Origin of the sequence: Tautonia rosea, assembly GCF_012958305.1 — a bacterium.
Classification (GTDB): Bacteria; Planctomycetota; Planctomycetia; order Isosphaerales; family Isosphaeraceae; genus Tautonia; species Tautonia rosea.
On record NZ_JABBYO010000018.1, the window covers coordinates 1 to 115,343 of the forward strand.

The 115,343-nt window shown below is 65.4% G+C and carries 85 protein-coding genes and 3 pseudogenes (1 of these 88 running past the window's edge); 36 read left to right on the plus strand and 52 right to left on the minus strand.

Going from position 1 to position 115,343, the window contains the following annotated elements; translation table 11 throughout:
- The 4 genes and pseudogenes from HG800_RS23280 to HG800_RS23295 form a co-directional block, all read left to right on the plus strand.
- A pseudogene (locus HG800_RS23280) lies at positions 1-964 on the plus strand (hypothetical protein); the annotation flags it as partial.
- A gap of 186 nt (positions 965-1,150) precedes the next feature.
- The gene (locus HG800_RS23285) at positions 1,151-1,813 is read left to right on the plus strand and encodes an HAD-IB family phosphatase (RefSeq protein WP_169980081.1); all 663 of its coding nucleotides are present in this window, start codon (positions 1,151-1,153) and stop codon (positions 1,811-1,813) included.
- Positions 1,810-2,865, plus strand: a complete 1,056-nt coding sequence (locus tag HG800_RS23290) for an iron-containing alcohol dehydrogenase family protein (RefSeq protein ID WP_169980083.1) — start codon at positions 1,810-1,812, stop codon at positions 2,863-2,865. The genes HG800_RS23285 and HG800_RS23290 overlap by 4 nt, the downstream gene beginning before the upstream one ends.
- 268 nt (positions 2,866-3,133) lie before the next feature.
- Entirely contained in the window at positions 3,134-4,318 is a 1,185-nt protein-coding gene (locus HG800_RS23295) for a WD40 repeat domain-containing protein (protein WP_169980085.1), read from the plus strand.
- 226 nt (positions 4,319-4,544) lie between these two features.
- Here HG800_RS23295 and HG800_RS23300 read toward each other — a convergent pair whose 3' ends face one another.
- The 3 genes from HG800_RS23300 to HG800_RS23310 all read right to left on the minus strand — a co-directional run bounded on the left by HG800_RS23300 (position 4,545) and on the right by HG800_RS23310 (position 10,442).
- On the minus strand, positions 4,545-8,411 hold the full coding sequence (locus HG800_RS23300) for a WD40 repeat domain-containing serine/threonine protein kinase (protein WP_169980087.1): 3,867 nt from the start codon (positions 8,409-8,411) through the stop codon (positions 4,545-4,547).
- A 142-nt stretch (positions 8,412-8,553) separates the two neighbouring features.
- Positions 8,554-9,216, minus strand: coding sequence for a sigma-70 family RNA polymerase sigma factor (locus HG800_RS23305; RefSeq protein ID WP_169980089.1), 663 nt, complete (start codon positions 9,214-9,216; stop codon positions 8,554-8,556).
- Positions 9,217-9,671: 455 nt separating this feature from the next.
- Complete coding sequence (locus HG800_RS23310) at positions 9,672-10,442, minus strand: PEP-CTERM sorting domain-containing protein (RefSeq protein ID WP_169980091.1); 771 nt, start codon at positions 10,440-10,442, stop codon at positions 9,672-9,674.
- 1,554 nt (positions 10,443-11,996) lie between these two features.
- On the opposite strand from HG800_RS23310, the gene HG800_RS23315 reads away from it, so the two are divergent.
- From HG800_RS23315 to rplS, 7 genes and pseudogenes are all read left to right on the plus strand, one after another.
- Entirely contained in the window at positions 11,997-13,091 is a 1,095-nt protein-coding gene (locus HG800_RS23315) for a DUF1559 domain-containing protein (protein ID WP_169980093.1), read from the plus strand.
- A gap of 291 nt (positions 13,092-13,382) precedes the next feature.
- Positions 13,383-13,592: a hypothetical protein gene (locus HG800_RS23320; protein ID WP_169980095.1), complete on the plus strand. Its 210-nt coding sequence runs from the start codon at positions 13,383-13,385 to the stop codon at positions 13,590-13,592.
- A 194-nt stretch (positions 13,593-13,786) separates the two neighbouring features.
- Positions 13,787-14,686, plus strand: a complete 900-nt coding sequence (locus HG800_RS23325) for a LamG domain-containing protein (protein WP_169980097.1) — start codon at positions 13,787-13,789, stop codon at positions 14,684-14,686.
- 106 nt (positions 14,687-14,792) lie between these two features.
- Positions 14,793-16,295: a signal recognition particle protein gene (gene ffh / locus HG800_RS23330; RefSeq protein ID WP_169980099.1), complete on the plus strand. Its 1,503-nt coding sequence runs from the start codon at positions 14,793-14,795 to the stop codon at positions 16,293-16,295.
- A gap of 358 nt (positions 16,296-16,653) precedes the next feature.
- Entirely contained in the window at positions 16,654-17,100 is a 447-nt protein-coding gene (gene rpsP / locus HG800_RS28325; protein WP_169980101.1) for a 30S ribosomal protein S16, read from the plus strand.
- 185 nt (positions 17,101-17,285) lie between these two features.
- Positions 17,286-17,948: a tRNA (guanosine(37)-N1)-methyltransferase TrmD gene (trmD, locus tag HG800_RS23340; protein ID WP_169980262.1), complete on the plus strand. Its 663-nt coding sequence runs from the start codon at positions 17,286-17,288 to the stop codon at positions 17,946-17,948.
- A 97-nt stretch (positions 17,949-18,045) separates the two neighbouring features.
- Positions 18,046-18,393, plus strand: a pseudogene (gene rplS / locus HG800_RS23345) (50S ribosomal protein L19); the annotation flags it as partial.
- Between the two features lie 593 nt (positions 18,394-18,986).
- Here the strand turns inward: rplS and HG800_RS23350 are convergent.
- Positions 18,987-19,976, minus strand: a complete 990-nt coding sequence (locus HG800_RS23350; RefSeq protein WP_169980105.1) for a PDZ domain-containing protein — start codon at positions 19,974-19,976, stop codon at positions 18,987-18,989.
- Positions 19,977-20,348: 372 nt separating this feature from the next.
- Here HG800_RS23350 and HG800_RS23355 point away from each other — a divergent pair, with 372 nt between their 5' ends.
- From HG800_RS23355 to HG800_RS23365, 3 genes are all read left to right on the plus strand, one after another.
- Positions 20,349-21,407, plus strand: a complete 1,059-nt coding sequence (locus HG800_RS23355) for a dienelactone hydrolase family protein (protein WP_169980107.1) — start codon at positions 20,349-20,351, stop codon at positions 21,405-21,407.
- Between the two features lie 118 nt (positions 21,408-21,525).
- The gene (locus HG800_RS28330) at positions 21,526-21,888 is read left to right on the plus strand and encodes a DUF485 domain-containing protein (RefSeq protein WP_315852096.1); all 363 of its coding nucleotides are present in this window, start codon (positions 21,526-21,528) and stop codon (positions 21,886-21,888) included.
- Positions 21,885-23,804 (plus strand): sodium/solute symporter, encoded by a 1,920-nt coding sequence (locus HG800_RS23365; protein ID WP_169980111.1) that lies wholly within the window; start codon positions 21,885-21,887, stop codon positions 23,802-23,804. Before HG800_RS28330 ends, HG800_RS23365 begins: the two co-directional genes overlap by 4 nt.
- Before the next feature lie 76 nt (positions 23,805-23,880).
- On the opposite strand, the gene HG800_RS23370 is transcribed toward HG800_RS23365, so the two are convergent.
- Both HG800_RS23370 and HG800_RS23375 read right to left on the minus strand, forming a co-directional pair.
- The gene (locus tag HG800_RS23370) at positions 23,881-24,591 is read right to left on the minus strand and encodes a hypothetical protein (RefSeq protein WP_169980113.1); all 711 of its coding nucleotides are present in this window, start codon (positions 24,589-24,591) and stop codon (positions 23,881-23,883) included.
- A 440-nt stretch (positions 24,592-25,031) separates the two neighbouring features.
- Positions 25,032-27,767, minus strand: a complete 2,736-nt coding sequence (locus HG800_RS23375; RefSeq protein ID WP_169980115.1) for a right-handed parallel beta-helix repeat-containing protein — start codon at positions 27,765-27,767, stop codon at positions 25,032-25,034.
- A 473-nt stretch (positions 27,768-28,240) separates the two neighbouring features.
- Between HG800_RS23375 and HG800_RS23380 the strand changes: the two genes are divergently transcribed.
- From HG800_RS23380 to HG800_RS23390, 3 genes are all read left to right on the plus strand, one after another.
- Positions 28,241-29,725 (plus strand): GspE/PulE family protein, encoded by a 1,485-nt coding sequence (locus HG800_RS23380; protein WP_169980117.1) that lies wholly within the window; start codon positions 28,241-28,243, stop codon positions 29,723-29,725.
- A gap of 165 nt (positions 29,726-29,890) precedes the next feature.
- Positions 29,891-31,321 carry an adenylosuccinate lyase gene (purB, locus tag HG800_RS23385; protein ID WP_169980119.1) on the plus strand — a complete coding sequence of 477 codons (1,431 nt, stop codon included), beginning with the start codon at positions 29,891-29,893 and terminating at the stop codon, positions 31,319-31,321.
- Positions 31,322-32,646: 1,325 nt separating this feature from the next.
- Positions 32,647-33,624 (plus strand): restriction endonuclease, encoded by a 978-nt coding sequence (locus HG800_RS23390; protein WP_169980121.1) that lies wholly within the window; start codon positions 32,647-32,649, stop codon positions 33,622-33,624.
- 193 nt (positions 33,625-33,817) lie between these two features.
- Here the strand turns inward: HG800_RS23390 and HG800_RS23395 are convergent, their stop codons facing one another.
- Positions 33,818-34,375, minus strand: a complete 558-nt coding sequence (locus HG800_RS23395; protein WP_169980123.1) for a DUF1731 domain-containing protein — start codon at positions 34,373-34,375, stop codon at positions 33,818-33,820.
- A 575-nt stretch (positions 34,376-34,950) separates the two neighbouring features.
- Between HG800_RS23395 and HG800_RS23400 the strand changes: the two genes are divergently transcribed.
- The 4 genes from HG800_RS23400 (at position 34,951) to HG800_RS23415 (ending at position 39,335) form a co-directional block, all read left to right on the plus strand.
- A complete protein-coding gene (locus tag HG800_RS23400) occupies positions 34,951-35,526 on the plus strand; it encodes a J domain-containing protein (RefSeq protein WP_169980125.1) in 576 nt (191 codons plus the stop codon).
- Between the two features lie 367 nt (positions 35,527-35,893).
- Complete coding sequence (locus tag HG800_RS23405; protein ID WP_169980127.1) at positions 35,894-36,157, plus strand: hypothetical protein; 264 nt, start codon at positions 35,894-35,896, stop codon at positions 36,155-36,157.
- Between the two features lie 622 nt (positions 36,158-36,779).
- Entirely contained in the window at positions 36,780-38,468 is a 1,689-nt protein-coding gene (locus tag HG800_RS23410; protein ID WP_169980129.1) for a porin, read from the plus strand.
- 474 nt (positions 38,469-38,942) lie between these two features.
- Positions 38,943-39,335 (plus strand): ester cyclase, encoded by a 393-nt coding sequence (locus tag HG800_RS23415; protein ID WP_169980131.1) that lies wholly within the window; start codon positions 38,943-38,945, stop codon positions 39,333-39,335.
- 137 nt (positions 39,336-39,472) lie between these two features.
- On the opposite strand, the gene HG800_RS23420 is transcribed toward HG800_RS23415, so the two are convergent.
- The gene (locus tag HG800_RS23420; RefSeq protein WP_169980133.1) at positions 39,473-39,844 is read right to left on the minus strand and encodes a DUF2784 domain-containing protein; all 372 of its coding nucleotides are present in this window, start codon (positions 39,842-39,844) and stop codon (positions 39,473-39,475) included.
- Between the two features lie 125 nt (positions 39,845-39,969).
- Entirely contained in the window at positions 39,970-40,488 is a 519-nt protein-coding gene (locus HG800_RS23425) for a cysteine hydrolase family protein (protein WP_169980264.1), read from the minus strand.
- A 368-nt stretch (positions 40,489-40,856) separates the two neighbouring features.
- Between HG800_RS23425 and HG800_RS23430 the strand changes: the two genes are divergently transcribed.
- Positions 40,857-41,378, plus strand: a complete 522-nt coding sequence (locus HG800_RS23430) for a fasciclin domain-containing protein (protein WP_169980135.1) — start codon at positions 40,857-40,859, stop codon at positions 41,376-41,378.
- A 112-nt stretch (positions 41,379-41,490) separates the two neighbouring features.
- On the opposite strand, the gene HG800_RS23435 is transcribed toward HG800_RS23430, so the two are convergent.
- The 16 genes from HG800_RS23435 to HG800_RS23510 all read right to left on the minus strand — a co-directional run bounded on the left by HG800_RS23435 (position 41,491) and on the right by HG800_RS23510 (position 64,973).
- Positions 41,491-42,894 carry a sulfatase-like hydrolase/transferase gene (locus HG800_RS23435; protein WP_169980137.1) on the minus strand — a complete coding sequence of 468 codons (1,404 nt, stop codon included), beginning with the start codon at positions 42,892-42,894 and terminating at the stop codon, positions 41,491-41,493.
- 122 nt (positions 42,895-43,016) lie between these two features.
- Positions 43,017-43,244 (minus strand): hypothetical protein, encoded by a 228-nt coding sequence (locus HG800_RS23440; RefSeq protein WP_169980139.1) that lies wholly within the window; start codon positions 43,242-43,244, stop codon positions 43,017-43,019.
- Complete coding sequence (locus tag HG800_RS23445; RefSeq protein WP_169980141.1) at positions 43,241-43,537, minus strand: DUF4258 domain-containing protein; 297 nt, start codon at positions 43,535-43,537, stop codon at positions 43,241-43,243. Before HG800_RS23445 ends, HG800_RS23440 begins: the two co-directional genes overlap by 4 nt.
- Positions 43,538-43,583: 46 nt before the next feature.
- Positions 43,584-44,951: a DUF1501 domain-containing protein gene (locus tag HG800_RS23450; RefSeq protein WP_169980143.1), complete on the minus strand. Its 1,368-nt coding sequence runs from the start codon at positions 44,949-44,951 to the stop codon at positions 43,584-43,586.
- Entirely contained in the window at positions 44,952-45,488 is a 537-nt protein-coding gene (locus tag HG800_RS23455) for a hypothetical protein (protein WP_169980145.1), read from the minus strand. It lies immediately after the preceding gene.
- Between the two features lie 183 nt (positions 45,489-45,671).
- The gene (locus HG800_RS23460) at positions 45,672-46,163 is read right to left on the minus strand and encodes a peroxiredoxin (protein WP_169980147.1); all 492 of its coding nucleotides are present in this window, start codon (positions 46,161-46,163) and stop codon (positions 45,672-45,674) included.
- A 45-nt stretch (positions 46,164-46,208) separates the two neighbouring features.
- Positions 46,209-47,591 (minus strand): hypothetical protein, encoded by a 1,383-nt coding sequence (locus tag HG800_RS23465; RefSeq protein WP_206352419.1) that lies wholly within the window; start codon positions 47,589-47,591, stop codon positions 46,209-46,211.
- Between the two features lie 142 nt (positions 47,592-47,733).
- Positions 47,734-48,951, minus strand: coding sequence for a hypothetical protein (locus HG800_RS23470; RefSeq protein ID WP_169980149.1), 1,218 nt, complete (start codon positions 48,949-48,951; stop codon positions 47,734-47,736).
- A 304-nt stretch (positions 48,952-49,255) separates the two neighbouring features.
- A complete protein-coding gene (locus HG800_RS23475; protein ID WP_169980151.1) occupies positions 49,256-49,525 on the minus strand; it encodes a hypothetical protein in 270 nt (89 codons plus the stop codon).
- Between the two features lie 181 nt (positions 49,526-49,706).
- Positions 49,707-51,620: a cation:proton antiporter gene (locus HG800_RS23480; protein WP_169980153.1), complete on the minus strand. Its 1,914-nt coding sequence runs from the start codon at positions 51,618-51,620 to the stop codon at positions 49,707-49,709.
- Positions 51,621-51,853: 233 nt separating this feature from the next.
- Positions 51,854-53,296 carry a DUF1501 domain-containing protein gene (locus tag HG800_RS23485; protein ID WP_206352420.1) on the minus strand — a complete coding sequence of 481 codons (1,443 nt, stop codon included), beginning with the start codon at positions 53,294-53,296 and terminating at the stop codon, positions 51,854-51,856.
- A gap of 51 nt (positions 53,297-53,347) precedes the next feature.
- A complete protein-coding gene (locus tag HG800_RS23490; RefSeq protein WP_169980155.1) occupies positions 53,348-55,549 on the minus strand; it encodes a PSD1 and planctomycete cytochrome C domain-containing protein in 2,202 nt (733 codons plus the stop codon).
- 122 nt (positions 55,550-55,671) lie between these two features.
- Entirely contained in the window at positions 55,672-56,901 is a 1,230-nt protein-coding gene (locus HG800_RS23495; protein WP_169980157.1) for a hypothetical protein, read from the minus strand.
- 98 nt (positions 56,902-56,999) lie between these two features.
- Positions 57,000-59,891 carry an FG-GAP-like repeat-containing protein gene (locus HG800_RS23500; protein WP_169980159.1) on the minus strand — a complete coding sequence of 964 codons (2,892 nt, stop codon included), beginning with the start codon at positions 59,889-59,891 and terminating at the stop codon, positions 57,000-57,002.
- 132 nt (positions 59,892-60,023) lie between these two features.
- Positions 60,024-61,130, minus strand: coding sequence for a DUF1559 domain-containing protein (locus HG800_RS23505; protein ID WP_169980161.1), 1,107 nt, complete (start codon positions 61,128-61,130; stop codon positions 60,024-60,026).
- Positions 61,131-61,946: 816 nt separating this feature from the next.
- Complete coding sequence (locus HG800_RS23510; protein WP_169980163.1) at positions 61,947-64,973, minus strand: FG-GAP-like repeat-containing protein; 3,027 nt, start codon at positions 64,971-64,973, stop codon at positions 61,947-61,949.
- Between the two features lie 153 nt (positions 64,974-65,126).
- Here HG800_RS23510 and HG800_RS23515 point away from each other — a divergent pair, with 153 nt between their 5' ends.
- Positions 65,127-66,425 (plus strand): PP2C family protein-serine/threonine phosphatase, encoded by a 1,299-nt coding sequence (locus tag HG800_RS23515; RefSeq protein WP_169980166.1) that lies wholly within the window; start codon positions 65,127-65,129, stop codon positions 66,423-66,425.
- A 24-nt stretch (positions 66,426-66,449) separates the two neighbouring features.
- Here the strand turns inward: HG800_RS23515 and HG800_RS23520 are convergent.
- The 4 genes and pseudogenes from HG800_RS23520 to csrA form a co-directional block, all read right to left on the minus strand.
- Positions 66,450-66,728 (minus strand): annotated as a pseudogene (locus HG800_RS23520) (DUF29 family protein); the annotation flags it as partial.
- 254 nt (positions 66,729-66,982) lie between these two features.
- The gene (gene rpsU, locus HG800_RS28530) at positions 66,983-67,171 is read right to left on the minus strand and encodes a 30S ribosomal protein S21 (protein ID WP_126723855.1); all 189 of its coding nucleotides are present in this window, start codon (positions 67,169-67,171) and stop codon (positions 66,983-66,985) included.
- A 364-nt stretch (positions 67,172-67,535) separates the two neighbouring features.
- Positions 67,536-68,789: an aldo/keto reductase gene (locus HG800_RS23530; protein ID WP_169980168.1), complete on the minus strand. Its 1,254-nt coding sequence runs from the start codon at positions 68,787-68,789 to the stop codon at positions 67,536-67,538.
- Between the two features lie 291 nt (positions 68,790-69,080).
- Positions 69,081-69,290, minus strand: a complete 210-nt coding sequence (gene csrA, locus HG800_RS23535) for a carbon storage regulator CsrA (RefSeq protein ID WP_152049401.1) — start codon at positions 69,288-69,290, stop codon at positions 69,081-69,083.
- 488 nt (positions 69,291-69,778) lie between these two features.
- Here csrA and HG800_RS23540 point away from each other — a divergent pair, with 488 nt between their 5' ends.
- The 3 genes from HG800_RS23540 to HG800_RS23550 are packed head-to-tail and all read left to right on the plus strand — an operon-like array spanning position 69,779 to position 73,564.
- Entirely contained in the window at positions 69,779-70,906 is a 1,128-nt protein-coding gene (locus HG800_RS23540; RefSeq protein WP_169980170.1) for a lysylphosphatidylglycerol synthase domain-containing protein, read from the plus strand.
- Between the two features lie 24 nt (positions 70,907-70,930).
- On the plus strand, positions 70,931-71,959 hold the full coding sequence (locus HG800_RS23545; RefSeq protein WP_169980172.1) for a glycosyltransferase family 2 protein: 1,029 nt from the start codon (positions 70,931-70,933) through the stop codon (positions 71,957-71,959).
- Positions 71,960-72,019: 60 nt separating this feature from the next.
- Complete coding sequence (locus HG800_RS23550) at positions 72,020-73,564, plus strand: glycosyltransferase family 39 protein (RefSeq protein ID WP_235963917.1); 1,545 nt, start codon at positions 72,020-72,022, stop codon at positions 73,562-73,564.
- A gap of 273 nt (positions 73,565-73,837) precedes the next feature.
- Here the strand turns inward: HG800_RS23550 and HG800_RS23555 are convergent, their stop codons facing one another.
- A complete protein-coding gene (locus tag HG800_RS23555) occupies positions 73,838-75,073 on the minus strand; it encodes a Glu/Leu/Phe/Val family dehydrogenase (RefSeq protein ID WP_169980272.1) in 1,236 nt (411 codons plus the stop codon).
- Between the two features lie 311 nt (positions 75,074-75,384).
- Here HG800_RS23555 and HG800_RS23560 point away from each other — a divergent pair, with 311 nt between their 5' ends.
- The 3 genes from HG800_RS23560 to HG800_RS23570 all read left to right on the plus strand — a co-directional run bounded on the left by HG800_RS23560 (position 75,385) and on the right by HG800_RS23570 (position 80,933).
- Positions 75,385-75,927 carry a MarR family winged helix-turn-helix transcriptional regulator gene (locus HG800_RS23560; RefSeq protein WP_169980174.1) on the plus strand — a complete coding sequence of 181 codons (543 nt, stop codon included), beginning with the start codon at positions 75,385-75,387 and terminating at the stop codon, positions 75,925-75,927.
- Positions 75,924-77,297, plus strand: a complete 1,374-nt coding sequence (locus HG800_RS23565; RefSeq protein ID WP_169980176.1) for an efflux RND transporter periplasmic adaptor subunit — start codon at positions 75,924-75,926, stop codon at positions 77,295-77,297. The genes HG800_RS23560 and HG800_RS23565 overlap by 4 nt, the downstream gene beginning before the upstream one ends.
- Positions 77,298-77,402: 105 nt before the next feature.
- Positions 77,403-80,933: an efflux RND transporter permease subunit gene (locus tag HG800_RS23570; RefSeq protein WP_169980179.1), complete on the plus strand. Its 3,531-nt coding sequence runs from the start codon at positions 77,403-77,405 to the stop codon at positions 80,931-80,933.
- A 118-nt stretch (positions 80,934-81,051) separates the two neighbouring features.
- Here the strand turns inward: HG800_RS23570 and HG800_RS23575 are convergent, their stop codons facing one another.
- The 3 genes from HG800_RS23575 to HG800_RS23585 form a co-directional block, all read right to left on the minus strand.
- Complete coding sequence (locus tag HG800_RS23575) at positions 81,052-81,777, minus strand: hypothetical protein (RefSeq protein ID WP_169980181.1); 726 nt, start codon at positions 81,775-81,777, stop codon at positions 81,052-81,054.
- Between the two features lie 172 nt (positions 81,778-81,949).
- Positions 81,950-82,762, minus strand: a complete 813-nt coding sequence (locus tag HG800_RS23580; RefSeq protein ID WP_169980183.1) for a rhomboid family intramembrane serine protease — start codon at positions 82,760-82,762, stop codon at positions 81,950-81,952.
- A 145-nt stretch (positions 82,763-82,907) separates the two neighbouring features.
- Positions 82,908-84,287 carry a DUF1501 domain-containing protein gene (locus tag HG800_RS23585; RefSeq protein WP_206352422.1) on the minus strand — a complete coding sequence of 460 codons (1,380 nt, stop codon included), beginning with the start codon at positions 84,285-84,287 and terminating at the stop codon, positions 82,908-82,910.
- Between the two features lie 388 nt (positions 84,288-84,675).
- Between HG800_RS23585 and HG800_RS23590 the strand changes: the two genes are divergently transcribed.
- Entirely contained in the window at positions 84,676-85,914 is a 1,239-nt protein-coding gene (locus HG800_RS23590) for a sialidase family protein (protein ID WP_169980185.1), read from the plus strand.
- Here HG800_RS23590 and HG800_RS23595 read toward each other — a convergent pair.
- The 7 genes from HG800_RS23595 to HG800_RS23625 all read right to left on the minus strand — a co-directional run bounded on the left by HG800_RS23595 (position 85,889) and on the right by HG800_RS23625 (position 93,918).
- On the minus strand, positions 85,889-87,118 hold the full coding sequence (locus HG800_RS23595) for a carboxylate-amine ligase (RefSeq protein ID WP_169980187.1): 1,230 nt from the start codon (positions 87,116-87,118) through the stop codon (positions 85,889-85,891). The two genes, HG800_RS23590 and HG800_RS23595, sit on opposite strands and share 26 nt — an antisense overlap.
- Entirely contained in the window at positions 87,115-88,599 is a 1,485-nt protein-coding gene (locus HG800_RS23600) for a RimK family protein (protein WP_169980189.1), read from the minus strand. The genes HG800_RS23595 and HG800_RS23600 overlap by 4 nt, the downstream gene beginning before the upstream one ends.
- Before the next feature lie 58 nt (positions 88,600-88,657).
- Complete coding sequence (locus tag HG800_RS23605; protein WP_169980191.1) at positions 88,658-89,131, minus strand: YfbM family protein; 474 nt, start codon at positions 89,129-89,131, stop codon at positions 88,658-88,660.
- 17 nt (positions 89,132-89,148) lie between these two features.
- The gene (locus HG800_RS23610) at positions 89,149-89,862 is read right to left on the minus strand and encodes a hypothetical protein (protein WP_169980193.1); all 714 of its coding nucleotides are present in this window, start codon (positions 89,860-89,862) and stop codon (positions 89,149-89,151) included.
- A 151-nt stretch (positions 89,863-90,013) separates the two neighbouring features.
- Positions 90,014-90,682 carry a sulfotransferase domain-containing protein gene (locus HG800_RS23615; protein ID WP_169980194.1) on the minus strand — a complete coding sequence of 223 codons (669 nt, stop codon included), beginning with the start codon at positions 90,680-90,682 and terminating at the stop codon, positions 90,014-90,016.
- A gap of 41 nt (positions 90,683-90,723) precedes the next feature.
- Positions 90,724-92,946, minus strand: coding sequence for a class I SAM-dependent methyltransferase (locus tag HG800_RS23620; protein WP_169980196.1), 2,223 nt, complete (start codon positions 92,944-92,946; stop codon positions 90,724-90,726).
- Between the two features lie 204 nt (positions 92,947-93,150).
- A complete protein-coding gene (locus tag HG800_RS23625) occupies positions 93,151-93,918 on the minus strand; it encodes a hypothetical protein (RefSeq protein WP_169980198.1) in 768 nt (255 codons plus the stop codon).
- 234 nt (positions 93,919-94,152) lie between these two features.
- Between HG800_RS23625 and HG800_RS23630 the strand changes: the two genes are divergently transcribed.
- Together HG800_RS23630 and HG800_RS23635 are read left to right on the plus strand one after the other, a co-directional pair.
- The gene (locus HG800_RS23630) at positions 94,153-94,329 is read left to right on the plus strand and encodes a hypothetical protein (RefSeq protein ID WP_169980200.1); all 177 of its coding nucleotides are present in this window, start codon (positions 94,153-94,155) and stop codon (positions 94,327-94,329) included.
- Complete coding sequence (locus HG800_RS23635) at positions 94,322-97,303, plus strand: FG-GAP-like repeat-containing protein (RefSeq protein ID WP_169980202.1); 2,982 nt, start codon at positions 94,322-94,324, stop codon at positions 97,301-97,303. Before HG800_RS23630 ends, HG800_RS23635 begins: the two co-directional genes overlap by 8 nt.
- A gap of 268 nt (positions 97,304-97,571) precedes the next feature.
- Here HG800_RS23635 and HG800_RS23640 read toward each other — a convergent pair whose 3' ends face one another.
- Together HG800_RS23640 and dusB are read right to left on the minus strand one after the other, a co-directional pair.
- Positions 97,572-99,281, minus strand: coding sequence for an RNA polymerase sigma factor (locus tag HG800_RS23640; RefSeq protein WP_169980205.1), 1,710 nt, complete (start codon positions 99,279-99,281; stop codon positions 97,572-97,574).
- A gap of 120 nt (positions 99,282-99,401) precedes the next feature.
- Positions 99,402-100,517 carry a tRNA dihydrouridine synthase DusB gene (dusB, locus tag HG800_RS23645; protein ID WP_315852098.1) on the minus strand — a complete coding sequence of 372 codons (1,116 nt, stop codon included), beginning with the start codon at positions 100,515-100,517 and terminating at the stop codon, positions 99,402-99,404.
- A gap of 481 nt (positions 100,518-100,998) precedes the next feature.
- Between dusB and HG800_RS23650 the strand changes: the two genes are divergently transcribed.
- Entirely contained in the window at positions 100,999-102,201 is a 1,203-nt protein-coding gene (locus tag HG800_RS23650; protein ID WP_169980207.1) for a class I SAM-dependent methyltransferase, read from the plus strand.
- An 80-nt stretch (positions 102,202-102,281) separates the two neighbouring features.
- Here HG800_RS23650 and HG800_RS23655 read toward each other — a convergent pair whose 3' ends face one another.
- Positions 102,282-102,635, minus strand: coding sequence for a winged helix-turn-helix transcriptional regulator (locus tag HG800_RS23655; protein WP_169980209.1), 354 nt, complete (start codon positions 102,633-102,635; stop codon positions 102,282-102,284).
- 120 nt (positions 102,636-102,755) lie between these two features.
- Between HG800_RS23655 and HG800_RS23660 the strand changes: the two genes are divergently transcribed.
- Entirely contained in the window at positions 102,756-104,087 is a 1,332-nt protein-coding gene (locus HG800_RS23660; RefSeq protein ID WP_206352423.1) for an epoxyqueuosine reductase, read from the plus strand.
- A 55-nt stretch (positions 104,088-104,142) separates the two neighbouring features.
- Here HG800_RS23660 and HG800_RS23665 read toward each other — a convergent pair whose 3' ends face one another.
- Positions 104,143-105,525 (minus strand): hypothetical protein, encoded by a 1,383-nt coding sequence (locus tag HG800_RS23665; protein ID WP_169980213.1) that lies wholly within the window; start codon positions 105,523-105,525, stop codon positions 104,143-104,145.
- A gap of 197 nt (positions 105,526-105,722) precedes the next feature.
- On the opposite strand from HG800_RS23665, the gene HG800_RS23670 reads away from it, so the two are divergent.
- A complete protein-coding gene (locus HG800_RS23670) occupies positions 105,723-106,625 on the plus strand; it encodes a DUF6263 family protein (RefSeq protein WP_169980215.1) in 903 nt (300 codons plus the stop codon).
- A gap of 132 nt (positions 106,626-106,757) precedes the next feature.
- Complete coding sequence (locus tag HG800_RS23675; protein ID WP_169980217.1) at positions 106,758-107,816, plus strand: ligase-associated DNA damage response exonuclease; 1,059 nt, start codon at positions 106,758-106,760, stop codon at positions 107,814-107,816.
- A gap of 4 nt (positions 107,817-107,820) precedes the next feature.
- Here the strand turns inward: HG800_RS23675 and HG800_RS23680 are convergent, their stop codons facing one another.
- The 8 genes from HG800_RS23680 to HG800_RS23715 form a co-directional block, all read right to left on the minus strand.
- The gene (locus HG800_RS23680) at positions 107,821-108,183 is read right to left on the minus strand and encodes a DUF5615 family PIN-like protein (RefSeq protein WP_169980219.1); all 363 of its coding nucleotides are present in this window, start codon (positions 108,181-108,183) and stop codon (positions 107,821-107,823) included.
- Entirely contained in the window at positions 108,180-108,473 is a 294-nt protein-coding gene (locus tag HG800_RS23685; protein ID WP_169980222.1) for a hypothetical protein, read from the minus strand. The genes HG800_RS23680 and HG800_RS23685 overlap by 4 nt, the downstream gene beginning before the upstream one ends.
- A 113-nt stretch (positions 108,474-108,586) precedes the next feature.
- A complete protein-coding gene (locus HG800_RS23690) occupies positions 108,587-108,829 on the minus strand; it encodes a type II toxin-antitoxin system ParD family antitoxin (RefSeq protein WP_169980225.1) in 243 nt (80 codons plus the stop codon).
- Positions 108,830-108,885: 56 nt separating this feature from the next.
- On the minus strand, positions 108,886-109,422 hold the full coding sequence (locus HG800_RS23695; RefSeq protein ID WP_169980227.1) for a hypothetical protein: 537 nt from the start codon (positions 109,420-109,422) through the stop codon (positions 108,886-108,888).
- Positions 109,423-109,458: 36 nt separating this feature from the next.
- Complete coding sequence (locus HG800_RS23700; RefSeq protein WP_169980230.1) at positions 109,459-111,375, minus strand: DNA gyrase/topoisomerase IV subunit B; 1,917 nt, start codon at positions 111,373-111,375, stop codon at positions 109,459-109,461.
- Positions 111,376-111,405: 30 nt separating this feature from the next.
- The gene (locus tag HG800_RS23705; RefSeq protein ID WP_169980233.1) at positions 111,406-111,582 is read right to left on the minus strand and encodes a hypothetical protein; all 177 of its coding nucleotides are present in this window, start codon (positions 111,580-111,582) and stop codon (positions 111,406-111,408) included.
- 126 nt (positions 111,583-111,708) lie between these two features.
- Positions 111,709-114,183 (minus strand): DNA gyrase/topoisomerase IV subunit A, encoded by a 2,475-nt coding sequence (locus HG800_RS23710; protein WP_169980235.1) that lies wholly within the window; start codon positions 114,181-114,183, stop codon positions 111,709-111,711.
- 323 nt (positions 114,184-114,506) lie between these two features.
- Positions 114,507-115,343: the final stretch of a putative Ig domain-containing protein gene (locus HG800_RS23715; RefSeq protein ID WP_169980238.1), read on the minus strand. The gene runs 3,123 nt beyond the window's last position; the window shows 837 of its 3,960 coding nt (coding positions 3,124-3,960); its start codon lies off the right edge, out of view; its stop codon occupies positions 114,507-114,509.

The following is a 115,343-nucleotide window of genomic DNA, read 5'->3' on the forward strand; positions in this document are numbered from 1 at the left end:
AGCCGCCATCGAATATGTGCGCTATTTGCGCTGTGTCGATGCCGAAGAAGCGCGCTTGAAGCCCGGCCTCCACCAGGCCCTCCGCGACTGGCGCGAGCGGAAACAGCACGCCGTCCGACGCCGCGCCCAGGATCTCAAACACGATCCCGAAACCGTCATCACCGAATTGCATGAAAGCGCCTTTGGTATTGACTGGATGCTCCGCCACTGGCGCACCTTGCACACCCTCCTCGTCTCCGGCCGAGGCTGGACCGGACGCGACCTGATCACCGCCCTGCACCTGCTCGGCCACCCGGCGACCTCCCCGACCGACCCGACCGGTGAACCCGCCCTCGTCTGGTCCCTCGCCGCCGCCGCCTTCCCGAAAGTGGTCCAACCCGCCACCGCCACCCCCGGCGACCCCTCCGCCGCCGATCGCCTCCGATCCTTCGTCGACCACCAGATCGCCCGCCTCGAAACCCTCCGCCCGATCGTCTGGGACGACGTCGACCGCCCCGAGGCCGACGCCATCGAGGTCGCCGCCCTGATCGACACCAGCAAGGACGGCCAGCTCTGCCACCGCTACCGCCGCGACGCCTTCCGCGACTTCCACAAATCCCTCAACGCCCTGACCCGCCTCCGCTCCGAACGCTCGAAGACCTTCGCCCGCGAGGCGAAGCTCATGGACGCCTCCCGCTCCCAGCACTCCGACCGCCCCGCCTACGTCCCGCCTCCTCCCCCCGATTCCCGAAACGAACCCCCGTTCAACCCGGCGACCTCGCCCGACGATCGCCATAACCCAAAGCCAAAAAGCGAGATCCGAAACGCAACCCCCGGAGCCTTCTCCTCCCCCGACCAGCGCACCGAAGGGCGCACCAACGAGCGCACCGAGGCCGATCGAACTGCTCCCGCCCCCCCTCCAACCGCTCCGAGCCCCCCGCAAGCTCCCCCTTCCAGACGGACGACCGCCCCGGACCCCGCGTGACCTGACCGCCGACCTCCCCATCCCCCCGCCTTCGGGCCGGATCAACTCCCGGCCGGCGATCGTCCTCCGCGCCGATCCTCCGAGGCGATTCGGTTGCATCCCGGTGCCCCCCTCGGCCATCCTGGGGCGATCGCCCCGCCGCCACTCGGGGCCGACCTTCCCGCGGCTTGCATCGGAGGATACCTCGTGCGATACCCCTCGGTCCTCGTCACCGACTTCGACGGAACCCTCACCACCCACGACTATTACAAGCTCGTCCGCGACCGCCTCGTCCCCGACGACACCCCCGACTACTGGGCCCTCTACCGCAACGGCCAGCTCTCCCACTTCGAGGCGCTTCGGGCCTACTTCGCCGCCGCCCGCCCCGACGAAGCCACCCACCTCGCCCTCGTCGATTCGATGGAGATCGACCCGAACCTGGCCGCTTCGGTGGCCGCGCTCAACGACCAGGGCTGGAAGGTGGTGGTCGTCTCCAGCGGCTGCCAGTGGTACATCGACCGCCTGCTCCGTCAGGCCGGGGTCAACCTTGAGGTCCACGCCAACCCCGGCGCCCTCGAAGCGGGCCGCCTGGCCATGCACTGGCCGACCGACACCCTCTACCCCTCGAAGCAGACCGGCGTCGAGAAATCGGCCGTCGTCCGGGCCTTCCTCGAAGAAGGCCGCACCGTCGCCTACGCCGGAGACGGCTCGACCGACGTCGAGCCGTCCTTGCTTGTCCCCGCCGATCGCCGCTTCGCCCGCGCCGACCTGGCCGACGGCCTCCGCGAGCACGGCGAGTCCTTCCGCCCCTTCGAACGCTGGTCCGAGGTGGCCCACGCCCTGCTTGCCTCCACCGGGGAGTCCTCATGAGCGGCGGACGCACTCAGGTCGGCATCCCAACCTTCGTCCGGATCAAGCCCGGCGCGCTCGATCGCCTCGGCCTCTACGCGAGCCGCCACGCGCATCGCCGGATCGCCCTGATCGTCAGCGAAGGGCTTCCGGCCGCGATCGTCGCCCGAGCCGAAGACGCCCTGAAGGCCGAAGGGGCGACGGCCGTCCATCGGATCGACGCCGGCGAGGCCAGCTTCGAGGCCGCCTCGGACCTCTTCGCCGCCTTGCCCCGAGACGCCGATGCCCTCATCGGCCTCGGCGGCGGCAAGGCGCTCGACGTGGCCAAGTACGTCGCCTTCCTCGTCGGCAAGCCGAGCTACGCCGTCCCCACCTCGCTGTCGAACGACGGCTTCTGCTCCCCCCAGTCCAGCCTCACCCTGCGCGGCGATCGCCGATCCTTGCCTGCCGCCTTGCCGTTCGCGGTCGTCGTCGATACGACCGTCTGCCTCGGCGCTCCTCGGCCCCTCTGGTGGTCCGGCGTCGGCGACCTCGCTGCCAAGGTCACGGCCGTGAAGGACTGGAAGCTCTCCTACCACGCCACCGGCGAGCCGGTCGACGACTTCGCCGCCTTGCTCTCCGACGCCACCGTCTCCCAGTTCTTCGCCCGACCCACCCACGACGACGAGGGGATGCGACTGCTCGGCACCGCCCTGATGCTCAACGGCATCGCGATGGCCGTCTGCGGATCGTCTCGCCCCGCCAGCGGCGCCGAGCACCTGATCTCGCACGCCCTCGACGCCGGTTCCCAACGCCCCCGCCTGCACGGCCTTCAGGTCGGCGTCGCCACCTACCTCGTCAGCCGATTGCAAGGCGAAGGGACCGCCCGCATCGCCGACGCCTTCGACCGCACCGGCTTCTGGGACGGCATCCGCGCCGATCCGTTCGTCACCTCCGAGTGGCTCGACGCCGTGCGCCGCGCCCCCCGCATTAACCCCGGCCGCTATACCATCCTTTCCTCGCGCGACTGCCTCGCCGAGGTTCGCGACCTCATCGCCACCGACGACCGCCTCAAACCCTGCTTCATCCCGTGATCCGGCCAATCGCTGTTCACCGTCCTGTCCGAGATGTCGTATGAAGAGAGAGACAGACCGACAGACGAACATCCCCCGGCCTTGACATCCAGGACTCGAAGCACTCATGGCCGCCGATCCCAGGAAAGACGCCTTGGTTTGGCTTCGAAACCGATCACACGCGAGAATTTCCCAAAGATCCCGGTCCTCTTGAACGTATTCACCACAGTGAAACGGGCCGATTGGTGCGGCCCTGAAGGAGAAACTCCAGGGAACTCCAAGGTGGCTGATGCGCGTTGCAATCCTCCCAAGTCTGACGACGGCTCTGATGGCCCTGGCAATCGCTCCGGCCTTGGCCCTCGGTGATGAGGTCAACGACACGGCCGGCGCCCGTTATCGTGAAGCGATTCAAGAGGCGAGCCAGGCCATCGCCGAGGGGAACCCAGACCGGGTCCTCGACCTGCTCGACGTGACCGACCCCGCGCTCCGCGGGTTCGAGTTCGAGGCCCTCGATCGCGCCGCCCGGTTCGGTCAGCAAGGTGGGTCGGGCCTGGCGATCGATCGCGTTGCCACCCCCGAGGGCGTCCAGGCCCGATACGGCCGACTCAACCCGGTGACGCTCGACGTCGCCTTCATCTGCGCCGACGGCACGATCCGGGTCCGCCCCTTGAGGAACCCCGACGCGCCGTTCCGAGTCGTCGAGGCCTCGACCGATCGCCTCTGGTCCGGGGCCTTCAGCCTCGACGGCTCGACCTTCGCCGCCGGAGACGAGCAAGGAACCGTCACCGTCTGGAACGCAACGACCTGGGAGCAAGTCGCCTCAGCTTCGGTCGGCAATCGACCCGTCCGGGAACTGGCCGTCGCTCCCGACGGCTCGGCCTTCGCCGCCGAGGGGGAAACATCGATGGTCCTCTGGGATGTTCACGCCAACCGCAAGATCGGCGACGTCGGCGAGCGGTATAACTTCGGCGAAGGAATCGCCTTCAGCCCCGACGGCCGGCTCGTCGCCTCGGGAGGAATGTTTGACGTGCTCCTGTTCGACGCAAAGACGGCCGAGCCGGTCCGATCGTTCGAGCACGCCTCCTACACCATGACCCTCGCCTTCGGCCCCGACGCTTCCCGAATCGCCAGCGCGACCCGAGGCAACATCTCCCGCCTACTGGCGGTCTTCGAGGTCGAGTCCGGCCGCAAGCGCTTCGATCGCCAGCCGGCTGAGAAGTATGTGCTTGGCATCGCCTTCAGCCCCAACGGCCGCCGCCTGGCCGCGACCGGATGCGACAACGCCCTCTTGATCCTCGATGCTGACTCGGGAGCCGAGATCGTCCGCTGGCCGCGATCAGTTTGCGGTAATCTGCCGACCTTCTCGGCCGACGGCCGCGTTCTTGCCTGGTCCGAGCCGGGAGGACTCATGGTCATCGACCTCGACACCACGCCCGACCCCGACCGCGCCCCGGAGCCGGTCCCGGCCCCATGAGCCTCGCCCGAATTACGTTAAAACTTTGGCCATGTCAGCATAAGTCGATCTGTAGACGGGGCCCGCTTCGGCAAATCCCGGACCGAGGGCGGGCCCTGCCCGTTCGATCGCGATGCCTGGCCTCCTGCCCGTGAACCCATCGATCGATTGCGGTGCCCGGCCTCCGATCCTCGGCGCCCGGGGGGTGTCCTTCCGGACCCCGGGCGGGGGAGCCGGGCCGGGTCCGTTACCAGTCGAGGTGCAGCGCGGCCAGTTCCGAGCGAAGCGCGTGCAGGTCCCAGACCTCGACCACGCGGTCCTCGGGCGATCGGAAGTCGAGGCTGGCCAGGTGGCGGCCGTCGGGGCTGAAGGTCAGGCCGAGGATCGGATCGCGACGCCGAGGGAGCCGCAGCAACCGGCGAGGGGAGGGATTGCGGAGGTCGCCCAGTTCCCAGAGGTTCAAGACCCCGCCACCGTCGCCAATCGCCAGCAATCGGCCATCGGGGCTGAATGCGACGGAGAGCGTCCAGCGGGTCGCGCTCGGGTCGGGCGATGGGAACTCGGCGACGACCGTCCAGGAGTCGGTGGTGATCAACCGGGCATCACCGGCCTCGCCCCCCAGCACCAGCAGGCGGCCGTCGGGGCTCAGGGCGAGACTGCGGCACAACTCGAATTCGGGCAAGGCGATCGGCTTGGGCCGGTTCCCCTCGCCATCGATCGCCCAGGCGTGCAGGTCGCCCCGATCGAGGAAGTAGAGGGTCAGGCCGTCGGGGCTGAGCACGGTCGTCGGCTGGAACGGTTCTCGGGGAACGCTCGGCTGGGCGCGATCGCCTCGGCCCGAGAGTTCCAATCGGTTCAAGGTGCCCGGTCCGCCGCGGTCGTCGGCCCTCCAGAGCCAGAACTCGAAGGGGGGCCTCCAGGAGCCTCGGGAGCGCCCCGAGCCCGAGCCGTCTCGATCGCCGTCCCGATCGCGGCGGGACGCCTCTTCCAGGCGGAGGTCGAACTCGCGGAGCACCAGCGCGGTCCGGCCGTCGGCCGACTGTGCCATCAGGCGGAGGCCGCTGGTGGGGGCCGTCGCATCGGTCTGAGGGGGCCACGGGGTTCCGTCGATCGGCTCGGAGGCGTCGGGCGAGGCGAAGCGGGCGAGGCCCTCGGGACCGAAGGCAAGCACCCGGCCCTCGGGGTCGAAGGCCAGGGCCGCGGACTGTCCTTCCTCCCGTTCCCAGGGTCGGGCTCGGGTCGGGCAGTGGTCGGGATGCCAGACGCGCGGGGCGTCATGGTGCAGGGGGAGCAGCATCAGCCCATCGGGGCCGAAGCTAGGCAAGCGGGTCGGCTCGTCGGTGGGAATCTCGAAGCCGACCCGGCCGATCGGCTCGACGATCGACCAGACCTCGGTCGTTGGTCCCGAGGCCACCAGCAGGGTCCGGCCATCCGCAAAGGCAACATCCTGCACCCAGGTCGCCGTCGGAATCGAGGCGACCGGCGCATTGGCCGCCGGGTCCCAGATCTCGACCCCGGTGGTCCGGCCCGCCGTGACCAGCAGCCGGCCGCTCGGGCTGAACCGGAGCATCCGGACGAACCCTTCGCTCAGGCCGGGCAACGGCACGGCCGGCGACCCGGACCAGGGGTCCACCTCCCAAAGCTGCACCCGGCCATCTCCGGCCGCGGCGATCAGGCCTCCCGGCCCGACCGTCAAGGCCGTCAGGCCGATCCCGGTGTCGAAGCCGGACAGCCGGCCGCCGTCGTCGGCATCGAAGATCACCAGGCGCGTCTCCGGAGCCGTCCGACCGACGACCACCGTCTTGCCCTCCGGGTCGAACTCGACCAGCGGCCAGGGGGGAATCCGAAAGCCGGGCTCGAAGGTGATCTCGTCGAGCGTTGCCAGGGGAGCGGGAGAGGCGTCGATGTCCCAGAGGCGAACCCGAAGGCCGACGGTCGACACGCGCGACCCGCGGCCCGACCGACCCGAGTCGTCGTCCGATGCCTCGCCGTTCTCCGACCCCTCGGCCGGGGGGCGAGGAATCGCCTCAATCGTCACGAGCCGATGGCCCTGCCTCGGAGCGAGCAGGCCGAGCACCTCGGCGCCATCGAGATCCAGCGGCCGAACCGACCCGCTATCCGGATCCACGAGCAAAATGCCCGTTCCCTCGGGGTTCAGCACCGCGATCGACGGGCCAACGACCGCCAGGTGCGGTCCCCAGGCTCCTCGTCGAGGGGAGCCCGATGGCCTCGACTCCTCGTCCCCTTCGGCCTCGGCTCGGACCCGGGGCAGGCGAAGGGGAATCGTCAACAGGGCAATCCGGTCATTGGGATCCCAGAGGGTGAGGGTCTCGCCATCCTCGCTCAGCACGGCCAGGTGATGGGGGGTATCGTCCTCGGACTCGACGAGGGAGACGAGGCCGCGGACCCGGCCGGTCGCCAGGCTCGGCCGGTCCTCGACATCCCGAGCGGCCAGCAGTTCCAGGGCCTCGTCGCGCAGCGCCACCCGCATCGATTCCTCGGGGGCCAGCGCGGCGGCCTCGCGGAGCTTCGCCCGCCCTTCGTCGCGGCGGCGGGGCATGGTCGAGGCCCGCAAGACCGGCAACTGGCTGAGCAGCTCGCCGGCTCGGGCCACCTGTTCGGCCCGCGTCGCGTCCCGCTGTTTTTCCAGGGCCGCGGCCAGTTCGCGCTGAAAGACCAGGGCCCGGTCTCGTTCATTGGCAACCCGGACGTAGGCGACGGTCGCGGTGATGAGGATGGCCGCGGCGGCGATCGTGGTGATGATCGACGCGGTCGGGTGCCGCTGGACGAGCCGCCAGGTGCGGCCGATGGGGCTGATTCGGCGGGCCTCGACCGGCTCGAAGTTGAGAAAGCGGCCGAGGTCGTCGGCCAGCTCGGCGGCCGATTCGTAGCGGTCGCCCGGGCGCTTGCTCATGGCCTTCAGGACGATCGTTTCCAGGTCGCGAGGCAGGCGACGGGCGAAGCGTCGCAGCGGGGGCGGGTCGCGGTCGACGATCTGGCGGACCAGCTCGGCAGAGGTCTGGCCGTCGAACGGCGGGCGGAGGGTCAACAGTTCGTAGAGGGTAGCCCCCAGGCTGTAGACGTCGGTGGCCGGGCCGATCGGTCGGCCGTCGGCCTGCTCGGGGCTCATGTAGCGAGGGGTGCCGACCGGGCCGTCTCCTCGGGTCTGCCCAGGGTCTTCGAGGCGGCGGGCGAGGCCGAAGTCGGCGACCCAGACGATCCCCCGAGCGTCGACCAGGAGGTTCGACGGCTTCACGTCGCGGTGGATGATCCCCCGCCGATGGGCGTAGGCCAGCGCCTCAGCCGCCTGCTTGCCGACGCGGGCGACCCATCGGTAATACTCCGAGCCGGTCGGGGGGACGAACGCGGGGGGGCGGTCGTCGATCCGAGACGGATCGGCCGCGAGCCGGACCCGTCTCGACCACGATCCGGGCGTGTCGCCGCCGGCCGTCTGGCTGGGCAGCGACAGCAGGCCGGAGCCGACGCTGTCGTCTCGGGCCGCTGTAGACTCGTTGCGGTCGGTCGGCATCGGGCTGCGACCGCTCGGCGAACCGGAGGCGGTCATCCGGTCCCTCCGCAAGACGCGCAAGACCCGGTCGAGCCCGCTCCCCTCGATCCGCTGCATCGCGTAGTAGCAAAGACCGCCGACCTGGCCCACGTCGAAGACCGGCACGATGTGGGTGTGGTGCAGCCCCGCGGCCGTCTTCGCCTCGTTCAGGAATCGCCGACGGCCCGACGACCCCGGCGCGGCATGGCCGCCGAGGATCTTCAAGGCCACCGGCCGATCGAGATCCACGTGAACCGCCTCGTAGACGACCCCCATGCCCCCTCGACCCAGTTCCCGGACGATCCGGTACCCAGCCACCCGGTAGCCGGCGGCCAGGCGGCTCGACCCGACGCCGCCGGGACCGGTCCCTGATCCGACGAGCCCCTGAACCAGGGCCAGGCCATCGAGGGCTTCGCGCAGCTCGTCGGCCAGGTCCGGGTACGACTGGACGAAGGCGTCGGGCTCGGGAGCCCGGCCTGCCTCGGCCAGCTCCAGATACGCCTCGATCGCCTCGCCGAGGCGTTCGTCCCGGTCACTGGCTTCGGTCCCTGCGTGCTGCAACGCCATGATGGGCCCTCAAAGGAGCGGAGATCGACGGGTCAAAGCGGTTGGCCGTTGAGGGGACGTGGCCGCGATCCGATGGCGAAAGGAGAAGGAGGCGGAACCTCCTTGCACTTCTTCAAGCGTTCTTCAGGCCCGGCTCGGCCCCTCAATCTTCTTCGAACCGCAAGGAACCGCCCGGCGGGCCTTCAAGGGTCTGCTTCAGGCGCTTGAGCCCCTTGGCCCAGAGGCCTCGGACGACCTTGCGGCCCACGCCCATCTGCTCGCCGATGGCTTCGAACGACTGATTTTCGGCGTGATAGCGCCAGAGGACCTCGGCCTCGGCCTCGGGCAGGTCGGTCAGCGCGTCGGCGAGCAGGACGATCAGCTCGCGACGGCTGGCCTGTTCGCTCGGGCTGGTCTGGCTCAGGGCGAGCACGTCGAGCAACCGCCCGCCATCACCACCTCCGGAGGGTAATCCGCCCCCTTCGGCGTCCCAGGGAGCATCGAGCGGCATGGCCTTCACATCGCCGATCCGCTTGGCTCGGCTGTGGTAGCGGCCCAGATCGGCCAGCTTTTGCCCGACCAGTCGCCGCAGCCAGCCGACCAGCGCCGCCTCGTTTTGCCCGGTGAACGAGGGGAACTGGCGGACGACCTCGACCAAGGTCTCCTGAACCACGTCGGACAGCTCGACCCGCTCTCGGAGCCTCGGCCCCATGCCCGATCGGACCACCATGCGCAGGTAGTTCCGGTAGAGGTTGCACAGTTCTCCCAGCGCTTCGGTCCGTCCGGATCGGGCCTCAGCCATCAGTTCGGTCGGTCCGGAAGTCATCGGCAGTGGCCTCCGCGCGGGAATGCCGGTCAGGCTCGTGTTCAACCGTGGCGATGGTGGGAGGTTGGGGTGGCTTCGGTCGAGCCGAGCCCCGCTGGCCGTCGCGATGCCCTCGCATTGCTCAACGGGGGGCACGATGGCCTCAGCCACCGCGATCATTCATTCGTAGCAGGTCGCCTTGAGGATCGACCGAACCGAACCGGACGCCTCCCCTCGGTGGTGATCAATCGCCCGGCCGAGCACGCGGTCCTCCTTACGAATTCGTTCTTTCATCATGATCGGCGCCGAACCGCCCCACGACAAGCCCAGACGAGGGGGCGTGGGGCCGTCCTGGAGATTGAACCCCGGCCCGTTCGATCCGGATCGGGGCGCAACGCAAGACGCCCCCCGCCGGAAGACCGGCGGAGGGCGTCGGGGGTTGTGTGTCTGACTGGGCTCGATCGCGAGGGATCGGCTCAGGCGTCCTTGCGGGCGAGGGCCCGGCGACGCAGGCCCAGGCCACCGGCCAGGGCGACAAGGAAGACGGCGATCGAGGCCGGCTCAGGAATTTGCACGGCTTCGATGCGGCCCTGGATGCTCGTCCGGCCACCGTTGGTGGTGAACGGAGCGATATCGACCGGGTCGATCTTGGTGATGGTGACGATGAAGTCGTCAACCTGGAACGTGGGCAGGTTCGCCGGGTCGAGGTTGAACGTCGCGGTGACGTTCGACTGGGTCTCGCCGGTGATCGTGCCGTTGAGCAGGCCATCGATGAAGATCGGGGTCTGGTTGAGGCTCGGCACCTGTCCGTTGACCTCGCCGACGGTCATCGCCAGGGTGAACGGGGTGTCGGTGTAGGTCGTCGAGACGTTGGCGCCGAGGTCGGGCAAGACCTGGAACTCGCCGAAGCTGACGTTCGACGGGGTGCGGACGGTTTGCTGGATGATCCCGTTGTAGTTCAACAGGTTGCCGCCCGAGATGGTCGACGTATCGTTGAAGGTTCCCGAGCTGCTGAACTTCAGCAAGGGGCTTGCCGGGGTCGTTTCGACGACGGGAGCGGAAACCGGCTCGGCTTCCGTTTCCGTGGCTTCGACGACGCTGGTGGTGCTGATCAGCTCGTCCGCATCCTGGGTCTGAACCACCGAATCGATCTCGTCGGCCGAGACCACGGGACCCAATCCCAGGAAGCCGAGAGCCAGGGCCATACCCGCCAGTCGCAGCCCGGCCCAGCCTTGAATCGTGTGCATCCTTCCCTCCTGAATCATCGAAGTTCGCCGCCCCTCCGGAGCGACGGGACCGGGCTTCCACCGAGCATCGGTGGCTGCCCCGGCCTCGGAATCGTGGCCAGACCTCCGGGACCCCCGGCCCGATCCGCCCCGCAGACGACCGCCATCGCGGCCGCCTCGGCCGGAGCGATCGGGGCTAAATCGTTGGCCCGCGAACCGAAGCCCCGGGGAAATCCCCCGAGCCCGGGTCACGTCCTCGCCCCCCTGACCGATGGTCGGTGGAGGAACGATCGGACCAGAGCCTCTCTTTGCGAGCGAAGGCGACCGTGCCGCGCCCGTTGCAATCTCTTGGCGGGTCAATCGAGTGTGACGAAGCTGCAGTCGAGATCGAGCCATCTTCACCGGCCTCCCTGCCGGCCCGAGTCGATGGATCGTCGAGTCCGTTCGCGACGCTCCGAGAAGGTGGAGTTCCGAAACCGGGGCGGAGAATACTGGAGGCCCCCGGGACTGTCCACCTCAAGTTTTCGAATTCTTGGCGATTCGACTGAAGTTCTTCCCGGGACTCGCCGAAGTGCCGCACACGCCCTCCGCCTTCAGCCCGCCCGGCACGATCCCGGGAACGCCATCCCGAGTCAATTCCCGACAGAATGCTGAAGCCCCGGTTCGACCTCGGGGCTCATCCCATCCAAGGACCTCGGACCGACTCTCTGGCGATAACCCCCAAGCCTGAAGTGCTTTGCGAGAATGAACTCTCATTTTCTGGCCAGGGAGAGGTTCTTTTTTTTCAACACACCCGAAAAACAGCGAAGGCAATCCATTTTTCTTCTTGAATCGTTCACTGCCCACTTGATTCGGAAGGCCAAGGATCGCTATGACAGAAGACCGTTGAGTGAGATCGAGCCCCTTCATGCATCTGCATGCAATGCTTCACTCGGCAAAAACTTGAGACACGAGCGGACCCTTCTCCCGACTGCTCGTGGTAGCGTTCGATTGAAACGAAACACAATCCGTCGCAGGGGAGCCAATCATTCACGGAACACAATTCCGGCAGAATGCTGCCGAGTTGTTTTGCGTGAAGATTCAAATCAGGCCCAGGCCGGAGCGATTCGTTTCTCGTCGCGATCACTCTCAGCCTCCTCAACCAACGTCGGTGGAGTGAGGCACGTTCTCAATTGAGGGTTTTGCCTGTCGGAGAGGCGTCGGATCGGACCTTGCGGGGATTGGTCGTACGGTCTCTTCCCATCGGTAATTCGTTCGAGACCACGCTTCCGAACCGTGACCTCTGGGCGGTTCATTGTAAGATGAAAACGCCCGAGACTACGCCGCAACGCGCAGAGTGGGAATGGTTGCTTGCTCCAATTCCGCTCAACGCGTGTGGTCGTCATTTGCAGGATCGAAAGGTTCGCGATGCTTTTGGTTCTGTCAAGTGTTTCGCATCACACGCCCTTTTCTTGCACTCCGCCCTGAGAGGGAAGGCATTTTTTTCTTCGAAGCCGGTGCTGTCTTCCCGACACCCGTTCCATCTTTTTTTTACATCTGCCGGCAGTCCCTTCTCGATACTCCCGGAGCTTCTCAATGAATCGTCCTCCTCGATCCCGCCGTGGCCCGCGTCGCGGCTTTACGCTGATCGAATTGCTCGTCGTTATCGCGATCATCGGCGTTCTGATTGCTCTGTTGCTTCCGGCCGTGCAGAGTGCTCGCGAGGCGGCTCGTCGCGCCCAGTGCACGAACAACATGAAGCAGATGGCCCTGGCCGCCCACAACTACGTCGATTCCTGGCAGCGGCTCCCCTCCGGCATGCGCTGGGGGTGGATTCCGGGACGCCCCGGCTGGGTGACGTCGTTGCACGGGCCGATGCCGGGCTTCCTGCCTTACGTTGAGCAGACGGCCCTGGCCAACGCCATCAACTACGACCTCAACATGTTCGACCCGGTGAACCTGACGATCCACGGCACGAGCGTCTCGACCTTCGCCTGCCCGAGCGATCCGACGGCCACTGAACTGAGCGTTCATAACTCGACCGCCTACCCGCGGATGGCCCATACCAGCTACGCCGGCAACGGCGGTCTGTGGCCGAGCAACACCTACTCGCTGCCGCCGACCGCCGGCTTCCCGAGCGGCCTGGTTCACCCGCAGTTCGGCCGCGTTCGGGCCAACTCGCTGGGCATCTTCTCCGTGCATAGCGAGACGACCTTCGCCGAGATCAAGGACGGCCTGAGCAACACCATCATGTTCATGGAGCATGCCAACGGCATTCTGGCCGAGCGCACCCCCGCCGAGAACGGCGACTGGGGCTGGTGGACCTCGGGCGCTTACGGTGACACCCAGATCACCGCGATGTACCCGATCAACGCCCACAAGAAGATGCCGCGCTTCGCTCCGGCCAACGCCTGGGCCGACGCCCACATCATGGCCGCCAGCAGCTTCCACCCCGGCGGCGCGAATTTCGCCATGGCCGACGGCTCGGTGAAGTTCATCAAGGAAACGATCGACACCTGGGCGATCGACCAGACCACCCAGTTGCCCGTCGGCCTGACGACCCAGACCAACGGCTCGGCCTTCTGGGCGACGACCTACGAGGTGGCTGATCCGACGATCTTCCGGTCGGGTGTCTACCAGGCCCTGTCCACCAAGAACCGCGGCGAGGTCATCAGCGCCGACCAGTTCTAAGCTCAACAGGTCTGACCCGGCCAGGTCGGTGACTCGTCGGGAATGCGAGATCGCATCCCTCGTTTCGACCTGACCGGTCAGGCGATTCCGCTTGCCTGGTCTTCTGGACGACGATTATGCCCCGCTCGGGTCGGACCACAACCGATCCAAGCGGGGTTCTCTTGCTTGAATTCGGGGCCCACGGACGGCCAACGTTGTTTGCCTGCATTGATTGACTGAGAGGAGCGTCCATTGTTCTCACGCACTGATCGAAGCCAACCCGCCGTTGGCCCGCGTTGGACCGTTGCCGGGATGTTCGGAATCGTCGGGATCGCGGCCTGCCTGCTGGCGGCCGGGTGCTCGGGAGGAGAGACGGCCTCCTCCACTGCGGTCGACGGAGATGATGCCGGCCTGGTCGACCTTCCGGCCGAAGAGGAAGTCAAGTCTTCCGCCCCGAGCGTCAACGCGGCCACTCCCGGTGGCAAGGGGCCACGAGGCGCGGCCGCACCGCCGACCCCCTGAGTTAGTGGCGGCCGATGGGGAGCGAACCAGCCTGGCTCCTTGTCCCCAAGGCCCTTGCGGGCGATACTCGGCCGATCCCGCCTCGCTTCGGCGCGCATGAACGCGTGAAACGGGGTGGGATCGGAGACGGTTTCGATCCCTGGGAATCTGCAGACACCGTCGCTCAACCTTGCCGATCAACGAAGGATGGCACGATGATGGAATTGCGCCGCCTGACCTCTGGCCTCGTGCTGCTCGTGGTGGTCCTGGCCGGGCCGAGTCGTGCCGGAGCGGCGGAGCAAGGGCTGCCGGAAGGGCTCGCCACGTCGTTGACCTTCGCGGCGACCTTCGACCAGGGCTTCGATGCCGACGTGGCACAGGGCGATCCCACCTTCTTTTCCGCCGCGACGGCCGCGAGGGAAACCCCGGTGGCCGGGCCGGACGGCCCCGGCATTGATCGCATTGCCGAGGGAGGTCGATCGGGCGGGGCCTTGCGATTCACCCAGGAGAACCGGCGGGTCCACTTCTTCCGCGTCGAAGATAACTTGCCGTTCGAAGGTCCCGACGGTGACGGCTGGTCGGGCTCGATCTCCTACTTCCTCAACCTCGACCCCGAGTCGGAACTGCCGCCGGCCTACGTGGACCCGATCCAGATCACCCAGAAGGCCTGGAACGACGCGGCCATCTGGAACGACTTCACCAAGGACGATCGCCCCCGCGTCTTCCGGCTCGGCGTGCTGGCCGACCTCAAGGTCTGGAATCCGGAAAATGCAGACTTCGACGCCTTGCCCCCCTCTGAGAAGCCGGTCGTCCCCGTGACCGACACCCCTTTCGCCAAGGGCCGCTGGACGCACATCGTCATCACCTTCGATCACTTCAACACCGGACGGACGGACGGCGAGGCCCGGCTTTACCTCGACGGCGAGCTGCAAGGGGCCGTCTCGGGCTGGAACCAGCGCTTCTCGTGGGACCCGAGCCAGGCGGTCATCTTCCTTGGCCTCGGTTACGCGGGTCTGATGGACGACCTGATGATCTTCGACCGCTCGCTTTCGGCCGACGAGGTCCGGCAGTTGACCGAGGCCGCCGCTTCCGGCTCTCCCCTGCTGACCCCCTGACCGACGGCCGTTCTCCTTCCAGATCGCTGGCATTGCTCGCCGGTGGTGCGATCGTTACAATTGGCGATTCGCAATCCCCCAACGTGGCGATCACGGTACGCCTCCCATGTTCGACGACATCCAGCACCGCCTGTCAGACGCGCTCGGCCGGTTCAAGGTCCGTGGCAAGCTGACCGAGGCCAACATGCAGGAGGGCCTGCGGGCCGTCCGGACCGCCTTGCTGGAAGCCGACGTCAACTACGAGGTCGTTCAGCGCTTCATGAAGCGCGTGACCGAGAAAGCCGCCGGCCAGGAGCTGATCAAAAGCGTTCGCCCCGACCAGCAGATCGTCAAGATCGTCCACGACGAGCTGATCGAGTTGATGGGCGAGGGCGATCCTCACATCCGCTTCGAGAAGTCCGGGCCGACGGTGTTGATGCTCTGCGGCCTGCAAGGCTCGGGCAAGACGACCACCTGCGGCAAGCTCGCCCGCCGAATGCTCGGCCTCGGGCGCAAGCCGCTCCTCGTGGCCGCCGACCTGCAACGCCCGGCGGCCATCGAGCAATTGAAGGTCCTCGGTCAGCAACTCGACGTTCCGGTCTACACCGAAGACCCGTCGAAGGCCGACCCGGTCGAGGTCTGCCGCAAAGGCGTGGCCGAGGCCGATCGCCTGGGCCGCGACACGGTGATCCTCGACACCGCCGGCCGATTGCACGTCGATGACGAGCTGATGGACCAGCTCAAGAAGATCGAGAAAAAGGTCCGCCCGCATCAGGTCTACTTCGTTTGCGACGCCCTAACCGGGCAGGACGCCGTGGCCTCGGCCGGATCGTTCAACGAGGCGCTCGAACTCGACGGCGTGATCCTGACGAAGCTCGACGGCGACGCCCGAGGCGGTGCCGCCCTGTCGGTCCGACAGGTGACCGGCGTGCCGATCAAGTTCGTCGGCATGGGAGAGAAGCTCGAACGGCTCGACGTCTTCGACCCCGAGCGGATCGTCGGCCAGATGCTCGGCATGGGCGACATTGTCGGCCTCGTTGAGGCCGCCAAGGACGCCGTCGATGAGGACGAAGCCCGACGCCAGCAAGAACGCATGGCCAAGGGGAAGTTCGACCTCGACGACTTCCGCAAGCAGATCATTACGATGAAGAAAATGGGGTCGGTCAAGGACCTCATGGGCAAGATCCCCGGCATGAACCAGATGGGGTCGATGCTCGAAGGGGTTGATGCCGACGCCGAGGTCAAGCGCATCCAGGGGATCATCGACAGCATGACCCCCGAGGAGCGCCGCGACCCGGACAAGATCGACATTAGCCGACGTCGCCGGATCGCCGCCGGGGCCGGTTGCGAGCCGCAAGACGTCTCGGGACTGGTCAAGCAATTCGACGCGATGGCGGCGATGGTCAGGCAGATGTCGCAGATGTCGATGCTCGACCGCGTAAAAACGCTCTCGGGCCTCGGCAAGGCTGGTGCCTTCAACCCCGGCGCCTTGCTGAAAACAACCAAGCAGAGCACCGGCAAGCGTCTCTCGCCCAAGGAACGCGAGAAGCAGAAGAAGCTCCGCGAGAAGGAGGCCCGCCGCCTTCAACGCGAACTTCGCGAGAAACGCAAAGGGGGACCGAACCCCTGAGCCGCTGAGCCCGCGTCCCGAAGGGTGCCCGCGCCTTGCCGGGTCCCCTTCGCACCGAACCACGGCCCGGCTCCCTTCGCCCACGGCGAGACGACGAAGGGGCCCGGCCGCTTTCCCGACTGGAAGGAAGGAATGTCTCGCCTGTCCGATTCGCCGAATGAGAGGGTATGAGCCGGCCTTTGATCCGACCGACACGGTTGGGTTGATCCGCCGGCCGCGGGGCCGCCGATGGCTCGGGAACCGGCCCCGTCTCGCTTTCCTCGCACGTTAGCGAGGGCAGAGAGGTGCCCGACACGTTTGGAACCCATGAACATGCGTCCGAGCCGCGCTTCCGATTGCCTGGGAGTGATCGATCGAGATGGTCAAGATTCGCATGAAGTCGTTCGGCCGACGGCACCGCCCGTTCTACCGGATCTGTGTGATGGACGCCCGGACCCCTCGGGACGGCCGCGCCATCGAGGAACTCGGCTGGTACGATCCGCTCGTCCGCAACGAGTCGGCCCGCGAGTGGTTCAACACCCCCCGCGTCCGCTACTGGCTCTCCGTCGGCGCCCAGCCGACCGAAAAGGTCGCCGCGATGCTCAAGCGGCACGGCATCACCAAGCCCGCCAACGGCGAAGCCTGGGATAGCGTCCCGGCCGAGGAACGCCCCGCGCCCGGCGCCAAGACGACTCACCTGACCGGTGGACCCGCGCCGAAGCCGAAGGCCGCCCCTCCGGCCCCCGAGGCGCCCGCCGAAGCCGCCGAGGCCCCGGCCGAAGCCGCCCCGGCCGAGGAGCCGAAGGCCGAGGAATCGCAAGCCTGAGCGGCCCGACCGCCAAGCACCTCAACAGCGCGTGGTCGGCCGGCCGACAGGCCCCGGACGAACCGATTCGGTCTTCCGTCCGTCCTCGATTGACCGCTTGACCCACGCCCTTTCCGGCACCGGCCGGCCGACGAGCAACGGGCCACCCGACGATGCGACCGCCTTTGCCTCCGCTTCCGCCTCCGCTGCGAGTTGACGTCCTGACGCTCTTTCCCGGCCTGTTCGAGGGGTTCCTGTCCGAGAGCATCCTGAAGCGGGCGATCCGCCGAGGTTTGATCTCGGTCGACCTTTGGGACATCCGCCGGTGGGCCCTCGATCGGCACCGGAGCGTTGACGACACCCCCTTCGGCGGCGGGCCCGGCATGCTGATGATGGCCCCTCCGGTCGTCTCGGCGGTCGAAACCGTGCAGGCCTGCTTCGGCGACCGACCGGGACGCCTGATCGCCCTGACCCCTTCCGGAAGACGCCTCGATCAACCCTTCGTCGCGGAATTGGCCCAGGAACCCCGAATCACCCTGCTCTGCGGGCGTTATGAAGGGTTCGACCAGCGGATTCTTGACGTCTTGGAGCCCGAGACCCTCTCGATCGGCGACTATGTCCTTTCCGGAGGAGAAGTTCCGGCCATGGTGGTCATCGACGCGGTCATGAGGCTGGTTCCCGGCGTCCTCGGCCACGAGTGCAGCGCGATCGACGAATCGTTCGGACCCGACGGCGGCCTCGAATATCCCCACTACACCCGACCCCGCTCGTACCGCGGCCTGACTGTGCCCGACGTCTTGCTCAGCGGCGATCACGCCGCCATCGACCGCTGGCGACGCCAGCAGCGACGCCAGGCCGGGACCGGCTAAGCCAGGCCCACCACCGCAGGCGAGCGCCTCGGAATCTCTCGACATTTTCCTTCTTGATTCATCCCGATCCAAGCCACACACGCAAAGGACCCCTCCCATGCAGAACGCCCTGATGGAACTGGTCGAAAAGACCGGTTTGCGCGAGAAGGTCCCTCACTTCGAGATCGGCGACACGGTTGACGTGCACGTCCGGATTCTTGAAGGGGACAAGGAACGTATTCAGATCTTCAACGGCGTCGTCATTTCCCGATCCGGGGCCGGCGTCCGCGAGATGTTCATCGTCCGTCGGATTGTTGCCGGCGAAGGGGTCGAGCGGGCGTTCCCGGTCCACTCCCCGCGGATCGCCGACGTCGTCGTGAAGCGCTCGGGCAAGGTCCGCCGCGCCAAGCTCTACTTCCTCCGCGACCGCATCGGCAAGGCCGTTCGCCTGAAGGAACGCATCCGGGGCAAGGCCAACGAGGCCGAAGCCGCCGCCGTTCGCACCCAGAAGCGCGAGGCCCGCAAGGCCAAGAAGGCCGCCAAGGCCGAAGCCCGCGCCCAGCGCGCCACCGAACCGAAGGTCAAGGCTTCCAAGAGCGAGGCCGCTCCCGAAGGTGATGCCGCTCCCGCCGAAGGGGCCGAGTAATCGGTCGGCAGTCGGCAGAAGGGATGAGGCCGCTCCGACGCCATCGCTGGCAAGCGGCGAACTCCGCCTCCCTCTGCCCGCGAGCGCGTGGGGAGAGGGGGCCGTGTTCGGATCGCACGGCTCGGTGTGCTTCCGCTCGGCCCACTCACCCGGCCTTCGGCCACTCTCTCCCCCGCAAGCGGGGGCGAGGGTTGGGAATGCTCGCATCCGTCGATCGTCATGTCCGCCTCTCTCTCCCCGGGTTCGGGGAGAGGGCCGGGGTGAGAGGGCCTGCCTGGCTTGGCATTCGATCACGGCTTCACCGACCGTGGAGACGAGGACAGGCACCTTGCAGGTCTGGAGCCCGTCCCCGCCTCCGTGATCGGTCGCTCACCCGTGACGACCGCTCCCATGGCGGGTCCCCGTGAGGGGCCTCAGGGGGTCGGATTGGGAACGGGAAGCGGAAGCGGAATGGGAATCGGGGTGGGAGTTGGAGCCGGGATCGGAGCCGGAGCCGGCGCCGTCGCAGGGACCTGGGGAGGGGCCGGACTGGCGTAGACCTGGCCTCCCGAGGGATCGAGCTGGACGTACACCGGAACGTCGACGCCCGGGTTCCTCACATCGCGGACGATCAGGTTCAGCGCCCCTCCCGAGCTGGCGATCACCCGTCTCAGGGCGTTCGAGTCGCTCATCGGGATGCCATTGGCCGACATGATCGTGTCGCCCAACTCAAGGCCGGACCGCTGCGCGGCTCCTCCGGGAACCACCTGGGTCACGCGCAAGCCATAGGTCGGCCTCAGCGTGACCCGAGGAGCCGGCTGGCCCGGCACCGGAGCGGCATACACCTGATTGTTGTTCGAGACCGCCGTCAGTTGCGTGGCCACCCCAAGCGTGTACGGGAGCTGGCCGAATCCCGGGGGGACCGGCTGAGGGAACGGACCCGGGACGGGACCGGGATTGACCGTTGGGATGAACACCCAGTTCACTTGAGGCTGTCCGGTGCGGATGTTGACGAACTGCACTGACGTCTGTGCCGAGTGGTTCAGAAGGTCGTTCGGACCGTAGATCGGTTGACCATCAAGCGCGGTGATCATGTCGCCCGGTTCGAGCTGAATCTGGCTGGCCGGCGATCCGGCGACCGGATAATGCGTCAATCGGGCACCTTGCGCGTTCCCGTACGGTTCCAGGCGGTAGTAGATGCCCAGGTTCGAGGCATACAGGTTGGTCGGAGGCGGTGCGTAGTACGGCGCGGCCTGCGTCGGAGCGGGCTGAACCGGGGCAGGCTGAACCGGCGCGGGCTGAATCAGGGCCCGACCGGGTTGTTGCGCGTCGACCTCGGTCGTTCCGGCCGGGGCCAGCGTCGCGGCGAGGATCAATCCCGCGACGCCGATCAACCGGCTCGATCGGCTTCGTGGTAGGTTCATGGCAGCACCCTCCGTTGTCAAAACGTGTTGCATGCAGCGGCGATGATCCGGCCCCCTGGGTCTTCCGTGAGGACACGGATCCGAACACATCCGACGGCATCGGGTGGAACGATTCTTCGCGAAGCTCGGGCGGCCTTTGCACGAGGATGGGTTCCACCCGCTGCCCGATGCACGACGACGCCGTTAGCATAGGTCATTCTGTGGGCCGGTCGTGTCGCACCACGCCCGACGCGTTCCATCGTATCGCATCCGGGTGAAAGAATCCGACCGAATCATCGGATTTTTCGGGGTTCGTCGATGGGAGTCGGGGCCAAATGGCCCGGCTCGGCCCGGTTCGCCCAGATTCCTGGCTTGATTTCGGAGTCGTGCCCGATGTGCGATCGAGGCTCCCCCCCGTCCTGGCATCCTCAGGTCCAGACGCCTCCCGACGTGATCCCGCCCGAAGCCGATCGGCCCGCTCCGTTGCTCTTCGATGGCGAGCATCAGCCGATCACGACCCTCGACGCCTGGGCCAATCGACGGGCCGAGCTGATGGAACGCTGGCGATCTTTTCTCGGCGTCATTCCCAGGCCGCGCAACGTGCCGGCCATTCGTGTCCTCGAACAGGATCAGGTCGAGCCCGAGGTCAGCGGCCAGCGCGCGGTCGATCGCCTGCTCATTGCCTACGATCCCGAGCCGGGCCGGACGGTCGAGGCGTACCTGCTGCGTCCGGCCGACCCGGCCCCGACCCGAGGCAGGCCGGGGGCGGTCGTCCTGCATTCAACGACCGACGCCACGATCCGACAGCCGGCCGGGCTTGACGGGCCGAGCGACAAGTTCATCGGCCTGCACCTGGCCCGCCGGGGGTATGTGGCGATCTGCCCGCCGTGCTTTCTCTGGGACGGGCCGGACGAGCCGGATCGGTACATGAAGGCCGTCGCCCGCCAGCGAGCAAGGCATCCGGGGGCGACCGGCACGGCGGCGATGCTCTACGACGCGCAGCGGGCGCTCGATCTGCTCGAAGCGCAAGCCGATGTCGATGCCGGTCGGATTGCCAGCATCGGTCACTCGCTCGGGGCGAAGGAGGTCCTGTTCCTGGCCGCGTTTGATCCGAGGGTTCGGGCGACCGTGTCGAGTGAAGGGGGGATCGGCATCGGCTACTCGAACTGGGACGCCCCCTGGTATCACGGCGAGGAGGCGAGTCGGCCCGACTTCCCGCTCGATCATTCCCAGGTGCTCGCCCTGGTCGCGCCCCGGTCGTTTTTTCTGATCGGCGGCGACTCGGCCGACGGCGATCAGAGCTGGCCGTACATTGAGGCATGTTTGCCCGTGTGGCGGCTGCTGCGGGCGGGGGATGCGCTCGGCCTGTTCAACCACGGCGAGGGGCACGCCTATCCTCCCGTCGCGCAGCAACGGGCCTACGAGTGGCTCGACTGGTCGCTTGGCCTCTGAACCCTCGGCAAGGGCTTGCGATCGGCGAGGGTTCGGCTACGCTACGCCGATCGGTCATCCCCTTTGGTCCCGGCAGATCCCTCGCGGAGTTGCCGAGTCACTGACCCCCGGTGCGACTGTGCCTCCGACTCACGAACGACCGGCCGCCGGCACGCGCGGCGGCCCTCCCGCGCACGATGTTGACGAGCCGCCGGCCCTGACGATTGCGTATGCGAGGGTCGGGCTTGGGCTGTTCGCGGTCTACCTGGCGCTTTATGCCGCATTCGTGGGAGTCAATGCGTTCGCTCCCGAGGTCATGGCGCGGCGACCGACCGGGGGCCTCAACCTGGCGGTCTCGACCGGCCTGGGGCTGATCGTTGCGGCAATCATTTTGTCACTGGTGTACATGGCTTTGTGTAAACGAGTTGCCGATCGCTACTGGGCCTCCTCGGGCAGTCGGCCGGGGGGTGACGGGGATCAGGAGCGAGGGATCGGGCGATGATTTATGAACCCTCGACGATCGCCGTGGTGGTCTTCGCCGCCTTTGTCGGCACGGTCCTCGGGCTGAGCTTCTATCTGGGCAGGAAGGCCCGCGAGCCGGGCGGCTACTTCGCGGCGCACGGGCAAATTCACTGGTTCGTCAATGGAATCGCCTTCGCGGGCGATTACCTCTCGGCCGCGTCGTTTTTGGGCATCTGCGGGATGATCGCGTTCGCCGGGTACGACGGGTTCCTCTACTCGATCGGCTACCTCGCCGGCTGGGTCGTCGCGCTGTTCGTGGTGGCCGAGCCATTGAAACGTCTCGGCAAGTTTACGTTTGCCGATGCCTTGAACAGTCAGTTCGATTCGAGAGGAATCACCCTGGCGGCGGCGGCAAGCACCCTGGTGGTGAGTATCTTCTACCTGATTCCCCAGATGGTCGGCGCGGGAACACTGGTGCGGCCGTTGCTCGGTTTACCGCACGAGGCGGGGGTGATCACGGTGGGGGCGGTGGTGGTGCTCATCGTGGTGACGGCGGGGATGGTGTCCACCTCGTATGTGCAATTCATCAAGGGTGCCTTGCTGGTGTTGTTCTGCGGGGTGCTGGCCGTGTTCATCCTCCGTCGTGGTTTGACGACGGAGCCGGAGGTGCCCGACGGGCGGTTTCAACCGTTTGTGACCACGACGGTCGATCAGCTTCGCGACGATCCAACGCTTCGCATCCTTCCCGAAACCGAGGGCTGGCGCGACGAGCCGTTCGTCAGGGCCAAGAACCGAGACACGGGGATCACGACCGTTTGGTACCGAATCGACCCTGAAGGAGACCAACTGGCTCAGGCGCAAACGCTCACCGTCTTGCCCGACGGCGCTCGCCTGGCCAACGGCTTTCCCCAGGGCAAAGGGGTTGGAGAGGCGGACCTGAAGGCAGTTGGTCAGGTCGTTCGGTTGCCCGACGATCAAGCCGAGACCGGCCCGCTCGGCCCGATCGAGTTTTTGACCACCGTGCAAGACAGCACCATCGTCACCTGGAACAACCGGATCATCCGAGAGGCCGACGGTGCCGTCACGACGGTCTATTTCCCGGTCCCGACCGAGGGAAATGCGCTGCTGGTTCCCGGAGGCAGCTCGACCTTCAAGGGGATTCGGAGCGGTCGGCTGGTCGATAAGCTCGACTTCATCTCCTTGATGCTCGCCCTGTTCGGCGGAACCGCGTCGTTACCTCATATTCTGATCCGATACTACACGGTGAAGGATCAGAAGGCGGCGAGGCGGAGCACCGTCGTCGGCATTGCGGCCATCGGCGCGTTTTATGTGTTGACGCTTTACCTCGGCCTGGGAGCGATGACCGGCGGCGTACTTGATCCGACGAATTCGAACATGGCTGCCCCCTTGCTGGCCCGGAGCTTCGGCGAGCTGCCGTTTGCGATCATCTCGGCCGTGGCGTTTACGACCGTGCTCGGTACGGTTTCCGGCCTGATCATGGCCGCCAGCGGGGCGATCGCGCACGACCTGATCGAGAACGTTTTGCGATGGCCGATCAGCGACCTGCGGAAGGTCCGCATCGCCAAGGGTTCTGCCGTGGTGATCGGCGTGGTGGCGATGGCGCTGGGGATCGCCTTCGAGAAGCTCAATGTGAGCTTCCTGGTCGGCTGGGCGTTCAACGTGGCGGCCTCGGCCAACCTGCCGGCGTTGGTGATGCTCTTGTTCTGGAAGAAGACGACCAAGTGGGGGATCACGGCGGCGATCTTTGTGGGCATGATCACGTCGTTGACCTGGATCTTGTTGAGTGCCCAGGCCTATCGAGACGTTTATGGGTGGCCTGCCGAGCAGTCGATCATCCCCTTTAGCCAGCCGGGGCTGGTGACGATCCCGCTCGGGTTCCTGGTCCTGGTGGTCGTCTCGCTGATGACGCAGCCGAGGCAACAGGCCGCGGGATGAGGCAAAGCCGAAGGCCGAGCCATTGATGCTCGGCCTTCGACCTGGTTTGCGGTGGATCGGGAACGCGAGCAAAGGGTCAGAAGCTCGTATCCTGGATCATGTCGCCGGAGCTTCGGGGAATGAACTGCCAGGCGATCTCGGCGATGACGATTTCCAGGAACTTTTTGCGGAAGGCGGAACGGTTGACCGTCGCGCTGATGGGCATGGCCCCCTGGGTGCGGGGGAAGGAGGTTTCGACGATCTCGTCGTGCGAGACGATCACCTCCCGATCGCGCCCGGGAATGGGTTTCCCCTTGTCGTCGGTCGGTTCGACAAGATCAAAGGCCTTGACGTGAACCCGCGATGCCCCCTGGAACAATCCAGGGCTGCGGTAGTCTTCGAGCTGGATGGCCTCGACTTCGAGGAAGATCACCGTGTCGGCCTCGAAGTCACGGCCGGCGTCCGAGGGGTCGGTGTAGCCCGGATGGCCGTCGACCCAGACCTTGACCTTGGGGTGCGGCACAATTTCGATCTTCTTGACCGAGCTGGCCAGGGTGCGGCCGACCCCCTTGGCCAGGTCGTCTTCCAGGTCGGGAAAGTCCGACATGGTGCCGGTCGTCGCGTGGCAAAGGATCACCACCTTTTTGCCTTTGAGCGACGGGCCGGGTGCGTCAATCGTGGGCTCGAACGGCTGGAGAAAATAGGCCAGGGCGCGGGGGTCGCACCCGGCGGCCAGGGCGAGTGTCCCCAAGCCCAGCGTCCCGAGCACCAGGGACCGCCGCGTTCGATCGAATGGCCGAAGGGTCATCCGTGTCCCCTCCCTTGAGTACCTGCCGAGAGTGGTCCGTATCGCAACGAACGCCGTCCCTTTTCCCCGCGTCGGCGGAGGACCTGAGCGAGGCTCGGTCCCCGGGCTCCGTTCGCCTGCAATCGCGGGGGGCTGGTTCAATCGGGTGGGAAGTCGGAACCCCTCGCTCAGGGGAAACCCCGGGCGAGGGAAGCGATGGACGACGGCCCGGGGCCGGACGTCTCGGTCCAGCACCCGGCGCGGAAGGTCGGCGATGTGGGTCGTTACCCTAGTCCAGATCGATCCGGTCGGCAAGGCCAACTCGGCGCAGTTTGGCTGCAACGGACGTTCGGACAGTTCAAGAGGAGCGAGAAGGCTCGGAATGCCCGGCACGCCTCGACCTCTCCCAGGAGCGAGAGGCCGGGGCGTGCTCATGTCTCCGAGACCGGGCGGCTGGCTGATCAGGGCACGGGCTCGGGGTCCTCGACGGCTTCGGGTTCCGGGCTGGGGGCGTCCTGATGGGCAACCGCTTCGTCATCGGTAACGGCGACGAGCCGGAGCAGGCGAGCCCCTTCGGCGAGCGTATGGTTGCCGGCCGGGTGGTTGTCGAAGGAGCAGCCGCGCGAAGCGACGGTGGCTTCGGACGCGAGTTCGAGGCCGTAGCGGGCGTTGCTCGACAGCTCGCACTCGACCAGATCGACCCGGCCCGACTCAACCGAGACGCCCGATCCGCCGTTCGAGGTCAAGCGGCACGCGACCAACTGCCCCAGGGCGGCGCTGTGCGCGAAGACGCCGGATTGCGCGTTCTCGGCGATCGTACAGTCGAGGAAGGTGGCACCGCTGGAGCCGGACAGCTCGGCCCCGGCATAGGCGTTCGATCGGATCACGCAGCGATCGAGCAGCGCGGGCGATTGCTCCTCGATGAGCAGTCCGGCCTGTTCGTTCTCGGCGATCAGGCTATCCACCAGCACTGTGCGGGTCGCGCTCTGGAGCCGAAGGCCGGTCTGGCCGTTCTTGGAGAAGGTGCAGGCCGTGAAGGTCCCTCGGCTGTTGGAGGCCAGCCAGGCACCGTCCTCGCCGGCCTGCGAGAGGACGCAGTCGCGGAAGACGCCGAGGCTGGAGTCGGTCAGTCGAAGGTTGTCGACGCCGTTGTTCACGAGCACCAGAAGTTCGCCCTGAACGCGGGCCTCGTCTCGGACGAGTAATCCGACCTCGGCGTTCTCGGAGAGTTCTGAGTTTCGGAGGGTCAACCGGGACTCATCGGCGGCGACGATGCCGGTGGAATCGTGGTCCTGGATCGTGCAGCGATCAAGGGTGGCCGAGCTGTCCTCGATCAGCATAACCCCGGAAAACGGGCCGCCGCGGATTTCCGAGGTCCGGAGGACCGGATCGGCCGACCCCCGGATGACCAGGCCGTTCGATCGAGCAGTGTCGAAGACGCAATCCTCCAGAATCTGGCGGCCCTCGGTGATCTCGACCAGGGGGGCCGGGTCGTCGCTGGCGACGTCGTCGGCGCGTCGGACGGTCAGGTTGCCCAGGAAAACGCCCGAGGAGTTGATGAGCATCGGGGTGTCGTCGGGCAGTTCGAGGACGACCTCGGAGGGGTCGTCGCCGATGCCGATGAGGATGATCGGCTGATTGATCTGGAGCGACTCTCGGTAGACGCCGCCCATGACGAACAGGATCATGCCCTCGCTCTGTTGCAGACCTTCGGCAATGGTGCGGGCATCTCCCCGGCCCTCGGCATCGACGAGGGTGACCATCATGTCCTTGAACAGCTGCAATCGGGATGGCTCGGGGGTGTCGGGGGTCTCGATTCCGGGGCCGGGGTTGAGCAGCCAGACGCCACGGAAGAAGGCGCGGGCCAGGTCGTCGTCGAGCTTGCCCTGGCGGGCGTTGACGGCCATCAGGTAGCCGGTCGAGCCGTCCCGGAAGACCTCGATCCAGGTGTCGAAGGTCTTGCGTTCGCTCTGCGATCGGTAGCGGACCGATCGGCCGGGCAAGGGGCCGTAGCGGATGCGATCGGCCGGCTGGACCAGCTCGTGACGCCCTTCGAACAGGCTGTCGGTCAGGAGCTGGGCGAAGAAGGCGTCGTCGTCGAGCCTCAGGGCCTCGTCGGGGTAGGTGGTGCGGCCGACGGAGTAACTCATCCCGCCCTGATCGACGAAGGCGGAGGCATCTTCGGCCGGGCCGAGCTGGGTGTCGAGGGTCTCAAGGGCCAGCTCGGGAGGAGCGGGCAGGGCCATTCGGATCTGCAAGGCGGGGGATCGATGCACGACCCAGCCCTCGGGAGCCTCCTCAGTGCGGTTGGCCAGACGGTCGGGGAGGTCGTCGCGAGGGGGCTCGGAGCGGAAGGGGGGAGGGCCGATCGCCGGATCGGGTCGGGCCGGGGCGTCCCGGATCATCGGCACCAGGTCCGGATGCCCGCTGAGCCAGGCGACGTCGGCCGCGGTGTTTCCCTCGTCGTCGCGGAGCGTCGGGTCGGCACCGGCGTCGAGCAGGACCCGGACGACCTCGGCGTTGCCCTTCGAGGCGGCCCACATCAAGGGGGAAATTCCCATCGGGTCCTGGTCGTCGACCTCGGCCCCCGCCTCGATCAGGCGGGAAACGACCTCGGGGTTGCCGGCGGTGATGGCCATCAGCAGCGCATTGGAGCCCTCGGCATCGACCGGATCGACCTTGGCTCCCCCGTCGATCAGGCTGTCGACCATCGCCAGGTTGCCGCGTCCGGCAGCGATCATCAATGCCGTGACTCCGGTCTGAGTGCTGAGGTTCGCGTCGGCTCGGTTGAACAGGAGGATGTCCAGGGTTTCCGCCGACTCGTACCAGGCGGCGATCATCAGCGCGGTCATGCCCGTCTGCGGGGCCTTGGCGTTTCGGTCGGCCCCCTGGTCGATCAGGAGCAGCGCGGCCTTCCAGTCGTCCTGTCGGGCGGCCTTCATGAGCGGGGTCCAGTCGGAATCGTCGAGATCCCGCTTCTGGGCGGAGAGGGTTGCAGGCAGAACCAGCAGCAAGGCGAGGACGCCGGGCAGTCCGCCACGCAAAGCCAGGAACATCATGTAAAAAAATTTCATCATGCACTCCTTCGTCAATGCGTTGCGATGAACGATCCGGGTCAGGTCGCCCGCCTCCCGAACGCAAGACAGCCCCGCCCCGCGACCGTTGCTTCGGAACGGTGTGCGAGGAGAGGCCGTCATGGCAAGACTCGCCGACCCGACATGAGTCGATGCTTCGATTCTCCCGCGCTGGTTGAGCGCGGGTCAATCAGGTGTTCGTCGCGGGTCATGGCGATGATGCGGGACGACATCGTCGACTGAGGACGGGGCGGTGAATGCTCCGGAACGAGGCGGAGGCTGACCATTCGGATCGACGGCCGAGACCAGGAAAACCGTAGGAATTGGGCTGGTTGTTGGTTTCATTCCGATCTCTTGCGCATTTAGAATTGTCGAAAGCAAGTCGAGCACGACGCACGTTGGGTGATCAGCCTGATTGCGTCGGCGTCCCCCAGGCGGGTTCCCGAAGATCAAAGCCGGTGGGGGGAACGAGCCGATCTTGAACGAGTCGGAGCGGTCGAGCGCGGTTCTGCCTGGCATCGAGTGGCCTTCGGACCGTGGGGAGTCTTCTCGGTCGATCGGCTTGATGAGTCCAGAAGCGAGTGGAGGCACGTGAGATGGCCGACAACGTGGCGACGGGGTCCAGGCCGGAACTCGACGACGAGACACTCGCCCGGGTGCTTACGGAGGCTCAGGTCCTCTCGGCCGAGCGGTTGCTGGTCGCCCAGCGGCACGCTCAGGAGCAAGAGATTGCCTTGCTGAAAGCGATCCAGGAACTGCAGATGCTCTCGCCCGAAGAACTGGATCAGGCGGTTGCCGAGCATGAGTCCCGGCAAGACGACTCCGGATCGTTGCCGCCGGTGGCCAGGCCGCCGGCGACGCCCGCGGTCGACAGCGAGCGCTCCGAGCGCGATCTGAGGGCCGAGCTGCACGCGATCGCCGAGACGGCCGTGCCCTCCGACCTGATCGAGCAGGTTATGATCCGGGCCATCAAGGCCCGATCGACCGACATCCATCTCGACCCTCAGGAAGACCGTTACCTCGTTCGATTCCGGATCGACGGCCAGTTGCACCCGATGGTCGGGCTCGACGCCGAGATCGGCCAGGCGGTGGTTCGAGGGGTCAAGATCCTCTCGGACATGAATCTGGTGGAGTCGCGCCACCCGCAGGATGGGGCCTTGACGGTCAAGGATCAAGGCCGAGCCTATAACCTGCGGTCCTCGACCCTGCCGACGACCCGAGGCGAGAAGGTCGTGCTCCGGGTCCTCGAACCGCCCGATGTGCAGTTCGACCTGAACCGGCTGGGCCTGGAACCGCACCAGGCGGCTCGCATCTCGAACCTGCTGGCCCGGCCGTACGGCGCGGTGCTCGTCGGCGGTCCGGTCGGGGCGGGGAAGACGACCACTCTGTACAGCTGCCTGCACCGGGTCTCGCACCCGAACCGCAACGTCCTGACGATCGAAGACCCGGTCGAGTACCGCTTCAGCGGGGTCAACCAGGTGGAGATCAACACTCAGATCGGCCTCGGCTTCGCCCAGGGGTTGCGGGCGATCCTGCGGCAGGACCCCGACGTGTTGATGATCGGCGAGATCCGGGACGAGGAGACCGCCAGCATCGGCATTCGAGCGGCCCTGACCGGCGTGCTCGTCTTCAGCACGATTCACGCCTCGGACGCGGCCGGGACGATCGCCTCCCTGTTCAATTACGGGATTCCCGGCTACACTCTCTCGGGAGCCTTGCAGGGGGTGGTCAGTCAGCGGCTTGTGCGGGCGATCTGCCCGGAATGCCGGGTCGGCTACACACCCGACGCGACGGTCTTGAAGGCCTTGAAGCTCAACCCCGAGGAGCACCGCGACCTGACCCTCCATCGGGGCGAAGGCTGCCCAAGCTGCTTCCACACCGGGTATCATGGCCGGGTCGGCATCTTCGAGGTCCTGGAGGTCTCGGAGCTGATTCGGGAGCTGATCCTCACCCAGACGACCCGAGAGGTCATCAACCAGGTCGCCCGGGACGAAGGGATGAAGACCCTTCGCGAAGCTGCCATCTCCAAGGTCATCGAAGGGGTGACGACCGTCGAGGAGATGTACCGGGTGACGATCTGATCGGCCCCGTGTCTCCCCTTATATTGCCGACTCCCCCCTCGGCTGGACTGCCGGTCGGGGTCGGGTCATCATCGCCCGGCCCTCGACTCGACGGGTCCGTCGCCTTCGCCGCCCCGCTGGACCCGCCTCGTCTCATCCTCCCTCAATGCACAGAGCCTGCCCTTCATGGATCGTCATCAGACGTATGAAAACCCATTGATTTCCCGCTACGCGACGCGTCCGATGGCGGAGCTGTGGTCGTCGGACCGGAAGTTCTCGACCTGGCGGCGGCTCTGGGTGGCATTGGCGAGAGCTGAGCAAGGGCTCGGCCTGCCGATCAGCGACGCCCAGATCGCCGCGATGGAGGCGAAGGTCGACGCGATCGACTTCGACCTGGCCCGATCGTACGAGAAGAAACTCCGCCACGACGTGATGGCTCACGTCCACACCTTCGGCGACGCCGTGCCCGAGGCGAAGGGGATCATCCACCTGGGGGCCACCAGTTGTTACGTGACCGACAATACCGACGCGATCCTCTTGCGGGACGGCCTGGCGATGGTCCGCGACCGGCTCGTCGGGGCAATCGATGCCCTGGCCAGCTTCGCCGACCGCTGGAAGGATGAACCCTGTTTGGGGTACACCCACTATCAGCCGGCCCAGCTTGTGACTGTCGGCAAGCGGGCGACCTTGTGGTGCCAGGACCTGTTGATGGACCTGACCGAGGTCGAGCGGCGGATCGGCGACGTTCGGTTCCTGGGGGTCAAGGGGACGACCGGCACGCAGGCGAGCTTCCTTGACCTGTTCGACGGCGATCATGCAAAGGTCGAGGAGCTGGACCGCCGGGTGGCCGCCGCGTTCGGGTTCAAGGGGTCGTTCCCGGTCACGGGGCAGACGTACCCGAGGAAGCTCGACTCGCTGGTCGTCTCGGCCCTGGTCGCCCTGGCCGAGAGTGCCCATCGGTTCGGCAACGACCTGCGGCTCTTGGCCCACGAGAAGGAGCTTGAGGAGCCGTTCGAGGCGAACCAGATCGGCTCGTCGGCGATGGCCTACAAGCGGAACCCGATGCGGGCCGAGCGGATGTGCTCGATCGCCCGCTTCCTGATGGCCCAGCAGGCCGCCGTCAGCCAGACCGCCGCAACCCAGTGGCTGGAACGGACCCTGGACGATTCGGCCGTCCGGCGCATGACCCTGCCGCAGTCGTTCCTCGCGGCCGATGCCTTGCTGTCGCTCTACCTGAATGTCGTGCCCGGCTTGATCGTCCGGCCGAAGGTGGTGGCCCGGAACGTCGAGCGGGAGCTGCCGTTCATGGCGACCGAGGCCGTCCTGATGGCCGGCGTCCGCGCCGGGGGGGACCGGCAGGATCTCCACGAGCGGGTCCGGGTCCACTCGATCGCCGCGGCCGACGCCCTGAAGGACGGGGCCGAGCGGAACGACCTGATCGACCGGCTGAAGGCCGACCCCGCCTTCGCCGCGATCGACCTCGACGCCGCCCTGGACCCCCGCCGGTTCATCGGCCGGTGCCCGGAGCAGGTGACGGCCTTCCTGGCCTCGGAGGTCGCCCCGGTGCGCGATCGCTACCCGAACCTGCTGGGGCAGACCGACCAGGTCCACGTCTGAGCGGTGCGCCTTTGAGTGCGCCCCGTGGTGCGCCTTCGGTGCGCTGGCGGCTGGGGACGATCTCGCTGATCCTGCAACGGGTTGCGATTGTCGGCCCCGGTTCGTTTCGGGCACTGTCGCATTCGGGCTGTTGCACGCTGGGTCCGGGTTGACAGTTTTCGGCGCTGAACTTCGGCGTTGTCTCGACGTAACCGCTTGCAGTCCCAGGTGTTGGCTGCGCCGAAAAAGAGGCGAGGAACTGTCCAAACTGTCATCTCGGTCTCCCCGTCGATGCGACAGTGCCTTCGTTTCGGGAATTGTGATCGCCGGGCCTGGCTTTGTTTCGTCGTGCGTGCCAGGGCCGGGGAGGCGGCTCGATCGCAGTCTCCCCGTCGGCGTCCTCTCGGCGGAAAGTGCGCTCCTGGATTCGGTCTTGGTGCGCCTCGGGTGCGCTGCGCGTCGTTTGACGTTTGCTCCATCCTGAAACGAGGTTACACCGATTGCCCTCGGTTCGTTTCGGTGTTTCGTCCGCCAATCGAAGCGCCTTGGATCGGGGGACGGAGCCGTCTCCGACCAAGGAGATTCGACCGAACCAGTGCGCGGGCCGGTGCGCCCTTGGTGCGCCGGGGGGACAGGACGCTATCCCTGATCTTGAAAGGAGTTCTGTCGCTCCTGGGCCGTTCGTTTCGGGAATCGGCCTCTTTGCGATTCGCTTCGTTTCGCGCGACGCATCACGCGAGCCGACCGTGTCGCACCGCCTCCAGGGTTCCCGACGCGCGCGTTGGCAGGTGGAAGGAAAGGGGATGCCCATGTCGAGTTGCCAAAGAAACACAGGACGCCCAGGGCCCCCGATCCGACATCGAGGCCGGTCCAGGACACACGATCGGGCCGCGAGGAATCGGTTTCAACTGCTCCCTGTCTCTTGAAATCATCAGGAATTGAGGGCGGGAGAGTCACACAAACTCGCGAATTGGGAGAAATTCTCGCGAAACGTGATGCGTGAATGTACGACGCAGGGGTCCGGGTCGCTTCGTCAGAGTGGCGTGGGCCGGACGATCCTACGGACGACTCCGGACGCTTTGCCGAGTGTCCAACGGGGAGCGAAACGATCTCCTCCGCCACGCCGAATCCGGATGCCGACTCGTACGCGATTACAATTCGTGATTGTCCACAGTACTGTAAAAATTCGCTTGCAGGGTCCGAATTCTCTCGGGATGATCGGGAGATTCAGTGGAATTCTGTGGACGAATGGGCGTCTTTGGAATACAGAATTTAGTTCGTCTACAACACGTTAGGCGTTGCTAACCCTCTACATGTCGAAGCAAGGTAAGCCATACGAGCGGGTGGTGGCCACCGTTCTTGAGGCCTTTGACCAGCGTGCTAGTGTCACCCACGGAAGGTGGGTCATAGGTCCGGACGGTCGGCGCGAGATCGACGTATTGATTGAGGGAACCGTCGATGGCGTACCCGTGAAAGGTCTTGTCGAGTGCAAGGACTTCAACCCTCGAAGACCGGTCGGTATCGCATACGTGGACGCCCTAGACTCCAAGCGCCACGATCTGCGCGCGGACTTCACAATGCTTTGTAGCAACGCCGGTTTTACCGCAGACGCTGTTCGAAAGGCGAAGCGATTGGGAATTGCCTTAGCCGGCGTGATGAAGAAAGGAGACGCACGATTAAGATTCTCAGTCATTGACGAAATCTATATCCGCAAAGTGCAGCTACAGAGATTGTCAATTAGGCTCATGGGACCGGATCCCATTCACTTGGCTAACGTCCCCTTATACGACATCCTATGGAACGGCATGCCTGTAGCAAACTGGATTCACCATCGCATTATACTTTTGCTTGGCTTTAATCCGATTGTTGCGGGCACCTTTAGAGTCACACACAATCTCCTTGAGCCGCAAATTTTCACTTGGCCCGGCGGCGAAGCAACGGTGACAAACTTTGACTTCGCTTTCACCCTGGTAGGGGGGTGGTTCACGCAGCGAGTCGAGATTGACTCCACTGCGGCAATCTACGATTGGATTCGTCGGCGTGTACGCATGACGCCTGGTGACGGTCAGCTCGTTTATCGAAATGTTAATTTTGATGGGGGCACGCCTGTCATCCATCCCCCAGATATGGAGTTTCTGCGTGAGCGATTCTTAGAGGGCGAGACAGAGATGAAATTGCTGATACTCGAAAATTTAGATCGGCGAGAGCCTGTCCCCGATCTCGATGCTCACGTAGAGCCGGCTGATCTCGAACTGTTCATAGAGGGCCTCAAGGACGAGATCGATAATTCTTCGCTAGGTGGCTCGGACAACGCCCCGCGTTGAGGGTGTCCGATAATTCATTGACATAAGGGCTTGGACCTCCTTCGGGCCGGTTTGTCGTGGGGACGACAACCTCAACCGAAGAAGTTTCAAGCCCTTATGTCAATGAATTATCGGACACCCTCAGCGTGCCGCTGTCCAGGCCACCCGCGGGAGAGCGCAGATTGCCCTCCAGCCAGCCGTCCTCGATTAATTCTCATTCGCCTCCTGAGCCGGACGACCGAGATGCAGCAATGACCCGGACGAAGTCAGCTAGGTTGTTGGTCTCGGAGGCAGTCATGTCGGATCGGATCTTGACTTCCAGCACGACATTCCGTCTAACGGGAAAATAATAAACGTCCATGGAATCATCGAAGCTCGGCTCTGCAGTATCACCTCCCAATTTTTCAGCTTCCTTGTACTTCTCTTTGCGATCGAGGATTTCGTCAGGTGTGACCGAATTAACCCTTGCGAGTACTTCTTGGGCAATCTCCCGAGCGGAGTAGCTCCACTTCAACCGAGTCTGCTCAAGAGGCCGCCCACGCTGATAGCTCCCACAGCCAGCCTCGTCGAATACTTTGAGAGCGGACTCCAATTCCGGAAACTGAAATTGATAACCTCGGGCTGCCAGATCCGCCGTGAGGTTTCCAACCTTAGTTTCTCGATTTCTCGGATCTCGTTGCCGATCGGCCAAATAGTCGATAATCGCAGGAAATGCTCCTCCGTTCGAATACGAATGAACCAAGGGAGCCCATTTGAACTCTACGCTGGTCATAGCGGTCTCCAATCTAGACAATATAAGGTGTTCTTTTTCAGTCAGTCACTGCTAAGTTGCCGCAACAATTCTATTATCTCGATTGTAGCGACTTAGTCAAGAGCTATCTCTGTGTTAACAGAGAATAATCACGGGACGAAGCTGAGGGCTCCGGGCCAGGGCATTGGCCGCTCCCCCGCCTAACCGGCGGGGTGGCACTGGCGGGTGAAAGGTGCTGATGTCTGGGCGCCACTGGCTCTGCCAGTGCTCCGGTCCGGTCCGGCACTGGCAGAGCCAGTGGCACCCGGCGTGCTGCGGTTTGGGCTACTCGCGGGCCGAGGGGATCGCCGTCCCGCCGGGGCGTGCGACCCTGCCCGTTCCCGGACGGTCGAGCGGGCGACCGAGCCGGGAACTGCGACGATGTTGATTCCTGGCCACATGCCGCCCGGGGTGGAGGGGGGACGCGTAGGGAATGTGATGGGGGAATGACCGGATTCGCGACGACGGGGAGGCCTGGGGCTCCGGGCACCGATCCCCGCGGGTCGTGTCGTCGGGTGACGGATCTGGGCGACTCGTCATGAGGTGGTGGGGATCGAGTGGCCGATCGGGCGGATCGGATCGCGGGGGGGATGGCCATGGGCGGCATGACGAGCGAGCGGAGGAAATGGCTTCGATATGAGCCGAGGGAGCGCCGTGTGCACCTGGGATGGTGGCAGGGCGAGAGGTTTCGGACCACGACGGCCCGGCTGAGGGACGTGGGCCGGGGAGGGGCCACGGTGGAGGCCGACGGCTTGCTGCCGGAGGGGGTGTCGGCGTGGATCTGCTCGATCCTGGACGATGCGGGGGGCTGGATCGAGGCCGTGGTGCGCCCGGTCTTCCGACGCCCGAGGGGGCCGCACCGGTTCCGCCTGGTCTTCCGGGACACCTCGGCGGCCGAGGCCTTTCTGGAGGCGGTTACCCAGCGGTCGACGAGGCCGAACGACTTCCCCTGGACCGAGGCGATCGAGCTGCTGGGCCTGAATTGGCCCTGCTCGACGGACGAGGTGCGGCGGGCCTTCCACACGCTCGCCCTGCGCGACCATCCCGATCGGGGCGGAACCACTGAGCGCTTCGTCCGGCTCAAGGACGCCTACGCGACGGCGATGTCGCGGTGCCGTGACCTCGCCCGATGACCGGGGCCGAGGGCAAGGGCCTCGGCGGTCGCCCGCTGCCAGGGCTCACGGCGGAAATGTTCGTTCGTTTTGCAGAGTTTAAACGCTTACGAGTGTTGAAATTCGAATGCCACTCCCCCGAGTCTCGTTGCGTGCCTCCCTGGTCGGGATCGCTGTGGTCACCTTTGACCTATTCGGGGGGCTCGCCCTGTTGCCGGATTAACAAGGCTGCCGCCGATGCGTTGAAGATTATCATGCGAAATGGAACGCGTACGACGAAGACTACAAAGGCGTTTGGTGACGGAGTCGAATTCAAACTGCCCAACGGGCTGGTCGCGCGATTCAACGCGGTGACAAATGAGTTTAATGGCTTCTTGGGACGCGGACGATGAGCGATTACAAAACACTGATAGCGAGTACGCCGCTCGTCAGAGAGATCGAGAGTACGACTACGACTGGTGATATCGACTACGATGGCACCGCACTGGAAATCGCAGCCATTAATGGCGATGAGCTATTCCATGTGGTTGTCGACGAGAATGGCGAATCTCAATTCTTATTCTTTCGATCGGAGGGAAACTACCGAATCCCAGTGGCTGTCATGGAGCGAATCATCGAAGCTGCAAAACAGCACGTGCGAGTTACTGGATGATGGCCAAGAACTGTCTTCCGATTGGCTGGGTGGCCCGGCCAACGCCCCGCGCGGTCTGGGTCGCGAAGCGAGACGAAGCGTTCAGGAGAAGCCGGGCTTGAATGAGGGGCGAGGGTGCGTCTTCGGCCTCGTGCGGCTTCGCCGCCCGGACAGCGTGCCGCTGTCCGGGCCACCCGCGCGGGAGATAAGCCTTGCCTCACCGCCGGCAGGAGCCGCATGGGCCAGCCGACCCCTCGCCCGGGGTCCGCTGGCGCGGAACCCGGGGCACCCGGCGCGGCGGATGGGCTCGCTTGCTCGTCAACCGGGATGGCGAAGCCGCAAGAGGCTTGGGGGCGCCTCTTCGTGGCCTCTCGTCGCTCGGCGACCTCGGTTTGCGTTGGTCTGGGGACGAAGTCGATCGAGGAAGAGGTTCGACATTCTGACAGGAGGTTTTGGAGGCGTGCGAATCGCGTTGGGGAGTCGGCCCTGCGAAGGGGGCGATCGGGCTTGAGCGGTTTGCGGATCCGGGGTAAAGAGGGCGTCTTCACATTTCCTTCGCACGTCTGGGCCAGGCACCAACGGATTGGCATCGTTCGCGGAGCGGATGTCGATCGGTCGACGGACGGGGCCCGGACGGAGTCTTATGACGGATTTCCGAAGCAGGCGGAGACGACGCATCGCCGGGGTGATCGCCGCTGCGCTGCTGGCCTGGCCCGAGGGGGGGATCGGCCAGGAGCCGACGGTCGAGGAGCGTCTGCGCCGCCTGGAGGAGATGAATACGAGCCTGATGGAGCAGAATCGGCTGCTGCTGGAACGGCTCGATGCGCTCTCGACGAAGTACGACGAGGTGATGCGGGTGGTCGGGCCGAGCCTTGACCCCGCCGTTGAGCCGGCGCAGGAGCCGGGCTTGCCGCCGATCCCGGGCCCGAGCCCGATCGGCCCGATGGGGGAGCCGGCGACCCCCGTCACGCCGGAGGAGGTCCCCGAGGTAGGGGGGACGCCGGCCCTACCGATGCCCGCGCCGGCCGGGGTCGGCGGCGGGGCGTTCCGTGCCTATCAGACCGAGATTCTTGGCCCTCGAGGGGAGCCGGCCACCCAGACCGACGGCCGGGACGCGCCGATCGAGCCGCCCGAGGAGGGGGAGAAGTTTCCGCTGGATGCGTTTTACGACGAGGGGTTTGTCCTCGGTTCGGACGACGAGAAGGTTCCTTATCTGCTGAAGACGAACATCCGGATGCAGTTCCGGCATACGGGATTTCGCCGGTCTCGGCTGTTCTGGATCGACTCGGCCGGGATCGTGCGGCCGATCCGGAATCGCCAGGACTTTGAGATCGAGCGGGGTCGGCTGTCGTTCGAGGGGTTCTTCTATGATCCGGACTTGCAATATTATCTGAACCTCGATTTTGACACCGATGACCAGCACGTGGTGATCGCGCACGACTTCTGGATCAACTACCGGTTCAACCGGGCGCTGGATGTTTATATCGGCAAGGCATTCGTGCCGGGGAGCCGATCGTGGCTGGAGGGCTCGACGCGGACCCAGTTCGCTGACCGGCCGATGGCCACGACCTTCTTCCGGCCCGATCGGAGCGTGGGGATCTGGGCGCTCGGCGAGCCGGTGGAGAAGGTTTTCTACCGGGTGATGCTGGCCAACGGGTTCGACACGGCCGACCTGACGTTCGAGGAGATCAATGAGCAGCCGGCGTACTCCGGGTCGCTGTGGTCGGAGGTCATCGGCGACTTCGGGCGGGGCTTCTCGGATCTCGAATGGCACGAGCGGCTGGCCGTCCGGCTGGGCAACAGCCTGACCTATGCGCCCGGGTCGCCGGCCGCGATCTTCTTTCAGCCGGTCAGCGAGCAGAACTTCGTTCGACTGTCGGATGGCACGCCCTTGTTCGAGCCCGGTGCGCTTGCGCCGGGGGTGACGGTCAACGACTTCGACATCACGCTTTATGCGATCGACGCGGCCCTGAAGTATCGGGGCCTGAGCATCAACGCCGAGTACTACCTCCGCTGGCTCAACGACATCCAGGGGGATGGTCCGCTGCCGATCACCCGGCTGTTCGATCACGGCTACTACGTGCAGGGCGGGTATTTCGTGCTCCGGGAGCGGGTGGAGCTGATTGCGAGGCACTCGCAGGTCAACGGGCGATTCGGCAGCGGGGCGGAATACGCGCTCGGCATGAACTGGTTCATCAACCGCACGCACTACCTGAAATTCACGTTCGACGCGACCTGGCTCGACGCGATCCCCGCCCAGAACAGCGGGCCGAACTACCGGGCGGGGGATTCGGGGATTATGTTCCGCTCTCAGTTGCAACTGGCGTTCTGATCGGGCGATTGGCGCAGGCGGCTTGCCCTCGGATGCGGTCCGGGAGGCCTGGTGCCCTTCGGGGTTGAAGGCGGCGCATTCGCGGGCCGCCGAACCGCGGCGTCGGGCGGACCGTGCTCCTGGCGGTCATCCGGGCCAACTGCCGCTCGCTGGAATGGGGGGGGGCGCCGCGATGGCTGGTGTAATGCTTCAGGGTGTGGCTCGTCCCCGATCACACATCTCTCCCATCTGGTCTGTGCGTTGCGGACGCGACGCTGCCGACTCGACCTCCTCGAAGACGACCGTGTCGGTCTCATGTCGCTCTGCAATGTGAGGATAACTTGTTGATTTGTTTCATAGGAGTTTTCTTGGGATTTTGATTGCAAGCCTCGATCGTTTCGGCATGATCGGGTTGTAAGGTGGAATGATGTGGACGAATAGGTGTGTGTAAACACGGAAGATCGCCCGACTCCAACAGCTTGGGCGGAGGGGACCATGTCAGACGAAAACAAGGCCGTGGTCAGGCGCTTGATCGAAGCACGCAACGCCAACGATCTGGAGGCGTTCGTGGCGCTCTGTACCCCAGCCATTCAAGATTATGTGAGAGATGCCTTCTCCGACGTAAGTGTCGCGTTTCGCGACGTGCATGTCACCACGGAGGAGATGATTGCCGAGGGAGACAAGGTTGTAACGCTGTGGACCTTCAAGGGTACGCATCTCGGCGAATTCTGGGGCATCCCTGCCACGGGAAAATCGGTCAGTTGGACCGGGATCGATATCTACACCATCAAGGACGGGAGAATTACAACCCACGTGCGGAAGTCAGACATCCTCGGCCTACTCCAACAACTCGGCGCTGCATCATCCGGAGGAAAAGGCGGCGGGTGACTGGGTGACTCGACCAACGCCCCACGTTTTCCGGGTTGCGAAGCGACATGATGTATTCAGGGGAAGCCGGGCTTGAATGAGGGGCGAGGGTGCGGCTTCAGCTTCGTGCGGCTTCGCCACCCAGACCGCGGCATGGATCACGACGTGGAGCGTCGCCTTTGGTAGAAGACGTATCCATAAATCGCTGTATTGATGACGAGGACGCCGAGGCCCAGTATGACCTGGACGGTCGGGGTTAATGCGCCGGGATAGATGACGGGGAGAAGGTAGTGCTCGATGAAGCCGCCCTCGTAGCCGGCCTCGCCGCTGAGGCGTCGGAGGAATTTTTCGAGGGGGGTGAGTGGGCATCGCCAGTTCATGAACTCGATGAGGGCTCCCCAGGTGGCGACCAGAAGGTGGATCCAGGCGACCTTGGGCCAGCGGAGGACGAGCAGGCCGCCGAAGATCACAAGAAGAATGAAGGCGAGGTGCAGGACGAGGACGGCGTCGGCAAGGAAGCGGAAGATCATGATCCGGCCCTCGGTCCGGGAGAAGATGGCTCAAGGATGGGCGACTTGCTTTGGGGGTCGGATGCGGGTCCTGACCGGGGGAACCGGAGGGCGCGCCGAGGGGAGGGGATCAATCATGGGAAGCGTCAGCCTTCGAGCGCCTGGTCGGAGGGGACGAGGGGGAGCCGGTCGGAGAGGGCGGAGAGGGAGAGGGCGTGGATCATCTCGTCGACCGTGGTGCAGCAGTCGGGGAGGATGCGGACATGGTACTTCTCGGCGGCTTTGGAGAGGGCGGTGTGGGTGACGCAGTTGTGGGTCATCATGCCGCAGACGAGGAGGTCGGTGATGCCGAGCTGCTGGAGGGTGTCGTCGAGGGTGGTGTCGCGGAAGCTGTCGGCCGACTGCTTGACGACGATTGGGGCGTCGGGGGCGGCGGCCTGGATGCGGGGGTGAATCGCGGCCCCTTCAGTCCCCTCGCCAAAGAAAGGGGCCGAGGCGGCAGGGGTGACGACGTGCTGGACGAAGATGACCGGTATGCCGACCGATTTTGCCTTTGCAATCGCGTGCTCGATCGATTGGAGCGTCGCTTCTGGCTTCCAGAGGGGGAACTTGCCGCCAGGGAAGTAGTCGTTCTGAACGTCGATGACGAGTAATGCGGTTTTCATGGTGGGTGCCCTTGAAGGGCCTGACAGCGCCTGGTCTCTCGTGACCGTCTGGCCCGCCAGGCCATCGACCCAGCGTACCACACAACCCAGTCTCCCGGACATGACCCGACCCTGGTGGCGCGCCGGGGCGAGACGGATTGTCGGCGCGTGGGTGCCACCTTTGAGCGATGGGTAAATGCATGTTTCGATTGAATCAGTTATGTTGATTTGAGGCGACATTGCTTGCCAGAGGCGTTTTTGTGCCTATCTCAGTGGGAACCCGGTGATCGAAATGCTGCGAGGCGGAGTCTCGATGCACTCGGGTTTACCATTCATTTCGAGCTGGTTTATCACATTCCAGAATGATTGCATCAGGAGGTTGAGGTCTCATGCTCGCCCGATTCGTTGCTGCGCCGATGGCTCTTGCCGCGCTGTGTGTGTTCCCGATGGGATCTTTTGGACCGCAGGCCGAGGCGCAGGGACCGCCTGCTCCGAAGGGTCCGACGATCGTGGACATCGCCATTGCGGTGAACGAGGAGACAGGGGAATTTTCGACGCTCATCGCCGCTTTGGACGCGGCCGGACTGGTTGAGACGCTGGATGGGCGTCGACAGTTCACCGTGTTCGCTCCGACCGATGCGGCGTTCGAGAAGCTGGGGCTGAATGCTGGGAACATCGGCACGCTGCCGGTCGAGGCGCTGACCAACATCCTGCTGTACCATGTGTCGCCCGGCGAACGCTTCGCGGAGGACGTGGTTTCCTCGACGCGCATCCGGACGCTGAACAAGGGGTTCACCTTCCCGGCCGTGACCGCAGAAGGAGTGTTCATCAATCAAAGTAAAATTCTTGCGGTGGATATTGATGCGAGCAACGGCGTGATCCACGTCATCGATACGGTCTTACTTCCCTGAGTTGGGTCACGCTGAGTTGCGGAGCGGACCGGGTCGTCCGATGATCGTGCGATCCGCCGAAAGGCCCCCGTTGCGCCCGAGCATCGGGGGCTTTCTCGGTGTTGAGGCGAGGTCAGGGCCCGGCAGGCGAAGGATTTGCCGGTAGAGGACGGGGGCGGTCCATCTCGTCTTGCCAGGTGTCGAGCATCGAGGAGAGGTGGGCAACGCGGTTTGGGTTGGTAGCCGACAGGTTGTGCGATTCGGATGGGTCGGCGGCGAGGTGAAACAGGAGCGGGCGGCCGTCGTCGATCAGGAGCTTCCAGGGACCGAGGCGGGCAGCGGCGACGGACCCGTTGCGCCAGAAGAACGGGCGATCCGGGAGAGGTTCGCGGCGGAGGAGGAGCGGGGCGAGTGAGATGCCGTCGAGTGCGGGGGCGGCGATCGGTTCGAGGTGGGCGAGGTCGAGGAAGGTGGGCAGAAGGTCCATCGTCATCGCGGTCTCGGGAGTGACGCCGGGGGCAACCCGGCCGGGCCACCAGGCGATCGCAGGGACGCGGTGGCCGCCTTCGAACAGTTGGCCCTTCTGGCCGCGGAGGGGGCCGTTGTCGGAAATCTCGCCGTGGAAGCGATTGCCGTAGTGGCGATAGCCGCCGTTGTCTGAGGTGAAGATCACCAGGGTGGAGCGGTCGAGATTGAGGCGTTGCAACGTGGTGATGAGTTGGCCGACGCTGCGGTCGATCGCCTCGACCATCTCCCGGACCACAGGCCGGACGGCGCCGGGAGGGTGAGGGCCGAGCTTGCTGAGATCGCTGTAGTCGTGCCCCTGTTGGCGGTGCGCCGGCTCGTTGGGGCCTTGCCAGGGGAAGTGGATCGCCAGGTGAGAGACAAGCAGGAAAAACGGTTGGTCGCGATGCCGTTCGATAAAATCGATGCTGTCTCGCGTGATGAGATCAACACTGTAGCCTGGTTCGAGGGCCAGGGTTTCGCCGACCCACCAGTCGGGGTCGCCGGATCGGCTGAGGTGCGAATGATGGTCGCCGTCTCCGGTGAGCAGGCCGCGGAATTCGTCGAACCCTTGCCGGGTGGGGAGGAAGGGAGCCTGGTAGCCGAGGTGCCACTTGCCGAAGAGGCCCGAGACGTAGCCGGCAGGTTTCAGGGCCTCGGCGATGGTGAGTTCTTCGAGGGGGAGTCCGATGTCGTGGTCGCGGTCGGCGTCGAGCGCCCCTTCGAAGGCGCGGCCGAACCGGTTCTGGTAGCGTCCGGTGAGCAAGGCGGCCCGGGTGGCCGAACACATCGGGCCATTGGAATGAAAGTCGGTGAAGCGAAGCCCTTCGGCGGCGAGGCGGTCGATGTGAGGCGTTTGATTGGACCGGTTGCCGAAACAGCCGACGTCGGCGTAGCCGAGGTCGTCGATGAGGATGAGCAGGATGTTGGGAGGGCGGTGGGCGTCGGCAGCCTCCTGGGCCGAGGCGAAGGTGCCTTGCAAGAAAACGGCAGAGAAGAACGCGATTGGAATTACAGAAAAATTCGAAATCATGATTCTTCGAATTGTGATTGAGTCCGCTTCGCCTTTTCTTCCGGGCTCGCGTCGAGAGTGTCGAGCACACGAGGACCTGGAAGGGGGAAGGTGTGTCCTCGAAGGCTCGCCGTATAGCGTCGTTACGCGGACTCCACCGCAGCATAGACCTTGCCGTGCCTGGCGAGCCATGCGAGGTCGCCGCGTTCGGCGTGTTCATGAATGTCGCGGAGGAGTCGGACGGTTTCAGGCTCGTAGCAAGGTTCACTGGGGTCGTCGGCAGGAATGACCATTTCGACATCAACGGCAACGACGTACTTGTCTGTCTGAATGAAACGGGTCCGTGTGATCCGTTCTCCCGGAATCTTCATCTCGGGCCTCGGTCGAAGAAGTGAACGGTGACGAGCTTGGCAATTCCACTCGGGCGGAGGAGTGACCAAACGGCCTTGAACTCGGTGCCATCCGGCAATGCCTCGCGGACCTCGACGGTCGGGTGAGGTGTCGCGTTGGGGTGTTCGACGATCAACGAGCCGTCATCAAGGCCGGAGACGGCTTGCCATTCCAGGATACCTCGTTCTTCCAAACGTTCGGAAGCGTGGTTTCCCACGAGGTAACGGTCTTCCGCAACGAGGCGTCGAATGATTTCGAAGAGTTCCCCCTTCAATGATACCTCTCCGAGTTCAGAAGAACTCTGCTTTGCCCACCTGGGGTCAAATCAGTTCCCGGATGGGCTCGCCGTGGGGGAGGAGGGGGATGGGGCGGCCGGTGAAGTCGGGAAACTCGGTGTGGGGGGGGATGCCGAGGTGGTGGTAGAGGGTGGCGAGGAGGTCCTGGGGGGAGAGGGGGCGTTCGGTGGGGTACTCGCCTCGGGAGTTGGTGGAGCCGATGACCTGGCCGGTGTGCAGGCCGCCACCACTGAGCAGCGCGGACATGGCGTCGGGCCAGTGGTCGCGGCCGATGAGGCCGTCGGCGTGGGCGAGGCGGGGGGTGCGGCCGAACTCACCGCAGGCGACGATGAGGATTTTGCGGTCGAGGCCGCGGACGTAGACGTCTTCGATCAGGGCGGAAAGGGCCTGGTCCATGAAGGGGGAGCGATAGCGGGTGGCGTCGCCGAGATCCCATCGGGTTTGGACGTTGATGTGATCATCCCACGAGAAGTAGCGGTCGGAGAGGGTGGGGGCCAGCGCGTCGATGGTGATGACGGTGGAGCCGGCCTCGGCGAGGCGGCGGGCGAGCAGGCAGGCCTGGCCCCAGAGGTGGCGGCCGTAGCGGTCGCGGAGGCGGGGGTCCTCGCGGGAGAGGTCGAAGGCGGAGGCGACGCCGGGGTTAGTGAGCATCTGGAGCGCCGCCTCGCGGAACGGGTCGGCGTCGGCGTTGGGGCGGTCGTCGAGGCCGCGGCGGAAGCCGTCGAACTGGGTGAGGAGGCCGCGGCGGTCGTCGAGACGCTGGCCGTTGATCCCGCCGACGAGGGCGAGGGCAGGGGGGCGAAAGTCGGGGGCCGAGGGGTCGCCGGTGGCGAAGGCGGAGTGGGTGACGCCGAGGTAGGTCGGCCGAGTCATGAAGGGCTGGCGGGGGATGCCGACGTAGCGCGGGAGGCCATCGGGGCGAAGGCCGCGGACGTGGCTGGCGACCATGCCGAAGTCGGGGTGCTCGGACTTCGAGGTGGAGGTGGGGTCGGGGGGGCTCGGGGTCTTGCCGGTCAAGAGCTCGATGGAGCCGTCGTTATGGGCCGACATGGTGTGATGGAGCGATCGGACGATCGAAACCTTGTCGCCGAGCTTTGCCTGGAGCGGGAAGACCTCGCAGAAGTCCATGCCGGGGACGCTTGTGGCGATGGGGTTGAAGGGGCCGCGGTACTCGGCGGGAGCATCGGGCTTGGGGTCCCAGGTTTCGAACTGGCTGGGGCCGCCCCACATCCAGAAAAGGATGACGGAGGTGTCGGGATCGGAAAGGGGGCCGTTGTTCGCGGAGGATCGGGCGGCGAGCAGGTCGGAGAGGCCGAGGCCGCCCAGGGCGAGGGAGCCGAGACGGAGGAACTCGCGGCGACGCAGTGGGCCAGCGCAGGACGAGGCGAGCATTCAGATCCTCCCGTTCGTTGCGCAATGATGTTTGACAACGGTTGGAGGATCATACCGCCGAGGGGTCTGGCGGGGCAATGACCGGGTGGGGCATGGGGGACGGGGGATCAAGGCCGCCTCGGCTTCCTCGGCCGCTTCCTGGGCCAATCGCTCGTCTTCCTCAAGGCATTCCCAGCGATAGACGGTTCGAGTGCGGAAGTAGTTGAAGTGTCCCGAAGCTTCCAGGTCGCCGGTGCGTTCGAACTCGCGGTAGCAGCGGGCCATGCGGAAACAGTCGACGAACCAGTCGGGCGACATGCCTTCCATGTTGCAGCCCTGGCGGACCTCGCCGTCAAGCGTGTTGGGGCCTTCCATCGAGGCGATCAACTGGCCGGACGCGGCGGTGACGGTGACGAGGAGTTGGTCGGATCGGGTCGCCCGGCAGGAGATGGTCCACCCTCCCATCTCCTGGACGAGGAAGGTCACCTGAACGTTGGACCAACGCTTCGGCCAATAGTCGCGGATCAGTTTGAAGGCGTCGAGGAGCGTTCCGAGCATCGACCTTGGCCTCCGTGCCAACTGGAGCAATCGTGGCAAGTGTGAGCGCCATCGAGTGCACAAAGATCCGTGTGAGTATCGGTCGGGCGGTCGGGCGATCGACAGCGATTCTCCGAGAGATTACGGCGCCGGGCCAACTCTGAACACCGGAAGGAGTGGGTCGAGGCGGGGAGAGGCAGGGGATCAGGGGGGTGGAGCGGAACCGGAATCGTTGCGGAGGGAATGGAGGACATCGAGGGTTTCGGAGACATGCCGGGTCGGGCGGAACTGCGACGAAACGATGTGCCGAACGATTCCCTCGCGGTCGATCAGATACGTTACCCGGCCGGGGATCAGACCGAGGGTTTTCGGCACGCCGAAGCGATCACGAACCGCGCCTTCGGGATCGCTCAGGAGGAGATAGGGAAGTCGTAAGCGGTTAGTGAACCGTTGATGAGATTCGAGGGAGTCGGAGCTGATGCCGATAACCTCGGCTCCAGCCTGCTGGAAGACCTCGTAGGAGTCTCGAAACGAGCAGGCTTCGGCCGAGCATCCCGGGGTATCGTCCTTGGGGTAGAAGAACAGGACGACCTCTCGGCCTCGGAAATCGGAAAGCCGGGTTGTGGTTCCTGAGGTGGACGACAGCGAGAAATCCGGGGCCGGCTGGCCGACACGGACCGGAGAGGAGGCAGACATGCAAGGCTCCGAACGGGTTGCAATCGACGGACGAACGCGGAGTGTTCAATGATCGTCCTGCTGGAGCAGGCGGGCGATGGCGTCGAGGAGGACGATCTCGACGGTGGGGGCGACATTCGAGGCGCGGGGGCTGGCCTCGTAGCCCCCTTGGTAGTAGGCGGAGGCGGTGCAGATGTAGCCGGGGGCGTAGTCGCCGTAAGCGGCCATGCAGACGAAGAGGTCGGGACGCATGGCCTGGGCGGCAAGCTGGTACTCGACGAACAGCTCGCCGGGGAGGTGGAGCAGGCGAGTCGGGCCGAGGGTGAGGCAAGAGACGGGGATCGGGTCGTTGCCAGTGGTGCAGCGACGGAGCCAGACAAGGTCGACCGCGGCGGAGATGCGGGCGTTGGAGTTCGGGTCGGCCAGGGTGGCGGAGAGGGTTTCTTCGTCGAGGTGAGGGGCGGCGGGGAGGACGACGGGGACGACCTCCCAGGCGATCGAGGAGGAGGAGACGGGTGATCGGCGATTGGTTTCGGCGGCGGTGTCGAAGGCGCGTCGCATGGCGTCGGCGAGGCGGTCGGCGAGGACCTGGCGGTTCTCGGGGGCGCCGTCGTTGAACTTGCCGGCGCCAATGTTACCGCCGGCGCCGTCGAAGTGGATGTGAGGGATGCCGGTGGCAGCCTCTCGGGCCTGGCGGGCGAGGCCGGGGAAGTCGCAACTGGCCAGGCCGGTGCGGTAGTAGCTCTGGGGGTGGCAGGCGTAGTAGGAGAGGCAGGCGATCGGCTCGGCGCCGTCGAAGAAGGTGAGGAGCTTGAGGTTCGGGTCGATGATGCCTTCGGGCTCGGCGCGGAGGGCCTCGTCGCGGCAGGCGGTGTAGCGGGTGGCGCGGACTCGGCCATCGGGGCCGAGGATGCGGCGGTTCGAGGCGACCCCCTCGACCAGGGCGTCGGCCGAGCCGATGTGGGTGACGGTTCGGGCGTCGGCCTTGGCCTGGCGGGCGGCGTCGGCGGCTCGGGCGATGACGTCGCGGGCGAAGTCGAGGTCGAAGAAGGATTCGGAGGGGTCGACTCCGTGCTCGATCAGCAGCTCGGCTGCGGAGAAGTCGCAGCGGGGGGCGTCGTGCTGGTGCAAGGCGTGGACGGCGACGCGGTCGGGCGAGGTGCCGACGGCCCCGGCGATCGCCTCCTTGAAGGCGTCTTGGCCGCCGTTGCCGACGCCGATCCAGTCAATCGCCAGCAGGACGATCGGCTCGTCTTCGCCAAGCAGAACAATCCCCTTGCAGTGGAGCGGGTCCTGGACACCGTCGGTCGGGTCGTAGGCCATCGGGGTGCCGACGGGAGGGGAGGCGTCGACGTCGAACGTGCCCAGGCGGAGCGGTTCGTCGGCGATGGCGACCGCGGAGAATCCGGAGGCGGCGAGCAGGACCAGGGTGAGGAGGGGGCGGACCATCGGGAGGGCTCCGGGGCTCAGGGGGTGGAGAACCCATCGCCGACGCTCCAGAGGCGGAAGCCGTCCGCACCGCCCGTCCCGCCCAGCCCCGTTGCGCGGCGTCAGGCACGGGACGAAGTCACGCAATGGGGTTCGAAGGCCGTTACTCGGTGGTGGAAGCGGGCGAAGACAGCGAGCCGGGCTGAGACTCAACGACGGCGTGCGAGGTGACGAGCGGCTCGCTGGTGGTCGAGGATCGGGAGCCGTTGGCCTGAGCCGACGCTGGGGCCGATCGCGGAGGAACGACCGATTCGTCCTCCTGCTCCTCCTCGGACTCGGAGCGAGTCGAGGACAGGCCGATCGTGCCGAACAGGTAGGCCTGGGCCGCGAGCGAGCCGAACAGCGCGATCATGGCCATCGCGGTAATGCCCAGCCGGGCCAGCAAGTAACCTTCACTCCGCAACGGGCCGTAGGCGATGAGGATGATGCGGGGTTCGGGACCGCGAAGAAACGAGAGCGGGACCGAGCCGAGCAGGGTGGCCCCGCGTAAGAGCCCGGCGTTGTACACCCGGATCGCCTCGGTCGGTTCGTAGTCGGCAACCCGTTCATCCTGGACCACGAGCCCTCGTTCCACCTCGTGTCCCTCGGACAGGGGGAAGAGATCCAGGAGGACGGTGGTCAGCCCTTCCGACCCGTACAAGGCAGCGACCAAGGACGCCTCGGCCACGACAAAGACGAGCAACGGCAAGAGCAAGGCGCCGATCATCGCTCCGGGACGCTTCAAGGCGGTGCTGAGGGCCTGCTCGATCCCGAGCCGTCCCTCGGCATCGCGCACGACCAGGGCGAAGGCCACCACCGGCAAGAGGATTGCGAGGACGAGCAAGACCACCAGCGGCCAGGGGGCCGGTATGATCGGAGGGGCATACTGGGTTTGCCGGCTGCCGTCGAACAGCCAGATGGGGGTCACGAACGCGACGACGAGGAGGACGGCCAGGGTTAGCTTCGCCAGCCCTCCTCGCCAGCTTGACGGAGGAGAATCGACGCCGAACGCGGCCTGTTCGAGTCGGCCGACCTCCTCGATGCGGCGGAGGTAGACCATCGCGGCCCAGACGAGCAAGGCCAGGCCCAGCCAGCCGCCGACCACGGGAATGGCCATCATGACCACCACGGCGAGGGCGAGCAGGATGACCCCCGCGGCCGTCTCGGCCCATTCCTCCTTCATCGCGCTGCGCAGTCGAGAGATCGGCTTGGGGCCATCGGGCGATCGGTAACGGGGAACCTTCACCTCGGTCTTGCAATCCCAGCACTGGACGGTCGTTCGCTCGGGGCTTCGCTGGGCCCGGAGCGTCCGGCCGCAGGGGCATTTGACAAATGCAAACATGATGAGTGGCGCTCCGGGAGGCGGTCGTCGGCTCAGCTCGTGAGGTTCGGGCGCACCAAAAGACGTTGAGGTCTTGACAACGAATATCGGTCCCCTGCGCTCAATTCGCAAGGGCCGATCGACGGAAGTTATGGCCTGATGGAGCGATCTGCTTCATCCTGGTCTGCCGTTCACCCGTCGGAAACGGTCGAGCTTTGCCCGATCGCGGCGGTGGCTCCGCGCGTGCGAAAGGCCCAAGCCCCGAATAGATCGGGGCCGGGCCTTCGACACAACGGTCGCTCGCTGGGGGATGCGGAGAGGTCGATCAGTTGTCGACATTCTCCTCCAGCAGCTCACCCTCAGCCTTGATCACCTCGCCGGCGGCCTGAACGTCCTCGGCCTGTTCTTCCGCGATGTCTTCGGACTGCTCGGGGGTGACGTAGCCGTCAGCCATGGCGCCGCCGATGGCCTCGCCGGTTTCCTGACGCTCTTCGGCGAAGTCTTCCTGGGCCTCCTGCAGCTGGTCTTCGGGAGAGCAGCCGACGGTGAACAGACCCAGGCCAAGCAGGGCGACGAGCGATGCGAGCATTTTCATCGAATCAAGCTCCTGAACGATGGTGGTGCGAGTGTTTCGACACACCCTGAATGGTTGCTCATGCGACGTTGCAAGGCAGGGCGGTCGTGCCGGATACCTGGTGCAACTTGCGCGCCAAGAACCGACACGGCCACCCTTGGAAATGGGCTGCGCACCCGAGCGAAGAACGAAACACGAGCGATCATGATCCCTGAGGGCGGTCGGCGCGGGGGACAAGACCGATGACGGTTCGGGGGGCTCGGGCATCAGGGCGCGGGGTCGCGGTCACGGGAATCACGTCGCCACCGTCGTCGATGATCAGAAGAGGAACGGCTTTGGGGCCAAACTGTGCGGCGAACGCCTCTGACGGGTCGGCCCCGTCGAGGTCGAGGCGCTCGATGGTCGCACCGGCGTAGAAGAGGGCGTCGAGGTGGCGGAAGGTCATGCCGGACCCAAACAGGACCCGCCCGTGCAGTTCGAGGGCGACCGATCGGCCGGCCTCGTGGAGGTCGGCCGCATCGATCTGGGCAGCGAGCGGGACGGTCACGTCGGGCTCAGGGTCGGCATCGTGGTTCTTCGGCGACCGGGCCGCGCCGTGCGGTTCGGGGGTGAGCTGGAAGACGTTCTGGCGGCCAAACAGGCTGGTGAAGTGCAAGGCGGCCAGGCTGTTGACTTCCTCGTTGGGGGTGAGAGCGAGCAACCGGCCGATCCGTCCAGCGTCGATCCGCTCACGGACAAAGGGGGAGAGGATGCTGGCGTTGAGGGTCGGAATGCCTTCGTGGTCGGCCGAGTCGAGGCGGTCGGTTCGGGTATCGACGAGCAAGACCGGGATGTCTTCGGCCCGAATGACGCGGGCAATGGCCAGCCCCAAGGGGTTCGCCCCGGCAATGAGGTAACCAGTCCGACCGCCAGTCAGCCCGAGCCGACGCGCCAGCGGCACCGACGCCAGGCCATAGACCACCACCGTCCCGATAATAACCGTGAAGACGGCCGGGACCAGGCGATCGGCCCCTTCGATGCCCCCCTCTCGCAGCCGCAAGGCAAAGACCGAGGCCACGGCCGCGGCGACGATGCCGCGAGGAGCCATGCACATCAAGAACAGTCGATCGGCCCAGGCAAGCCCTGTGCCCACCGTCGAGGCCAGTACCGAAAGCGGCCGCGCGATCACAATCAGAACAACCGTGAACAGCACGCTCCGCAGACCGACCGCCGCGATCTGATCGGGAGACAACCGCGCGGCCAGCACCACGAACAAGACCGAGACGAGCAGAACAGTTAAACTTTCCTTGAACTCGGCGATGTGCCGGATCGAGACCGATCGTTGATTGGCGAGGACCACCCCGAGCACGGTGACGGTCAACAGGCCCGACTCCTCTCGGATCAGGTCTGAGAGGGTGAAGGTGGCCACCACGACCATCAAGGCGACGGGATTGTGCAGGTAGTCGGGCACCCAGTATCGTCCGAGGACCCAGGTCAAGGCCATTGCACCGGCCAGACCGATGACCAGGCCGACGATGGCTGTGAGCACCCCTCCCCAGATCAGGACCGAGAGCCCCGAACTCGGCCCGCCGGCCGTGCCGATCACCTCGAAGACGAGGACGGCCAGCACGGCGCCGATTGGGTCGATGACAATCCCTTCCCACATCAAGATCGGCCCGGAACCCCCCGACGGTCGCACATGCCGGAGCAAGGGGCCGATGACCGTGGGACCGGTCACGACGAGGATCGCCCCGAGCAGAATGGCCAGGGGCCAGGGAACGCCGATCAGATACCGACCGGCCACGGCGGCCACCAGCCAGGTGATGCCCGCGCCGATGCTCACGAGATTGCGGATCACCGCGCCTGAGGTTCGCAGGTCGGCCAGCTTGAGGGTCAGGCCCCCTTCAAAGAGGATCACCGCGACCGAGAGGGAGACAATCGGGGCGAGCGCATCGCCGAGCAGCTCGGCCGGATCGATCAGGCGGCCGAGTTCGAGCCATTCGGCCGCGGGTCCTGCCAGCAGCCCGGCGAGCAGGAGCAGGAGAATGGCCGGGAGGTTGAGTCGCCAGGCCGCCCACTGCGCCCCGATTCCCAGAACGACAATGGCGGCAAGTTGGATCAAGACATCTTCGTGCATCCCGGTTGATCCTCTGGGGCGCGTCGCGTTGCAATGGCGGACCGGAGGATCGTAGCGATCGGCGTGCCGGATCGGAAGCCAAAATCGGAGGAGGGACACAAGGAACAGGACGAATCTGGGGAGAACGGAGGGAGCGGACGCGGCACGAGGCCACACCGACGGTCGGCAAGGCCTCGTGCAAGGGGCAATTAACGGTGGAGATCTGCCAGGATAGTTTTCCCCGGAAGAGGGGATCAGGCGATCAGATCCTGGATAACCGAGCCGTAGACGTCGGTCAGGCGGAAGTCTCGGCCCGAGTAGCGGTAGGTCAGGCGCTCGTGGTCGACGCCGAGCAGGTGCAGGGCGGTGGCGTGGAGGTCGTGAACGTGCATGCGGCCTTCGATGGCGTTCATGCCGAACTCGTCGGTCGCGCCGTGGGTGTAACCGCCCTTGACCCCCCCACCGGCCAGGAACATCGAGAAGCCGGTGTGGTGGTGATCGCGGCCAGGATCGCCCTTCTTGGCCGGCTCGGAATAGGGTGTGCGGCCGAACTCGCCGCCCCAGATGACCAGGGTGTCGTCGAGGAGGCCGCGGGCCTTCAGGTCGCCGAGCAGGGCGGCGGTGGCACGGTCGGCATCGGCACAGAGGCGGCGGTGCCCCTTGTCGTTGGCCGAGTGGGTGTCCCAGGGTTGCTTGTTCCGGCCATCGACGTAGTAGACCTGGACCACGCGGACGTCGCGCTCAACCAGGCGGCGAGCCAGCAGGCAAGACTGGCCGAAGGTGGTGCGGCCGTAGGTCTCGCGGAGCCGCTCGGGTTCTCGGGAGAGGTCGAATGCCTCGCCGGCCTCGGTCTGCATCTGGAAGGCGAGTTCGAGGGAGGAGATCTGGGCGTCGAGGGCCGATTCGTGCGGCCGATCGGCACGATGGAGGTCGTTCATCTGCTGGATGAGGTCGAGTTGCTTGCGCTGCTCAGCCCGGTCGAGCTTCGAATGCTTCAGGTGGGCGATCATCGCGTGCACATCAAGGTCGGAGGTGTTGACCGACATGCCTTGATGTTCGCCCGGCAGAAAGGCGCTCGACCAGAGTTGCGGCCCAACGACCGGCAAGCCAGGGCAGAGGACGACGAAGGGGGGCAGGTTGGCGTTCTCGGAGCCGAGGCCATAGGAGAGCCACGAGCCGAGGCTTGGCCGGGTCGGCTGCTGGTGGCCGGAGTGCATGAGCAACAGGCCCGGCTCATGGTTCGGCGTATCGGTATGCATGCCGCGGAGGACGCAGAGGTCATCGGCGAAGTGGGAGAGGTGCGGGAATAGCTCGCTCATCACCACGCCGCTCTCGCCGTGAGGGCGAAAGCGGAAGGGGGAGGGCATGAAGGTTCCCCCCTTGAGTTTGCGTTCCAGCTTGAACTTGTCGGCCGAGGGGGCTTCGCCCGCATACTTCGCCAGAGCGGGCTTGGGGTCGAACGTATCAACGTGCGAGGGAGCACCATTCATGAACAGGAAAATGACCCGTTTGGCCTTTGCCGGGTGGTGCAGGCCGCCGAGCCCGGTGGCGGTAGCTCCCTGAGCGGTCGGCGGGGAGAGCAGGCCGGCGGTTTCCATGGCACCGGCCAGGCCGAGCAGGCCGAATCCGGCCCCCGTACGTCCGAGCATCTGGCGACGGGTCAGGGGCCGGCGGGGGCCGCGGGGGTCGAGGCTCATGGCGAGGCTCCTTGTCGAAGCGGGAGGCTTGGGGGTGGGGTGGGGACGGAATCAGTCGATCAAGAGGAATTCATTCGATGCGAGCAACGCCTGGGCATACACGGCCCAGCGTTCGGGGTCGTTGCAGGAGTCGGAGCCCAGGAAAGAGAGGGCCAGTTGTGTTTCGGCATCGCTCGGGGGCCGGGCGAAGAGGAGGCGATAGGCCAGGTCGATCCGGGCGTCCGGGTCGTCTCCGGCCTCGCTCGCCAGGCGGTCGGCGAGGCGATCGGCGTGGTGGGTGACGAACGGGCTGTTGAGGACGAAGAGCTTCTGGAGCGGGGTTGTGGTGCGGGCTCGGCCGTCGCTATGGGCGTTCGGGTCGGGGAAGTCGAACCGGGCGAGCATCGGGTGCAGCTCCAGTCGGCTGATCCTGCTGTAGAGGGTGCGGCGGCCGACGTCGGGATCGCTCGGGTCGATCGACGTGCCGCCGACGGTGCGGTCGAGCGAGCCGGAGGCGGCCAGGACCGAGTCTCGCCAGCTTTCGACCACCAGGCGCTTGCGAGCGGCTCGGGCGTAGAGGGTGTTCTCAGGGTCAATCGTGCGGTGGGCGTTGGTGATGGCGCTCGACTGGCGATAGGTGCTGGAGGTGGCCAGCTCTCGGATAAGGGACTTGAGGGACCAGCCCCCCTCGGTGACGAAGCGGGCGGCCAGGTCGTCGAGCAGTTCGGGGTGGGTCGGCTGTTCGCCGAGGATGCCGAAGTTGCTGGGCGTGCCGACGATCGACTGGCCGAACAGTTGGCCCCAAACACGGTTGACGAAGACGCGGGAGGTCAGGGGGTTGCTCGGATCGACGATCGCCTCGGCCAGGTCGAGCCGACCGCTCGAGGATTCGTCTCCCAGGAGGATCGGTTCGCCGTCGGACAGGACCGAGAGGAAGTGCCGGCGAGCGACCGGCCCTTTTTGCTCGACATTGCCGCGAATGAAGACGTTCAGGTCCTTCGGATCGGCATCCTTGATGATGTGCATGGCGTTTTCGGGAGCCTTGGCCTCGCCGTCGTCGTCCAGCTCGCACTCGTCGGTCAGCGGCTGGTTGAACATGACGGTACTGGCGAAGACCCCGGCCAGGGCGTAGTAGTCTTCGGTCGAGATCGGATCATACTTGTGATCGTGGCAGCGGGCGCAGGCGACCGTCAGGCCGAGCAGGCCTCGGGAGACGACATCGACCCGGTCTTCCCACTCCTCGGCCATCACCTCGGGGGAATTACGGCGGTAGTACTTCGGGCCGAGGCCAATGAAGCCGAGCGCGGCCAATTCGTCGGAGTCGGCCGGTTCGATCAGGTCAGCGGCAAGCTGACGACGGATGAACGTGTCGTAGGGAATGTCGTCGTTGAGGGCCTTGATCAGCCAGTCGCGATAGAGGTAGGCGTTGGGATAGGTCAATGAGGTGTCATCGCCAACGATATGGGCCTGGTCTTCGGCGTAGCGGGCCAGGTCGAGCCAGACACGTGCCCAGCGCTCGCCGAAGTGGGGGGAGGCGAGCAGTCGATCGACGAAGGCTTCCACGGCGTTGGGAGAGGGGTCGGCGACGAAGGCCTCGACCTCAAGCGGATCGGGGGGCAGGCCGAGCAGGTCGATCGAGAGGCGACGGGCGAGGGTCCGGCGATCGGCCTCGGGGTTCGGCACCAGGCCGGAGTCGTCGAGGCGGGCGAGGATGAAGGCATCAATCGGTGATCGGACCCAGGAGGGGTCGGACACCTCGGGCGGTTCGGAGCGCTTCGGAGGCTGATAGGTCCAGGAGGATCGGGCGGCATCCCAGTCGATCCCGGTGGTCGGGGGTTCGGGTGTTGAGCCGTCGTCGGAGCGGGGGTCGGGGGCACCCATCGTCACCCACTGTTCGAAGGCGGCGATGACCTCGGGCGGGAGCTTCCGGGAGGGCGGCATCTGCACATAAGAATCGTAGCGAATAGCCTCGATGAGCAGGCTCAGCTCGGGGTCTCCCGGCTCGACGGCGGGGCCGCCGTCCCCCCCCTGGAGCATGGCGGCGCGGGAGTCGAGCCGAAGGCCGCCCTTGGCCACATTTTCCTCGGCCGAGTGGCAACTATAGCACTGCTCGATGAGGACCGGGCGGATCTTCGCCTCGAAGAGGGCAAGCCCTTCGGCCTCGTCGGCCGAGGCTCGTGCGTGCGGAGCCATTCCCAGCACGATTGCAAGGGCCACGGCCGTGGTGAGACTTTGACCGCGGGAGCGATCAACCGGGTTCGGGACAAGGCTCATCAGGGCAACCTCTCGTGGCTCAGGACGGTCAAAGCCCAGGGGCGGTTCCTTTTTTGCGCAGTACCTCAAGTTTATCGGATGTTCAACAGGGAGTCGAGAGAATCGAGGATCATTCCTTCGAATCAAAGGCGCAAGTAAATCTTTTGCCGGTCGAGGAAGCGAACGAAGAGCATGGTGATGGCGAAGAAGATCAGGAGGCCGATCATGGTCCACCAGAGGGGGGAATCCTTGGGGACGAAGGCGTAGACCGTGCGTTCCACGACGCGGTGGATGATGTAGGCGGCCAGGGGGTTCATGCCGAGCAGGCGGAATAATTCGAGCGAAGCGCCGAAGCGGTCGCAGGCGATGACGAACAGGCCGTACAGGGCCAGGGCGAAGCCGGTGCTGAACCAGATGAAGGGGATGGTGACGATGCGCTTGTCCATCATCCAGTAGTTTTTGGCCAGCACTTCAGGCTCGATCAGCGGAGCGGTGGCGAGCAAGTCGGCCGGGGGGCGGTCGGAGAGGCGGTCGAGGGGAGGGATGACGGGAGAGACGGCGATGTCGATTGGATCGCCGTTTTCCTGAGTGCGGCGGTCGTCGACGGTGTAAAGGGTGCTGAAACAGGAGAGGGCATAGGCCACGATCATGACCAGCGCACCCCAGGCCATCAGGCGAGCGGCGGCCGAACCCGAGGAGCGACCGGTGACAGTCATCGTGTCAAAGGCGAGGGTGCCGGCGAGCATGGGGACCGACCAGTGCAGCAGTCCGAACAAACCGCCGTCCCAGGCGCGTCGACCGGTGGTGCCCCAGAGGCCGTCCATCCAGTTCGGCTGGCCCGAGACGAAGTCGTAATTGAAGGAGTACGACATGAGGAAATGGGCGGCCGAGAATCCGATCATCGTGCCGAACCGAGTCCAGGCCGATCGGGCGACGACGGGCATGATGAGGAGCTGGCAGACGCCGATGATCGCCAGGACCTCCCAGGCGTCGGCCTTGACCAGCTCGGCCAGGGCGCGCAGGACTCCCGGGCCGGTCATCTCGTCCCACGATTTGAAGCTGAAGCCGACGCCATAAACGACCAGGGAGATGAGCACCAGACCGAGGCTCCGCCAGAGGACCCGGCGGTAGGCGAGCGAGGAGCCGACCTGATCGATGCGACGCAGCAGGCTGAGCCGATACGAGAAGCCGCAGGCGAACATGAAGCTGGGCATGATCGAATCGGCATAGCTGAAGTACGTATTATTGTGCTTCAAGACCGAGTGGATCACGGCGAACGCGCCGAGGAAATTGACGACGAACATACCGGCGACCGTGTAGCCGCGGAACTGGTCCATCGAGGCAATTCGGCCGGTCCCTGCCATCGAACTCATCGGCGATCGTCTCCGCATCGAGGCCCGCATGGGCAGGCCGGAAAGGTAAAGAAAGGGTGTTCGGGAGGTTGTTCAAGGTTGAAGGTGTGTGCTGACGTTTACGGTGTTTCTTGCTCGTGCGACGAAAACCCGGGCAGCGCACGAGGGGCGGGTTCGCCTTCCCGGAAGAGGTAGCCGGTGTCGGCGTCGAGGGCGTTGAACTGGTCGACACGGCCGGAGGGCCAGCGAATTTCCAACGAATCCACCGTTTCGGCCTCGCCGAGGCCGAATAGGAGGCGGCCGTCGCTGGCCGATTGGTAGCTGCCGCCGCCGAAGCGGGTGGCAATTTGGCGATGACCGCCGGCCTCGACTGTGACGATCGCGCCGACGCCGTCGCGGTTCGACTTGGTTCCTTCGAGTCGCAAGGCGATCGCATGACCGGCCCCTTCGGTCTGGTTGTGGAGGAAGACGAGGGGGTCGTTCTGAGCCTGGAGGATGGCGTCGGGGCGGCCGTCGTTGTCGACATCTCCCACGGCCAGGCCGCGCCCGAGGGAGAGTCGGTCGAAGGCAGGTCCGGGGGTGGGGCCGGGGTCGATCAGGCGGCCATCGGGACCGCCAAGCAAGAGCTGCGGGGGCATCTTCCAGGGATACGAGGGGCGGCCGTCGTGCACGTGGCCGTTGGCGCTCAAGAGGTCGAGTCGGCCATCGAGATTGGCGTCGAGCAGGGTCAGGCCGAAGCCAAGCAAGTGGCGGCTGGGTGCTTTCAGGTTGATCTCGCTCGTCTGGTCGGCGAAGAAGCCGCCGCCGAGGTTCCGGAAGAAGGAGGTCGATTCTTCATAATAGTTGGTGACGAGCAGATCGAGCCGGGCGTCGCCGTCGAGGTCGCCCACGGCCGTGCCCATGCCGGCCTGGTAGTTGCCGTGGGCGTTGGCCGCGATGCCAGCGACCGCTCCCACTTCCTCGAATTGAAAGTCACCTCGATTCATGAACAAAAGATCGGCCGTCATGTCGTTGGCGACGAACAGGTCGATCCGGCCGTCGTCATCGACGTCGGCGGCGACCACGCCGAGCCCTCGGCCGGGGGTGACGGCGAAGCCGGCCTCCTGCGTCACCTCGACGAAGCGGCCGTCGTCGTTGCGGAAGACGCGGTCGGGCAGGGCGGGGAAGTCGATCGGGTTACAGGCATATTTGGTGGGGTCGTCGGGGTCGAGGCAGGTGGTGTCGCCATCTTCGTCCCAGCGGAGGTAGTGGCAAACATAGAGGTCGAGATCGCCGTCGCCGTCGAGGTCGGCGAACGCGGCCGAGGTCGGCCAGTCGCGATCGCCGCCAAGGTCAGCGGCATCGGTGATGTCCTCGAACGTGCCGTCCCCTCGGTTGCGGTAGAGGGCATACGATCGCCATCGGGTGATGAACAGATCGGGATGCCCGTCGTTGTCGATGTCGCCGACAGCCGCGCCGTGGCCGTAGCCGCCAGGCATCGACGCGATCCCAGAGGATTCGGAGACGTCTTCAAACGTGCCGTCTCCCCGGTTGCGGTAAAGGCGGTCGGCGTTGGGAGCGTTGGCGGGGGGAGGGAACGGGCCGGCCTGCACGGCGTAGCAGTCGAGCCAGCCGTCGCCGTCGAAGTCGAACAGAGCGACGCCCCCCGCGCCGGTCTCGGGAAGGACGAGGCGGCCGGGGATCTGGCCGTTGTCGTGCTGGAAGTCGAGCCCGGCCGAGGCGGAGACGTCTTCGAATCGAGGGATGAGCACGTCGGCCGATCGCGATCGCGATCGAGGTTCCTCCGTGGTGCGCGAGGCGATCCCGGGAAGCAGCTCGGCGAGCGTTCGAGGGTCGCGAGCGTTCGATGCGACCGCCGCGACCTCGGCCGGGCGGCCCTCGGCCAGCGATCGCCAGGCGTCGGCATCGAAGCGGCGGCCGAGGGCTTCGGCCGTTTCCGCGAGGGCAGGGGCCTGGCTGAGAGGATCGTCGCCCAGGATCAAGGCAACGTAGTCCTCGCGATGCTGTTCGAGCCGAGCGCGCTTGGCGCGATAGCGGCTCGAATCATCGGGGCGGCCCTCCTCGGCGGCAAGGGCGGCGAGGCGATCGAGGACCTCGGTCTGGCCGGGAGTCATCTGGTCGACCTGTTCGAGGCTTGACCGTTCGAGGGCTCGGTCGCCATTGCGGCGGGCGAACCAGGCGCGGAGCCGGAGGATCTCGGGCTCGGAATCAGGAGCGTAGGGCAGGTGGGTGAGTGCTTCTGCGGCGTCGGCGGGGCGATCGGCGGCGAGGGCCCAGTCGAGCCGAGCCCGCCAGACGACCGGGTCGTTTGGTCGGCGGTCGAGGCAGCGGTCGAGCCAGTTTTTCGCCTCATCGAACCGACCGGATCGGGTGGCGAGGTGGGCCAGGCCAAGCCAGACTCGGTCGTCGTCCGGGGCGAGGCGTTGGGCTTCGGCAAGGTCTCGGCGAACGGTCTCGACGGGGAAGGGGTCGACGTCGAGCCAGTAGAGGACCTTGAGCGCCTCGATCGGCTCGGGGTGCTCGGCGAGGCCGTCACGGAAGATGCGGCTGGCCTCGTTGAATCGTCCCTGAGGGCGGAGCAATCGGACGAGTTCCCAGCGGGCGATCGGCCGGTGAGCCCCGGCAATGGCGATCGCGTCGAACAGACGTTCCTCGGCCTCGGCGAGCCGGCCGCGCTGCTGATCGATCTCGGCCCACTGGACGAGAGCGGGGCCGAGGTCGGGGGAGTCGGCGGGGATGCGTTGCCAGGCCTCCTCGGCGCGGGAGGGGTTGCCGAGCTGCTGTTCACAGAGGCCGAGCAGGTAGAGGGCTTCGCCGTGAGTTGGTCGGGATTCGGCGAGTTCGGCGAGCTGTCGGCGAGCGGTGGCGAGTCGGCCGTCGAGCACGGCCGCTCGGGCCTCGCTCAGCGATTGCTCGAAGCGCTGATTTCGCGCATCGAGGAGGAACCAGAGGATCACACCGAAGCCTCCGGCCAGCCCAAGAGCGGCTAGCCCGGCCCATCGCGGTCGCATGGTCAAGGGTCTCGGTCGAAGTCCAGGGCGGAGGAGGGTGCCCATCGGGCGCAAGCCGATCGCCGGCGGCCCCGTTGACATCATCAAGGAGCCGCCGGCGATCTGGCAAGGGAATCAGGCGAGCGGGATCAATCAGAACTGATCGGCGCTGATGATCTCGCCACCGTTGCGGGTGTGCAGGGCCTGCCAGACGCCGTACGGGGGAAGCGGTCCACCGACGCCGGTGTAGGGATTCTGGCGGCCGTTCCACTGGACCTGGAACGGATTCCAGGACTGGACCGAGTCCTTGATGAAGCGGACCGAGCCGTCAACCATGGCCGTGTTCACGCCGCCGGGGTGGAAGCTGTTGGCGGTGTGCTTCAGGTTTCGGCCGGTGCCGCACTGCTCGACGAAGTAGCAGGGGACGGCGTCGCCGGCCTGGACCGACTTGAAGAAGTTCGGCGGGAAGATGGCGGCATAGGTGGTGTCGCCGATCATGCCGGAGGACCACCAGTTCGGGCCGAACGGGGCGGTGCCGGCGGCGATCCGACCGTAGGACTTGTCGGAGGCCATGACGGTGTTGCTGGTGCCGTCTCGGATGTCCTGAATCCGGGTCACGCGGCCGTTGGCGCAGCCCGGGGCGTCGGGAGCGTTGGGGCGGCCGGCGTGGGCGAAGATGCCCTGGTTCTGGCCGATGAGGGCCTGGGGCACGTCGCAGCGAGCGGCGTGGTAGTAGAGCACGCCCGCGTTGCCGGCGTAGCTGCTGTAGGTCATCGGCATCGGGATGCCGTCCCAGCCGTTCCCGTTGGTGTCGGTGCTGCCGACGCCGCCGTTCTTCCGAAGGCCGATGACCTCGGAGTCGCTCGGGCACCAAAGGGTGTTGACCGAGTGGCCATTGAGCGTGTGGTTGGCAGCAATATAGATGAACAAGTCCTGGTTCAGGGCGTTGAAGACCGCACCCTGCTCGTAGAATTGCGACATGGCCACCCACTGGCCGAAGTTCTGGCGAACGAACCCCCCGGTCTCACGGCGCTGGTAGAAGTCTCCCATGGGGAAGCTTCCGTTGACGTCGTGATAGTTCTGCATTGCCAGGGCGATTTGCTTCAGGTTGTTGGTGCACTGGGCGCGACGAGCGGCTTCACGGGCCGACTGCACCGCCGGCAGCAGCAGGGCGATCAGGACGCCGATGATGGCGATGACCACGAGCAATTCGATCAGGGTAAAGCCGCGGCGAGCCGCAGTCGAACGGAGTGATGGCATGTTGGTCTGAGCTCCGAAAGAAACGAGGAACAATCGAACCCAAGAGCGGTCAAGGACACAGCCGAAACCGTTGGCCTCTGACCAGGGAATCCCGTGAGCGGAAGGATCAACGATCCGAAACGGATCGTCGGGGGGGGGCCTCCCTCGCGGAATTTTCTGGATCGGAACGAACACGAACCGCACGCACGAGCGGAACGTGAGGAGTCACCATTGGGAGGAGACTCGATGAGGTTTCTCAATTATCGGTCGCGAGGGTGAATGTCTTCTCCCGTGTCGGGGGGATCCTGCACGACGGGAGGAGGCGTCGCCGGTTTTTCAAACTCTTGGCCAAGCTGCATTTCGTCCTCCCCGCAACCGGGGAGAGCCACAGTGAATGCGAGGACGCTGACAGCCAGCGCTGCAAGAGCTTTTGCGTGAATTCGGGCAAACATAGATGCAATGGGCTCCGAAGTGAGAGTTCAGAGGCAAGCCCGAACCGCGATCGGAACGGGCGTGATTGCGTTTGGACAAACCGATCGGGTTCCTGGGCGACAAGCGAACCTGGAGCGACATCGGCCCGTGGGTCTCGGCTTGATTGGAACACGCCGAAGAGAATGAAACAGGACTTCGAGTGGTTAAACGGGGATGCTGGGTGTTTCCGGAGTTGAGCGTTCTCTTGGACGGGTTTGGCCCGAAGTTTTTCCGATCGTCAGGTGTTCGATCTCAGGTGGTGCTGTGAATCAGCAGTAAGTTGACGCCCAAATGAATTAATGGGTTGGCAATGCCGCGTCAAGTGAAATCGACGCGATCCTGGTTCGAATTTGTTGCCGGATTGCATCATGGAGGGGAGGTTTCGACGTTCATCGTCTGAAAGCCTTTGGGAAGCAGTGGTTGCGATCGCGGGTCCTCGGCTTCTCGAATCTCATAAATCTGATCGGCCGGCAACTCGGTCAGGGTTTGCTGGGCACCGGAAGGCCAATGGATGTCGAGTCGATCGATGGACGCAGCCGACCCGAGCCCGAACCAGAGTCGTGAATCGCTGGAGGAGAGGTAGCTGGTTCCGGTGGTCATCCAGCGGACCTGACGGAGGCCGTTGGCTTCGAGAAGAACGCGGGCACCAACAGGGGTTCGTCCCGACGCCTCGGAGCCGATCAGGCGAAGGCCGACACGGTGGCCGCCTTCGGTCTGATTGAGCAGGATGGCGGCGGGGGTGTCGCGGTGGACAACGACCAGATCGACGCGGCCGTCGTTATTCAGGTCGCCGGCGGCCAGCCCTCGGCCGACGACCCGACGGTCAAGGTAAGGAAACTGTTCCGACGATGCCAACGCGAATCGACCAGGCTGAACACTGAGGAACAGTTGCGGAGGTTGGGCCATCGGCGCGTTGACCCAGGGCTGATCATCGACGTGGCCGTTGGCGAGGAACAGATCGAGCCGGCCATTGTTGGCCACGTCGAGGGGGACCGCGCCGAAGCCGGTGGTCGCCAAACTGGGCGCGGCCAGACCGGCTGACATGGTGACGTCGAGGAACTGCCCGCCGCCGAGGTTGCGATGCAGGGTGTTGGCCTCGTTGAGGAAGTTGGTGTGAAAGATGTCGATCAGGCCGTCGCCGTCGAGGTCATCGGCCACGACTCCCATGCTGGCCGTGGCGTGGCCGGAGCCGTCGAAGGCCAGGCCCGAGGCCACGCCCATTTCCTCGAATTGCAGGTTGCCGAGGTTACGGAAGAGATGGTCTGGAGCGGCGTCGTTGGCCACGTAGAGGTCGAGCCGATCGTCGCCGTCGAGGTCGGCGATGGCCAGGCCGAGGCCGGGCCCCCGGTGCGAGGCGATGCCGGCCGCTTCGGAGACGTCGGAGAAGGTGCCGTCGCCGTTGTTCCGAAACAGCAGGTCGGCATAGGGGGGGTAGAGGCCGGGAGAGCAATGCAGGAGTCGGCCGTTGGCATCTCGGCAAGAGTCGATCTTCGCCGGGTCGTGTTCGACGTAGGCGACGACCATCAGGTCGAGGTCGCCGTCGCCGTCGAGGTCGGCGAATCCGGCGGCCGTGGTCCAGCGGTTGGAGAAGACTCCGGCGGCCTCGGTCACGTCGGAGAAGGTGCCGTCGCCGTTGTTCCGGTAGAGGAGGGTCCGATCGAGGCCGGTGAGGAAGAGGTCATCGAAGCCGTTGTTGTCGAAATCCGCGACGGTGGCTCCCATCCCGTAGCCGATCCCGCCGACTCCGGCGGCCTCGGTCACGTCGGAGAAGGTGCCGTCGCCGTTGTTCCGGTAGAGGCGGTTGGGCCGCGGGGGGGTGTCGGGGTCGTAGGGTGCGACGCAACTGTTGACGAAGTAGATGTCGAGCCAGCCATCGCGGTCGAAGTCGATCAGGGCGACGCCGCCTCCCATCGTGTCGGCCAGGTAGATGTCGGGTTTCGGACCGTAGTCGTACTGGTAGGAGATGCCGCTGGAGGCCGCAATGTCCACAAACCGGGGACGAATGTCTTCGGACGAGGCGGGCAATTCGGCCGTCGAGGGGCGGTCGGTGGAGGCGGGAGGCGAGACCGAGGCAGAGCCCGAGGCCGCCAGGGCAATCGGCCGGGGCCGGGAGAGCGGAATGGGCGGGGCGTCGGAAAGCTCGGCGAGCTGAGCGATCGAGGAGCGGGTGGAGGCGCGATCGGGTTCGCGGCGGAGGGCTTCGTCGTACCAGGCGCGGGCCTCGGCGATCAGACCAGCCTGCCGGCAGAGATCGCCGAGCTGCTCCATTTCCTCGGCGGAGTCGCGGAGGCCGTTGATCCGGCGACGGTCGAACTGACGGCGGAGGTCGGCCCAGCGGTCGCGGATCTCCTCGGCGCGCTGGGCCAGGTCGGCGGCCTCGGGATCCTCTCCCAGTCGCGCGAGGACCTGGGAGAGCCGGTGGTGGGCTTCGGCCGACAGGGGGTTGGCGGCCAGCGCCTCGCGATAGTGGTCGGCGGCGGCCTCGGGAGCGTCGGCCTCCTGGAGCCGGCCGAGGAAAAGCCACCAGCGGGCCGCGTCGGCGGGGGACTCGGGAATCGGGCCGAGGTCGTCGGGAAGGGTGACCGGCAGGCCGAGTTGGGTGCGGCACTCGGCGAGCGAGAAGCGGCCGAGGGGGTCGTCGACCAGGGCTTCGGCGGCGGCCTCAAGATGCGGGAGGGCTTCGGTCAGCTCTCCTTTCCAGAGCAGGGCGAGGCCGTGGGCGCGGCGGAGGAAGGGGTCGTTGGGCGATTGGCGGAGGAACTGCTCGATTTCCGGCCCGATGCCCCGGACGTCGATCTCGGCCTTGGTGGCTTCGAGGACCAGGTCGATCAGAACGCCCGGCTCGCCGGTGGCTTCGAAAATCTCCCAGAGCGTTTCGCGGGCCTCGGCGGTGCGAAGCTGAAGGCTGAGCAGGTAAATCAGGCGGCCTCGGGGGGAGACGGCCTTCGGGTCTGACTCGGCAGCCTGGCGAAAGGCGAGTTCGGCGCGGGCGGTGTCGGAGGCGGCCAGGGCCATCTCGCCGAGGAAGGAGCGGGCCTCGGCGAAGGCCGGGTCGGCCTGGGGGACGGCGGCGAGGGTGCGGGCAGCTTCGCCTTCTCGATTTGAGGAGACGAGGAGCTGGGCGAGCATCAGGCGGGCCCGGCCGTCGTCGTCTCGGCGGTCGATCCAGTCGCGGAGGAGGCGTTCGACCTGGGGCCATTGCTGGTCCTGGGAGGCCTTGAGGATCGCGTCCCACGAGGGTTCAGCCTCGGGGCGGGTCGGGGAGCCGAGGGGGCGATTGCCTCGGAATCGGCCGTCGAGGAGGTCTGGCCCCCAGGCTCGGACTCCGAACCAGGACAGGCCGCCCACAACCAGAAGGAGGGCCGGGCCGGTGATCCACCAATGTCCTCGCATTGCCGTGCTGCTCCGTCGCCGATCCGAATGCGCCTGAGGTGATCGGGCAGGGCCTCCCCCTCGACCCGAGCGAGTCACTTTCTACAATAGTCATTTATAGAGTCCAGCCGGCGACCCGGCGGGATCTCGGAACGCGAGGAGACCGGGCCGATCATGCTCCGCACCCAAGCCTTGTTCGACGTCAATACGGGCACCTGGCAGCAACGGCTCGACCTCGTCGTGACCATGATGCGAGAAATGAGCCAGCAGAGCGACCCCGAGGCAATGGTTCGCTCGTACGGGCAGTGGATGAATCAGGTCCTGCCGACCGATGCCCGGATCAGCCTGAGCCGTCGGGGCCTCGAGTTTCCGAAGTTCCGCATCACCCGCTATTCCGGCTGGACCGACGCGATTAATCCTTGGCAACAACGCGACCGGTTGCCCGAGCTGCGCGGCGGACTGTTTGCGGAGTTGATCTACGGCGAACAACCCAAAATCATCAATGATTTGCAGGTCGATGCGGACGACCCGGCGGCGCCTTACGTTGAGGGGATGCGGTCGCTGATGGCGCTGCCGAACTTCGATCAGGGGGAGGGGCTGAACTGGGTGATCGCCCTGCGAGCCGAGCCCGATTCCTTCGATTTGGAGAGCCTGCCCGAGCGAGTCTGGATGAGCAACCTGTTTGGTCGGGCGACGGCGAACCTGGTGCTCAAGCAAGAACTGGAGCGGGCCTACAAGGTCGTCGATCGCGAGCTGAAGCGGGTGGCCGAGATTCAGCGGTCGCTGTTGCCGAAGGTCTTGCCGACGATCCCGAACATGAGCGTGGCGGCGCACTACCAGACCTCGCAATGGGCCGGCGGCGACTATTACGACTTCTTTGAGCTGCCCGGCGGCAAGTGGGGCTTGTTGGTGGCCGACGTGAGCGGGCACGGGACTCCGGCGGCGGTGATGATGGCCATTACCCACGCCGTCGCGCACGGACACCCGGGGAATCCCGAGCCGCCGTCGCTCTTGCTCGAACATGTCAACGAGCGACTCTGTCAGCTTTACACGGCCGATGGATCGGCGTTCGTGACCGCTTTTTACGGCATCTTCGACCCCGAACGCCGCTCGTTAACGTATGTCAACGCCGGCCATAATCCGCCGCGCATCAAGCGCTGCGCGGATGGGTCGATTGGTGGCCTGGATACCGTCGGGGGGCTTCCGCTCGGGATTTTTCCGGGCGTCAAATATGAGCAAGCCGAGGCGCAGCTCGTGCCGGGTGATCAACTGGTGCTGTACACCGATGGGATCACCGACGCGACGAACCCGGACGGGCAAGCGTTTGGCCTCGACCGGCTCGACTCGGCGCTGGTCACCTGCCGACAGGATGCCGATGCCCTGATCGCCTCGGTCCTCCGCGCTCTCGATCGCTTCACCGGAGGGCATCCGGCCTTCGACGATCAGACGATGTTGGTGGCCAAGGTGCTTTGAGGCAGAGGGCGGGGGCGAGGTCAGTCAGGAGTCGAGTTCGTCGTCGTGCTCGAAGACGTCGTGCCAGGAGAGGGAGGAGATGGCGGGAGGGCGCCCCATCTCGGCTTCAGCCTCGTCCTTGGCGGCCTCGACATATCGAGAACAGGCGTCTTCGATGACCGCTCGATTGAGGCTCGGTATTTCTTCCTGAATGTCCGTAATTGCTCGACGAGCGCTGCGGATGGTGGCGACCCAGCTCCGGGAGCATCGCTCGGGCTGGGTTTGCCATGTGATGATGTGGGCCATCAAGCGGATGAGCTGGCTGCGTAGCGCACGCTATTCGGAGCGAGACAAGGCGTCGATCAACTCCTGAATGCCAGCCCCGGCCATGGCGAGATCACCACGTTCGATCGCGTGTTGAACGGCAACGGCGGTCAGATAGTGGGAGGATGCCGCGAGGTCGCACCAGTCTAATGGTGGGCTCGCTACTCGAGGCCATCCGTCCCCATCCTCCCTGGATCGGGGCAATCGCTCAGAGTCGAATCGGAGCAGATCCAATCCCAAATCGACGGTCACACTCAGACGCGGGAAGCCTGACGGGCCTTGCGGAGGCGCTTGAGCTGCTCGCGGCGACGGCGCTCGCTGGGCTTTTCGTAGTAAGCCTTACGTCGCATTTCTTTTCGAAGGCCGCTGCGCTCGCAGAGCTTCCGGAAGCGGCGGACCGCATCCTGGATCGATTCGCCGGCACGGACCCGTAACTTCACCACGGTCGAGACCTCCGCATCGTGGGTTCCCGGAACGGTTTCGGGCGATTGGTCCGGATCGACGACATCGCCGATCGCGGTCAGCCCCGCTCGCCCGATGGGCGGGGACAAAGGCCAGTGCCTCTCTTGGTTCGCGAGGCAACCGGCAAATGATCAGTGTACCACGTCAGCCCGGATCGTGCCAAGAGGGGCACGGACAATTCGATCCGGGCGAGGGAGGGGGAGCATGATCGCCTGGCAACGCAACGAGAAAAAAAACAGCCAGGCCGGGCCGAGTCCCCGGAGGGATGAAGGCACCGGCCCGGCTGGGCGTTACGGAACAGAGCCGCGAGTGGCGAACCGCGCGGCTTGTGAATCGAAGGCAGGCTCAGGCGAGCAGGTCGTCGACCCGGGGCAGGAGCTTCGAGAAGTTCAGGCCGTTCGGGCAGGCGCGGCGGGCTGCCTCAAGGTCGGCCCCTTGCCAGGAGCGCTGGGCGTCGGAAAGCTCGGCGTAGAGGCGTCGGGCTTCGGACTTGTAGCCGTGGTGCTCAAGATAGGTGAGGTAGCGGGTCAGATCGCCGAGCGGGGCCTGGGTGCCGGCGGCTCGGCTGCAACGGCCGTCGCAGTCGGCACAGAGGGTCATGCCGTGGCCTCGGCAGGCGTCGCGAAGCTGGTGAATGTCCGAGAGCTTCAAGGGGCCGGTCGTGCCGAAGTCGAGCGCGGCGGCGACGTTCTCGCGGATCTGGTCGGTGTTACGCATCGAGACGCAGGTGGTGGTGATGCGTTCGTCGGACCAGATGGCCTGGAGCAACCCCTGGTAGGGGCTAAACCCTTTTTCCTTGAGCATCGGGACGCGCTTCTGGGCTTCGGCCAGCGGGTCTTCGTCGGCCTTGTACGCGCCGAAGTTGCCGGCGACCTGCTTCATGGAGATCAGGCCGATCCCCTTTTGATAGCAGGCATCGAGCGCCTTGTTGAGGGGATCGTCCTTGTCGAGCCAGGGGGTGAACTGGAGCATGATGGCGTCGACAAAGCCGCCCTCGGCGGCGTTCATGATCTGCTGGGCTCGGGTCGCGTCGTGGGTCGAGAAGCCGACGTACTTGACCTTGCCGGACTTGCGAAGCGCCTCGGCGGCCTTTTTAAATGCCTCGCTCTTGGGCCAATCGACCTTGTTCGAGCCCAGGCCGTGGACGAAGTAGAGGTCGATATAGTCGGTCTTCAGGTCGGCCAAACGTTGATCGACCGTGCGGAGCAGGTCGTTCGGGTCGTTCACGCCGTCCTTGGTCACGAGGAAGATATTCTTGCGGACCTCGGGCATCTGCTGAAGCCATCGGCCGATTCCGGGCTCCGAACCGTACGACTTGGCAGTATCGACCACCCGGATGCCGCTGGAATAGGCCAGGCGGAGCAGGCGATCGAGGCCAGGAGAGCGCCAGGTGCCCGCGTTGAGGATCGTCAGCTCCTCGCCGGTCTTGCCGAGCTTCCGCTTCGGCAGTTCATCGGCGGCGCGAGGGGTCGGAGCGGCAGCGACGGCGTTGGCCGAGGCCGATCCGGCCACGGCGAGTGCCGCAGCGGAAACCGCGCCGGTCTGCAGGAAGGAGCGACGGTCGAGCGGGTGAGGGCGATGCGGTTCGGATGCCGACATGGCGGGGGGACTCCTTGGGAAGTGAGCTCAGAAGGCGGATCGGGTCCGGAAGTGTCGTTTCGCGGTGTGTGTGTTTAAACTCCGTTTGAAACTACGTCCGTCCGGTCCGGGTGTCGAGCAAAATCTCGTGAAAGGAGAACCGATCCCGTCGGTGGGTCAGCCGGAATGATGTCATGAGTCAGGGGATCGACAGGGACGGTGCGGCGATCGCAAGACGATCCATCCGCCAGCCGCCCCCAGCCCGCGCGAAGCATTTCCGTTATGCGCGGGCGGGGCAAAGAGCGGCCGGAATCAGGCGTCGGTTGCGGCGCCGGCACCGATGGGAACGTCGATCTCGCGGTACTGGCGGTGTCCGCTGAGCAACTCTTCGCGGTAGACCGAGACGTCGCCGGGGGCTTCGATGCCGAGGCGAACCTGATTGCGGTCGATCTTGACCACGGTGACCACGATTCCGCCGTCGATGACGATCTTTTCGTTCAGCTTGCGGCTCAGGACCAGCATGGGAATCCTCCGTGTCGTGCGTTGCGTGAGCCGTCGGGTGAAACACCGAGGCTTCTGCCTTGAAGGGCGACGCGGGGGTCGATTCCATCGTTCGACTCTCGCCGCGTCGCACGTTAGAAAGTCTAACGCAGCGGCTATGCCAGAGCCGACACAAAGAATGATGCGTTTTGCCGCAAGTTCTTTTCTTGGAAGCGACTTAAATTTTTTCTCAAGTTTTCGGGAAGTGGCCCGATCGGGGTGCTTTTGTACAGATTTCTTTCCCAAGTGTTCCCAAACGTTCCCTTCAATGCTCAAAATTCCCTCCCTTGGCCCACAAGATGAGAAGCGGCGAGCACACCTGAGGAGAAACGGGAAGTTTCGGGAGGTCTGAGGGGCGGTCGAGAGGAGACCAGTGGGGTCAAAATGGGGGCAGTGAGGACTTGAACTGGTCGAAACCGGGGCAAGGTGGGCGCGAGGCGCCATTCCTCCGGGCGGGCGGATCGGTCACAATGGCGCTCTCGAACGGCTCTGGAGGCCGGGGCTGGTGCGTTGAGCAGGCCTTTTTCTGGGATCGGATGGACGTGTCGACCCGTGGGCATTGGCAGCGGTGGAAGAAACCGGCGATCCGAGGGGTGAAGTTCGCGCTCGGAGCGCTGATCGTCTGGATGGTCGCCCGGTCCTTGTTCGGAGCCTGGGACGATCTCAGAGCGTACGGAGAAACTCTGGAACCGAGTCTTCCCTGGCTGATCGTCTCGGCCGGGGTGTATTTGCTGGGGCTTTCCTGTTTCGGGAACTTCTTTACCCGGATCATGGCTCGGAGCGAGACTCCGGTGCGGCTGGCGCCGGGGCAGCGGGCGTACCTGATCGGGCACCTGGGAAAATATGTGCCTGGCAAGGCGTTGGTGGTGGTCTTGCGGGTTGGCCTGCTCGTTCCTTACGGGGCCAGGGCGGCGACGGCGGCCTTTGCGACGCTGTACGAAACCCTGGTGATGATGGCGACCGGTGGGATTTTGGCCGGTTGGATTTTCGTGATCTGGCCGGGGCCTCCGATCGAGGTGCCGATGGGAGGGGGGCGATCGGTGTCGGTCCCCTTGGCGGCGCTCTCGATGGGAATCGGCATTCCGTTGCTCATTCTGGCCGAGGCTCGTGTCTTCCCAAAACTGGCGATGACCGCAAGCATCCCGTTTCCGGGGGTGCATCGAGACGCCTTGCCTCGGGTTTCGATCGCCTTGCTGGCCGAGGGCATCGGCTGGTCGCTGCTGGGGTGGACCTTGATGGGCCTGAGCCTGGTCGCGACGATCCAGGGGATCGAGCCGGGAAGCTTGCCGATGACGGGCTGGCCGATGGCCATCGCGGCGGTGGCGCTGGCCACGGTGGCCGGGTTTTTGGTGGCAATCTTTCCGGGAGGGCTGGTGATCCGGGAAGCGGTCCTGACGGCCAGCCTTGGGCCGGTGCTCGGGGCCGAGCCGGCGATTGTCGCGGCCCTGATGCTGCGCCTGGTCTGGGTCGTGGCCGAGCTGGCCATTTCGGGAGCCTTGATGCTCTTGCGGCCGAAGCGTTCGGTGGCTGAGGTGGTCCCTCCGGTTCCCGATTCGGTGGCGGGCTCGTCGCCCGCGTCCCGGCTTCCCGGATCGTGAGTCTGATCGAGATCGAGTCTTCGCATGATCAGTTTCGTCATCCCGGTCTATAACGAACGCGAAAGCCTGGCGACCCTGCTCGATGAGCTGGCCGGGATGACCGCGTCGGAAAACCTTGGTCCGGTCGAGTTTCTGTTCATCGACGACGGGAGCCGAGACGGCTCGTGGCGGGTGATTCAAGACCTGGCCGCGCGTGATCCTCGGGTCCGGGCGATCCGCTTTCGTCGGAATTTCGGCAAGGCCGCGGCCCTGACGGCCGGGTTCAGTCGGGCCAAAGGGGAAATCATCTTCACGCTCGATGCCGACCTGCAAGACGACCCGGCTGAGGTCCCCCGATTTCTTGAAATGCTGGAGCAGGGCGAAGGGCTCGACGTTATTAGCGGCTGGAAGCGGACGAGGCACGACCCCTGGCACAAGGTCTTTCCCAGCCGGGTCTTCAACTGGATGGTCAGCCGCCTGACCGGCACCCACCTGCACGACCACAACTGCGGTTTCAAGTGCTACCGAAGCGAGGTCCTGCGCGAGGTCTTCATCTACGGAGAGCTGCACCGGTTTGTCCCGGTCCTGGCCAGCTCTCGGGGGTTTCGGGTCGGCGAGATTGAGGTGAACCACCGGTCGCGCAAGTTCGGGCAGTCGAAGTACGGCTTCTCGCGCTTCTTCAAGGGGTTCCTGGACCTGATGACCGTCCGCTTTCTGACCGGCTACGGACAGCGTCCGCAGCATGTGCTGGGGGTGCTTGGCCTGATCTTGCTGGCGGTCGGGGTGCTGGGCATGGGATACCTGGCGGTCTACTGGATCATCGACCACTGGGTTCTGGGCCAGGATCATCCGATCGGCAGTCGGCCGCTCTTGACCTACTCGACGGCCCTGCTGGTCGTCGGCACGCAACTGGTCTCGCTGGGCGTGTTGGCCGAGCTGGTCACCTCGTATAACCTCCGGGCCGAAGACACGTACAGCGTGGCCGAGACGATCGACTCCGGCTCCGGCTTTCGCTCCGAATCTGAGGCCGAACCCTCCTTCACGAACGACAGCCCCTCTCCGTCGTCTGCGTGACGCACGGCAGACCCGACGCTCAATCCCTTGCTCCCCGCCGATCGAGAGGACCGCGATCCGATGGCGTACCCTGAGCTTCCCGACACCGTCTACATGGAGCCCGACGACCCGACGATGAGGCCCCCGAGAAGCCCGACCCGCCGTGCGGTCGGGCAGATCCTTATCGTCGTCTCGGTCGCCCTGATGCTCGGGGCGACGCTCAAGCAGAAGGCGATGATCAGCGCCAATGACATCTCGCGCTGGTGCACCGTCTGGTCGCTGTTGGAGCGGGGCACCTATGCGATTGACGAGTGCCCGTGGCAGCTTGGCACGCAAGACAAGGTCTTGATTCCGGAGCCGTTCACCCCGGAAGGGGAAGAGCCGGTCAAGCGATTCTATTCGAGCAAGCCGCCGCTCTTACCGACGCTGATCGCCGGGATGCTCTACCCGGCTCGGGCGATGACCGGCGTACCGCTTGATGCGAAGATTGAGCAGGAGCGGTCGCTCCGGATGGAAGTGCAGAGCCTTTCCGACGATCCGCCGAGCGATCCGAACCGGATTCTTGAGGTCGATGAAGCCCGAGGCTACCGGGTCATCGACATCACTCCCGAGGAGCCGGTCGAGTGGCCCGTCCAGGTGCTCTACTTCAACCCGATCGTCGTGGCGCTGAACGTCGTGCCGATGCTGGTGATGCTGATCCTCTATGCTCGCCTGCTCGACCGGTATGCCGGCAACGATTGGGCCTGGTTCCTCTCGCTGGCGGCGGCAGGGTTGGGAACCAATCTCGTCATCTTCTCGACGACGCTCAACAACCACACGATCGCGGCCTGGAGTGCCTTCTTCGCGCTCTATGCGTTTCTGAGGGTTTGGGACGACGGGCGGACCCACTGGGGATACTTCGCGGTGGCCGGGTTTTTCGGGGCCTTTGCCGCGTGCAACGAATTGCCGGCGGCCGTGTTTGGGGTCTTGCTGTTTCTCTTGATGGTAGTCAAGGCGCCGGGCAAGACGTTCGCGGTGTTCGTGCCGGCGGCATTGGTGCCGATCCTCGCCTTCCTGGTGACGATCTATCTGGCGACCGGCGAGTGGACCCCCGTGTATGCGAAGTTCTCGGAGGAAGGCCCCGATTCCCCGTACCGATACCCGGGCAGCTACTGGCTGACTCCGCTGGCGATGGACTGGTTCGACCAGAATCCGGAACCGTGGTGGGTATACCTCTTGCACCTGACGATCGGGCACCACGGGATTTTCTCGTTGACGCCGGTCGTCCTGTTCTCGTTCTGGGCGATGCTTCGCAGCATGTTCGGGTTTGATCATCGCCTGCGGACCCTCTCATGGCTGACCCTGGTGCTGACGGCGGCGATCGTGGCCTTTTATGTGTGGCAGACGCACAACTACGGCGGCTCAACGCAGGGGGCGCGGTGGTTGTTCTGGCTCTTTCCGTTCTGGCTGATCTTGCTGCCGCTGGGACTGGAAGGGGGGCAGCATCGCTCCTGGGTCCGCTGGTTGACCCTGGCGGCGCTCGGTTTTGCCGTGTTTAACACCGGATACGGCCTGCAACAGCCCTGGAGCCACCCCTGGATCGTCGATGCGATGGAGCACCTGAATCTCTATGAGCTGAAGCGATAACGCCTTATGCTCCGCGAGCGGGGGCGAGCGTTGATGTTTGGCCTCCTCGCCCCAGCTGCGGGGAGAGGGGGCTTTCGTTCGGATCGCGAGGCGAGCGGTTCGAGCAGGGTGCCCCCTCATCCGGCCTTCGGCCACCCTCTCCCCCGCGATCGGAGGAGAGGGTTGAGATCGGGCGTCTTGAACGGAGAGCGGGGGCGAGGGCTGAATGAGGGCTGACTTTGCTCGCGAGCGGAACGGAGTGAGGGGGGCCTTGCCTGCGAGGCGAGGAGCCCGTTAGATCCCCGCCAGGACCTTGGCTCGCCCGACGCGCTGGATGCCCAGGACGAAGGCGGCAGTGCGGAGGCTGACCCCCTGGCGTCGGGCGAGGTCGAAGACGGCGGCGAAGCTCTCGACGTGGCGGCGGTCCTGCTCGGCTCGGATCTGGTCGATCGACCATCGGAAATGCTGAAGGTTCTGCACCCACTCGAAGTAGCTGACGATCACACCGCCGGCGTTGGCGAGGATGTCGGGCACGACCGGGATCTCGCGGCGGTGGAAGACCTCGTCGGCCTCGGGCCAGGTGGGGCTGTTGGCGGCCTCGATGATGGCTCGGGCCTGAACCTCCTCGGCCATCTCGGCATCGAAGACGCCCCCGAGCGCGGCGGGAATGAGCACATCGACCTCACTGGTCAGCAAGTGCTCGTTCGTGCATGAATCTCCGCCGGAAAAGCCGACGACCTTGCGATGGGCGGCCACATGCTGCTGAAGGCTCGGAATATCAAGTCCGTCGGGGTTGCAGACGCCGCCGTAAGCGTCGGAGACGGCGACGATCTTCGCCCCCATGTCGTAGAGCTCTCGCGAGGTGAAGCTGCCGACGTTGCCGAACCCCTGAACGGCCACGGTCGCCCCCTCGACCGGCCGGTTCCAGGAGTGCTGGAGGAACTCTCGGGTAATGATCGCCACGCCGTGGCCGGTGGCGCTCTCGCGGCCGAGCGAGCCGTGCAGCTCGACCGGCTTGCCCGTGACCACCGCCGGCTGGTGGCCGTGGTACTTGCTGTATTCGTTCATGATCCAGGCCATCACCTGCGCGTCGGTGCCGACGTCCGGCGCGGGGATGTCCTTGTCCGGCCCGATGAAGTCGTGGATCTGCTGGACGAAGCGCCGGGTGATCCGCTCCAGCTCGGCTCGGGAGAGCTTCGTCACGTCGCAGTTGACGCCCCCTTTGCCGCCGCCGTAGGGCAAGTCGACCACGGCGGTCTTCCAGGTCATCAGGCTGGCGAGCGATCGGGCCTCGTCTTCATCGACGGTCGGGTGATAGCGTAGGCCGCCCTTAAAGGGACCCCTGGCGTTGTCGTGCTGAACCCGGTAGCCGATGAAGTTGCCGATCTGGCCCGAGTCCATCTCAATGGCCACCTCGACCCGAAGCTCGCGTTCGGGAGTGGCCAGCAAGACCTTCATGTTCTCGGACAGACCGAGAATCGACGCCGCGTGCTCGAAATAATGGTTCGTGGCCTCGAAGAAGGCATGCATCGACAGGGCCACCTGATCGCGAGGGAATAACGATGCTCGAACGCCGACACTCCCGGCATTTCTCGGATGAATCGTAACCATCGCCCCCCACCCTCGCAAGGAATCGATCCTCCGGGACCGATCCCCGTCTCTCTCTGGTCGACCCCTTGCCTGGCGTTGTATAACATAGGTTGACGAGATCGTTAGCCCACAAACTATCCCGCCGACGCCTACTTCACGAAGAGGCGAGGTCTGGCCAATCCCCCCCGATCCGATCGGCCGACCTTCGCTCCCTCCTCCCTCTCGATCCGATAATCCCGCGGTGGTGGATCGTGCTTCGATATGACTTCGAACAAAGCCTGATCTACTGGGTCTGCTCCACGTCGCTGGCGATGGAGCGGGCCTTGAACGAAGAGCTGGCGCCGCATGGCATTACGTATCGCCAGTGGCAGGTGCTCGGCTGGCTCGTGCTCGAAGGGCCGCTGGCGCAGGGCGAGCTGGCCGATCGGATGCGGATCGAGCCGCCCACGCTCGTCGGCATCGTCGATCGGATGGAGCGAGACGGCTGGCTGGAGCGCTCTCCCTGTCAGGAGGACCGCCGCCGAAAACTCTTGCGGCTGACCGATCGGGTTGAGCCGGTCTGGGAGCGGATCGCCTCGGCCGCGCGTCGGGTCCGGTCCCGAGCCGCCGAGGGGTTCTCCGAGGACGAGTTGAACCGTCTCTTTGCTGGCCTCGAACGCATTCGGAGCAATCTGACCCGGCCGCAGCCTTCCTCTGGAGCAGGCTTGGCCAACGAGCCCGACCACGACACCGAATCTCCCGTTGCCGTCCCACCGACGCCCACGCCCGCCCTCGCCGAGGACTCCCGCTCATGATTGCTCGAGGTCCGCATCAATTGCAGCTTCGCCTTCCGCTGGTCGCAGCCGTGCTTGCGATGCTTGCGGCCCTGGCCACCGGACCCGCGGCATCGGCCCAGCAGACCGGACCGACCCCGGTGGCGGTCTCGACCGTCGTGAGCCGGTCGGTGGCCGATGGTCGCAGCTTTGTCGGTTCGGTCGTGCCGGTCCGAGAGAGTACCGTCGGCAGCACGGTCGAGGAGCGCGTGGCCGAGTTCCTGGTTGCCGAAGGGGACCGGGTCGAGGCCGGTCAGCCGCTGGCGAAGCTGCGGACCCGGACCCTAGAGATCGAGCTTGCAGGTGCGAAGGCCGAGCTGGAGGCCATGCGGCAGGAACTGGCCGAGCTGGAGAACGGCACCCGACCCGAGGAGCTCGAACAGGGGCGCGCTGAACTGGCCCGGGCCGCCGCCCTCCGCGATTTCGCTCAGGCCGCCCGCCGTCGCATCGAGGGACTGATCCGCAATCGACAGGCCAGCGCCCAGGAACTTGACGAGGTCGTCTCCAACGCCGAGGCGGCAGAACAGGCCTACAACTCCGCCCAGGCCGCCCTCGATCTGCTGATTGCCGGCCCCCGGGCCGAACAGGTGGCTCGGGCTCGGGCCAAGGTTGCGGCGCAGGAAGAAGTGATCAATCGCCTCGAAGACCGCCTGGCCGAACATACGATCGTCGCCCCCTTCACCGGCTACGTCGTGACCGAGTTCACCGAGGTCGGCCAGTGGCTCGGACGGGGAGATCCGGTCGTGGCGCTGGTTGAGCTGGACCGCGTGGACGTGGAAGCGAGCGTGATCGAGGACGACATCCGCTACATCTCCGTCGGCACGTCGGCCAGGGTTGAGGTCTCGTCCCTGCCCGACAAGGCCTTTACCGGAGACGTCGCCCTGGTGGTCCCTCAGGCCGACTTGCGGTCGAGGAGTTTCCCGGTCAAGGTCCGCCTGACGAATGAAGATGCCCACGGCAGCCCGATTCTGAAGGCCGGCATGATCGCCCGAGTGACTCTGCCCGTCGGCCCGGAACACCCGGCCTTGCTCGTGCCCAAGGATGCGCTGGTCCTAGGCGGGCCCTCGCCCCGGGTTTATGTCTTCGAGCCCCTTTCCGGAGGCGACGACCCGGCACTGGGCACGGTGCAGCCGGTCTCCGTGACGCTCGGCGTGGCGTCCGGGGGGCTCGTCGAAGTGACCGGCCCCCTGGAGGTCGGTCAACGGGTGGTGGTTCAGGGGAACGAGCGGCTCCGGCCCGGCCAGGAGGTCCGCATCCTTCGCACCATCGAAGTCGAGGCCGACGGGGCATCTCCGGAAGCCCCGGCCGGCGACTCGACCGACGCTGTGGCCGCCACCGGAACCGGAGGCTGACAGCGCCCTCCCTGCCAGGCTCATCCTGTCCCGGAACTCACCGTGTCTCGACGACCCGAACACCCGCTCGATCGACCGACCGAACCGCAGGAGCATCGTCCACCCATGAAACCGAACGAGCTGATCGAGCAGGGCGGGGCCGATCTGGTCGCCGCCTGCGTCAAGAACAAGGTGAAGGTGACGGTCGGCGTCTTGCTCGTCGCCCTGTTCGGCGGCATCGCGCTGGTGACGATGCCGACGCAGTTAACGCCCGAAGTCCAGGTCCCGACCATCAGCGTCGAGACCCGATGGCCCGGCGCGAGCCCTCAGGAAGTCGAGCGGCAGATCGTCCAGGAGCAGGAAGATCAGCTCAAGAGCGTCGAGGGCGTGACCAAGATGTCCTCGGAATCGTCCACCGGGCAGGGGACGATTACCCTGGAATTCCCGGTCGGCACGAACATGGCCGAGGCCCTGCTGAAGGTCAACACCCGGCTGCAGCAGGTGCCGACCTACCCCATCGACGCCGACGAGCCGGTGGTCAGCACCTCGAGCCTCGCCGACCGGCCGATCGCCTGGTTCATTCTGGGGCAGGTTCCCCCCAGCAATGAAGAAATTCTTGCCTTTTCGGCAGAGCACCCAGAGCTGTCCGAGGTCCTTGCCCCGGCCCTGAAGACCGCTCACATTGGCCTGAAGCTCAGACGGTTGGTGCTTGCTGCGGCCGATCATCCCGAGATCAACGCCATCTTGCCCGAGCCGGTCGACATCCCGACCCTCCGCCGGTTCGCCGAAGACGTGATCGAGGCACGCTTCGAACGGGTGCCGGGCGTCTCGAATTCGAATGTCAACGGCGGCCGGACGGTCGAGATGCAGGTGATGGTCGATCCCGAACGCCTCGCTGCCCGGGAACTGACGGTCGTCGACGTACGAGATGCGCTGAGACAGCAAAACGTCGACACGTCCGGAGGCGACTTCTGGGAAGGTAAGCGGCGTTACGTCGTCCGGACCCTCGGGCAGTTCCGAAGCCCCGAGCAGGTCGAGGCCGTCATCATCGCCCGGCGCGACGACCGGCCCGTGTACGTTCGAGACGTGGCCGACGTTCAGATCGGCTATCGCAAGCCGGAGGGGATGGTTCGGCGGTATGGCACCTCGGTCATCGCCATCAACGCCCAGCGCGAGACGGGGGCGAATGTCCTCGACGTGATGGCCGGCCTCCGCGAGGCGACGACGGAACTGAACGCCGGGCCGCTCCGGTCGCGAGGTCTGGAATTGATGCAGGTCTACGACGAGACCGAATACATCTACTCCGCGATCGGATTGGTCCAGACGAACATCGTTGTCGGCGGTTTGTTGACGGTCGCGGTCTTGCTCGTGTTCCTGAGAAGCGGGCGGTCGACGCTGGTCATCGGCCTGGCGATCCCGACCTCGATCATCGGGACCTTCCTGATCCTGAACCTCCTGGGCCGGTCGCTCAACGTCATCAGCCTCGCCGGCCTGGCCTTCGCGGTCGGCATGCTCGTGGATAATGCGGTGGTGGTGCTTGAGAATATCTATCAGCATTACCAACGAGGCGATCGGGTCTTCGTGGCCGCGGTTCGGGGCACCCGAGAGGTCTGGGGAGCGGTGCTGTCGTCAACCCTGACCACGCTGGCCGTCTTCTTGCCGGTCGTCTTTGTGCAGGAAGAGGCCGGGCAGTTGTTCCGCGATATTGCCCTGGCGATTAGTGCGGCGGTCGGCCTGTCGTTGATCGTCTCCATCACGGTCATTCCGACGGCCGCGGCGGCCATCTTACGCGAACGGCCTCGGTCGAGCCTGGCGGCGAAGGTTGCCGGATCGGGCCAGAACGGAAACGGGCTCGCCGGCAGCAACGGTCATCCCCGACCCTCGGCCCGGCCCCGTCGTTCGACACGGATCAAGCAGGCACTTTCCTGGCCGTTGCGACGGCTGGTGATCGCTCCGCTCGATGCGTTCGGCCGGGGCTTCGTGGCCGGCGTGGTCGGCCTGAACCTCTGGTTGCAGCAGGGAGTGATGCGGCGGCTGCTTACGGTCGTGTTGCTCGTCGGCGGGGCGGTGGGCCTGAGCTGGGTCTTGATGCCAAGAGTCGAGTACCTTCCCTCAGGCAACCGGAACCTCGTGGCCGGGATTCTGCTGCCCCCGCCCGGCTATAACCTCGACCAGCTGGTGGAGATGGGCGAGGAGATCCAGGAGTCGCTCCGCCCTTACTGGGATGTCGAGCCCGGCAGCCCCGAGGCCGAGGCGCTCGACTACCCTGTCATCAGCGACTTCTTCTTCGTTGCTCGAGGGCGTCAGATTTTCATGGGCGTCCGCTCGGCCGACCCGCTCCGGGCGGGCGAGCTGGTCCCGCTGTTGCGCGGGGTGTCGAAGGACATCCCCGGCATCGTGCTCGTGGCCAAGCAGTCGAGCCTCTTCGAGCAAGGCCTGACCGCCGGGCGGACGATTGACATCGAGATCGTCGGGCCGGAACTGGAGAAGCTGGTGGCGCTCGGTGGTCGAGTGATCGGCCAGGTCAATCAACTGATTCCCGACGTCCAGGCCCGGCCCGTTCCCAGTCTCGACCTGTCGAGCCCCGAGGTCCACATCATCCCCAAGTGGGAACAGGCCGCCGACCTGGGGGTCAACGCCGCCGACCTTGGTTACACGGTCGATGCCCTGGTCGATGGTGCCTATGCCAGCGATTACTACGAGGAAGGGGACAAGATCGACCTGACCCTGATCGGGAAGGAACAGTTCGCAACCCGAACCCAGGATCTGCAATCGCTGGCCATCGCCACGCCGACCGGCCAGCTCGTCCCCCTGTCGGCCGTGGCCGACATCCAGCTCAACTCCGGCCCCGAGCAGGTCAACCGCCGCGAACGCCAGCGGGCCATCACCATCGAGGTCACTCCCCCGGCCGAGATGGCCCTAGAAGAGGCCATGCTGCTCATTCAGTCGGAGATCGTGAAGCCTCTGGAAGATTCCGGAGAACTCGACGGCCTGACCCGGATCAACCTGTCCGGCACGGCCGACAAGTTGCAGCAGACCTGGAAATCGTTGCAGTTCAACATCTTCCTGGCTCTGGTGATCACCTACCTTCTGATGGCGGCCCTCTTTGAGTCGTGGTTGTATCCCCTGGTGATCATCCTCAGTGTTCCGCTCGGCGCCGTCGGTGGTTTGGCGGGCTTGAGCCTGCTCAACCTGTTCATCTTGCAGCCGCTTGACGTGTTGACGATGCTCGGGTTCGTCATCCTCATCGGCACGGTGGTCAATAATCCCATCCTGATCGTTCACCAGGCGCTGAACCTGATCCGGGAGGAGGGGATGCCTTACTCCGACGCCATCGCCGAGAGCGTTCGCGGTCGTATCCGACCCATTTTCATGACCACGACGACCACGGTCCTCGGCCTGATGCCGCTGGTCCTCTTTCCGGGAGCGGGCAGCGAGTTGTACCGCGGGCTCGGCAGCGTTGTGCTTGGCGGTCTGATCGCCTCGACGATGTTCACCATCATCCTCGTGCCGACACTGTTCAGCCTGGCCCTGCAGTCCCGAGATGCCCTGGCTCGCCTCTTCGGCTATCAATCGGTTGCCGAGGCCGAACGGATCGACCAGATCGAAACCGAACCGCAACCGCACGAGAAGCCGCAGCCGGTGTCCGTGGGCTGATTGGAATCGGACCGATCCTGGCACGTCCTGCCGCAAACATTCGTCGGACGAGACGGAGCCTGGGAATCGAGTGAACTCTCACCCCCCCCAACTTTGCGTAAAGGCGAGAAAGGGGGGGTTATCGAACGACACCATCCTCCGGACATCGACACAGGAAACATGATCGTTTGGGAATCTGCCGGGGAGGGATAACCGTGACCGGGTGATGGGCCAGGCTGAGCCGGTCGATCAGCCAGGAGTGGTCGTACGACGCCTGATCGAACGGGCTGCGCGTCATGATTTCCCGGGCGATGAATCGGCTCGCTGGGTTGCCAATCCGAATCAAGGGGTAGTGCTCCCGGCCGAACACGGAATCGCACGCGGCGACAGCGTGGATACAGTCGCTGATCAACAGGTTCGCCGGTGTGCTGATCGCTCGGTACTGGGCCGCGCCACTTTCGAGCGTTTGCTTCACCAGAATCGACCGTTCATAGACGCTCGGGTTGATGAGAAACGGCCCCCAGGCGGTGATCCGCTGGTTCGACGCTCGGACGGCGGCAATGGTCTCATACAGTCCAAGATTGATTCCGGGCTCGGGCTTTGGGTTCCAGACCTTCACATCAAGTGTGGCAGGAAGCCAACTGATGGTGTGATGCTGAATCTGCCAGCCGGCCGGGTCTGAGCCGTACCCCTCTGCGCGGATGAACGTTGCCCAGGTGTGAGTATAGCGCAGCAGCTTGGGGCGAGACTGAGAGCCGAAGATCACGACGTAATACTGTTCGTCGGCGGCGGACTGGCTGATCCCTCCGCAGAACAGGAGAGCCAGAAGCACGCACGAACCCCGCACTCCGTTGCGCAATCGCATGATTCCGGGCCTCCGTGCCGGGGTATTCCGCATCGCATTCGATCGAATCCAGAAATACGTTCGGCCTGTCGGGATTCGTACGCGCTCTCAAACCACAGGCAGCTTCGAGACCACGATCGGGAGCATCGATTGTGTGGATCGTGATGCCGCGAGAAGGCAAGAGGCTGGTGGCTTAGCGGAAAGGATCGCCGGATCGAGTCTGGCGTGAGGCCCAGCCGAGTTGCAGCGGCAACTCGCCGCCCTGCTCGGCTCGTGACCGGAAGGCAAGACCGAAGAAGATGCCCGCGGCCGCCCCCCCGACGTGCGCTGCATAGGCCACGCCGCCCCCCTGACCGGCGGTCGAGAGGTCGCCGATCCCGAGCACCAGTTGCATTACGATCCAGAGGCCGATGACGAGCGAGGCCGGCATCGTGGTGATAACCCGGCCCAGCAAGACGCGCACGCGGTTCTGTGGGAACCAGACGAGATACATTCCCATCACCCCCGAGATCGCACCCGACGCCCCGAGGCTGGGGATCATCGAATCCGGCCCGATCGCCACGTGCGAGAGGCTCGCCACCAGGCCGCACCCTAGATAGACCAGCAGATACCGGATGTGACCGAGCGATTCCTCGACGTTGTCGCCGAAGATCCAGAGATACAGCATGTTGCCGCCCAGGTGGGCCAACCCGCCGTGCATGAAGATTGACGAGAACAGGGTGAGCCAGACCGGAAACGGCACCGGCCCTTGCGGCAAGACCTCCTCGCGCTCCTCGACGCGGACGTTGCCGAACGCGTCGGGCACCTCAACCTCAACGGCCAGCGTGACCGGCTCGGTCAGATCGGTATTCCGGGTGATCTCGTACGGGGTGGCCGCGTAGGAAATCGTGAACTGCTCCGGCAGGCTCGACTGGAGCACGAACACGAGGATGTTCGCGGCGATCAACGCATAATTGACCCAGGGGAGAATCCGGGTCGGGTGCATGTCCCCCAGCGGCATGACCATCGGGCTGGTCCCTCTCGGCGGAGAAGCGCAAGGCGAGGCGGCCCCGACCAATCGACGCCAGCCACCGCGCCGATTGTGACGAGCACGGGCACCGCACACAAGATGGTGGGGTGCCCGTGGGATTGCCAGAGGTCGAGCCTTCGGATCAGATCAGCTCATGGATCGGCTCGGGGTCGTCGAGCACCGAGACCGGGCGGTTGAGCTGGTCGAGCACCTGCAAGTGCGGGTCGATTCCGAGGACGTGGTAGATCGTCGCGTGCAGGTTCGACGGCGTGATCGGGCGATCGTGCGGGAACTGACCGAGGCGGTCGGTCGAGCCGACCAGTTGCCCACCCTTCACGCCGCCACCGCCGAGGAGGCAGAACATGGCGTTCCCCCAGTGGTCGCGGCCTGGCGTTCCCATGCTGCCGGGAGGCCCGCCATTGCCGCCGTCGTTCATCTTCGGCGTTCGGCTGAACTCGCCGCAGAGCATCACCAGGGTCGAGTCGAGCAGGCCGCGCTGGTGCAGATCATCAAAGAGGGACGAAACGAGCGAGTCGACCATCGGCAGGTAGCGGTTCATCCCCGCTTCGAGATCCCAATGATGATCCCAGCCGCCCAGGTGGACAGTGACGAACGTCACGCCGGCCTCCACCAGGCGACGGGCGAGCAGGGTGCTTTGTCCCCACGAGTGGCGGCCGTAGCGGTCGCGAAGCCTCGGGTCTTCCTTGCTGATGTCGAACGCCTCGCGAGCGGCCGGGCCGGTCACGAAGTCAAACGCCTGCTCGGTGAACTGATCGACCGAGGTATCGACGGGCAGGGCATCGCGCTGCCGCAGGGCGTCGTCGAGCCGCTGACGCAGGGCGCGGCGGTCTTCGAGACGGTCAATGCTCATGCCGGCCTTGAGCGTCAGGTCGCCGACGGTGTAATTAGCTGCGTTCGGGTCGCCGCCCGGCTGGTACGGGTCGTACTGCATGCCGAGCAGGTTGCCGCCGAAGTACCCCGGATTCAGGCCGACGCTGCTGGCGATGGGAACCGACGCATACGCGGGCATCCCTGACTTGCGGGGGCCGACCTCGCGCGCCACGATTGACCCGAGCGACGGGAACTTCGAGGTCGTGTTTGCCCCCGACACCCCCATGTCCTTCGTCGTCAGAATGCGATGCGCCCCGGCGAAGTGGTCGCCGGTATCGTGATGAAGCGACCGGACGATCGAGAACTTATCAGTGTGCTGAGCCTGCTTCGGGAACAGCTCGGTGATCTCGAACCCCGGAACGACCGTCGGAATCGGCTTCCAGATGCCCCGGTACTGCTCGGGGGCCTCCGGCTTCATGTCGTACATGTCCATGTGACCCGGCCCGCCATCGAGCCAGATCAAGATGACCGACGTCTCCTTCTTCGGCATTCCTCGCTGGACCGAGGCGTCCCGAGCCGCCAGCAGACCCGGCAAGCCGACACTGGCCATCCCGGCCACGCCCAGTTGCAGGAAGCTCCGCCGGCTCACGCGATCGCAGTATGATCCCGCCGATCCGAGGTCGATGCGCACGGTGCCACCCTCCTTGAACCGCTTCGGGATTGCTCCGACCGCCGGGGCACCTTCGACCCAGCCTTGGCGATCACCCCACTCCCGAATTCCGCGGTCCTCGAACCTTGTGTTTCGATCCTACCGGCGAGACGCCTTTGCCCCGCGATGGATTCCGGATTTGCCCTATCTTGATCGTCCCCTTCGAAAAAATTCAACACTGATCCGATCCTTCTTCAAAAAATCGACACGGGGCCATTCGGAGATCAACCGTTCTGAACGGCGGGGGATCGGCACCGGCTTGACCCTCCCTGCGAGGCCGGTCAAGGTAATGCCTCGGCAGCGCGTTCCCCGATCGCTGACGGCGAGCCGGTCTTCGCCCTCGGTCGGGAGACGATCCGGGAGCGACGTAATGCGAACCAACAGAGGGGTCCGGCGGGCGAGCGTTCGAGGGGCAGTGCGGCCATTGGCCTGGCTGATCGCCGTTGGGCTCGGCTCGTCGATTCAGGGAGCCGACGACGAGAACGCGACCGCTGCGCCGAGGGTTCTTGAACACGTCGTCGTGTACCAGGAGCCGGGACGTTTCGCCGGCTGGCCGGCCAATCACGGCATGTGGTCGTGGGGCAATGAGGTGCTCGTCGGTTTCAGCCGAGGGTTTTACAAGGACCTGGGCGACCGGCACCACATCGACCGCGAGAAGCCGGAGGAGCATCTGTTCGCCCGCAGCCTCGACGGCGGCAAGACCTGGGCGGTCGAGGTCCCGCAGCCTCCGGGCGTTCTGGTGGGCACCCCCGGCATGAGGCACGGCGTTATCCCTCCCGACGTTCCCAAGAAGCCACTCACCGACCTAACCGAGCCAATCGACTTCACCCACCCCGACTTCGCCATGACCCTGCGCATGGCCGACGCCAATGGTGGCGTCTCCTGGTTCGCGTATTCCTACGACCGCGGCCGAACCTGGCGGGGGCCGCATCCGTTGCCTCTGTTCGGCCAGCCGGGAGTGATGGCGAGGACCGATTCCATCATCAACGGCCCGCGCGATTGCCACATCTTCGCCACCGCCTCGAAGCAATCCAACGGCCGCGAAGGCCGCCCCTTCTGCGCTCGGACGCGCGACGGCGGCCTGACCTGGGAGTTCCTCTCGTTCATCGGTCCCGAGCCCGACGACGGCTATGCCATCATGCCCGGCACCGTACGTGTCGGCCCGACCGACCTGGTCACGACGATCCGCGTGCGCGACTCGGAGCGAAGCTGGATCGACGCCTACGCCTCCCTCGACGACGGCCAATCGTGGACGTATCTTGGTGAGCCGGAACCCAGCCTCGGGGCCGGGAATCCGCCGAGCCTCGTCCGATTGCCCGACGGCCGACTCGCCCTCATCACCGGCCACCGCGCCGAGCCGTACAGCATCCGGGCCCGCCTGAGCCAGGACAACGGCCGGACCTGGTCCGATCCCATCACCCTCCGCGACGACGGCGGCGGCACCGACATCGGCTACGTCCGCTCGGTCGTCCGGCCCGATGGCACGATCCTCTCGGTCTACTACTATCACGACCAAACCGGCCCCGATCGCTACCTCGCCGGGACGATCTGGGACCCGGGGAAACCAGAAGACTCGCCACTGATCAACGAAAGAGCTGGTCGTCGATGAGGCATCGGCCAAGGGTGTCGTAGGTTCGGACGATCGCCGGGCGGTCGGGCTCGGGGCCAACGGCATCAACGATGCGACGGGCAAGCGGGCCGCGATCAAGGATCAACTCCAGCGGCGCTTTCGCTTCGGAGATCAGCCTCGACTCATCGCCGAGTGAGGTGACGACGTGTTGCCAGAGCCCTCGGGCGTCGATCGTCGTGCCGAGTCCGAAGCAATCAAGGTACGCCGATTGGTCAATCCGTGCGCGGTCGCCGTTGCGGAGGCAGTCGAGAAAAATCGGTTTGAGCAGATCGACGGGAATCGACCGTTGCGTCTCGGATGAGGACCAGCGTTCCGCGACCAGGGTCCGCACCGCTTCGACCACGAGCGACGCGATGGCCAGGTCGGCCCTCGGGCATTCCTGCACATCGAGTAAGCGAATCTCGATCGCCGAGCGGTCGAACCGGGCGATCGCTCCCCGGGCGTTCAGCCACTCGTCACGGAGGATCCCCTCGGGGTCGAGCGGAGCGATCGCCGCGTACATTGGTTCGAGGATCATCCGGTCGTATTCGGCCCGTGAGAAGGCCGGCTCGGGAATGACGCCGCCGGTCACTTCGGGAACCCTTCGGCAATTGTGCCGGTAGAACTCGAGGCGAGTGTCGAGCAAACCGGTGATGCGTCCCTCGACGATCGGCGAACTGGCGGCCAGCGCCGGAAGGATCGGCAGGATCAGGCGGATCGCCGCGTGGAGTCGGGCGAACTCCTCGTCGCCAGAAAACGGAAGATTAATGTGCATGCTTTGCAAGTTCGACCAGCCGTGTCCTCGGCAGTCGAAAATGCGGTCGAACGTCTGATAGATCGGCCCAAAGTCATGCGGCCAGAGTTTCGCCTCGGTGCTCGGGTCCATGAGGGGGTGCATCGCCGTGGGCAGGAGGCAGGCACCCATTGGTTCGAGGATCGCATCCATGCGTCCGACATGTTCCTGGAATTGCCCGGCGAGGCCCGACAGCGATGCCACCGGCTCGGTCGTCTTCAGCTCGACGACGTGAGCCGCCAGCTCGTTGGACCAGGAGATCGGACCGAGGTCCACCTCGGATTCCGGATCGCCCGAGGGGCTGACGCTTGCCAGGAGACGATCGGCGATCGGTCGGACGGCAAGCGTTTCCCGATCAACAATCATGTATTCCAGTTCAATCCCAAAGCGCTCGAACAGACGAAAGCTCATGGTCGGGAATTCCCCCCACCGTAGCCGGCCTTGCGACGTTCGATCCGACGGAGGAAGACGTCGGCCAGGCGTCGATACAGCTCGTCGCGAAGGATCGCATCCTCGACGCCCGCCTCGATGTTCGGATTGTCGTTGACCTCGATCACCGTGAACTGATCGCCCGACTGCTTCACGTCGACCCCGTAAAGGCCATCGCCAATCAGCTCGGCGGCTCGGGTTGCCAGGCGAACGGCCTTGCGCGGGGCCAGCTCGACCGGCAAGGTTTCAAACTTGCCGTAGGAACTCTTACCCGAGGCATCTCGTTTGATAATCTGCCAATGCTTTCGTGCCATATAATACTTGCACGCGAACAAAGGTTGACCATCAAGAATGCCGATCCGCCAGTCGAACGTTGTCGGGAGATACTCCTGCGCAACGACCAGATCCGACTCCTTCCAGAACCGTGCCAGCTCATCGCGCAACGCCTCGGGCGTTTCGACCTTGATGACCCCCCGAGAAAACGAGCTGTCCGGCTGCTTCAAGACACAGGGCAGGCCGATCCGGTCGAGCACCTCGTCCACGTTCTCTTCGTGGGCGACCAACGTTTTCGGGGCGGGGATGTTGTGGTGGCTGAGGAGTTCAGCAAGGTAGACCTTGTTCGAGCATCGGACGATCGACTCGGGATCGTCGATCACAACCAGGCCTTCGCCGGCGGCGCGGCGGGCGAATCGGTAGGTGTGATGGTTCGGCGCGGTCGTCTCGCGAATGAACAAGGCGTCGAACTCAGCGATCCGGCCGTAATCGTCCGGGCCAATGACCTCGACGGCCAGTCCCACCGCCTCGGCCGCTCGGGTGAAGCGCTGGATCGCCTTTTCATCGGAGGGAGGTTCGGCTTCCTGCGGATTGCGGAGGATCGCCAGATCGTAGCGCGAGGCCGCTCGGCGACGGATTGAACCCCTTCGTCCGGCAAAGAATTCGCGGGCCGCCTCGACGACGAACGGCCAGTGCGGATCAGGAACCTCCCGAGCCCCGATGGCCGCCACGCTCCGAAGCTGCCAGCGGTCGTCAACCTTCTTGAACTGGGCTCGCAGCATCGGCGCTCGAAAGGCGTCGAACAGGTAGCGGCTCAGCGTGTCGTACCGCTTGGCCAGGTTCCGGCCGAAGTAGACGCTCAGCGTGAACGTTTCTGACTGCAACGGATGTAAGTCTTTCTGGATGCGATCGTCGAGGTCCTCTCCCAGCAAGCGAACCATCGCGGGCGATTTCATATCCTGAATCGTTGTGATCGAGGGCAAGGGGCGATGCGCCCGAGCCTCAGCCAGCAGCGAGACATAATAACCGGCACTTTGATACCGATATGACTTGCAAAGGTTGAACAGCCTGACGTTCCGGAGCCCCGCGAAGCGATCGCCGGTCAGGTACGACCAGGCATCGACGACCTCGACCTCGGGCAACTCGGAGGGCCAGTCTGTGGTGTTATCCGTCACAATGAGTGTGGGCACGAGGGAAGGTCCTGGGGGACGTGTCGTGACAGGGCGGGTCGGAGCCGCACGGCCCGGGTCAGGCGATCGTGATGACGACGGCCATCCCGTCGTCGCTCGCCTGGTGGAGGAACGCCTTCAGGTCGCGGAAGTAGCCGGTGTATTCCTCCCGGAGGTCGGCCGCAGGCTCGTCCCAGATATTGGGGTAGATCCCCTCCTCCACCATCGCTCCGGGGTCGAACCGGCCCCAGAGGCGTGCGTCGTCGATCGCGTCGAGGGCCTCGGCCAGCCGCCGGACATCGTCGGGCCGGAGAAGGCGGATACCACTGTCGTCCTCGCCGATCGGCTCGCCACCGACGAGCAGGAAATCAAGCGGTGGTTCGCCGCCGATACCCGAGCCGTTCAGAAGGTAATGCAGACCGTGCCACGACTTTTGCAGGTCGACCGAGGGCCTCGAATCGTCGTCGAGGATCGCCCCGACCGACTCGGGCTCGACGAGCAGCCGGAGCAGATTGTCCTGGTCGACCGCCATCAGGTCGCAATACATCCCCATGAGTCGCACTCTCGCGGTCAACGCCCTGCCGGCCGGGGCCGGACGATGAGCAGGTTGGCGTCGTACGTCACAATCCCAAGCATGATGGCCGACAGCACACGGTCCATTCCTTGCACGTAATAATGGTCGGCCGCCAAGGGGTTGGGCCAGAGGGGGTCGGCCAGCAACACATCTCGCGTTTTATGATCATATCCGCAAAGGACGACAAAATGTCCGGCCGGTTCGCCGCGAATGTCGTCGTGATCCGACTTCGGGCCGTATTCGCGGGGCATGCGATAAAGGTACGTCGCCGACAATCCGGTGAGAATCGGCACTTGCCGCTGCAGGTAGTGCCGAATCAAGGCCCCGTTCAGGTCGCGCATGCGGATGCGACCTCCAAGGCGGAGGAATTCCAGATACGCCCCGGTGGCGATCCGAAGCTTCGGGTTCTCCTTCTTCGCTGCCTGGGCTCGAAGTTTCTCGGCCAGGTGCGGGGCCTCCGACGTGAACCAGGTGGGGTCGAAGGTGCGCAGATCGTAGGTGTAAAGGGTCGCCTCGTAGCCCCGCTTGAGCGCATGATTGCCGAGCAAAACGGCCAAGGTGCCCCCGCCTTCAAGCTGCGGGATTTCCCGGATGACCTGTTCCAAAGGGATCTCGTCGCCGAAGTAGCTGTACACGGCATCAAGGCACGTCGGCCCGCAGGTCACGTCGTCGGGCTGTGGCTGGATCTCGAACGTCAGGCGCGTTTCCACCGCTCGGACTCCTCGACCGGCAATCGGTGAGGGGGGCTCGCCCGGCAAACGTCCGGGCGACAGGCGGCCCCTGGCTTTTCTCCATTGTACGGAGCCGCTGGCAAAAAGAAGCGCGCCGAGCGCAAAGGATTCCAACACCCCTCCAGAGCGATCAGGCGGCCGCTCGGGTGAAGAAGATCGTATTGAGGTAAGCGATGTCGTCGGGGCCGAGCGCATCTCGGAATCCTCCCACCGTCCCTCGGCGCACTTTCGGGGCACCGTTGCGGGGGCGGAGCCACGGCTGAGCGAACGTGCCGGACTGTTCCAGGCGTTTCATCGAGTCGAAGTCGGCCAGTTGCACCGCCTTGGCCAGGCGATCGGGCGAAACCTCGAAACCGTAGTAATCGAGAATCCGTCGCACGGTGCCTTCCAGGTCCTCGTGGCACTGCTCGTAGGAGACGCGAAGCACCCCGAGCCGATCGGCCAGCTCGGCCCACATGACGCGGAATCGATGGAGCGTCTCGGCCCCGAAGTAGTCATCTCGGACGAAGTCGGACAGCGTTCCCTCATAGGCAAAGAAATCGCGAAACCGCCCCGTGACCTGGTGATAGAGACTGACGATCGTGTCTCTCGGGTCACGTTCCAGGTAAACCAGGCGGTCGACCTGGGCGTAGTCGCGCAACCGGCGCTCCAGGTCGAAGTCGTGTGGCGGCCGGGCACCGTCGTTGAACTCGAAACGGTCGTGGTGGAACACGATCTGTGGATCAAGGTCGAGTTGCGTCAGAAGAAACCGAATCCACGTGCGCCCGGACTTCGGATAGGAGACGAACTGGCGGTTCATCGGATCGAGATCCTCCGAGTCGTGGTCGAGGTCACGGGGAATCAGGCGCAGCGCCGCTCGAAGATCCGGGCGGCCCCCAGGTAACTGCGACCGTTGGTTGCCGCGTCTTCGGTCGAGGCGATCGGTTCGAAGCCCGAGGCCCGCAGCCGGGCGTCGATCGCGTCCTGTTCGTAGATCGAGGGTGTGGTCCGGATGGCGAAGTACCGTCGAGCCAGGGCCGCGGCCCCGTCCAGCGTTTCAAGGCGATCCCCACACGGCAGATGGTGCTGGAGCCCCAGGTACAGGACGATATCGTAGCCATCCTCGATCACGTCGGCATGAGTGCTGCGGAAGCGGTGCCAGTCTGACAGATCGGCGACCCGGAACCGCGACGGACCGAAGGGAGCACAGAGTTCATTGGCCGCCGCCACGCGACCGGGATCAAGCTCGAAGCCGAGCACCTGCGAGGCACCACGGCGCAGGAGTTCGCGCGCCACGAATCCCTCGGCCGCGCCGAAGTCGATGACACTGAGGCCCGCCGATCGCTCAATCAACGGCATCAACCCCCTGAGCCGATCATCGAGCGGCCATTTTCCATACAGGCCCGATGCCGGATCGTGCAGATAGTGGTGCCGGAAGTCGTGCCGGGTCAGCTCAAGCAATTTCCGAGCGTACGCCTCCCACGAGTACGGCCGGATGGTCTCAAGGGCCTGCTCGGTCAGGTTCCGGCAAAGGATGGCATCGTCCTTCAGGCGGGCGATCGCTGCGGCCAGGGCGTCGGGGGTCGGATCGTCGACCACCAGGGCCGTTTCCTCGTGCCGAGCCAGGTCGAGCGTTCCGTGCCCGGTGCAGACGACCGGGACACCGCTGGCCATCGCCTCGGCCACCAGATTCGACCAGCCGGCAAAGGTCTCGGTCATCGCCACGCAATCGACCTCGGCGTAGAACCGTGCCAGGTCGTCTCCAATTCGCATCCCGGTCAGTTCCAGGCGGCCCGAGGCGATTAGCTCGGCGTGCGACTGAGCGAGATTCAAACCATCCGAGCCGAACAGCCGGAGCACAACCTCCGATGGCAACAGAGCCAGCGCCTCGATCAAGGGCCCCGGATTCTTCCCCGCCTGGCCGCCAATCACCCATCGCCCCCGGGTTTGCGGGTGCGAGCGATACGATCGAGGCCGGAAGGTCGAGAGGTCAACCGCGCCGAGCAGCACCTGGAAGCGGTCTGCCGAGAACTCCGTGAACGTCCCCACCGGCCAGTGGCGGTTGTTGAACAGGACCACATGCGGGGCCAGAGCGGCATTGACTGCCAGAAACGCCTGGCGACGGGTCGAATCATTCAGGATGTGCTGTACCCGGACACCGTAGCGATCGTCTCGAAAGCGGTGGAGTTGTGCGATGGTCGTCTCGGGAAACCCGGCTCCGGGCACCATCACCGCGTCCCAGTGCCGGCTTGCGGCCTCGTCCGGTGTGAGCATGGGCAGGTGGAACGCGTCCGTCATCGGGGCCGTCGGCGCTTCGGCCAGGCCGACAAAGGCCACTTCGTGCCCCCAGTCTCGCAAGACGCGCCCGACCCGATCGAACCGCAACAAGCCGCCGGTCGCGATCAATTCGTGGCAGGCGATGAGCAACCGTCGAGGCCGAGAATCCTGAGCCGGCTGCGCTCGGCTCGACCCGGTCCCCAGCGACTCCAGTACGACGACTTTCCCGATCGTCTCGCGATGTCGGTAGCGACCGGTTTCCAGAAGCTCGGCGATCAGGCGGTGCGGCCCGCAGTTCGGGTCGGTGGCGTCGTCGAAGACCACTAGACCGCCAGGAGCGACGTGAGGCTCCCAGCACTCAAAATCGCGGCGGACCCCTTCGTACCGATGGTCGCCATCGAGGAACAGCAAGCCGACCGGATCGGTCCAGCCTGGGGTAATTTGTTCGCTGGAAAGGCCGATCAAGGCAACGTTGCGAAAGGCCCCGGTGCGGCACATCGCCTCGTAGTAGGCGCCTCGATCTTCGGGGCCGAACGCGCCGCCGTAGAAGCCCACGAAGGGACGATGAGGCTCGACGCAGTAGATCGCCGGCCGCTCCGGCTCGGGCCGAGCGTGCACGCCGGAGGCCAGGGCCACGGCCGACTTGCCTCGGTACGAACCCACCTCCACGATGCAGCCCGTCCTGACCTGAGAGGCCAGCCGGCGCAACAGGGCACCTTCCTCGGGGGTGATTCCCCCCTGCAACGCGCTCATCCACGCGTCGAACTCGTCGGCTGAGTCCGTCGGCTGGGCCGAGTCCGTCGTCATGGTCTGCACGTCCTTGTTTGTCCCGGAGATTCGGGGTCCCCGACCGATCCGAGAACACTCGGGCCGTTTCCCTTCGGCCTGAGCCGGGCGAGGGGATTCAGTCAACCCCGGCTCTGTTGCGTCCGCGCCGCGAGATTCTAATGCAAGGCCCCACGGGATCAAGGCCGATCCCGGCAGACCGACCCTCCTCCGAGTTGGCTCGGCTCAAGTTGAATCGGTCGATGCCTCGGGAGCGTCGGACAGCCCCCTGACCGCGCCAAGGGCCACCAGCACGCCGATCAGGCCGTGGGCGAACAACCGAGCACGCGGTTCCCCGGCGAGGGGGAGGATCGGGCGGGCGTCTGGACCGAGCATCAGGCCCCCCAGCTCATAGAGAAGCGCGGCCAGGAGGCCACCGGTTGCTCCTCCCAGGATCGTCCCGCCCAGACTGTTTTCGTCTCCCAGGCCGACGCCGAAGGCCAGGCCACCCACGCCTCCCATCACTCCCCAGAGAATTGACCGGGTACTCAGCGGGGCGAGTAGCTGCGGCGCGACCGGGTCGACATGGTTGACGTACACCGTGAACAGGCCAAAGGCCCCGAGCCCGCAGACAATCGCTCCGACCATCCCGCCGATCCCCGCCCCAAGCCCCGCCGTCGGGACCGATCCCCCGCTGGCCCCACCGGCCAGGCCGAGCAACAGGCCGAGCAAGGCACCTTGCACCGCATAGGTCAGGGTGGCGTCGAGCACCAACCCACGGCGTTCTTCGGGGGTCCGCTGCTCTCCGTCGTCCGGGTCAAGCGAGGGGTCGGCCGGGGCCCCGGCCTTCTCGGCCGGAGCGAACAGACCGACAAACGTTTCGCTGGCGGTTCCGCTCAGCCCGGCCGCGACGATCCCGGCGATCAGGGCCGCGACGGTCGGCGGCAGACCCCGGCGTCTCGGCCGAGGGGTCGGAGCGAGGGCGGGATCGGATCTGGACGCATCACGGCTCATGGTCATTGGCTCCGCGGTGCCGACTGGGCATCGGGTGGCATCCGCCTGGCGGCCTGCGATCGCACTCGTTGAGGAACGCCGAGGCCCGACGCGATCCGGGGCAGACCCCACGAAACTCGACTCGACACCTGCTCCCCTCCCCTGATATCGGGCCATTATCGGTGGCCAACCGTCGGATGCAACCGGGAAACCGCTGGCACAACCGGCATCGGGGTCGAGCCACGAGAAGCGACCATGCAACACCCTTCCGGATTCCTGAATGATGCCTTGCCGATCGATTGGCCGGGGGTCATGATCGAACAGGGAAGACAATCGTATCGCGACGCTCAGCTCGTCGATCAACCATGCGTGGCACCAGCCTGGCGCGTGTTACTCCGTTCGGTCCGATGCGAGGGGGTTCCTGGTGGCTGAAGCGCAGAGCCTATCCTCAGGCCAGCGACGTTCTTCGTGGCTGCGCAGCCTGATCTGGGGGCTGCCAATCGTCGCGATGCTCGGCGTCGCGGGTGCCTGGTGGTCCTCGGTCCGCCGCGACGCGAACGAGTTGAGCCAGGCGAACCGTGAGCTGGCCGCCGGTCAGCTCGAATCGGCCCGGGCTCGGCTGCTCCGCCTCGCGGAACGTCGGCCCGATCAATCCGAGGTGGCCTTCGCGCTGGGGGATTGCGAGGCCAAGCTCGGCCACATCGACGCCGCGATGGCTGCCTGGGACCGAATCCCGCTCGATGCGGAACTCGGCCCCAAGGCTGCCCTCGAACGGGCCTGGCTGGCCGTCGAACACGGCCGACTGGCCGAGGCCGAGCCCTCGCTGGCCGCGCTCGTCGATCGCCGCGACGCCATCGGCGACGAGGCCATCCGACTGACCCAGCGCCTCTACTTCTTCTCCGGCCGATCGGAACGGCTCCCCGAGTGGTTCGAACGCCAGTGGCGGGCATCCCCTTCACTCGAATCGCTTGAAGCGGCGAAGCTGCTCCGATCGCGCTGGCTGGCCGAGACGCACGCTCCCCCCATCAGTGCCCTGGCTGAGGCCCTCGAACGCCAACACCGCGAGGCTCCCGAGGACGACCGCGTCTGGCTCGGCCTGGCCGACCTGGCCGTCGAATCCGGACGGCTCGACGAGGCCGACGCCTGGCTCACGCGTTGCGAGGCCGAACGCCCCGATGACCCCGACGTCGCTCGCATCCGACTCAACTGGGCCCTGGCCGCCGGTCGCCCCGACCGCGCCGAGCAGGCCATGCGCCTCATCCCGGCCGCTGACCTTCCCCCCGATCGCATCGCCACACTTCAGGCCCGGCTCGCCGCGATCCAGGGCGACCCCGCGGCCGAACGGCTCGCCTTGGAATCATTGATTGATCTTCAACCCGGCGACGCCACAGCCTGGGGACGCCTGGCCGACCTGGCCGCTCTGGACGGCGACGCCTCCGCCGAGGATCGCACCACCCTCCGCGACCGCAAGCGCGAACTGGACCGTCTGCACGACGACTACGCCGAGCTGATGGCCAACATCGAATATGGCGACCTCGATCCCGTGCCCGAACTGGCCCGGCTGGCCGAATCGCTCGGCCGTCGTTTTGAGGCGATCGGCTGGTGGACCGTGCTCGCTCGCCTCGACCCCTCGAACGCCGAGGCCCGCGCCGGGCTCGACCGCGCCCGATCCCTTCCCGAACCTCCCGTCCCCGAGCCTGGCCGATCCCTGGCTGACCTTATCCTCAAAAGCTCATTTGCCGATGTGGTCTCCTCAGGGGCTGATTCCCTCACCATCCCCCGCTTCCGCGACGACGCCGAGACCGCCGGCCTTCGCTTCGCCTTCGACCCCGGCTGGACCCGGCTCCGCCAGCTCCCCGAGACCATGTCGGGCGGCCTGGCCCTGCTGGATTATGACGGGGACGGCTGGCTCGATGTCTTCGTCGTCCAGGGCGGCCCCTTCCCCCCCGACCCTTCTCGAAATCTCCCCGGCGATCGCCTCTTCCGCAACAACGGCGACGGCACCTTCGCCGACGTGACCGAGGCCGCCGGCCTGCCCGCCACCTCGCAGGGCTACAGCCACGGCGTGACCGTGGGGGATATCGACAACGACGGGCATCCCGACCTGTTCATTACCCGATGGCGCTCGTATGCCCTCTATCGCAACCGAGGGGACGGCACGTTCGAGGACTTGACCGAGGCCGCCGGCCTGGGTGGCGATCGCGGCTGGCCCACCTCGGCCGCCTTTGCCGACCTCGACAACGACGGCGACCTCGACCTGTTCGTCTGCCACTACCTGCACTGGGACCCCGAACGCGAGGAGCCCTGCATCGACCCCAACCGCCCCGGCGAGCACATGTACTGCATCCCTCGCCGCTACGCCGCCGAGCACGACCGCGTCTATCGCAACGACGACGGCCAGTTTGTCGACGTGACCGAGGCGTCCGGCCTCTCCGATCCCGACGGCCGCGGCCTCGGCGTGGTCGCCGCCGACCTCGACGGCGACGGCCTGGTCGACCTGTTCGTCGCCAACGACATGACGGCCGACGCCTTCCACCGCAACCTCGGCGGTTTCCGCTTCGAGGAGATGGGCGAGGTCGCCGGTGTGGCCTCGAACGCCGACGGCGGCTACCAGGCCGGCATGGGGATCGCCTGCGGCGACCTGGACGGCGACGGCCTCCCCGAGCTGGCCGTGACCAACTTCTACGGCGAGTCCACCTCCCTGTTTCGCAACCTCGGCGGCTCCCAGTTCGCCTACGCCTCGGCCGATGCCCGCCTCGCCCCCGCCACCCGGTTCGTCCTCGGCTTCGGCCTGGCCTTCCTCGACGCCAACAACGACGGCATCCTCGACCTCGTCCAGGCCAACGGCCACGTCAACGACTTCCGCCCCGGCACCCCGTACGCCATGCCCGCGCAACTGCTCCTCGGTCTCGGCAACGCCCGCTTCGCCGACGTTTCCGAACGCTCCGGCTCCTGCTGGTCCGTCGATCGCGTCGGCCGCGGATTGGTCGTCGGCGATCTCGACAACAACGGACTCCTCGACGCCTTGATCCTCTCCCAGGATCACCCGCTCGCCTTCCTCCGCAACCTCGGCCCCGAAGGCCAAGCATCCTCATCCTATCACTTCCTCACTCTCCACCTCGAAGGCACCACCTCGAACCGCGACGCCCTCGGCGCGGTCGTCACCGTCACCTCCTCCGGCCGCACCCAGACTGCCCAGCGCTTCGGCGGCGGCAGCTACCTCTCGTCCGGCGACCCCCGCCTCCACTTCGGCCTTGGCCCTTCCTCCTCCCCCGTCACCGTCGAGGTCCGCTGGCCCTCCGGCCAGGTCCAGCGCTTCGTCGATCTTGCGATCGACGCCGCCTACCGCCTTGTCGAAGACAAGCCTGAGGCCCGTCCCCTCGAAGGCTGGTCCGAATCACGATGAGGCGACCGCCATGACGAGAGGCCTCCGCCGGGTGGCCCGGGTTCCGCGCCAGCGGACCCCGGGTGGACCGGACCAAGCTGGGCCAGCGGCCCCCGCGCCCGGGGTCCGCTGGCGCGGAACCCGGGGCACCCGGCGCGAGGTCCTTGACACCGAACCAGCGACGGATGTTCTCCATCTCGGATGTCAACCGAGCGAGGACCGCCTGCCAGTTCATGCCGTTTCCTCCGCTCGCCTGCGAGGCATTCGTGGCTCTGGCCGATCATGACATTCAATCCGAGTTGTCCCCGCCTTGCACTCCCTCGGGTTTCTCTCCACCCCGGATTGCTCGGAGTTCGTCCAGGATCGCGTCGAGTTTCTGTTCGAGCAATTCGATGCGTTGATCCGGGGTCGGCCCGGAGGCCGGCCGCTGCTGGAAAGGATTGCGTCGAGCCGGGGCCGGCCCGGCATCCGGGCGAAGTCTCCCGAAAGGATCAGAGCCACGGGCCTCGCGAGCCTCGCCTTCTCGGGCGCGGTCCAGTTCGAAGGGAGACGATTCAGGGCCGATGAGCCGCTCCTCGACGATCTCGACTTCGTTCGGTTCGGGACCGATGAGCCGCTCCTCGACGATCTCGACTTCGTTCGGTTCGGGACCGATGAGCCGCTCCTCGACGATCTCGACTTCGTTCGGTTCGGGACCGATGAGCCGCTCCTCGACCAACTCTGGTGGACCCTGGAGGGCCGTGACGAGGCGGCGAATCTGTTCAAGCCGCGTGCGGACCTCGTCATGCACTTCCGCCGTATGGCGGATGACCATCCTGCTCGTTGAGGGAAGGGGGATGAGCACTCCTTCGGGAAGCGTGTCCCCGGGGGGGACCTCCTCACCCGGGAAGCGCGTGATGGTCCATGTGTCCGGCGCAACCGATGCGGTCAGGAGCTCAATGAGCGGTTCAAAGTCGGCAGAACGTGTGATTTGCGTAAGTCGTGGATCAAGTCCCTCTTGGTGGTAACCACGCACGATATGGTTGAAGGCAATGAGGTCGGGCACCGCATAGGTTTTCGTAACCATCCTCCCCTCATCCGACACCCCTTCCGTCACCGTGGCGGGCGACGGGTCCGGCTTCGACTGCGCCGAAAGCGACGCTCCAACCGCGAAGACCCCCGCTGACATCACCCCAGCCACCAGCACTCGATGAATCATGCTCGACTCCTTCACCAGTGTCACCGCCGCGGCGATCGCCCCGGCCGGGACCGTCCCGACCAGGCCGATCACTCCCCCGTGCGTTGCGGACACTGCGTTCTGGACCGTCGCATGGAGCAACGACCCTCGAATCGCCTCCGAGCCGGATCGCATGAGCAACCCGGGGCCGATCAGCACGCCCGACGACGGTGCCAGCCCTCGCCGATCGAGCCGCGATCGGAGCCGTTCCCGAGCCCTCGCCAATCGGCTGCGGACCGTCCCCACCGGCCAGCCGAGCCGGTCGGCCGCCTGGTCGTGGGTGAGCCCCTCGATCAGGCAGAGCACAATCGGCAGGCGCTGCGCCTCAGGCAAGCGGGCGATCTCCTCGTGCAAGGCGGCCCCGAGGTCATCGGGAACGCCCGGCTCGAAGGAGGAGGGCATCAAGGCGGCGGCCTTCGCGTCGATCCGACGGCGCCGGGCCTGATCGTTCCGCATCCGAGTCGCGACCCGGACCGTCACCGCGTGCAGCCACGGACCGATCGAATCACGGACCCAGAGCGACCTTGCCCGCTTCGCCAGGGTGACGAACACGGCCTGAAACGCATCGTCGGCCAGGTCGCGATCGTTCACGATCGACCGCGCGACGCGCTGCACCATCGGCCCGTGCCGCTCGACCAGGATTTCGAACGCCCGTTCCGCCCTCGTCCCCTCCCGGGTGACGAACCGCTCCAGCAACTGCCCGTCCGACATCCCCAGGCCCGAACCACCCCCGAACAGGGTGCCAAGGTGCCGGAGACTCGCCTCGTTCATCGCTCTGGGCACGGCTCGTGATCCTTCCTTCGACTCGGAGTGTCCACGAGGTAATGCCGGATTGAGCCACGATCAATCCAGTTTATTTCTGAAATCTCTCCGAGCCGGTGTGTCAGGAACGGTCTCGCTCCCTCACCACTTGTCGATCGGCCCCTTCGGCGTCGGCACGCGAGGCTCGAACTGCGAGGGCAGGGGGGTGGTCGGCCCGGCGGCGCGGATCTGATCGACGACGGAATCGAAGACGGCGACGCTCGGCAGGTTGACGAGCTGCAGGTACAGTTCCTTCGGTGGCCGGATCGCGTAGCTGTACCACTTCAACACCTTGCGGAACTGGAGGCAGGCCAGGTGCGCGCCCCGCGTCTCGACCAGTCGGTGGAAGTGGCGGACCATCACATTCAGGCGATCCTCGAACCCCGGCTCCGGCCCGGCGGTGCCGTGCTCGGCCCAGTGCAACAACTGGCGGAACAGGAACGGATTCGAGAGCGACCCCCGGCCGATCGAGATGGCCGCGCAGCCGGTCTCGCGGAACATCGCCTCGGCATCCACCAGGGTGCGAATATCTCCATTTCCGATGATCGGCATGCGATCAACCGCCTCGACCACCCGGGCAATCCCCTCACGATCGACCGACCCGCTGAACCCCTGCGCCCTCGTTCTTCCATGCACGATCACCGCCGCCACGCCGATCGACTCGAACAGCCTCGCCAGTTCCGGCGCCGTCGGATTCTGCTGGTCCCACCCCAGCCGCATCTTCACCGTCACCGGCACCGGCGAATGCTCGACCACGGCACTCACCAGCCGCTTTGCCCCCTCGCTGTCGCACATCAAGGCCGAGCCGCCGCCGCACTTCACCACCTTGCGCACGGGGCAACCCATGTTGATGTCAATGATCGACGGCCCGAGGTCGCTCACGATCTTCGTCGCCTCGATCATCTCCCAGGCCGTCGCGCCGTAAATCTGAATCGACGCCGGCTGGTCCTCCCCGCAGGTCGAGGCCAGGTCGAACGCCTTGGCACGCTTCTCGATCAGCGACCGCGCATTCACCAGGTCGGTCGTCGCCAGGCCCAGGCCCCCCAGCTCGCGGACCGTCAGTCGATACGCCAAGGCCGTGTACCCGGCCAGCGGCGAGAGGAAGAAGCGGGTCGGGACCGTCACCGAGCCGATCGTCAGCGGCTCCTTCGCCCACGCGGGGGGGGCGGGCAGCGGTCGGGATTGATCTGGTCGGGCACTCGGAGCAATCGCGGACACGATGGCGGGCCTCCTCCATCGAGATCGAGCGGATGGGGGTCAGATTGGCGCAAGATTCGTTATTCTAGTCGAATCGAGCCCGATGTGTCAGACCCGGTTCGTGGATCGCAGGACGATTGCAACGTCTTGGAGGTAGCCTTTTCGGCGGTAGACCTTCCACCCTCAAATGATGCGTCGCCCCTCTGCGCTGGGTGGCCCCGGTTGCTCGCCAACCGGGGCGGCGCAGCCGCGAGAGGTGATGGCAGGCGACACCGAAACCGCGTGTCGCTCCGCGACCCCGGTTGACGAGCAACCGGGGCCACCCAGCAAAAACCCATCATTTTTGAGTGGAAGCGGTTGTCGGGTGCGTCGAGTCCTCGGAGACGCACCGGGAAGGCGGATCGGTGCGTCTCCGAGGACTCGACGCACCCGACGCGAGGAATGTTGCCATCGTCCTGTCGCGAATCAAAGACCCACGATTGCCTCTCTTTTGGAACGATTCATGCTCCCCCTCGACGCCGAAGCTTTCCTGATCACGACCGACGACGGCCGCACCCTGCTTGCCGAGGTTGAGGCGACCCCTCGTCCCGGCCCTTCGGCCCTAGCGCGCTGGCGCAAGGCGGTCCCGGCCGAGGTCGTCTCGGCCGCCCTCCGCCTGGCCGAGGCCCGCCGCAAAGGGCGAGCCAAGTTCGACCGCGCCGACCGCATGTGGCTCGACCCCGTCGGCGTCGAACAGGCGACCGCCGAACCCGTCGCCCGCCACAAGGGCGAGCGGTTCCAGGGCACTCCCCTCGTCGTCGATCTCTGCTGCGGGATCGGCGGCGATGCCATCGCGCAGGCCACCGTGGCCAATCGCGTGATCGGCGTCGATCGCGACGAGGGCATGGCCCGCCGCGCCCTCTGGAACGCAGGGGTCTACGAGGTCGGCGATCGCCTCACCACCATCGTCGCCGATGCCTTGCGATTCCCGATCCCCGACGGTGCCCGCCTCCACGTCGATCCCGACCGCCGCGTCGAAGGCTCCCGCCGCGCCGCCCAGATGCTCAGCGATTACCACCCCGGACCCCACGCCCTGCTTGACCTGACCGAGCGCGCCCGAGGCGGCGCAATCAAGCTCGGTCCGGCCAGCGACTTCAACGCACACTTTTATGGCGATCGTTATGAGGTCGAACTCGTCAGCCTCGGCGGCGAGGCCCGCGAGGCGACCGCCTGGTTCGGCGACCTCGTCACCTGCCGACGCCGCGCCACCCGGCTCCCCGAAGGAACCACCTGGACCGACCGCGACGGCCCCCCTGGCGGCTTTGCCCCCGCCCGAACGCTCGACGCCTGGGCCTTCGACCCCGATCCGGCCCTCCTGCGTTCCGGCCTCGTCGAATCCTTTGCCGAGGCCCACGACCTCGGCCGGATCAACGACGCGACCGACTTCCTCACCGGTCCTGCTCGCGTCGATTCCCCGTTTCTCGCTGCCTTTGAAGTCCTCGACGAGTTCCCGATCGACGTGAAGGTCCTCCGCCGCGCCCTGCTCGAACGCAACGTCGGCACCCTTGAAATCAAGGTCCGCGGCCTGGAGATCCGCCCCGAAACCCTCCGCTCCCAGCTCCGCCCCAAAGGGGCCGAATCGGCCACAATCCTCCTCGTCGGCGGCGGCCGCGATGCCCCCTCCCGCGCCGTCCTCGCCCGGCGAGCACCGGCCATTACCTCTTGATCCCGCCTCCCCACGCATGACACCCAGATCATCGAGGAAATTCAAAAAGTTTTGATGAATAAACGTTAAGCTCAATAGTCTCAGGCATCCTTCAGCTTCAAGCCTGCCTCGGTCCCCTCGATGTTGGCTAGGCCCCAGCGGGCGATCGCGTCGAGCACCGGTCGCAGCGAATTCCCCTTCGTGGTGAGCCGGTAGCGGTCCCGTCGCGATTCCTCGTCGGAGGCCGCCTTCTCGACCAGCCCGTGCTCGACCAGCCGCTGCAGGCGATCGGTGAGGATGTTCGTCGCAATCCCTTCCGGTGACCTGCAAAACTCCACGAACTGCGACTTGCCGCACATCAGGTCCCGGACCACCAGCAGCGTCCACCTGTCGCCAATCAGGTCCAGCGAGCACGACACCGGACACGGTGATCGCCGCTTCGTCGGGCGTTTCATCGTTCCCTCCTCAATGCGTTCGAACATCTCGCCCATGCCCCCTTGACAGTATCCGAGGCGAACTTGTAGTTTGCAAGTCTGACGCTTGCGTTTTGCAAGTGAATGGGAGGTGGTGAACTGATGACCCGATTGGAACAGCATCCGACGGTGGTGGCGATCGGCCGCATGCCCCGTCGCCCGAGCGGTCTGGCCCGGCTGGATGCGGCGGAATTGCGCCGGATCTGCCTGGAGGCCGGGGCGGACGACGTGGGGTTCGTCGCGATCGATCGGCCCGAGCTCGACGCCGAGCGATCGGACGTGCTTCGGGTCTATCCGGCGACGAGGACGGTGATCGCCCTCGTCTGCCGGATGACCCCGGAGGCGGTCCGGAGCCCTGCCCGCAACATGGCCAACCAAGAGTTCCACGCCACCGGAGACGAGGTGAACGACACCGCCCGCCGGATTGTCCGCGAACTGGCCGGGCTGGGCGTTCGAGGTCTCAATCCGCCCATGGCCTTCCCGATGGAGATGGACCGCTTCCCCGAGAAGACGTGGTCGCTCTCGCTCAAACCCCTGGCCGTCGCGGCCGGGCTTGGCCAGATGGGCTTGCATCGTAACGTCATCCACCCGCGCTTTGGCAGCTTCATCCTGCTCGGGGCCGTCTTCATCGATACCGAGGTGACCGAGCAGGGCCGGGCGATCGACTACAACCCATGTGTCACCTGCAAGCTCTGCGTCGCGGCCTGCCCGGTCGGAGCGATCTCGTCGGACGGCGCGTTCGACTTCTCCTCCTGCTATTCGCATAACTACCGCGAGTTCATGGGAGGCTTCACCGAGTGGGTCGAGACGGTGGCCGAGAGCGGTAGCGGCAAGGCCTATCGCGCAAAAGTCAGCGATGGTGAAAGCGCCTCGATGTGGCAATCACTCGCCTACGGGCCGAACTACAAGGCGGCCTATTGCCTGGCGGTCTGCCCGGCCGGCGAGGACGTGATCGGCCCCTTCCTGGACGATCGGAGCGGCTTCCTCAACGACATCGTCAAGCCGCTCCAGGCCAAGGAAGAGACGATCTACGTGCAGCCCAACTCGGATGCCGAGGCGTATGTCGCCCGGCGATTCCCCCACAAACGCACGTCCCGGGTCGGGGCGGTCCTGCGGCCGAACTCGGTTGGCTTGTTCATCCGCTTCATGCGCAACGTCTTCCAGCGAGGCCAGTCCAGGGGCCTTGCCGCCACCTACCACTTCCGCTTCACCGGAAACGAGCGGGCCGAGTGCACGGTGATCATCCGCGATCAATCGATCGAGGTCCTCGACGGTTGCGTCGGTCAGCCCGACCTGCGGGTCACGACTGATTCCGCAAGCTGGCTCCGCTTCCTCCGCAAGGAGATCAGCATCGTCTGGCTCCTGCTGACCCTCCGGGTCCGTTTGCGAGGCGATCCGAGACTTCTGATCGCCTTCGGCCGATGTTTCCCCTGATCGATCGAACGTGTCTCGCGGCCCGAACGGGCCGAGGGCGCTCGCGGATCGATCGTCAGCCCGGCGGGGGGCCGTCGGGGAAGTCCGATTTGGTCTCGCGGAGGATCGCCCGGATCTCGTCGCGCAGCTCGGGCGTCAGGTGGTCGAAGTCGGCATCACGTTCCCGGCCCGAGAGGATCGCGTCGAGCCGGTCGTACACAGCCTGTTTGGCCACCGGGGGCAGGGCGTCGAACGCCTCGGAGTAAATCAGGTAGCTCAGTGGGTAGCGGAACAGCCGGGTCTTCAGGTCAAAGTCACGCAGCGATCGCCCTTGCTCGTCCTTCGGGCCGAGGGTGGCAAAGTGCTCCGTAAACCCAGACGTGCCGGTGATCGGTTCCGTCAACCGAGCCTCCTCGACGAACAAAAGCGCTCGTACGAGATCATCGGCCGCCGACTCGACTCGTCGGACCGAGCTGGGGGATCGGTGCTCACTCGACCGGCCAAGCGCCTCGTTCATCGTCTGGTCATAGTGCGCGGCCATGCGCGTCTGGTAGCTGAGTGCGGTGATATGGTTCTGCGTCTGGGTCTGATGCTCCATCACCATTAACGCAACAACATCACTTGTTTTCGCCAGATAAGGCGAGGTGTTGAAGCGATCGGACAGCTCGGTTCGATTCGTCGCGCCGCGGCGGTCCAACTCCTCCGGCCGGTCCCGATCACGGACGAAGGCGTTCCCCATGTGCTCCTGATCGCCGAGGGTTCCGGTCACGTACCAGCCTCCCCAGCGCTCGGCGATTGGGCTGGTGTGGTCGGTCAGGAAGGTCCCGGCGTTGTACACCGGCTGGCCGTCGGGGCTCGGAAAAACCGACCGCACGAGATGCCCCGGCACCCCCTGGGTTCGGGGCGTCGCGTGGCAACTAAGGCAATCGTGCGTCCTCCGCTCGAATTCCGGCAGGCGTGTACGCGCCTGGTCGAGCTGATAAAAGACCGCCCCTTGCTCCGGATCAACCGCTGTGATCTCCAGGAAATCGCTCCCCGGAATCCAACCAATGTACACATCATCGGAAAAGTAGATGGCTCTTGGCGTTCTCGGTGAGATCCGGCTCTGCTGGAAGCTCGTCTTGCTGAACACCAGGGTCTGCGAGGTCGGCGAAACCCCCAACGCCTCCAGGACCGCCGGCAAGTACCCCCGCGTCGCATCATACGACAACCGGACCTCTCCCTCCGCCAGCTTTTCCTGCAACCGGGCGATCGGATCGTCCACCTCAGCCGTCAAGTAATCGATCGGCGAACGCTCGAACCCCAGGTCCTGTCCCTTGGCTGTCCCCATCGCCAGGACCACGGCCACCCCCCACGTCGTTGCCACCAGCCCCGTTTTTCTCCACGCGACCTTGCCCATCGTCACGTCCTCCAGCTCCCAATCACGCTCGGTCTTCGTTCCTTCATCTTGATCGAGCATAATCGATCTGAAATGGGACTTCAATATCCGATTTTGTGGTTTTTGTCGGGTGCTTGTCGAGGAGGGGTGTCGCTGGTCAAACTGGTTCCCTGGCCCGGTCGGAGCGTCCGGTACGAGAGGAGTCCGGCGGCCGGGGAGTGAGGAACCGTCTCGGGTGATCGAAAATCGCCTGATGATGGGACAAGGGAGACGACCCGATGCCGCCGCGATCTCGATCTGTGTTGCGATGGGTTCCGATGGTCTGCCTGCTGCTCGCCGTTCCGGCAGGGGCCGCGGAAACCCTGCGCTGGACGTTTGCCGAGGGAGACACACACTCCTATGAGCTGAACCAGACGACCGTCACCACGGCGATGGTCCAGAATCAGGAAGTCAAGACCACCATCAATCAGACGGTGGACATGGCCTGGAAGGTGGACTCGGTCAATTCGGACGGCTCGGCGCGGGTGGCGCAGACAATCGAGCGAGTGCGGGTGTCGCTCGATTCTCAGTTCGCCAGCTTCGAGTACGACTCTCAGGACGAGGCGGCCGGCGAAGGCCCGGCGGCGATGCTCAAGCCGGTCATCGACGCCCTGGTTGGTGCTCGGGTCGTTCTGGTGATGACCCCCCGGGGCGAGGTCAACGACGTGGAGGTGCCCGACGAGATGATCGAGCGGCTCCGCAACGCCGGCCCCGGCGCCCAGGCCTTGCAGAACCTTGCCTCGGCCGAGGGTATGAAGGGTCTGATTGGCCAGTCCACCTTGATCCTGCCCGAGGAGGGAGTCGAGCCCGGTGCGACCTGGACCCGGAAAGTCGAGCTGCCCACCCCTCAAGGGACCCTCGCCCTGACCAATACCTACAGCCTGGACGAGGCCGAATCCGATGCAACTGCCAAGATCAGTCTGTCCATGAATATCGATGAGTTCAAGGTGGCCCCCGATGCTCCCTTCGAGATGAAGGTCGAGGAACAGAACGGCACAGGCTCCTACACCTTCGATACCGCTGCTGGCCGCCTCAGCGCGTCCGAGGTCAAGCAGGGGCTCCGCGCCGTCATCAGTGTTCAGGGTCAGGAGATCACCTCGATTACCGACTCCAACGCGACCTTTACTCGCACGGGAGACTGATCCGTTCCTCCGGGTTCAACCCCTTGATCTCTGGGGCGACTGGGGCTGCGTTGCGGTTTCCAGTCGCACCGGGGATCACCCCTCCCCACAAACCCTCTCCCCGGACCTGCCGGCCCGCCTACAATCGACGGCATGAACCCCTCCCAAGCCGTCCTTCAGTTGACGCGAGCCGGGCTCTACTGCCCGGCCGGCGACTTCTTCATCGACCCCTGGTCGCCGGTCGATCGAGCCGTGATCACCCATGCGCATGCCGATCATGCCCGTTGGGGATCGCAGCGCTACCTCACCACTCGTGAAGGAGCCGGCGTGCTTCGCGTTCGGGTCGGAGACGAGCCGATCATCGACGCGCTGGACTACGGCCAATCCACCGAGATCAACGGTGTGCGCGTCTCCCTCCACCCGGCTGGCCACATTCTCGGTTCGAGCCAGGTGCGGGTCGAACACAAGGGGCACGTCTGGGTCGTCTCGGGAGATTACAAGGTCGGCCCCGATGCCACCTGCTCCGTCTTCGATCCTGTGCGCTGCCACGTCTTCATCACCGAATCAACCTTCGGCCTGCCCATCTACCGCTGGCCCGATCAGTCCGAGGTGTTCGATGCGATCAACGCCTGGTGGCGCAAGAACGCCGATGAGGGTAAAGTCTGCCTGCTCTACGCCTATGCCCTGGGCAAGGCCCAGCGCTTGCTCTCCGGCCTTGATCCCTCCATCGGCCCCATTTTCTGCCACGGTGCGGTCGAAAAGCTGAACACCGCCTACCGCGAGGGGGGCGTCCCCCTGCCGCCGACCCAGTACGCCGGCCATGCCTCGAACCGAAGCGCCTGGGCTCGGGGGATCGTTATCGCCCCCCCCTCGGCCCACGGAACCCCCTGGTCGCGCAAGTTCAGCCCCTCCTCCTCGGCCTTCGCCTCCGGCTGGATGGCCATCCGGGGCACCCGTCGCCGCCGCGCCGTCGATCGCGGCTTCATCCTCTCCGACCACGCCGACTGGCCCGGCCTGCTCGGCGCCATCGACGCCACCGGGGCCGACACCGTCTGGGCCACGCATGGCTATTCCGCCGTCCTCGTCCGCTGGCTCCGCGAGTACGGCAAAGACGCCGAGGTCGTTGCCACGCGATTCGTCGGAGAGGAGGGCATTGACGCTGAAGAATCGGAGCTCGCCGAAGTGGGTGATGTCGACTCCGGAGAGACGTAAGCGATCATCGCCAATGGTTCAGAACATGAATCTGATTCGGGATCATCACGCCCGAGGATTCCAGTTTGGTCATCGCGGACGTGATGCCTGCGTCGGTCAAATTGTTGCGAGGATCATTGTCGAACCGCACGACAAGAATACCGGGATGGCTTCCCCCGACAGCGAGAACGAGGTCGTGGAGATCGGCAAAGTCTTCGTGATCTCGCGTGAGAACCAGGCGGCCTTCGGTGACAGCCCAGGCCAGGAGCCTGGCATCGGACACCGATCGTAAGCCAGCCTCTGCGGCCAGCAGCACGTCGTGACCTGCTGCCGTGAGTCGTGTGGCAAGTCGACGGCTGCCCATGTTCTCGTCAACCAGAATGATCATGACCGAGATGGGCGATCCAGGCCCCTGGCATGCACATCGGCCGCTTCGCGGTTCCGTTCAGCCTCGATCAATGGGAGATGATGGTTCGCATACTCAAGTGCTTCTCGAACCGCTTCGATTGGCACGTCGAATTCGTCGGCGAATTCCTCGGGGGTGTAAGGGTCGGGGCCGTGGACGGCCTCGAACACAATCGCGGCGCGGATCCGTCGCCCCTTGAGGAAAAGCTGGCGGTAATTCGAGCCGGGTCTCGGCTCAAGGTACTGGTACTGAGTAACAGTTGTCATGGCCATCGTATTGCTCCCGATCACCGAAGACCATTGTGTGTGTTCGTTCCTCAAGCAGATCAAAGATCAATGTCCCGCGCCGAGTACGCTTCTTCCATGATGAACTTGATTGCAGACCTTCACGATCCAGCACGCTCTTGCCGATCCCGTTCCCAGACTTCTCGCTCAAGTTCATCCCAATCTTCGCGAGTCATTGGGGTTGCCGGGCCGTTTTCAAGCGCCTCGATGAGCTTCGCATCGATCCCGGCCTTCGCCTGACGGAGTTGGGCCTCTCGGACGAGGGCCAGGGGGTACTCACCGGCCGAGGCACAACCCTGCTCTGCTGCCTGGGCTTCGATGAATAACCTTATCTCATTGGGCAAGAGAGATCGTAATCGTTGACATGCTTGGTTCCGTTTCGGCGAAGCGGGAATTGATCTCATGGCGGTCCCGCTGATCCGGACAGCGGTCGGTTCTCCTCGGATCGAGAATGAATCGATCTCGTGAGGGTGATCAGTCCGACCGCCGAGGCGAGGACGACCCCGATCACTCCGTGGCCGACTCGGAGAAATTGCTCGCGGTGTTTCGTGCGGAACTCCGTCTCACACGCAACGCAGGAGCAGTATTCGAAGCGAAGCGTTTGCGACGCCAGAAAAGCGTCGTCATACGTTGCGTCGTGAAGTGTCGTCAACCATCGGCTCGTCGGGAGGTCGGGGGTGAGCGAGGCGTGGGGGCCTTCGAGTCCGGCACCGAGGCCCAGGCCAAGGTAGCCCCAGCCGGATATCGCGGCCGCCGTCATGAACCGACGTCCACTCTTGCGAAGCACGAACGCCCCGAGGATGGCCGCCGCGTAGAGCCCGAGCAGGAGCGTGAAGATCGGATCGAGCCAGCCCCCGGCCCCGGGACGCAACAATGCGACGACAATCCCGGTGAGCAGCACGAGCATCAGGAGCCTGGAGATGATGGAAGAACGCATCGTCATCGTCGTCGAGAGCTGCGTGAGGTCGGGTCGCTAGATATCAATATCCCGCGCCGAGTACGCTTCTTCCATGATGAACTTGAACCGGGCCTCCGGCTCCTTGCCCATCAGGTCAGAGACGGTGTGATCGGTGTACGGCCGGTCTTCGTCGGGGATCGAAACACGGAGCAGGCGGCGACGGCTCGGGTCGAGGGTGGTTTCAAAGAGAAGCTTGGCCGGCATCTCGCCCAGCCCCTTGAAGCGGGTGATCGTGGGCTTGGCGTTCTTGGGGAGCTTGTTCAGGATCGCGTCACGTTCGCGGTCGTCGGCGGCCCAGTAGTTTTCCTTGCCGTAAGTCACCTTGTAGAGCGGTGGGCAGGCCAGGTAAACCCGCCCGGCGTCCATCAGGTCCGGCAGGTGCCGATAAAAGAACGTGAGCAACAAGGTGGCGATGTGATGCCCGTCGCTGTCGGCATCGGTCAGGAGGATAATCTTGCCGTAGCGCAGACGGGCCGGGTCGTAATGCTCGTCGATCCCGCAGCCGAGCGCACTGACCAGGTCGGTCAGCTCCTTGTTTTCGAGCAGTTTCCCCTTCGTCGCTTGCTCGGCGTTCAGAACCTTGCCGCGTAAGGGGAGAATCGCCTGGATGTGCCGGTCGCGCCCTTGCTTGGCCGAGCCACCGGCAGAGTCCCCCTCGACGATGAACAACTCGGAGCGCTCGGGATCGGTACTGTCACAATCGTGCAGCTTGCCGGGAAGATTGAGGCGGTTGCTGATCGCCGTCTTCCGTCGCACCTGGCTGGCGGCGGCCCGACTGGCCTCGCGAGCCTTGGCCGACTGGATCACGCGATGAACAATCGCGTCGGCGATGCTCTTGTTCTTGATCAGGAAGTCTTCGAGCCGGGGACGCACCATCGAATCGACGAGTGCGCGAACCTCAGGGTTGTTCAGGCGTCCCTTCGTCTGCCCCTGGAACTGCGGCTCGCGAACGCAGACGGAGAGAATCGCCGTCAGGCCCTCGCGGATGTCCTCGGCCTTGATCTCCGGCCCCTTTTTCGCCAGTTCGTGGTCCTTGATGAACTTCTGCACGGCCGCCCGCACCGCTTCCCGAAGGCCCGACTCGTGCGTACCGCCGTCTCGGGTGGGAATCGTATTCACGAACGAGCGAATGTCTTCATCCGTCGCCTCGGTCCAGGCCAGGGCGACTTCCAGGCGCAGGTCGTCTTCCTCGCGTTCCAGCACGAAGGGAGAGGAGGCGACTCGCACATCGTCGCGGCCCTTGTTCACCGCGTCGAGGAAGTCGCTCACGCCGCCGTCGTGGCGGTACTCGACCGAGGTCCCCGCCCGCTCGTCGACGAACTGGATCGAGAGCCCCTTGTTCAAATACGTTTTGACTTCCAGACGCTCGGCGATCAGGTTCGGATCGTAGATCGCATCCACGAAGATTTCCGGGTCCGGCGTGAAGCTGACGGTCGTGCCCGACCCCCGAGCCGGTTCCCCCTTTTCGACGTTCCCCAGCGACTTGCCCCGCGTGTAGCGCTGGGTCCAGACGTGACCGTCACGCTTGACCTGCACCTCCAGGCGTTCGCTCAATGCGTTGACCACGCTCGCCCCCACCCCGTGGAGGCCGCCGGCCACCTTGTAGGCGTCGTTGTCGAACTTGCCGCCAGCGTGAAGGGTAGTGAAGATCACCTCGAGCGCACTTTTTCCGGTCTTTGCATGAACATCAATCGGAATCCCTCGCCCGTTGTCCGACACTGAGCAGGTCTTGCCGTTCTTCGACAGGGTCACGACGATCCGCGTTGCGTGGCCGTTCATCACCTCGTCGATCGCGTTATCGACGATCTCCCAGAGCAAATGATGCAGGCCCGCCTTGTCCACTCCGCCAATGTACATGCCCGGCCGTCTCCGGACGGCTTCGAGCCCCTCCAGAACGGTGATCGATTCGGCGTTATAGGTTCCAACGGCCATCGGCTTCGATCCTTCTCGGGTCGGGACAGGTCAGCGGTCGATTTCGGGGTCGAGGGGGTGGAACATCGCGGCCCGACGTTCCTGCAGGGTCCGTTCTCCCAACCATCGCCGCGGGTTGCCGCACATCCAGCACGAACAGGAGGCGAGGTGGTCGTGATCCTTCCGGGCGAAACGATCGCGATCCTTGGTGTCCAAGTCCATGAACATCGTGGAGCGTCGAGCCCAGGCGATCATCCGCGTTCGGTGATGCCTTCGGACGCCTCGCTTTGGTGGCACCGTCGCTGGCTCCGTCGGGTTCGAATCCTCGCTCATTGGTCAGAGTCTCCCACCCACTCACGAACGCTCCTGATCCACCTGATCCATCGGCGGCACCGGGGTTGCTTCGGGCAAGACAACCTCCGTGATCGACCCGCGCTGCATGATCGCGTATCCCTTACCGCCTCGACTGGTGACGGGATACTTCGACGCCCGCAGCGATTGCACCGCTCCTCGGCTGGTGCGGACCTCCAGGCCGTCTCCCTTCGCTCCGGCCAGGGTGAAGCCGAGCACGCGGTCCTTGGCATCAAGCCGGATGGCGCTCACCCCCTTGGCTACCCCGGAAACCACGTTCGCCTCATCGACCGGGAAGACCAAAATGCGGGCCGATCGCGTGACGAGGCAGACATTCTCCGATCCGTCCGACGCCTCGACCCCGATCACCGCATCATCCGGGTAGCTCGCATCGAGCCGAACAATCCCGCGCCCCTTCTTGGTCGAGACGGGAGCCACGTAACTGAGCGAGAACCGCAACGTCTTTCCCCCGGCCGTCACCGCCACGCCATACGGCGGCGGAGCGGTCTTGCCGTCGCCGTTGCTTGAGCCGTGGCCGTCGCCGTTGCTGCCCGGCTGCAGGTCGGCATCAAGATAACCCTGCCGCGCCTTGCCGTTCTTCGACGTCGGGGCCTTGGGCGAGGGCAGGCACCTCGGGTCGTGACAGACGACGCCGACGATCGACTCCTGATCCTCAAAGGCAAATTGCCGCTGGATCGGCTCGCCGTGGCCGGTGGTCATCACGATGTCGTTGACCCGGAGCGTGTAGGCCACGCCTCGGGTCGTGAAGATCGTCATTGTCTGCCGCGCCCGGCAGCGGAAGACCCAGCCCACGCGGTCCTCATCTCTCACGCGGATGCTCGCCACGTCGGTAAACGACTTCTGCCGCTTCACCCAGCCGTCTCGGGTGACGATCACCCAGGCGTCCTCGTCAACAATGTAATCTTCCTCGCGGAACTCGACCGTCTCGACCGGCCCCTCAATCATCGTCCGGCGCGGGTCGCCATACTTCCGGGAAATCGCCTTCAGTTCTTCCCGGATCAACCCCCAGCGGGCCGGCTCATCGGCCAGCAAGGCCTGCAGCTCGGCGGCTCGGACACGTCGGTCGGCGAGCTCATCAAGGATGTCCTGAATTTCCAGCTTGCCCAGGCGATAGAGCTTCGTCTCCAGCACCGCGTCGGCCTGAAGCTCCGAGAGGTCGAACCGCTCGATCAGCTTCGGCGCGGCGTCGGCCTTGCCGTCGCTGGCCCGGATGATGGCGATGGCCTCATCCAGGTTGTTGAAGACGATCGCAAAGCCTTCCAGGATGTGAATGCGTCGCAAGACCGCGTCCAGCTCGTGCTGAAGCCGGCGAGTCACGACCTGCATCCGGAAGTCGAGGAAGTGGACCAGAATCGACTTCAAATCGAGCCGGGCTGGTACGGCCACCTCGGCCTCGGCGGCCGGCTGCAGGCAGGTCAGGTTGACGTTGAAGTTGTTCTGCAGCGGCGTGTTCTTGAACAGGTACGCGAGGGCCGCATCGGCGTTCGCGCCGGGCTTCAGGTCCAGGACGATCCGGATGTCATCCGTGCTCAGGTCCTTCACGTTCGTCAGTTGCGGCACCTGCCCCCGGCCAATCAGGTCGCCGATCCGCAGGACGAGAGGGTCTTTTTCGACCCCGTACGGAATCGACGTGATCACGATCCGGTTCGGGTTCTTCGGATCGGTTTCGTACGTCCCTCGCAGCTTGATCGTCCCCTGGCCGGTGGCGTAGATCTGCCGGATCTCGTCGCCGCTGTTCAAAATCACGCCACCGGTCGGGAAGTCCGGCCCTTGAATGTGCTTGAGCAGCTTCTCGACCGGCACGTCGCGATCCTTGTCGAGCAGCGCGATCAGCGCGTTGCAGACCTCCTTCAGGTTGTGCGGCGGGATATTGGTCGCCATGCCAACGGCAATCCCCGACGCCCCGTTGACCAGCAGGTTCGGAATCTGCGCGGGCAGGACGATCGGCTCATCGGCCGTCGAGGCGTAGTTCGGCCGGAAATCGACCGTTCCCTCGCGCAGCTCACTCAGCAGCTCGGTGGCGATCGGCATCAAGCGGCATTCGGTGTACCGCATCGCGGCCGGAGGGTCGCCGTCGATCGAGCCGAAGTTGCCGTAGCCTTCAATCAACGGATACCGCAGGCTGAACGATTGCGCCATCCGCACCTGGGCGTCGTAAATCGACTGGTCGCCGTGCGGGTGATAGCTCTTCATCACCTCGCCCACGACGGCCGCACTCTTGACGTACCGGCTGTCGCTCGAAACCCGCAGATCGGCCCACATTGCGTACAAAATGCGCCGTTGCACCGGCTTCAGGCCGTCGCGCACGTCGGGCAAGGCCCGCGACGTGATCACGCTCAGGGCGTAATTCAGGTACCGTTCCCTGGTCGCCTCGGCCAGGGGAACCACCTCGATCACCTCGTTGCGCCCGGCTCCGTCGCCCTGGGCCCCTCGATTCGATTGCCGTTTTCGGGCCATATCCGCCTCGTGCTCAGACGATCGGGCACGCCCGGCCCGTTCAGTCCCTCCGTTCATCGCGTACTTTACGATAATACGATCGGTCGAACAGTGCAATCGGGTTGAGTGTACAAAATCATCGTAATGCTCGCCGCGACCTCCTCAACAGGAGCGTGACCAGCCGCACAGCCATCGGGGAGCTCGTCGCCTTCGACCTCCCCGACGACGCGTTCAGGACGTTCACCCCTCCCACCGACACGGCCGTCCCGCCCCCGCGTTCCCCAGGGGCTCGATCGGGTCAGAACGGCCTTCGATCGGTGTGTAACCTGTTGCTTTGGAACAGGTTATCGCCCGTGGCGAAGCCAGGCTCGCAACGCCAGCCCGAGGGATCGGGGGTCCGCAGGGAGGGTCGGCTGACCTGATCGTGCGATCCAATCACTCAGTGCGGGGCGTCCCCACGACGGGCGTTGGGGCACGCGCAACAGCGTCGATTGCATGGCCGGCGTGGCGTCTGCCGGGGCCGCCCGACGCGCGAGCCAGGCCGCCAGGGCCGGACTCGGTCGCGGCGGAGCAGGGGCGTTCGCCCGCACGGGCGACGGCGTCCTCTGGAAATGCGGCAACGGGACCATCCGGCCCGAACGGTTCGCCCCGGCGAGGATCTCCCGCCCGAACGCGACGACGTGATCTCCCCCAGCCTGCCCGTCGCCGTCGCCGTCGAGCAGGTTGCCGGTCGTGTCCCGAACTCCCGCCGGGCCGCCGTCGACGACCAGCACGTGCCGGGCATGCAGGGGCAGGGGAGTCATCGTCTGCAGGGTGACGGTCCGGTTCGCCGGTTCGTAGCGGGCGTCTCGGATCGGGATGACGCGATCATCGGCCGTCTGGGCCTGGCCGTCGCGTCCGGGGTGGATGAGGCGATAGGCCGACCGATTCTCGGCGCTGGCCGCGTCAAGTGCCTGGTCGAAGCTCAGCACCAGGAGGGTCGGCTGAGCGTGGAACCCATAACGTTGCAGGTTGACGACTGTTGCCGGCGGCGTACCGTCTCCGTCGACGCGGACCATCAGCCCCCCCTCCGGGCCGATCTCGACCGAGGCCTCCTGGCCGGGCGCAAGCCCTTCGACACTCACCTCGCGGAACGCACCCTGGATCCCTTCGCTGACCAGGAAGGTGAAGCTTTCCCCGTC

Bases quoted from the DNA above. Each gene is read 5' to 3' on its own strand.
- HG800_RS23290 (WP_169980083.1), top strand. From the start codon at position 1,810: ATGAGCGGCGGACGCACTCAGGTCGGCATCCCAACCTTCGTCCGGATC.
- HG800_RS23295 (WP_169980085.1), top strand. From the start codon at position 3,134: ATGCGCGTTGCAATCCTCCCAAGTCTGACGACGGCTCTGATGGCCCTG.
- HG800_RS23300 (WP_169980087.1), bottom strand. From the start codon at position 8,411: ATGGCGTTGCAGCACGCAGGGACCGAAGCCAGTGACCGGGACGAACGC.
- HG800_RS23305 (WP_169980089.1), bottom strand. From the start codon at position 9,216: ATGACTTCCGGACCGACCGAACTGATGGCTGAGGCCCGATCCGGACGG.
- HG800_RS23310 (WP_169980091.1), bottom strand. From the start codon at position 10,442: ATGCACACGATTCAAGGCTGGGCCGGGCTGCGACTGGCGGGTATGGCC.
- HG800_RS23315 (WP_169980093.1), top strand. From the start codon at position 11,997: ATGAATCGTCCTCCTCGATCCCGCCGTGGCCCGCGTCGCGGCTTTACG.
- HG800_RS23320 (WP_169980095.1), top strand. From the start codon at position 13,383: ATGTTCGGAATCGTCGGGATCGCGGCCTGCCTGCTGGCGGCCGGGTGC.
- HG800_RS23325 (WP_169980097.1), top strand. From the start codon at position 13,787: ATGATGGAATTGCGCCGCCTGACCTCTGGCCTCGTGCTGCTCGTGGTG.
- ffh (WP_169980099.1), top strand. From the start codon at position 14,793: ATGTTCGACGACATCCAGCACCGCCTGTCAGACGCGCTCGGCCGGTTC.
- rpsP (WP_169980101.1), top strand. From the start codon at position 16,654: ATGGTCAAGATTCGCATGAAGTCGTTCGGCCGACGGCACCGCCCGTTC.
- HG800_RS23350 (WP_169980105.1), bottom strand. From the start codon at position 19,976: ATGAACCTACCACGAAGCCGATCGAGCCGGTTGATCGGCGTCGCGGGA.
- HG800_RS23355 (WP_169980107.1), top strand. From the start codon at position 20,349: ATGTGCGATCGAGGCTCCCCCCCGTCCTGGCATCCTCAGGTCCAGACG.
- HG800_RS23365 (WP_169980111.1), top strand. From the start codon at position 21,885: ATGATTTATGAACCCTCGACGATCGCCGTGGTGGTCTTCGCCGCCTTT.
- HG800_RS23370 (WP_169980113.1), bottom strand. From the start codon at position 24,591: ATGACCCTTCGGCCATTCGATCGAACGCGGCGGTCCCTGGTGCTCGGG.
- HG800_RS23375 (WP_169980115.1), bottom strand. From the start codon at position 27,767: ATGACGGCCTCTCCTCGCACACCGTTCCGAAGCAACGGTCGCGGGGCG.
- HG800_RS23380 (WP_169980117.1), top strand. From the start codon at position 28,241: ATGGCCGACAACGTGGCGACGGGGTCCAGGCCGGAACTCGACGACGAG.
- purB (WP_169980119.1), top strand. From the start codon at position 29,891: ATGGATCGTCATCAGACGTATGAAAACCCATTGATTTCCCGCTACGCG.
- HG800_RS23395 (WP_169980123.1), bottom strand. From the start codon at position 34,375: ATGACCAGCGTAGAGTTCAAATGGGCTCCCTTGGTTCATTCGTATTCG.
- HG800_RS23405 (WP_169980127.1), top strand. From the start codon at position 35,894: ATGAGCGATTACAAAACACTGATAGCGAGTACGCCGCTCGTCAGAGAG.
- HG800_RS23410 (WP_169980129.1), top strand. From the start codon at position 36,780: ATGACGGATTTCCGAAGCAGGCGGAGACGACGCATCGCCGGGGTGATC.
- HG800_RS23415 (WP_169980131.1), top strand. From the start codon at position 38,943: ATGTCAGACGAAAACAAGGCCGTGGTCAGGCGCTTGATCGAAGCACGC.
- HG800_RS23420 (WP_169980133.1), bottom strand. From the start codon at position 39,844: ATGATCTTCCGCTTCCTTGCCGACGCCGTCCTCGTCCTGCACCTCGCC.
- HG800_RS23425 (WP_169980264.1), bottom strand. From the start codon at position 40,488: ATGAAAACCGCATTACTCGTCATCGACGTTCAGAACGACTACTTCCCT.
- HG800_RS23430 (WP_169980135.1), top strand. From the start codon at position 40,857: ATGCTCGCCCGATTCGTTGCTGCGCCGATGGCTCTTGCCGCGCTGTGT.
- HG800_RS23435 (WP_169980137.1), bottom strand. From the start codon at position 42,894: ATGATTTCGAATTTTTCTGTAATTCCAATCGCGTTCTTCTCTGCCGTT.
- HG800_RS23440 (WP_169980139.1), bottom strand. From the start codon at position 43,244: ATGAAGATTCCGGGAGAACGGATCACACGGACCCGTTTCATTCAGACA.
- HG800_RS23450 (WP_169980143.1), bottom strand. From the start codon at position 44,951: ATGCTCGCCTCGTCCTGCGCTGGCCCACTGCGTCGCCGCGAGTTCCTC.
- HG800_RS23455 (WP_169980145.1), bottom strand. From the start codon at position 45,488: ATGCTCGGAACGCTCCTCGACGCCTTCAAACTGATCCGCGACTATTGG.
- HG800_RS23460 (WP_169980147.1), bottom strand. From the start codon at position 46,163: ATGTCTGCCTCCTCTCCGGTCCGTGTCGGCCAGCCGGCCCCGGATTTC.
- HG800_RS23465 (WP_206352419.1), bottom strand. From the start codon at position 47,591: ATGGTCCGCCCCCTCCTCACCCTGGTCCTGCTCGCCGCCTCCGGATTC.
- HG800_RS23470 (WP_169980149.1), bottom strand. From the start codon at position 48,951: ATGTTTGCATTTGTCAAATGCCCCTGCGGCCGGACGCTCCGGGCCCAG.
- HG800_RS23475 (WP_169980151.1), bottom strand. From the start codon at position 49,525: ATGAAAATGCTCGCATCGCTCGTCGCCCTGCTTGGCCTGGGTCTGTTC.
- HG800_RS23480 (WP_169980153.1), bottom strand. From the start codon at position 51,620: ATGCACGAAGATGTCTTGATCCAACTTGCCGCCATTGTCGTTCTGGGA.
- HG800_RS23485 (WP_206352420.1), bottom strand. From the start codon at position 53,296: ATGAGCCTCGACCCCCGCGGCCCCCGCCGGCCCCTGACCCGTCGCCAG.
- HG800_RS23490 (WP_169980155.1), bottom strand. From the start codon at position 55,549: ATGAGCCTTGTCCCGAACCCGGTTGATCGCTCCCGCGGTCAAAGTCTC.
- HG800_RS23495 (WP_169980157.1), bottom strand. From the start codon at position 56,901: ATGAGTTCGATGGCAGGGACCGGCCGAATTGCCTCGATGGACCAGTTC.
- HG800_RS23500 (WP_169980159.1), bottom strand. From the start codon at position 59,891: ATGCGACCGCGATGGGCCGGGCTAGCCGCTCTTGGGCTGGCCGGAGGC.
- HG800_RS23505 (WP_169980161.1), bottom strand. From the start codon at position 61,130: ATGCCATCACTCCGTTCGACTGCGGCTCGCCGCGGCTTTACCCTGATC.
- HG800_RS23510 (WP_169980163.1), bottom strand. From the start codon at position 64,973: ATGCGAGGACATTGGTGGATCACCGGCCCGGCCCTCCTTCTGGTTGTG.
- HG800_RS23515 (WP_169980166.1), top strand. From the start codon at position 65,127: ATGCTCCGCACCCAAGCCTTGTTCGACGTCAATACGGGCACCTGGCAG.
- HG800_RS23530 (WP_169980168.1), bottom strand. From the start codon at position 68,789: ATGTCGGCATCCGAACCGCATCGCCCTCACCCGCTCGACCGTCGCTCC.
- csrA (WP_152049401.1), bottom strand. From the start codon at position 69,290: ATGCTGGTCCTGAGCCGCAAGCTGAACGAAAAGATCGTCATCGACGGC.
- HG800_RS23540 (WP_169980170.1), top strand. From the start codon at position 69,779: ATGGCGCTCTCGAACGGCTCTGGAGGCCGGGGCTGGTGCGTTGAGCAG.
- HG800_RS23545 (WP_169980172.1), top strand. From the start codon at position 70,931: ATGATCAGTTTCGTCATCCCGGTCTATAACGAACGCGAAAGCCTGGCG.
- HG800_RS23550 (WP_235963917.1), top strand. From the start codon at position 72,020: ATGGCGTACCCTGAGCTTCCCGACACCGTCTACATGGAGCCCGACGAC.
- HG800_RS23555 (WP_169980272.1), bottom strand. From the start codon at position 75,073: ATGCATGCCTTCTTCGAGGCCACGAACCATTATTTCGAGCACGCGGCG.
- HG800_RS23565 (WP_169980176.1), top strand. From the start codon at position 75,924: ATGATTGCTCGAGGTCCGCATCAATTGCAGCTTCGCCTTCCGCTGGTC.
- HG800_RS23570 (WP_169980179.1), top strand. From the start codon at position 77,403: ATGAAACCGAACGAGCTGATCGAGCAGGGCGGGGCCGATCTGGTCGCC.
- HG800_RS23575 (WP_169980181.1), bottom strand. From the start codon at position 81,777: ATGCGATTGCGCAACGGAGTGCGGGGTTCGTGCGTGCTTCTGGCTCTC.
- HG800_RS23580 (WP_169980183.1), bottom strand. From the start codon at position 82,762: ATGGTCATGCCGCTGGGGGACATGCACCCGACCCGGATTCTCCCCTGG.
- HG800_RS23590 (WP_169980185.1), top strand. From the start codon at position 84,676: ATGCGAACCAACAGAGGGGTCCGGCGGGCGAGCGTTCGAGGGGCAGTG.
- HG800_RS23595 (WP_169980187.1), bottom strand. From the start codon at position 87,118: ATGAGCTTTCGTCTGTTCGAGCGCTTTGGGATTGAACTGGAATACATG.
- HG800_RS23605 (WP_169980191.1), bottom strand. From the start codon at position 89,131: ATGGGGATGTATTGCGACCTGATGGCGGTCGACCAGGACAATCTGCTC.
- HG800_RS23615 (WP_169980194.1), bottom strand. From the start codon at position 90,682: ATGAACCGCCAGTTCGTCTCCTATCCGAAGTCCGGGCGCACGTGGATT.
- HG800_RS23620 (WP_169980196.1), bottom strand. From the start codon at position 92,946: ATGACGACGGACTCGGCCCAGCCGACGGACTCAGCCGACGAGTTCGAC.
- HG800_RS23625 (WP_169980198.1), bottom strand. From the start codon at position 93,918: ATGAGCCGTGATGCGTCCAGATCCGATCCCGCCCTCGCTCCGACCCCT.
- HG800_RS23630 (WP_169980200.1), top strand. From the start codon at position 94,153: ATGCAACACCCTTCCGGATTCCTGAATGATGCCTTGCCGATCGATTGG.
- HG800_RS23650 (WP_169980207.1), top strand. From the start codon at position 100,999: ATGCTCCCCCTCGACGCCGAAGCTTTCCTGATCACGACCGACGACGGC.
- HG800_RS23655 (WP_169980209.1), bottom strand. From the start codon at position 102,635: ATGAAACGCCCGACGAAGCGGCGATCACCGTGTCCGGTGTCGTGCTCG.
- HG800_RS23660 (WP_206352423.1), top strand. From the start codon at position 102,756: ATGACCCGATTGGAACAGCATCCGACGGTGGTGGCGATCGGCCGCATG.
- HG800_RS23665 (WP_169980213.1), bottom strand. From the start codon at position 105,525: ATGCTCGATCAAGATGAAGGAACGAAGACCGAGCGTGATTGGGAGCTG.
- HG800_RS23670 (WP_169980215.1), top strand. From the start codon at position 105,723: ATGCCGCCGCGATCTCGATCTGTGTTGCGATGGGTTCCGATGGTCTGC.
- HG800_RS23675 (WP_169980217.1), top strand. From the start codon at position 106,758: ATGAACCCCTCCCAAGCCGTCCTTCAGTTGACGCGAGCCGGGCTCTAC.
- HG800_RS23680 (WP_169980219.1), bottom strand. From the start codon at position 108,183: ATGATCATTCTGGTTGACGAGAACATGGGCAGCCGTCGACTTGCCACA.
- HG800_RS23685 (WP_169980222.1), bottom strand. From the start codon at position 108,473: ATGGCCATGACAACTGTTACTCAGTACCAGTACCTTGAGCCGAGACCC.
- HG800_RS23695 (WP_169980227.1), bottom strand. From the start codon at position 109,422: ATGCGTTCTTCCATCATCTCCAGGCTCCTGATGCTCGTGCTGCTCACC.
- HG800_RS23700 (WP_169980230.1), bottom strand. From the start codon at position 111,375: ATGGCCGTTGGAACCTATAACGCCGAATCGATCACCGTTCTGGAGGGG.
- HG800_RS23705 (WP_169980233.1), bottom strand. From the start codon at position 111,582: ATGTTCATGGACTTGGACACCAAGGATCGCGATCGTTTCGCCCGGAAG.
- HG800_RS23710 (WP_169980235.1), bottom strand. From the start codon at position 114,183: ATGGCCCGAAAACGGCAATCGAATCGAGGGGCCCAGGGCGACGGAGCC.